At 63.6% G+C, this 115,343-nt stretch carries 101 protein-coding genes and 1 tRNA gene (2 of these 102 cut by a window edge); 46 read left to right on the forward strand and 56 right to left on the reverse strand.

Features of this window, described 5'->3' with window-relative positions:
• The 5 genes from DOM41_RS10265 to DOM41_RS10285 form a co-directional block, all read right to left on the reverse strand.
• Nucleotides 1-1,034: the 5' portion of an electron transfer flavoprotein subunit alpha/FixB family protein gene (locus tag DOM41_RS10265; protein ID WP_110686774.1), read on the reverse strand. It extends 256 nt beyond the left edge of the window; the window shows 1,034 of its 1,290 coding nt (coding positions 1-1,034); its start codon is at nt 1,032-1,034; the stop codon falls past the left edge of the window.
• A complete protein-coding gene (locus tag DOM41_RS10270; protein ID WP_110686775.1) occupies nt 1,031-3,007 on the reverse strand; it encodes a (Fe-S)-binding protein in 1,977 nt (658 codons plus the stop codon). Before DOM41_RS10270 ends, DOM41_RS10265 begins: the two co-directional genes overlap by 4 nt.
• Nucleotides 3,008-3,221: 214 nt before the next feature.
• A complete protein-coding gene (dgcA, locus tag DOM41_RS10275; protein ID WP_110686776.1) occupies nt 3,222-5,291 on the reverse strand; it encodes a dimethylglycine demethylation protein DgcA in 2,070 nt (689 codons plus the stop codon).
• Nucleotides 5,292-5,460: 169 nt separating this feature from the next.
• The gene (locus DOM41_RS10280) at nt 5,461-5,991 is read right to left on the reverse strand and encodes a DUF5943 domain-containing protein (protein ID WP_110686777.1); all 531 of its coding nucleotides are present in this window, start codon (nt 5,989-5,991) and stop codon (nt 5,461-5,463) included.
• A gap of 205 nt (nt 5,992-6,196) precedes the next feature.
• Nucleotides 6,197-7,174 carry a dipeptidase gene (locus tag DOM41_RS10285; RefSeq protein ID WP_110686778.1) on the reverse strand — a complete coding sequence of 326 codons (978 nt, stop codon included), beginning with the start codon at nt 7,172-7,174 and terminating at the stop codon, nt 6,197-6,199.
• Between the two features lie 288 nt (nt 7,175-7,462).
• On the opposite strand from DOM41_RS10285, the gene DOM41_RS10290 reads away from it, so the two are divergent.
• Genes DOM41_RS10290 through DOM41_RS10300 form a run of 3 tightly spaced genes read left to right on the forward strand, consistent with a single transcriptional unit; the run spans nt 7,463 to nt 9,098 of the window.
• Nucleotides 7,463-8,023: a helix-turn-helix domain-containing protein gene (locus DOM41_RS10290; RefSeq protein ID WP_110686779.1), complete on the forward strand. Its 561-nt coding sequence runs from the start codon at nt 7,463-7,465 to the stop codon at nt 8,021-8,023.
• A complete protein-coding gene (locus DOM41_RS10295) occupies nt 8,020-8,760 on the forward strand; it encodes an AzlC family ABC transporter permease (protein ID WP_110686780.1) in 741 nt (246 codons plus the stop codon). The genes DOM41_RS10290 and DOM41_RS10295 overlap by 4 nt, the downstream gene beginning before the upstream one ends.
• The gene (locus tag DOM41_RS10300) at nt 8,757-9,098 is read left to right on the forward strand and encodes an AzlD domain-containing protein (RefSeq protein WP_110686781.1); all 342 of its coding nucleotides are present in this window, start codon (nt 8,757-8,759) and stop codon (nt 9,096-9,098) included. Before DOM41_RS10295 ends, DOM41_RS10300 begins: the two co-directional genes overlap by 4 nt.
• Nucleotides 9,099-9,170: 72 nt before the next feature.
• Here DOM41_RS10300 and DOM41_RS10305 read toward each other — a convergent pair whose 3' ends face one another.
• The 4 genes from DOM41_RS10305 to DOM41_RS10320 form a co-directional block, all read right to left on the reverse strand.
• Nucleotides 9,171-9,824, reverse strand: a complete 654-nt coding sequence (locus DOM41_RS10305) for an OmpA/MotB family protein (protein ID WP_110686782.1) — start codon at nt 9,822-9,824, stop codon at nt 9,171-9,173.
• 4 nt (nt 9,825-9,828) lie between these two features.
• Nucleotides 9,829-10,671 carry a motility protein A gene (locus DOM41_RS10310; protein ID WP_110686783.1) on the reverse strand — a complete coding sequence of 281 codons (843 nt, stop codon included), beginning with the start codon at nt 10,669-10,671 and terminating at the stop codon, nt 9,829-9,831.
• A gap of 472 nt (nt 10,672-11,143) precedes the next feature.
• Entirely contained in the window at nt 11,144-12,265 is a 1,122-nt protein-coding gene (gene gbdR / locus DOM41_RS10315) for a choline metabolism transcriptional regulator GbdR (protein ID WP_110686784.1), read from the reverse strand.
• Nucleotides 12,266-12,566: 301 nt separating this feature from the next.
• The gene (locus DOM41_RS10320; RefSeq protein ID WP_110686785.1) at nt 12,567-13,811 is read right to left on the reverse strand and encodes a DUF2254 domain-containing protein; all 1,245 of its coding nucleotides are present in this window, start codon (nt 13,809-13,811) and stop codon (nt 12,567-12,569) included.
• Between the two features lie 177 nt (nt 13,812-13,988).
• Between DOM41_RS10320 and DOM41_RS10325 the strand changes: the two genes are divergently transcribed.
• The 3 genes from DOM41_RS10325 (at nt 13,989) to DOM41_RS10335 (ending at nt 18,718) form a co-directional block, all read left to right on the forward strand.
• Nucleotides 13,989-14,996: a DNA topoisomerase IB gene (locus tag DOM41_RS10325; RefSeq protein WP_110686786.1), complete on the forward strand. Its 1,008-nt coding sequence runs from the start codon at nt 13,989-13,991 to the stop codon at nt 14,994-14,996.
• A 205-nt stretch (nt 14,997-15,201) separates the two neighbouring features.
• Nucleotides 15,202-16,269: a lactonase family protein gene (locus tag DOM41_RS10330; RefSeq protein ID WP_110686787.1), complete on the forward strand. Its 1,068-nt coding sequence runs from the start codon at nt 15,202-15,204 to the stop codon at nt 16,267-16,269.
• 211 nt (nt 16,270-16,480) lie between these two features.
• A complete protein-coding gene (locus DOM41_RS10335; RefSeq protein WP_110686788.1) occupies nt 16,481-18,718 on the forward strand; it encodes an NADP-dependent isocitrate dehydrogenase in 2,238 nt (745 codons plus the stop codon).
• 147 nt (nt 18,719-18,865) lie between these two features.
• Here the strand turns inward: DOM41_RS10335 and DOM41_RS10340 are convergent, their stop codons facing one another.
• Nucleotides 18,866-20,338 carry a carbon starvation CstA family protein gene (locus DOM41_RS10340; RefSeq protein ID WP_110686789.1) on the reverse strand — a complete coding sequence of 491 codons (1,473 nt, stop codon included), beginning with the start codon at nt 20,336-20,338 and terminating at the stop codon, nt 18,866-18,868.
• A gap of 236 nt (nt 20,339-20,574) precedes the next feature.
• Here DOM41_RS10340 and DOM41_RS10345 point away from each other — a divergent pair, with 236 nt between their 5' ends.
• Nucleotides 20,575-20,844 carry a DksA/TraR family C4-type zinc finger protein gene (locus DOM41_RS10345; RefSeq protein WP_110686790.1) on the forward strand — a complete coding sequence of 90 codons (270 nt, stop codon included), beginning with the start codon at nt 20,575-20,577 and terminating at the stop codon, nt 20,842-20,844.
• Between the two features lie 485 nt (nt 20,845-21,329).
• Here DOM41_RS10345 and DOM41_RS10350 read toward each other — a convergent pair whose 3' ends face one another.
• The gene (locus DOM41_RS10350) at nt 21,330-21,980 is read right to left on the reverse strand and encodes an NAD(P)H-binding protein (protein WP_110686791.1); all 651 of its coding nucleotides are present in this window, start codon (nt 21,978-21,980) and stop codon (nt 21,330-21,332) included.
• 778 nt (nt 21,981-22,758) lie between these two features.
• Here DOM41_RS10350 and DOM41_RS10355 point away from each other — a divergent pair.
• The 6 genes from DOM41_RS10355 (at nt 22,759) to DOM41_RS10380 (ending at nt 29,488) form a co-directional block, all read left to right on the forward strand.
• The gene (locus DOM41_RS10355) at nt 22,759-23,487 is read left to right on the forward strand and encodes an SDR family oxidoreductase (protein ID WP_110686792.1); all 729 of its coding nucleotides are present in this window, start codon (nt 22,759-22,761) and stop codon (nt 23,485-23,487) included.
• A 187-nt stretch (nt 23,488-23,674) separates the two neighbouring features.
• Entirely contained in the window at nt 23,675-24,613 is a 939-nt protein-coding gene (locus DOM41_RS10360; RefSeq protein WP_110686793.1) for an ABC transporter substrate-binding protein, read from the forward strand.
• Between the two features lie 80 nt (nt 24,614-24,693).
• Nucleotides 24,694-26,196, forward strand: a complete 1,503-nt coding sequence (locus tag DOM41_RS10365; RefSeq protein WP_110686794.1) for a sugar ABC transporter ATP-binding protein — start codon at nt 24,694-24,696, stop codon at nt 26,194-26,196.
• Nucleotides 26,193-27,173: an ABC transporter permease gene (locus DOM41_RS10370; protein ID WP_110686795.1), complete on the forward strand. Its 981-nt coding sequence runs from the start codon at nt 26,193-26,195 to the stop codon at nt 27,171-27,173. Before DOM41_RS10365 ends, DOM41_RS10370 begins: the two co-directional genes overlap by 4 nt.
• Before the next feature lie 38 nt (nt 27,174-27,211).
• Nucleotides 27,212-28,747, forward strand: a complete 1,536-nt coding sequence (locus DOM41_RS10375; protein ID WP_110686796.1) for an FGGY-family carbohydrate kinase — start codon at nt 27,212-27,214, stop codon at nt 28,745-28,747.
• A gap of 6 nt (nt 28,748-28,753) precedes the next feature.
• Nucleotides 28,754-29,488, forward strand: coding sequence for an SDR family oxidoreductase (locus DOM41_RS10380; protein WP_223160974.1), 735 nt, complete (start codon nt 28,754-28,756; stop codon nt 29,486-29,488).
• A gap of 37 nt (nt 29,489-29,525) precedes the next feature.
• Here the strand turns inward: DOM41_RS10380 and DOM41_RS10385 are convergent, their stop codons facing one another.
• The 12 genes from DOM41_RS10385 to DOM41_RS17795 all read right to left on the reverse strand — a co-directional run bounded on the left by DOM41_RS10385 (nt 29,526) and on the right by DOM41_RS17795 (nt 41,544).
• Nucleotides 29,526-30,560 carry a LacI family DNA-binding transcriptional regulator gene (locus tag DOM41_RS10385; RefSeq protein ID WP_110686797.1) on the reverse strand — a complete coding sequence of 345 codons (1,035 nt, stop codon included), beginning with the start codon at nt 30,558-30,560 and terminating at the stop codon, nt 29,526-29,528.
• A gap of 956 nt (nt 30,561-31,516) precedes the next feature.
• The gene (locus DOM41_RS10390; protein WP_110686798.1) at nt 31,517-32,284 is read right to left on the reverse strand and encodes an ABC transporter ATP-binding protein; all 768 of its coding nucleotides are present in this window, start codon (nt 32,282-32,284) and stop codon (nt 31,517-31,519) included.
• A complete protein-coding gene (locus DOM41_RS10395; protein ID WP_110686799.1) occupies nt 32,284-33,060 on the reverse strand; it encodes an ABC transporter ATP-binding protein in 777 nt (258 codons plus the stop codon). The genes DOM41_RS10390 and DOM41_RS10395 overlap by 1 nt, the downstream gene beginning before the upstream one ends.
• A gap of 9 nt (nt 33,061-33,069) precedes the next feature.
• Nucleotides 33,070-34,059, reverse strand: a complete 990-nt coding sequence (locus DOM41_RS10400; RefSeq protein ID WP_110686800.1) for a branched-chain amino acid ABC transporter permease — start codon at nt 34,057-34,059, stop codon at nt 33,070-33,072.
• Between the two features lies 1 nt (nt 34,060).
• The gene (locus tag DOM41_RS10405; protein ID WP_110686801.1) at nt 34,061-34,975 is read right to left on the reverse strand and encodes a branched-chain amino acid ABC transporter permease; all 915 of its coding nucleotides are present in this window, start codon (nt 34,973-34,975) and stop codon (nt 34,061-34,063) included.
• 114 nt (nt 34,976-35,089) lie between these two features.
• The gene (locus tag DOM41_RS10410; protein WP_110686802.1) at nt 35,090-36,211 is read right to left on the reverse strand and encodes a branched-chain amino acid ABC transporter substrate-binding protein; all 1,122 of its coding nucleotides are present in this window, start codon (nt 36,209-36,211) and stop codon (nt 35,090-35,092) included.
• Between the two features lie 419 nt (nt 36,212-36,630).
• Entirely contained in the window at nt 36,631-37,932 is a 1,302-nt protein-coding gene (locus tag DOM41_RS10415; RefSeq protein WP_110686803.1) for an NAD(P)/FAD-dependent oxidoreductase, read from the reverse strand.
• A gap of 40 nt (nt 37,933-37,972) precedes the next feature.
• Entirely contained in the window at nt 37,973-38,635 is a 663-nt protein-coding gene (locus tag DOM41_RS10420; protein ID WP_110686804.1) for a GntR family transcriptional regulator, read from the reverse strand.
• 166 nt (nt 38,636-38,801) lie between these two features.
• Complete coding sequence (locus DOM41_RS10425; RefSeq protein ID WP_110686805.1) at nt 38,802-39,743, reverse strand: dihydrodipicolinate synthase family protein; 942 nt, start codon at nt 39,741-39,743, stop codon at nt 38,802-38,804.
• Between the two features lie 57 nt (nt 39,744-39,800).
• Complete coding sequence (locus DOM41_RS10430; RefSeq protein WP_110686806.1) at nt 39,801-40,784, reverse strand: 4-hydroxyproline epimerase; 984 nt, start codon at nt 40,782-40,784, stop codon at nt 39,801-39,803.
• Nucleotides 40,785-41,089: 305 nt separating this feature from the next.
• The gene (locus DOM41_RS17790; RefSeq protein WP_245391806.1) at nt 41,090-41,257 is read right to left on the reverse strand and encodes a hypothetical protein; all 168 of its coding nucleotides are present in this window, start codon (nt 41,255-41,257) and stop codon (nt 41,090-41,092) included.
• An 83-nt stretch (nt 41,258-41,340) separates the two neighbouring features.
• Entirely contained in the window at nt 41,341-41,544 is a 204-nt protein-coding gene (locus DOM41_RS17795) for a type IV toxin-antitoxin system AbiEi family antitoxin domain-containing protein (protein WP_245391807.1), read from the reverse strand.
• 110 nt (nt 41,545-41,654) lie between these two features.
• Between DOM41_RS17795 and DOM41_RS10445 the strand changes: the two genes are divergently transcribed.
• The 5 genes from DOM41_RS10445 to DOM41_RS10465 all read left to right on the forward strand — a co-directional run bounded on the left by DOM41_RS10445 (nt 41,655) and on the right by DOM41_RS10465 (nt 45,413).
• On the forward strand, nt 41,655-42,098 hold the full coding sequence (locus DOM41_RS10445) for a phage virion morphogenesis protein (RefSeq protein WP_110686807.1): 444 nt from the start codon (nt 41,655-41,657) through the stop codon (nt 42,096-42,098).
• Nucleotides 42,099-42,300: 202 nt separating this feature from the next.
• On the forward strand, nt 42,301-42,501 hold the full coding sequence (locus DOM41_RS10450) for a hypothetical protein (protein WP_110686808.1): 201 nt from the start codon (nt 42,301-42,303) through the stop codon (nt 42,499-42,501).
• Between the two features lie 12 nt (nt 42,502-42,513).
• Nucleotides 42,514-43,404: a hypothetical protein gene (locus DOM41_RS10455; RefSeq protein ID WP_157956909.1), complete on the forward strand. Its 891-nt coding sequence runs from the start codon at nt 42,514-42,516 to the stop codon at nt 43,402-43,404.
• A gap of 788 nt (nt 43,405-44,192) precedes the next feature.
• Entirely contained in the window at nt 44,193-44,495 is a 303-nt protein-coding gene (locus tag DOM41_RS10460; protein ID WP_223160975.1) for a DNA adenine methylase, read from the forward strand.
• Between the two features lie 15 nt (nt 44,496-44,510).
• A complete protein-coding gene (locus DOM41_RS10465) occupies nt 44,511-45,413 on the forward strand; it encodes an FRG domain-containing protein (protein WP_110686810.1) in 903 nt (300 codons plus the stop codon).
• Between the two features lie 192 nt (nt 45,414-45,605).
• Here the strand turns inward: DOM41_RS10465 and DOM41_RS10470 are convergent.
• Nucleotides 45,606-45,682, reverse strand: a tRNA-Ile gene (locus DOM41_RS10470).
• Nucleotides 45,683-45,797: 115 nt separating this feature from the next.
• On the opposite strand from DOM41_RS10470, the gene DOM41_RS10475 reads away from it, so the two are divergent.
• The 8 genes from DOM41_RS10475 (at nt 45,798) to DOM41_RS10510 (ending at nt 57,152) form a co-directional block, all read left to right on the forward strand.
• A complete protein-coding gene (locus tag DOM41_RS10475; RefSeq protein WP_245391808.1) occupies nt 45,798-46,406 on the forward strand; it encodes a hypothetical protein in 609 nt (202 codons plus the stop codon).
• Between the two features lie 10 nt (nt 46,407-46,416).
• A complete protein-coding gene (locus DOM41_RS10480; protein WP_188112391.1) occupies nt 46,417-47,163 on the forward strand; it encodes a 4'-phosphopantetheinyl transferase family protein in 747 nt (248 codons plus the stop codon).
• 171 nt (nt 47,164-47,334) lie between these two features.
• Nucleotides 47,335-48,306 (forward strand): helix-turn-helix transcriptional regulator, encoded by a 972-nt coding sequence (locus DOM41_RS10485; RefSeq protein ID WP_245391809.1) that lies wholly within the window; start codon nt 47,335-47,337, stop codon nt 48,304-48,306.
• A gap of 126 nt (nt 48,307-48,432) precedes the next feature.
• Nucleotides 48,433-50,553 carry a TonB-dependent siderophore receptor gene (locus DOM41_RS10490; RefSeq protein ID WP_110686813.1) on the forward strand — a complete coding sequence of 707 codons (2,121 nt, stop codon included), beginning with the start codon at nt 48,433-48,435 and terminating at the stop codon, nt 50,551-50,553.
• A 307-nt stretch (nt 50,554-50,860) separates the two neighbouring features.
• Complete coding sequence (locus tag DOM41_RS10495) at nt 50,861-52,441, forward strand: pyridoxal phosphate-dependent decarboxylase family protein (protein ID WP_110686814.1); 1,581 nt, start codon at nt 50,861-50,863, stop codon at nt 52,439-52,441.
• Between the two features lie 214 nt (nt 52,442-52,655).
• Nucleotides 52,656-53,990, forward strand: coding sequence for a lysine N(6)-hydroxylase/L-ornithine N(5)-oxygenase family protein (locus tag DOM41_RS10500; protein WP_110686815.1), 1,335 nt, complete (start codon nt 52,656-52,658; stop codon nt 53,988-53,990).
• Nucleotides 53,991-54,010: 20 nt separating this feature from the next.
• A complete protein-coding gene (locus DOM41_RS10505) occupies nt 54,011-56,461 on the forward strand; it encodes a GNAT family N-acetyltransferase (RefSeq protein WP_110686816.1) in 2,451 nt (816 codons plus the stop codon).
• A 184-nt stretch (nt 56,462-56,645) separates the two neighbouring features.
• Nucleotides 56,646-57,152, forward strand: coding sequence for an RNA polymerase sigma factor (locus DOM41_RS10510; protein WP_110686817.1), 507 nt, complete (start codon nt 56,646-56,648; stop codon nt 57,150-57,152).
• On the opposite strand, the gene DOM41_RS10515 is transcribed toward DOM41_RS10510, so the two are convergent.
• Nucleotides 57,094-58,326 carry a hypothetical protein gene (locus tag DOM41_RS10515; RefSeq protein ID WP_188112392.1) on the reverse strand — a complete coding sequence of 411 codons (1,233 nt, stop codon included), beginning with the start codon at nt 58,324-58,326 and terminating at the stop codon, nt 57,094-57,096. The genes DOM41_RS10510 and DOM41_RS10515 overlap by 59 nt on opposite strands.
• A 370-nt stretch (nt 58,327-58,696) precedes the next feature.
• Between DOM41_RS10515 and DOM41_RS10520 the strand changes: the two genes are divergently transcribed.
• Together DOM41_RS10520 and DOM41_RS10525 are read left to right on the forward strand one after the other, a co-directional pair.
• Nucleotides 58,697-59,464 carry an ATP-binding cassette domain-containing protein gene (locus tag DOM41_RS10520; protein ID WP_110686818.1) on the forward strand — a complete coding sequence of 256 codons (768 nt, stop codon included), beginning with the start codon at nt 58,697-58,699 and terminating at the stop codon, nt 59,462-59,464.
• A 280-nt stretch (nt 59,465-59,744) separates the two neighbouring features.
• Entirely contained in the window at nt 59,745-61,778 is a 2,034-nt protein-coding gene (locus DOM41_RS10525) for a RecQ family ATP-dependent DNA helicase (RefSeq protein ID WP_110686819.1), read from the forward strand.
• A 143-nt stretch (nt 61,779-61,921) separates the two neighbouring features.
• Here the strand turns inward: DOM41_RS10525 and DOM41_RS10530 are convergent, their stop codons facing one another.
• A complete protein-coding gene (locus DOM41_RS10530) occupies nt 61,922-62,806 on the reverse strand; it encodes a glycine betaine ABC transporter substrate-binding protein (protein ID WP_188112393.1) in 885 nt (294 codons plus the stop codon).
• A 407-nt stretch (nt 62,807-63,213) separates the two neighbouring features.
• Here DOM41_RS10530 and DOM41_RS10535 point away from each other — a divergent pair, with 407 nt between their 5' ends.
• Complete coding sequence (locus DOM41_RS10535) at nt 63,214-64,473, forward strand: putative DNA modification/repair radical SAM protein (protein WP_110686820.1); 1,260 nt, start codon at nt 63,214-63,216, stop codon at nt 64,471-64,473.
• 43 nt (nt 64,474-64,516) lie between these two features.
• Nucleotides 64,517-65,410, forward strand: coding sequence for a TIGR03915 family putative DNA repair protein (locus DOM41_RS10540; protein ID WP_110686821.1), 894 nt, complete (start codon nt 64,517-64,519; stop codon nt 65,408-65,410).
• Between the two features lie 19 nt (nt 65,411-65,429).
• Here DOM41_RS10540 and DOM41_RS10545 read toward each other — a convergent pair whose 3' ends face one another.
• Entirely contained in the window at nt 65,430-67,106 is a 1,677-nt protein-coding gene (locus tag DOM41_RS10545) for a multidrug ABC transporter permease/ATP-binding protein (protein ID WP_110686822.1), read from the reverse strand.
• 121 nt (nt 67,107-67,227) lie between these two features.
• Nucleotides 67,228-68,133 (reverse strand): LysR family transcriptional regulator, encoded by a 906-nt coding sequence (locus DOM41_RS10550; RefSeq protein ID WP_110686823.1) that lies wholly within the window; start codon nt 68,131-68,133, stop codon nt 67,228-67,230.
• 300 nt (nt 68,134-68,433) lie between these two features.
• On the opposite strand from DOM41_RS10550, the gene DOM41_RS10555 reads away from it, so the two are divergent.
• The 3 genes from DOM41_RS10555 (at nt 68,434) to DOM41_RS10565 (ending at nt 71,116) form a co-directional block, all read left to right on the forward strand.
• Complete coding sequence (locus DOM41_RS10555) at nt 68,434-69,465, forward strand: zinc-dependent alcohol dehydrogenase family protein (RefSeq protein ID WP_110686824.1); 1,032 nt, start codon at nt 68,434-68,436, stop codon at nt 69,463-69,465.
• A 109-nt stretch (nt 69,466-69,574) separates the two neighbouring features.
• A complete protein-coding gene (locus DOM41_RS10560) occupies nt 69,575-70,453 on the forward strand; it encodes an AEC family transporter (protein WP_110686825.1) in 879 nt (292 codons plus the stop codon).
• 126 nt (nt 70,454-70,579) lie between these two features.
• Nucleotides 70,580-71,116: a PRC-barrel domain-containing protein gene (locus DOM41_RS10565; RefSeq protein WP_110686826.1), complete on the forward strand. Its 537-nt coding sequence runs from the start codon at nt 70,580-70,582 to the stop codon at nt 71,114-71,116.
• A gap of 153 nt (nt 71,117-71,269) precedes the next feature.
• Here the strand turns inward: DOM41_RS10565 and DOM41_RS10570 are convergent, their stop codons facing one another.
• Entirely contained in the window at nt 71,270-71,653 is a 384-nt protein-coding gene (locus DOM41_RS10570; RefSeq protein WP_110686827.1) for a DUF4168 domain-containing protein, read from the reverse strand.
• Nucleotides 71,654-72,011: 358 nt separating this feature from the next.
• On the opposite strand from DOM41_RS10570, the gene DOM41_RS10575 reads away from it, so the two are divergent.
• On the forward strand, nt 72,012-72,491 hold the full coding sequence (locus tag DOM41_RS10575; protein ID WP_245391810.1) for a DUF4174 domain-containing protein: 480 nt from the start codon (nt 72,012-72,014) through the stop codon (nt 72,489-72,491).
• 28 nt (nt 72,492-72,519) lie between these two features.
• Here DOM41_RS10575 and DOM41_RS10580 read toward each other — a convergent pair whose 3' ends face one another.
• Genes DOM41_RS10580 through DOM41_RS10590 form a run of 3 tightly spaced genes read right to left on the reverse strand, consistent with a single transcriptional unit; the run spans nt 72,520 to nt 74,917 of the window.
• Nucleotides 72,520-73,458: a 5-oxoprolinase subunit C family protein gene (locus DOM41_RS10580; RefSeq protein ID WP_110686828.1), complete on the reverse strand. Its 939-nt coding sequence runs from the start codon at nt 73,456-73,458 to the stop codon at nt 72,520-72,522.
• Entirely contained in the window at nt 73,458-74,168 is a 711-nt protein-coding gene (locus tag DOM41_RS10585) for a 5-oxoprolinase subunit B family protein (protein WP_110686829.1), read from the reverse strand. Before DOM41_RS10585 ends, DOM41_RS10580 begins: the two co-directional genes overlap by 1 nt.
• On the reverse strand, nt 74,165-74,917 hold the full coding sequence (locus DOM41_RS10590; protein WP_110686830.1) for a 5-oxoprolinase subunit PxpA: 753 nt from the start codon (nt 74,915-74,917) through the stop codon (nt 74,165-74,167). Before DOM41_RS10590 ends, DOM41_RS10585 begins: the two co-directional genes overlap by 4 nt.
• A 323-nt stretch (nt 74,918-75,240) precedes the next feature.
• On the opposite strand from DOM41_RS10590, the gene DOM41_RS10595 reads away from it, so the two are divergent.
• The 4 genes from DOM41_RS10595 to DOM41_RS10610 all read left to right on the forward strand — a co-directional run bounded on the left by DOM41_RS10595 (nt 75,241) and on the right by DOM41_RS10610 (nt 79,340).
• Entirely contained in the window at nt 75,241-76,197 is a 957-nt protein-coding gene (locus DOM41_RS10595) for a LysR family transcriptional regulator (RefSeq protein WP_110686831.1), read from the forward strand.
• 134 nt (nt 76,198-76,331) lie between these two features.
• Nucleotides 76,332-77,315, forward strand: coding sequence for a TRAP transporter substrate-binding protein (locus DOM41_RS10600; protein ID WP_110686832.1), 984 nt, complete (start codon nt 76,332-76,334; stop codon nt 77,313-77,315).
• Nucleotides 77,316-77,386: 71 nt separating this feature from the next.
• Nucleotides 77,387-77,950 (forward strand): TRAP transporter small permease, encoded by a 564-nt coding sequence (locus DOM41_RS10605; protein WP_110686833.1) that lies wholly within the window; start codon nt 77,387-77,389, stop codon nt 77,948-77,950.
• An 88-nt stretch (nt 77,951-78,038) separates the two neighbouring features.
• On the forward strand, nt 78,039-79,340 hold the full coding sequence (locus tag DOM41_RS10610; protein WP_110686834.1) for a TRAP transporter large permease: 1,302 nt from the start codon (nt 78,039-78,041) through the stop codon (nt 79,338-79,340).
• 117 nt (nt 79,341-79,457) lie between these two features.
• Here DOM41_RS10610 and DOM41_RS10615 read toward each other — a convergent pair whose 3' ends face one another.
• The 3 genes from DOM41_RS10615 to mtgA all read right to left on the reverse strand — a co-directional run bounded on the left by DOM41_RS10615 (nt 79,458) and on the right by mtgA (nt 82,884).
• Nucleotides 79,458-80,387 carry a Gfo/Idh/MocA family protein gene (locus DOM41_RS10615; protein ID WP_110686835.1) on the reverse strand — a complete coding sequence of 310 codons (930 nt, stop codon included), beginning with the start codon at nt 80,385-80,387 and terminating at the stop codon, nt 79,458-79,460.
• A gap of 30 nt (nt 80,388-80,417) precedes the next feature.
• Entirely contained in the window at nt 80,418-81,977 is a 1,560-nt protein-coding gene (locus tag DOM41_RS10620; RefSeq protein ID WP_110686836.1) for a sodium:solute symporter family transporter, read from the reverse strand.
• Nucleotides 81,978-82,176: 199 nt separating this feature from the next.
• Nucleotides 82,177-82,884 (reverse strand): monofunctional biosynthetic peptidoglycan transglycosylase, encoded by a 708-nt coding sequence (gene mtgA, locus DOM41_RS10625; RefSeq protein WP_110686837.1) that lies wholly within the window; start codon nt 82,882-82,884, stop codon nt 82,177-82,179.
• A gap of 137 nt (nt 82,885-83,021) precedes the next feature.
• Here mtgA and DOM41_RS10630 point away from each other — a divergent pair, with 137 nt between their 5' ends.
• Nucleotides 83,022-83,855, forward strand: a complete 834-nt coding sequence (locus DOM41_RS10630) for an alpha/beta hydrolase fold domain-containing protein (protein WP_110686838.1) — start codon at nt 83,022-83,024, stop codon at nt 83,853-83,855.
• Nucleotides 83,856-83,881: 26 nt separating this feature from the next.
• Here DOM41_RS10630 and DOM41_RS10635 read toward each other — a convergent pair whose 3' ends face one another.
• From DOM41_RS10635 to DOM41_RS10645, 3 genes are all read right to left on the reverse strand, one after another.
• On the reverse strand, nt 83,882-84,814 hold the full coding sequence (locus DOM41_RS10635) for an ABC transporter substrate-binding protein (RefSeq protein WP_110686839.1): 933 nt from the start codon (nt 84,812-84,814) through the stop codon (nt 83,882-83,884).
• Between the two features lie 348 nt (nt 84,815-85,162).
• Complete coding sequence (gene fghA / locus DOM41_RS10640) at nt 85,163-86,014, reverse strand: S-formylglutathione hydrolase (RefSeq protein ID WP_110686840.1); 852 nt, start codon at nt 86,012-86,014, stop codon at nt 85,163-85,165.
• Nucleotides 86,015-86,280: 266 nt separating this feature from the next.
• Nucleotides 86,281-87,390 carry an S-(hydroxymethyl)glutathione dehydrogenase/class III alcohol dehydrogenase gene (locus tag DOM41_RS10645; protein WP_110686841.1) on the reverse strand — a complete coding sequence of 370 codons (1,110 nt, stop codon included), beginning with the start codon at nt 87,388-87,390 and terminating at the stop codon, nt 86,281-86,283.
• 190 nt (nt 87,391-87,580) lie between these two features.
• On the opposite strand from DOM41_RS10645, the gene DOM41_RS10650 reads away from it, so the two are divergent.
• Nucleotides 87,581-88,453: a LysR substrate-binding domain-containing protein gene (locus DOM41_RS10650; RefSeq protein ID WP_110686842.1), complete on the forward strand. Its 873-nt coding sequence runs from the start codon at nt 87,581-87,583 to the stop codon at nt 88,451-88,453.
• A 50-nt stretch (nt 88,454-88,503) separates the two neighbouring features.
• Here DOM41_RS10650 and DOM41_RS10655 read toward each other — a convergent pair whose 3' ends face one another.
• Nucleotides 88,504-89,250: a Crp/Fnr family transcriptional regulator gene (locus DOM41_RS10655; protein ID WP_110686843.1), complete on the reverse strand. Its 747-nt coding sequence runs from the start codon at nt 89,248-89,250 to the stop codon at nt 88,504-88,506.
• 171 nt (nt 89,251-89,421) lie between these two features.
• Nucleotides 89,422-90,801 carry an L-serine ammonia-lyase gene (locus tag DOM41_RS10660; RefSeq protein ID WP_110686844.1) on the reverse strand — a complete coding sequence of 460 codons (1,380 nt, stop codon included), beginning with the start codon at nt 90,799-90,801 and terminating at the stop codon, nt 89,422-89,424.
• Between the two features lie 188 nt (nt 90,802-90,989).
• On the opposite strand from DOM41_RS10660, the gene DOM41_RS10665 reads away from it, so the two are divergent.
• Both DOM41_RS10665 and DOM41_RS10670 read left to right on the forward strand, forming a co-directional pair.
• Nucleotides 90,990-91,952: a LysR substrate-binding domain-containing protein gene (locus tag DOM41_RS10665; RefSeq protein ID WP_110686845.1), complete on the forward strand. Its 963-nt coding sequence runs from the start codon at nt 90,990-90,992 to the stop codon at nt 91,950-91,952.
• 298 nt (nt 91,953-92,250) lie between these two features.
• Nucleotides 92,251-92,868 carry a hypothetical protein gene (locus DOM41_RS10670; RefSeq protein ID WP_110686846.1) on the forward strand — a complete coding sequence of 206 codons (618 nt, stop codon included), beginning with the start codon at nt 92,251-92,253 and terminating at the stop codon, nt 92,866-92,868.
• Nucleotides 92,869-93,024: 156 nt separating this feature from the next.
• Here DOM41_RS10670 and DOM41_RS10675 read toward each other — a convergent pair whose 3' ends face one another.
• The 3 genes from DOM41_RS10675 to DOM41_RS10685 form a co-directional block, all read right to left on the reverse strand.
• Complete coding sequence (locus tag DOM41_RS10675) at nt 93,025-93,690, reverse strand: response regulator (protein WP_110686847.1); 666 nt, start codon at nt 93,688-93,690, stop codon at nt 93,025-93,027.
• Nucleotides 93,691-94,022: 332 nt separating this feature from the next.
• Nucleotides 94,023-95,975 (reverse strand): acetate--CoA ligase, encoded by a 1,953-nt coding sequence (gene acs / locus DOM41_RS10680; RefSeq protein ID WP_110686848.1) that lies wholly within the window; start codon nt 95,973-95,975, stop codon nt 94,023-94,025.
• 146 nt (nt 95,976-96,121) lie between these two features.
• Nucleotides 96,122-96,709 (reverse strand): SprT family zinc-dependent metalloprotease, encoded by a 588-nt coding sequence (locus DOM41_RS10685; RefSeq protein WP_110686849.1) that lies wholly within the window; start codon nt 96,707-96,709, stop codon nt 96,122-96,124.
• Nucleotides 96,710-96,870: 161 nt separating this feature from the next.
• On the opposite strand from DOM41_RS10685, the gene DOM41_RS10690 reads away from it, so the two are divergent.
• On the forward strand, nt 96,871-97,551 hold the full coding sequence (locus DOM41_RS10690; protein ID WP_110686850.1) for a YecA/YgfB family protein: 681 nt from the start codon (nt 96,871-96,873) through the stop codon (nt 97,549-97,551).
• 9 nt (nt 97,552-97,560) lie between these two features.
• Here DOM41_RS10690 and DOM41_RS10695 read toward each other — a convergent pair whose 3' ends face one another.
• On the reverse strand, nt 97,561-98,688 hold the full coding sequence (locus DOM41_RS10695) for a phospholipase D-like domain-containing protein (protein WP_110686851.1): 1,128 nt from the start codon (nt 98,686-98,688) through the stop codon (nt 97,561-97,563).
• Nucleotides 98,689-98,807: 119 nt separating this feature from the next.
• Between DOM41_RS10695 and plsB the strand changes: the two genes are divergently transcribed.
• A complete protein-coding gene (plsB, locus tag DOM41_RS10700; protein WP_110686852.1) occupies nt 98,808-101,231 on the forward strand; it encodes a glycerol-3-phosphate 1-O-acyltransferase PlsB in 2,424 nt (807 codons plus the stop codon).
• A gap of 348 nt (nt 101,232-101,579) precedes the next feature.
• Here plsB and DOM41_RS10705 read toward each other — a convergent pair whose 3' ends face one another.
• The 6 genes from DOM41_RS10705 to DOM41_RS10730 all read right to left on the reverse strand — a co-directional run bounded on the left by DOM41_RS10705 (nt 101,580) and on the right by DOM41_RS10730 (nt 107,095).
• The gene (locus tag DOM41_RS10705; RefSeq protein ID WP_110686853.1) at nt 101,580-102,680 is read right to left on the reverse strand and encodes a porin; all 1,101 of its coding nucleotides are present in this window, start codon (nt 102,678-102,680) and stop codon (nt 101,580-101,582) included.
• Nucleotides 102,681-103,094: 414 nt separating this feature from the next.
• Complete coding sequence (locus DOM41_RS10710; protein WP_245391811.1) at nt 103,095-103,937, reverse strand: ProQ/FINO family protein; 843 nt, start codon at nt 103,935-103,937, stop codon at nt 103,095-103,097.
• Between the two features lie 60 nt (nt 103,938-103,997).
• Nucleotides 103,998-104,525, reverse strand: coding sequence for a dihydrofolate reductase (locus DOM41_RS10715; RefSeq protein WP_425353270.1), 528 nt, complete (start codon nt 104,523-104,525; stop codon nt 103,998-104,000).
• A gap of 41 nt (nt 104,526-104,566) precedes the next feature.
• The gene (locus DOM41_RS10720) at nt 104,567-105,361 is read right to left on the reverse strand and encodes a thymidylate synthase (RefSeq protein WP_110686855.1); all 795 of its coding nucleotides are present in this window, start codon (nt 105,359-105,361) and stop codon (nt 104,567-104,569) included.
• A 102-nt stretch (nt 105,362-105,463) separates the two neighbouring features.
• Nucleotides 105,464-106,267: a prolipoprotein diacylglyceryl transferase gene (gene lgt / locus DOM41_RS10725; RefSeq protein ID WP_110686856.1), complete on the reverse strand. Its 804-nt coding sequence runs from the start codon at nt 106,265-106,267 to the stop codon at nt 105,464-105,466.
• Nucleotides 106,268-106,303: 36 nt separating this feature from the next.
• A complete protein-coding gene (locus DOM41_RS10730; protein WP_110686857.1) occupies nt 106,304-107,095 on the reverse strand; it encodes a sulfite exporter TauE/SafE family protein in 792 nt (263 codons plus the stop codon).
• 214 nt (nt 107,096-107,309) lie between these two features.
• On the opposite strand from DOM41_RS10730, the gene DOM41_RS10735 reads away from it, so the two are divergent.
• Nucleotides 107,310-108,077, forward strand: coding sequence for an NRDE family protein (locus DOM41_RS10735; RefSeq protein ID WP_110686858.1), 768 nt, complete (start codon nt 107,310-107,312; stop codon nt 108,075-108,077).
• 79 nt (nt 108,078-108,156) lie between these two features.
• Here DOM41_RS10735 and ptsP read toward each other — a convergent pair whose 3' ends face one another.
• Nucleotides 108,157-110,418, reverse strand: a complete 2,262-nt coding sequence (gene ptsP / locus DOM41_RS10740; protein ID WP_110686953.1) for a phosphoenolpyruvate--protein phosphotransferase — start codon at nt 110,416-110,418, stop codon at nt 108,157-108,159.
• Between the two features lie 272 nt (nt 110,419-110,690).
• Nucleotides 110,691-111,185 carry an RNA pyrophosphohydrolase gene (locus DOM41_RS10745; RefSeq protein ID WP_110686954.1) on the reverse strand — a complete coding sequence of 165 codons (495 nt, stop codon included), beginning with the start codon at nt 111,183-111,185 and terminating at the stop codon, nt 110,691-110,693.
• A 236-nt stretch (nt 111,186-111,421) separates the two neighbouring features.
• On the opposite strand from DOM41_RS10745, the gene DOM41_RS10750 reads away from it, so the two are divergent.
• A complete protein-coding gene (locus DOM41_RS10750) occupies nt 111,422-112,093 on the forward strand; it encodes a histidinol-phosphatase (RefSeq protein WP_110686955.1) in 672 nt (223 codons plus the stop codon).
• Between the two features lie 95 nt (nt 112,094-112,188).
• On the opposite strand, the gene rsd is transcribed toward DOM41_RS10750, so the two are convergent.
• The 4 genes from rsd to DOM41_RS10770 all read right to left on the reverse strand — a co-directional run.
• Nucleotides 112,189-112,689, reverse strand: a complete 501-nt coding sequence (rsd, locus tag DOM41_RS10755) for a sigma D regulator (RefSeq protein ID WP_110686859.1) — start codon at nt 112,687-112,689, stop codon at nt 112,189-112,191.
• A gap of 53 nt (nt 112,690-112,742) precedes the next feature.
• Nucleotides 112,743-113,285: a disulfide bond formation protein B gene (locus DOM41_RS10760; RefSeq protein ID WP_110686860.1), complete on the reverse strand. Its 543-nt coding sequence runs from the start codon at nt 113,283-113,285 to the stop codon at nt 112,743-112,745.
• Nucleotides 113,286-113,366: 81 nt separating this feature from the next.
• Complete coding sequence (gene gshA / locus DOM41_RS10765) at nt 113,367-114,944, reverse strand: glutamate--cysteine ligase (RefSeq protein WP_110686956.1); 1,578 nt, start codon at nt 114,942-114,944, stop codon at nt 113,367-113,369.
• A 241-nt stretch (nt 114,945-115,185) separates the two neighbouring features.
• On the reverse strand, nt 115,186-115,343 hold the 3' end of the coding sequence (locus DOM41_RS10770; protein ID WP_110686957.1) for a Tex family protein. The gene runs 2,230 nt beyond the window's last position; the window shows 158 of its 2,388 coding nt (coding positions 2,231-2,388); its start codon lies off the right edge, out of view; the stop codon is at nt 115,186-115,188.

Here is a 115,343-nt window from a genome sequence, read left to right on the forward strand (position 1 = left end):
CCGGTAGCGCCGACCTGACGGGTCCGCACCATGTAGCCGTCGTCCACCGCCACGCGGGAGGCGCCTTCGCTGGCCCCCAGCACGCGGGCGGCGTGGTGATAGCCCTCCCAGTCGGAGACGCCCCGGCCGGCAGAGAGAATGAACGGCGCTTGGGCAAGTGGAATCTCCTGCGGGTCGACGGCGACGCGGCCGCGGTCGATGACGCCTGCGGGCGTGGCCGGGTCTGCCGCCGTCAACGACGCCTCACCGGTCGCTGCCAGATCGATGCGCCGCGCTTCGTGGCGCGTCTCGCTGACGGGCTCGGCACATTCGGGCAGGGCCAGTAGCACTCGGGCGACGTCACGCAGAATGTCCTGGCGATCCCCCGCGCGGGAGAGCGTCCTGCCGTCGTTGAGCTGCCACACCCGGGTCGCCGGGCGAGCGTCAGCGGCACCCCGAGCCGCAAGCCGCGCGCCGAACCGGCGACCGAGGTCGCCGCCGTCCGGCAGGGCATCGGCAAAGACCCAGTGCTGCGGCGCAAGGGCGCCTTCGACGGCGAGGAGCGCGGACAGACGCGCTTGTGGGTCGTAGCCTTCGGCAACCGTGGCGGCGAGATCGACCACGCGATCGGCGCCCGCGTCCTCGAACCCGGTGACACCGCTAAGAAAGGTGATCGCCGTCACCGCCAGATCGCGGCCGTCAGCGAGCTGCCGGGCGAGGCCGAAGAGATCCTTGTCGTGATCGCCGAGACGTCCTTCGGGCAGCTCCGGGACGACCACGATATGCCCCGCGGGCTGATCGATGACGATCTGACGCCGCGCCGGTTCGGCGCTGGCTTGCGAGGCGCTCACCGGGCTCGCTTCCACCGAGGCCCCGCTGCGGTCGATTCGCCTGATGCCGTTGGGGCCGATCGCCCCGAGCGCGTGGGGATTGACTCGTGTCACACCTTCGCTGCTGGTCCAGCGCCAGGCCGGGCGGGCGAATTCGTGATGGCGCGGATGCAGCCGATTGCGCCGGGCGCGTTCCGCGTGGGGGTCGATGCGTCTGACGCTCATGCCGGTTCCTCCTCGCGAGTCGAACTAGAGGCGGGCGCTGCCGGCGCCGTCGCCACCAGGGCATCGGCGACCATCTCGGCGAGATCCCGAATGCGCGGGCGCGGCTCGACCACGCCTTCGAGCATCGCGGTGCACTGCGGGCAGGCGACGGCGACGGTGGTCGCCCCGGTCGTACGCACGTCCTCCATGCGCATGTCGGGGATGCGCGCGCGGCCGGGCACGTCGGAGAGCGCCGCCCCGCCGCCACCGCCGCAGCAGCGCGAACGGTAGCCGGAACGCTCCATCTCGGCGACCTCCAGCCCCAGTGCGGCGAGCACCTGCCGTGGTGCGGCAAACTCGCCGTTGTAACGCCCCAGATAGCAGGGGTCGTGATAGGTGACGGTCTCCGGCTGCGTCGGGGCGGCCACGTTGATACGTCCCCCGTCGAAGAGCTCGGCGATGAAGGTCGAGTGGTGCAGTACGCGGTAGTCGCCACCGAAGGCGCTGTACTCGCGGCCCAGCACATGGAAACTATGCGGGTCGGCGGTGACGATGCGCGCGAAGCGGTAACGCGCCAGCGTGGCGATGTTGCGCTCGGCCAGGCGCTGGAAAGTCGCCTCGTCACCCAGGCGGCGCGCGACGTCGCCGCTGTCCCGCTCTTCGTCACCCAGCACGGCGAAGTCGACGCCGCCGGCACGCAGGATCTTGACCAGCGAGCGCAGGGTGCGCTGGTTGCGCATGTCGAAGGCGCCGTCACCCAGCCAGAGCAGCACATCGACACCTTCGGGGCGATCCTTGATCCGCGGCATCTCCAGATCCGCCGCCCAGTCGAGGCGGGAGGCGTTGTCGAGCCCGCCGGGATTGTCGGTGGCGATCAGGTTGTCCAGCGCCGCGGCGCCCTTCTCCGGCGTTTCGCCTTTCTCCAGCGTAATGAAACGGCGCATGTCGACGATGGCGTCGACATGCTCGATCATCATCGGGCACTCCTCGACGCAGGCACGACAGGTCGTGCAGGCCCAGAGCGTCTGCGCTTCGACCAGCTGTGGCACGATCGGCTCGGACGGGCCGCCGTGATGTTTACCGACGTCGATGCCGGGGTAGCCGGACCCTGCATAGCGCGCGTCAGAACCGCCGGCCATTCCGACGATCATGTCCTGAATCAGTTTCTTGGGATTGAGCGGCTGCCCCGCCGCGTAGGCCGGGCAGACATTCTGACAGCGGCCGCACTGCACGCAGGCGTCGAATCCCAGCAGCTGCTCCCATTGAAAGTCGGCGGGCTTCTCCACGCCCAGCGTCTTCGCCGTAAGGTCCAGCGGGAACAGCGCGGTGGACCGGCTACCGCGATGGACGTCATGGCCGACATCGGCATGATTGTCGTCGAACCGCTCGGGGCGCCGGTGGAACGCCAGATGAAAGGAGCCGGCGAAGGCGTGCTTCATCGGTCCGCCCCACCCCATGCCGACCACCATTTCCAGCAGTCCCCAGACCAGCACGGCGGCGAGCACGATCGCCAGCACGCCGCCGCCGAGAGCGGTCGGCGCGACGCCGACCAGCGGCAAACTGATCAGGAACATGCTGACCGAGTAGGCGATCAGACTCTTGGAGAGACGCTGCCACGGGCCCTTGGAGAGCTTGGGCGGCGGGTTCACACGGCGCAGATTGACCGCGATGGTGCCGATGAACATCACCAGGCTCGCCGCCAGCAGCAGCCCGCCGAGCATCGGATTGCGCCAGCCGAAACCGTGAACGACCAGCGCCAGTGCCATCGCGGCGACATAGCCTCCGGCCGTTGCCACGTGGGTATGCGCAATCGCCTTGTCGCGAGCAACGACATGGTGCAGGTCGTTCAGATAGCGCTTGGGCATCAGCACGAGCCGGCGCCACACCATCGGCGTGCGCTGGCCCTGACGCCACAGTCGGATGCGGCGAAAGGCGCCAACCGCCCCGAGCGCCAGCGCCGCAAAGATCAGAATGGGGAGTAGCGTCTGCAACATGGTGCTTCTCCGAAAAAGTCACCGCCATGAACGATTCAGTGCGATGGCGGAAAACGGCAACGAGATCGGTTCCAGTCCCGTCACCCGGCAAAAGAAAGCGTGATGAGCGATGGTCAGGCGCGGCGAAGACCGGCGAGCGAGCGCAGTGGACGTGGGTGTCCATGAGCCTCGCGAGCCGGGCTTCAACAACGCCTGGCCGCGCGCAATCGCTGTATCACAAGTCTTTGCAGAGGCGGAGCGCATCATAGATCGCCGCGTGCGTATTCCGCTGCGCCACACAGTCGCCCAGCCGGAAGAGAGCAAACTCGCCGCTCTCGGCCAGCGTCGGCTGCGCCGTCGCGGCGTAGAGCGCTTCCAGGTCGATCTGGCCCTGGTTACGCGAACGCGCCTTGAGCGCGTAGTAAAGCGACTCGTCCGGACGCACGCCGTTCTCGATCACGACCTGATCGACCACGCGCTCCTCCTGTTCGCCGGTGTACTCGTTTTCGAACACCGCCACGAGCTTCTCACCTTCGCGGTAGACCTTGTGCAGTCCCAGGTCGCCGGTCATCACCACCGACTTCTGGTAGAGGCTGCGATAATAGGTGGGAAAGGTCGTGCCGCCGATCGCCACGCCGGGTTTGGTGTCGTCGGTGACGATCTCCACCGTGGCACCCTTGCTGGCGAGATAGTCGGCGGCCGACATGCCGCTGAACTCGCACATGGTGTCGTAGACCAGCACGTTGCCGGCGGGCTCGACCTTGCCCGAGAGGATGTCCCAGCTGCTGACGACCAGGCTTTCGTCAGGATTGTCCGAGTAGCCCCACTCCGGGACCTGTTCGAGAAACGGATGGCCGCCATTGGCGAGCACCACGACGTCCGGCTGCAGGTCACGGATGACGGCGTCATCGGCGCGAGTCTCGAGTTTGACGTCGACGCCGAGACGCGCGAGTTCCATTTCGTACCAACGGGTGATACCGGCAATCTGGTCGCGCTGCGGGGCCCTGGCCGCCAGCGTGATCTGGCCACCCAGCTGCGGCTCGGCCTCGAACAGCGTGACATCGTGGCCGCGCTCGGCAGCGACGCGTGCCGCTTCCATGCCGCCGGGGCCCCCGCCGACCACCACGACCTTGCGCTTCGCGCCGGTGGTCTTCTCGATGATATGCGGCAGCCCCATATACTCCCGCGAGGTTGCCGCGTTCTGGATACACAGGACGTCGAGCCCCTGATACTGACGGTCGATGCAGTAGTTGGCGCCAACGCACTGGCGAATCTGATCGGTCTCGCCGGCCTTGATCTTGGCAATGATGTGCGGGTCCGCGATATGCGCCCGAGTCATCCCCACCAGGTCGACGTAGCCTCCCTCCAGGACACGCTCGGCCTGGGTCGGATCCTTGATGTTCTGCGCATGAATCACCGGCACCGAGACCACTTCCTTGACGCCCGCCGCCAGGTGCAGGAATGGCTCCGGCGGGTAGGACATGTTGGGGATGACGTTGGCCAGGGTGTCGTGGGTATCGCAGCCGGAGCCGACGACGCCGAAGAAGTCGACCATGCCGGTGGCGTCGTAGTACGCCGCGATCTGCTTCATGTCGTCCTGAGAGAGACCATCCGGGTGGAACTCGTCGCCGCAGATGCGCATGCCGACGCAGAAGTCATCGCCGACCTCGGCGCGGACCGCCTTGAGCACTTCCATGCCGAAGCGCATGCGATTCTCGAAGCTGCCGCCCCACTGGTCCGTCCGCTTGTTGACCCGCGGGCTCCAGAACTGGTCGATCAAGTGCTGATGAACGGCGGAGAGTTCGCAGCCATCGAGTCCGCCCTCCTTGACCCGCCGCGCGCCCTGGGCGAAGTCGCTGATCACGCGCCAGATCTCTTCTTCTTCGATGGTCTTGCAGGTGGCGCGGTGGACCGGCTCGCGCACGCCGGAAGGAGACAGCAGTGTCGACCAGTTGTGGCCATCCCAGCGCGATCGTCGACCCATATGGGTGATCTGGATCATGATCTTGCCGCCGTGCTTGTGCACCGCGTCGGCGAGATTCTGGAAATAGGGAATGATGCGGTCGGTGGCGACGTTGACCGAGCTCCACCACTGCTGCGGACTATCGATGGAGACCGGCGACGAGCCGCCGCAGATGCAGAGACCGCAGCCGCCCTTGGACTTCTCTTCGTAGTATTTGACGTAGCGATCCGTGGTCATGCCGCCGTCGGTGGCGTGAACCTCGGCGTGGGCGGTACTGACCACGCGGTTGCGGATGGTCAGTTTGCCGATCTGGATCGGCTTGAACAGGGCTTCATGAGCCATGGGGATCACCTCGTTCGAGCCGCCGAACCGACCGGAGTGTCAGGAGGTCGGTAAAGCGGACTCGGCCAGCACGAATTCAGGGGTTTTTATGGGCGGCAATGCCGCGAGGGCATCACTTCGCTTTCGCACGCTTCGCTTTCGCGCGCGCCTCTCTCGGGCAGCGCGCCGGCTACTTCGGTGTGACGTCGAAGTAGCCGACCTCGCAGCCCGCTTCCGCGCCGCTCTGGGTCTGCTCGGCCTGCGTGCGGATACGGCTGCCGCGCGCTTCGAGAATCTGGTCCATCGCCCCGGCGAACCAGCCGGTGAACATGTACTCCTCGCGCTTGCCGGTCTCGCCGAGCTGATAGACGAAGCACGAGTGCTCGAGACGCACCCGGGCGGTACCCGCTTCGAGGTCGATCGCTTCGGTGATGAATAGCCCCCAGCCGCGCTGCGAGAGGCGCTTCATGTAGTGCTCGAAAACCGCCTCGCCCTCCAGACCGTGAAGCTCGGCCTCCTTCTCGCACCAGTGCCACGCCGACTTGTAGCCCGCGTCGTAAAGAATCCTGGCGTAGGCCTCGACGCCAAGCGCCTCCTCGATCGCCACATGGTTATTGATGAAGAAGTGGCGCGGCACGTAGAGCATCGGCAGCGCATCGGTGGTCCAGACACCGGTATCGCTATCGACGTTGATCGGCAGCTCGGGAGCCATCTGGGTCATGTCGGTTACCTCTGAAGTTGTTCCTGGGCTTCGAGCTTCGAGCTTCGAGCTTCGAGCAAGATTGCGTACGCGACACTGCGGAGCCGTCATGAGCGAAGCGGGCGGTAGGCGCGAATTGGGGAGCCAGCGGAGTGAACGAGTTGGTTCATGAGCATGGCGACCCAATTCGCAACACCGCGCCCGCGAGCGTAATAGGCTCGGTGGCTTACTCGCCCCAGACGTCGCGCAGCGTCCGCATCCAGTTCTCTCCCATGATCTTGCGCACCACCGGCTCGGCGAGGCCGTGATCCAGCAGTGCCTGGGTCAGGTTGGGAAACTCACCGATGGTCCGGATGCCCTTCGGATTGATGATCTCGCCAAAGCGAGTCAGACGACGCGCGTAGCCTTTGTCGTGGGTGAGCCACTCGAAGAAGGCCTCGTCATGGCCCTGGGTGAAATCCGTGCCGATGCCGATGGCATCCTCGCCGACGATGTTCATGATGTAGACGATCGCTTCGACGTAGTCTTCGATGGTGGCGTTGACGCCCGCCTTGAGGAACGGCGTGAACATGGTGACGCCGACGAAACCGCCGTGATCGGCGATGAACTTGAGCTCTTCGTCCGACTTGTTGCGCGGATGTTCCTTCAGACCGGACGGCAGGCAATGGGAGTAGCAGACCGGCTTCTGGGACTCGAGGATGACCTCTTCGGAGGTCTTGGCGCCGACGTGGGAGAGGTCGCACATCATGCCGACCCGGTTCATCTCGGCGATCACTTCACGACCGTAGCCGGAGAGGCCGCCATCGCGCTCGTAGCAGCCGGTACCCACCAGATTCTGCGTGTTGTAACAGAGCTGGGTAATGCCCACGCCGAGCTTCTTGAAGATCTCGATGTAGCCCAGCTTGTCTTCGAAGGCGTAGGCGTTCTGGAATCCCAGAATGATGCCGGTCTTGCCCTCTTCCTTGGCGCGGGTGATGTCGCGGGTGGTATGCACGGGACGCACCAGCTCGGCATTGTCGTGCATCAGCTTGTTGACGCTGACGATGTTGTCGACGGTCGCCTCGAAGTCCTCCCACACGGAGACCGTGCAGTTGGCGGCGGTGAGACCGCCCTTTCGCATGTCCTCGAACAGGGCGCGATCCCACTTGGCGATGATCAGACCGTCGATGACGATGGCGTCGTCGTGTACGGATGTCGTCGACATGCAAACTTCTCCTCGATGGCGCGCCCTTGGGCTGGCGTCGTGTTGTGAATCGGAGGGCCTGCGCCGCCGGCGTGTCTGAAAGCGACTGGCGTGACCGTTTCGGCAGCATATCCCTCCCTCCGTGGCGTACACGGATCGAAAACGAAGCCGACTGTTCTTTTTGCGCCAGCGAAAATGGCGTCATTGCGACACGCAAGACACGCCGGGTCGCCAATTGACCCGGCACGTCAAGCGCGCTAAAACGTTCCATATATCGAACAGTCGCGAGAGACCCCAGTGGAGAAATGCGTGAATGGCCGCGCCTACTCGGCGCTCGGCGCACACCTCAAGACGCTGCGAGAAGCCCGCGGGCTGACACTGTCGCGGCTGGCCGCCGATGCAGGGCTGGCGAAGTCGAGCCTGTCGCGACTCGAACGCGGTGACGCCAATCCGACGCTGGATACGCTGTGGCGGCTGGCCCGTGAGCTCGACGTCACGTTCAGCGCCCTGACTGCCCCCATCGCGAAAACGACATCCGTCGACGCTCCCTTGCCCGCCGCGACCGACGATGTCGCACTCACGCTGGTCGAACGCGGCATGGGAGCACCGGCAGTGGACGTCTATCTCATGCACCTGATGCCGGGCGCGGTACGCGATGCCGAGCCACATACCCCGGGCACGGAAGAGAGCGTCCAGCTGATCGCCGGCAGCGTCAGCGTCGGTTCGCAGAAGACCTCAGGCACGCTGGCCCCGGGCGAGCGTCTGACCTTCGATGCCGGGCAGGCTCACCGCTATGTCGCGTATGACGACGGCGCCACCCTGCTGGTCACGATCGTCTACCCGCACCGCCACGAGGAAGGTGACTCATGACGTCATCAGGGTCGGATTCGGCGGCGCCCCATCGTCATCGTCACTCGGGCGTGCTGCGCGGCGTCCGCGAGGCGATACCGCTACTCGGTGGCTACCTTCCCGTCTCGATCTCCTTCGGGCTGATTGCCATCCAGTCGGGTTTCACGACCTGGGAGGCGGTCGCCATTTCCGCGTTTATCTATGCCGGCGCCTCGCAGTTTCTCTTCGTGGGCATGATCACCGCCGGCGCGCCGCTATGGCTGGTGGTGGCCATGACGCTGCTGATCAACGTCCGCCACGTGGTCTACGGGCCCAACCTCGCGGGACTGCTGCCACGCAGCCGCCACTGGCCCTGGCTGATGCATGGGCTGACCGATCAAGTGTTTGCCCTGGCGCTGACCCGACTGCCGCAGCTTGAAGCGCGCACGCGCTTCAGCTGGTTCATCGGCGCCACGCTGCTGGCCTGGGCCGCCTGGATACTCGGCACGGCAATCGGCGCGACCGCGGGCGAGGCAGTGACCCGCCGCTGGCCACTGCTGGGTGAGATCATGCCGTTTGCCCTGCCTGCGCTGTTTTTCGCCATGGTGGTACCGCGCTTCACCGATCGACGCTGGGCCTTTGCCCTCTCCTGCACCATGGCTGTCGCGCTGCTGTTGACCCTGGGTGGCTTGAGCAACGTTGCCATTCCGCTCGCTGCCGCCTGCGGCGCACTGTGCTTTTACAGCGTCAAGTTGACGTATCGGAGGGGGGGCTCATGAGTGCCACGCTGTGGGTTGCCGTCCTCGCCTGCGCCTTCGGCACGCTGCTGATGCGTGTAGTGCCTTTTCTCTGGATGCAGCGCCGTCTGAATAGCGAGTCGGGACTCAATGACCTGCCACAGTGGCTGGGCATTCTCGGGCCGTTGATGATCGCCGCGGTACTGGGCGTCTCGCTGATGCCGGTGCATCCCAGCCCCGCCTCCTGGCTTGCCACGCTGCTGGGGCTGGTGGCCACGCTGCTGGTCTGGCGCCGTACGCGCTCGCTCGGCTTGCCGGTGGCCGCGGGGGTCGCGACCTTCGGCGCGGTGGTGGTCGGGGGACAGTGGCTGTTCGGCTAGCGGCTGCTGGAGTGGACAGCCCCGGCCGCGAGCCCTCGGCGCTTGCGCGTGACCACCGGCAACACGGGACGCTCACTCGCCCCGCTGCCGATGCAGCAGAATATCGACGCGCCGGTTGGCAGCCCGCCCCGCTGCCGTGGCGTTGTCCGCCGTGGGCCGGGTGTCGCCGTAACCGATCGCGCGTAGCCGCGAGGTATCGATGCCCTGAGCGCCGAGGTAGCGCACCACCGCGATCGCCCGCGCCGCCGACAGATCCCAGTTGGAAGGAAACCGGCGCGTGGCGATCGGTACGCTGTCTGTGTGTCCCTCGACCGAGATTTCACCGTCGAAGTGCTGGATATCCTCGGCGAGACCGGCGATCACGCGGCGCCCACCACCGGTCAGGGTGGCCTGCCCGCTCGGGAACAGCAGATCGTCGTCGATACGCAGGGTAACCCCCTGCTCACCCGTCATCACACGGACGCCCGCCACGTCGAGCCCCGCCAGTCGCGGCTCGAGCCCCTCATTGAGCGGCTTGAGTCCGGCATCTCGTGGGGTCACCACGGTAGCCTCGGTGCTGCTGGCGGCCTGTGTGTCGGTCGTCTCGCCCCGTGGGATGAGCGACAGCAGCAGCACGAACAGGGTCAGCAGCAGCGTGAGCACGTCGAGATAGCTGGTCAGCCAGCCTTCGTCTTCTGCCGCGGCAGCAGGGGGCGTCAATAGGTGCTGCATCTCTCGCTGGCGCATGGCGTTACTCCTCGCTGGCCGAAGACGCAGACGCAGACGAAGCCGAAGTGCCGGCGGCAGGCCGCGGCTTGACGTTGCGATCGCGAATCTCGTCGCGATAGCTGGCGATGAAGGAGTTCAGCGTCTCTTCGATGAACGACGGCAGCCGACGCTTGCTCATCAGGGAGATCCCTTCCATCACCATGTTCATGGTGATCAGGCGCTCCTCGGTGCGCCGCTCGAGCTTCACCGCGATCGGCTTGAAGACCAGGTTGGCCAGCAGAATGCCGTAGAAGGTGGTCAGCAGCGCGACCGCCATTCGCGGCCCGATGATGTTCAGACTGCCCGCGTCGATGACCTCGAGCATGTTCACCAGCCCCACCAGCGTGCCGATCATGCCGAACGCCGGGGCGTACGTCGCCATGGTGCGGAAGATCTGTGCGTCCGCCTGTTCGCGCGCCTTGAGCCGCGTGATGCGCCACTGCAGCACATCGAAGATTTCGTCTTCCTTGGTATTGGCGATGAGCAGCTGAACGCCCGAGCGAAGAAACGGATTGCGCACGTATTCGAGTTCGTTCTCCACCGCCCTGACATCGCCCTTAGTCCAGAGCCGAGAGAGTGCCACCAGCTCGTCGATATCGTCGCGGACGTAAGTGTTCTCGCGCTGAAACACCACGCCGACCAGCCTTACCACCCGCACTACCTCCTTGAGTGGATAACTGATGAAGGTCGCCGCCAGCGTGCCGGTGACGACGAGAGCGAGCCCCGGCAGGTTGACGAAACTGTCCGGCGATTCGGCAGTGAAGAAGAGAACGCACACCAGAAGCAGCACGCTGGCGAAGATACCTATCAGCGTCGAGGGGTTCATCGACGGCTCCTTGCGAAAGAGTGAGTGGCGCGAGCGTGAGGCAGCCCCTGGCTGGGGAGGCGGCCAGCCTCCCGGCGGCAGATCGGGTCGCTCGCGGCCGGAGATGCCTGTGCCCCGTCGCGGTGCGCGACAGACGCTTTGTACGTACCTCCGGCCTACGCGAAACAACGGCCGACAGGTCGAAAAGTTGAGCGTGCTAACTATTATTAGGCGCGACTGATCAGCCCCCTGCCAGGATTCATGGGGGCTGAAGCCGGATCGCGGTGGTTTGTCGCAGTGGGCAACGTGGGGGACGCCGATCGCCTAACGGAGGCAATATCGACCGATAGTGAGGAAGCATCTGACGAATTGCTGTAAAGCGATCGAGAATGCGCGACGCGAGTCGGCACTCACGATACGAAGCCGCCCGCCGCCCGATCGCTCAACGAGAAGCGAGCGATCGAACGACGGGCGACGATACGGCAGTGACCAGCTAGTTCAGTGCGACACTCGCGTAGGTGGGTTCACCATGGGCGTGGTCCAGCGCGACACTGGCGCTACTGATATCCAGCAGCGAGTCCGGACGAAGCCCGGGGTCTACGAGTGGCGCCAGGCGCTGGAAGCGAATCGATTCACTCCGATCTTCGCGCGGCGGCGTCCCGAAGGTCTCGCGATAGCACTTGGAGAAGTGCGGCGTGGAGACGAACCCGCAAGCCGAGGCGATCTCGATAATCGGTAGCGAGGTCTGCTTGAGCAGCTGGCGCGCGCGGGTGAGACGCAGCTTGAGGTAGTAGCGCGACGGCGAGCCGTGGAGATGGCGCTGAAAGAGTCGCTCGAGCTGGCGCCGGGAGACGCCGACGTAGCTTGCCAGCGCATCGAGTTCGATCGGCTCTTCGATGTTGGCTTCCATCAGCGCCACGATTTCGAGCAGCTTGGGCTGAGTGGTGCCGAGCATGTGCCTTAACGGCACGCGCTGCTGATCCTCCTCACCGCGAACGCGCTCGCAGATAAACATCTCCGAGATGGCGGCCGATAGCTCTCGGCCATGATCCCGGCTGATCAGGTTGAGCATCATGTCGAGCGGCGCCGTACCGCCCGATGCCGTGAAGCGGTCACGATCGATGGAAAAGAGACGGGTACTCCAGGCCGCGCGCGGGTAGGCTTCCTGCATCGCGGCAAGGCACTCCCAGTGAATGCTCGCTTCGTAGCCGTCGAGCAGGCCGGCTTGCGCAAGCGCCCAGCTACCCGTGCACACGGAGCCGATACGCCGTACACGGCGGGACCGGCTCTGCAGCCAGGTGACCAGCGACGGTGTCGCCGAGCGCAACGGGGCGACGCCACCACAGACGACCAGCCAGTCGAGCTGAAGTGCCGAGTGCGCACTGGCATCCGGGGTGATCTGCATGCCGTCGCTGGCACGCACGGGCGACCCGTCGAGCGTCAGCACGAACCACCGATAGAGTTCGCGGCCGGCGAGCTGATTGGCCATGCGTAGCGGCTCGATGGTCGACGCCAGCGAAATCAGCGTGAAGTCATCAAGCAGCAGAAAGCCGAGAGTCTGCGGGGCAGCGGCGTCGCCGTGGTGAACGACGCTCGAGGCGGGCGGGTATGCCATGTCTAGTTCCTCCAAGGATAGGTCAGTGGTCATTGTTATTAGTTATTGTCTTGCGTTTCCCTGGTCCCGATTCGCCTTGTCAGCGACCCTTTATGCGGCCTGCCCTGGCATTCACCGGGAGCCGTCGTCGTGCGCCATTCGACGGCCCGTTCCGATCGGTATCGGCTCAATTTCGACTCTAATCTTGGCGATCTTCCTACGCATGCGTTTTTATCTCATTGCGACATTCGTATCGGTATTGAGCAATTGAGCGTCGCTTTTGGAACAGTATAGGCTTCAAAGGCATAGGTTTATGACACTTTCAGGCGTCTAGCCACTGTCGAACCCGTTGCCTGTCCGCCTCCAGCACCAGCCCGTGATCGAAACGCTCGACCACCTCGTGCATGTAGTGACGGGCGAGACGTCGCCCGTTGTCGTCGCCCACGGCGGCAAGCGATATCAACGCCTTCTGTAGACGGATGCCGATCTCGACGGTAGCGGCGCCGTCGCGTCCCACCGGCGTAAAGAAGTCATCGAAGATATCCTCGGAGCGCAGCGGGTCGACATAAACGTGGGCAGCGGGTTGCTCGACCTCATCGATACCGTCGGCCGCGTGGCGCAGCCAAGGGGTCAGCACGCGGACGCTGCAGCCAATGACGTCGATCGCCGTACCGGGGTCGTTGATCCCTGGCGATAGTGCCTTCGAGGCGACCTCGGCCAGCACGATGATGCCGAAGCGCGGATCCTGCTCATAGCGCCGCGACGGGCCAACCGTGAACGCCGCGGCGATCGTCCTTGCGCGCTCCTCGTCATGGGGAGCGCTCAGGGCCAGAACGGTCTGCTCGTCGACATACTTACCCGGCAGCACACGCACGAAGATCGCCTTGTCACTATCGCTTGCCAGGGTGTCGAGACGTTTCATGTCGATGTGCTGGACGTAGCCGATCTTGCCCCCTCGAACCGGCTGAAGCCCCGGCGCCAGGGACGGCGGTGTCGCCTGTCCCCCGAGATAGGGGTTGTCGATCCGATTCTGGAAGGCATCGCTGGCTGCCTTCTCCACCTTGCCAATGGTGTCCCTCACCCGCCCCAGCCGGGTGAGATACCCCGCCCACTTGATCAGTTGGTAGACCACCAGCACGATGACGATCAGCGTGGCCCCGAACAGCAGCGTGCGACCGTCCGCGTCATAGATGCCCGCCGCCAACGCCACGATCCCGACCAGACTGAAGAGAAAAGCCCCGATGAAAGTTGCCAGCGTGTTCTGGGTGACGCGATCCTCGATCAGCAACAGCGTTGCCCGCGGGCTCACGTTGCTGGTCGCCGAGCCGTAGGCGGTCACCATGGCGCTGAGCGAAAAGGTCGTCACCGCCAGCATGCTCGAGCCGATGATATTGAGAATGTCGTCGACGGCAGTTGAGCCGACTTTCAAGATCGAAGGCACATCCAGCCACGGCGTGGCGAGCCAGGCCACCAGTGCCGTCACTACCCCGCCCAGCGAGTAGATCGTGGCGCGATACCATAGCGACCGGCGCAGCCGGTGCCATATCCACTGAAGTCTTCCAATCATCGTTTTCTTCCTTGAAACCCTCATTTCGAGTCTATCCGAAACGGCGATTCTCGCTCGGTTATTGCGCCTCACCTCGACAACTCGGCATGGGCGGCGACCTCGCCACTCATTGGGCGCGGGTGGACTATGCTGAGGCGGTTTCCCACCGCTTTCGGGCCAAGGCAAAAGGAGTTTGCCATGACCAAGAATGCTCCCCGCGTGACGCGCAAGCGCTGCGGCAAGGGCTTTACCTATCGCGACGCCGACGGCAAGACGCTCAAGGACAAGGCGTGGCGGGACTGGATTGCCTCACTGGCGATTCCGCCGGCCTGGCGAGATGTCGAGATCGTGCTCGACGAGCGCCACCACATTCACGCCACCGGCCGCGATTCGGCCGGGCGCAAGCAGTACGTCTACAACGCCAAGTGGCGCGAGAAGCGCGAGGCGCTCAAGTTCGACCGCATCGTCGAATTCGCCGGGCGGCTCACACCGATGCGTCGCATCACCGGCCAGCACATGACGCTAGACGGCCTGCCTCGGGAGAAGGTGCTCGCCTGTATGGTGCGGCTCATCGACAGCGCCTACTTTCGCCCCGGCAGCGAGCGCTATCGTCAGGAGAACGAGTCCTACGGGCTGACGACCATGCGCTCCAAGCACCTCACCATCGACGGCGACGAGCTGATCTTCGACTACCAGGGCAAGAGCGGCCAGCACCAGCATCGTGTGGTAGAGGACGAAAAGCTCGCCGAGGTCGTCGGTGAACTCGACGAGGTGCCGGGGTACGAAATCTTCAAGTACTTCGACGACGACGGCAACAAGGTCCGCGTCGATAGTCACGACCTCAATGACTACATTCATGAAGTGATGGGCGAGCGCTTCAGCGCCAAGGACTTTCGGACCTGGGCCGGCACGTCGCTGGCAGCACTGGCACTCGAGGAGCTGGGGGTCGGCGACGACGAGACGGTCAGCGAAAAGAACGTGCGCCAGGCGGTCGAACACGTGGCGCGGAAACTCGGCAACACGCCGAGCATTGCCAGGGCGAGCTATATCGATCCCCGCGTGGTGGAGAGCTATCTCGACGGCCGCACCCTCGAGCACTTTCGCAAGCTGGTCGAGAGCGAGATCGACAACGACGAGGATCTGACCAGCCCCGACGAGCGTGCCATTCTCGGGCTGCTGCTGGCCAAACTCGACAAGCGACGCTGACGCGATGCTCGACAATCGCCAGGATGGCCCCGCGGGTGACCCCAGTTAATCGACGCCACCCCTATCGTGGTGCTACAACGAGCCGTCTTCGCCCAGCCCCGCACCGGCCGGCTTGCGATCGTGGGGCGTCCTGATCCCGGACGGGCGAGCGCCCGGTCCCCGAGATTCAACGCACCCCGTCCTCATCAACAAGGAGAGCCTTACCATGTCTACCGCGCCCGAGCGCGACACGCTCGTCTACATTGCCAACGCCAGTGACGGCACCATCGGCCGCTACCGTCTCGATCGCCAGACGGAAACGCTAGAGTCGCTGGGCACTACCGACGCCGGCAAGAACGTGATGCCTCTGGCGGTCAGCCCCGACCAGCGTTATCTCTACGCCGCGGTTCGCAGTGAGCCACTCCGCGTGCTGAGCTATCGAATCGACGCCGACAGCGGCGACCTCGCGCCCATCGGCAGCGGCTCGCTCTCGGGCAGCATGGCCTATATCGCCGTCGATCGCAGCGGTCGCTATCTGCTCGCGGCCTCCTACGGTGACAGCTGCGTCAGTGTCAGCCCCATCGACGAGCACGGGGTGGCGGGCGACGCCATTCAGACCGAAAAGACCGGTGCCAACGCCCACGCCATTCAAGCCTCTCCGGACAATCGCCACGTCATCGCCACCAGTCTGGGCGAAGACCATCTGAGCCAGTTTCACTTCGATGGCACGCTGACCGCCAACACGCCGGCGCGAGTCGACACCGACGCGCAGCAGGGCCCGCGACACTTCGTCTTTTCCCCGTGCGGGCGCTTCGTTTACGTCCTCGGCGAATTCACCGCGGACGTGACCACCTTCGCTTTTGACGCCGAGAGCGGCGAACTCACCCGCCTCAGCGTCTGCCACGGGTTACCGGAGAACGCTGGCCTCGAGCGCGGCATGCGCCAGCAGGAGATTCCCGAAGGGGACGAGACCCGCCGCGTGTGGGCTGCGGACCTTCATCTGACGCCGGACGGCCGCTACCTCTACCTTTCCGAGCGAACCAGCAGCACGCTGAGCCGACTCCATGTCGACCCCAACACCGGTGAGGCGCGCTTCGTCGCCAGCCAGCCGACGGTCGAGCGCCCGCGGGGCTTCGAGATCGACCCTCTGGGTGGCTATCTGATCGCGGTCGGCGAGCTGAGCGACCGGGCCGCGCTCTACCGCATCGATTCCGCCGACGGCGCGCTCGAGCACGTCAGCGACGCCCCGGTCGGCAATCAGGCCAACTGGGTCGAGATCGTCACCTTCGACTGAGCGCCGCTCCGGCGCCACGGACAGCGGCCGGCGCGTGAATGCGCCGGTCATCCGCCGCTGATATACTCGGGCTCGCCAAGTTGTCGACAACCCGATCCGGCGGCTTCATCGCGAGTCGAAAGCGTCAGCGTACGGTAGACGCATCGCCACCGCCGATTCGACGAACTCGCCAAGTTTCGCCACCGCTGAGACAAGAGAGGTTATTCCCGCCATGCCCAATACGCCGAAGATCATCTACACGCTGACCGACGAGGCGCCCGCCCTCGCCACCTTCTCGCTGCTGCCGATCGTCGAAGCGTTCACCGGGACCGCCGGCATCACCGTCGAAACCCGCGACATCTCTCTCGCCGGGCGCGTCCTGGCACAGTTTCCGGATCTTCTGAGCGAAGAGCAGCGCGTCAGCGACGACCTCGCCGAGCTGGGCGAACTCGCCAAGACCCCGGAAGCCAACATCATCAAACTGCCCAACATCAGCGCCTCCGGCCCGCAGCTGAAGGCGACGATCAAGGAGCTGCAGGGTCAGGGCTATCCGCTGCCCGACTATCCCGACTCGCCGCAGAACGACGATGAAAAAGCGATCAAGGCAGCCTACGACAAGGCCAAGGGCAGCGCGGTCAACCCGGTGCTGCGAGAAGGCAACTCCGATCGCCGCGCACCGAAGTCGGTCAAGAACTACGTGCAGAAATACCCGCACCGCATGGGTGAGTGGAGCAGCGACTCGCGCTCCCATGTGGCGCACATGGAAGACGGCGATTTCTACGGCAGCGAGCAGTCCGCCGTAATCGGCAAGGCCGGCAAGCTGAAAATCGCGCTCAAGCAGAAAGACGGCACCGAGGTCGTGCTCAAGGAGAACTTGAGCGTGCTGGAAGGCGAAGTCGTCGACGCTTCCTGCATGAGCAGCCGCCGTCTGCGCAACTTCATCGACAGCGAAATCAAGGATGCCAAGAAAGACGGCGTGCTTTTCTCGCTGCACCTGAAGGCGACCATGATGAAGGTCTCCGACCCGATCATGTTCGGCATCGTGGTCGAAGAGTTCTACAAAGACGTGCTCGAGACCCATAGCGAAGCGCTGGCGCTCGCCGGCTTCAATCCCAACAGCGGCATCGGCGATCTCTACAGCTCGATCGAGAAGCTGCCGAGCGAACAGCAGGAAGCGATCAAGACGGACATCGACGCGCTCTACAAGGAGCGCCCGCCAATGGCGATGGTCGATTCCCACAAGGGCATCACCAACCTGCACGTGCCGAGTGACGTGATCATCGACGCCTCGATGCCGGCGATGATCCGTGACTCCGGCAAGATGTGGGGTGCCGACGACGCCCTGCACGATACCAAGGCGGTCATCCCGGATCGCTGCTACGCGACGATCTATCAGACCGTGATCGAGGACTGCAAGAAGAACGGCGCCTTCGATCCGACCACCATGGGCAGCGTGCCCAACGTCGGTCTGATGGCGCAGAAAGCCGAAGAGTATGGCTCTCACGACAAGACCTTCCATATTCCGGCGGATGGCACCGTCGTCGTCACCGATGAGAACGGCCAGACACTGTTCAGTCACGACGTCGAGACCGGCGACATCTGGCGCATGTGCCAGACCAAGGACGCGCCGATCAAGGACTGGGTCAAGCTGGCGGTCAACCGCGCCCGCGAAAGCCAGACACCGGCGATCTTCTGGCTCGACGCCGAGCGTGCCCATGACGCCCGCCTGATCGAGAAGGTCGAGACCTACCTCAAGGATCATGACACCAGCGGCCTGGACATTCGCATCCTGGCGCCGGACGAGGCGATGACCTTCTCGCTGGAGCGGATTCGCCGCGGCGAAGACACCATCTCCGTCACCGGCAACGTGCTGCGCGACTACCTGACCGACCTCTTTCCGATCATGGAACTGGGGACCAGCGCCAAGATGCTTTCGATCGTCCCGCTGATGAACGGCGGCGGCCTGTTCGAAACCGGCGCCGGCGGCTCCGCGCCCAAGCACGTCCAGCAGCTGGTCGAGGAGAACCACCTGCGCTGGGATTCGCTGGGCGAGTTCCTGGCGTTGGCAGCCTCGCTCGAGCACCTGGGCAGCACCTTCGACAACGCCCGCGCCAAGGTACTGGCGGCGACGCTGGACCGTGCCAACGGCGAGTTCCTGGACGCCGACAAGTCGCCCAAGCGCAAGACCGGCGACCTCGACAACCGCGGCAGCCACTTCTATCTGGCACTCTACTGGGCGCGCGAACTCGCCGCGCAGACCGAGGACCAGGAGCTGAAGTCGCTGTTCGAGGAGATCGCCAAGACCCTCGGCGAGAACGAGGAGAAGATCGTCGACGAGCTCAACTCGGCGCAGGGCAAGCCGGTCGACATCCAGGGTTACTATCACCCGAATCGTGAACTGACCAGTCAGGCGATGCGCCCAAGCCAGACGCTCAACGCGGCGCTGGACAAGCTCTACAAGGCCTCCTGATCCGCGGCCGGCCGGCCCGCCATGACGGGCCGGTCGGTTGAGATGACGTCCTGACGCCGCTGCCGACACACGCTGTTGGTGACCGGCAAAACAGAAACGGGCCCGCACCAATGGTGCGGGCCCGTTTGCGTTGGGCGACCAGTCGGTTCAGCTCGCGGCGAGCGTTTCCACCGGCCGGCCGTTGCGGAACTCGGGCACTTCCGGCTCGTCGACAGCGAAAATTCCGCCGCTGAGACGCCGCACCCGTTTCATGAACAGCGCGATGCAGATCAGCGTACCGATGGCGGCAGCCACGTAGCTCATCTGCAGCGAGAGACCGAAACCGATGGGCGCGTAGGCCAGATAGGTAAAGGTCGCCATGGTCATGAACACCGCCGGGATCGAGGTGATCAGATGCGGCTTGCGTGCCAGCACCAGATACATCGTCGCCACCCACAGTGCAATCACCGCCGTGGTCTGGTTGGCCCAGGAGAAGTAGCGCCACAGCAGCGTGAAATCCATGTGGGTCAGTGCGTAGGAGACCACGAACAGCGGGGCCGCGATCATGAGACGGCGCACGATCGGCCGCTGATCGATCTTCAGGTAGTCGGCGATGATCATGCGCGCGCTGCGAAACGCCGTGTCGCCGGAGGTGATCGGCAGCACGATGACCCCGAGGATCGCCAGGGTTCCGCCAATCGCACCGAGCATATGCGTGGAGACTTCGCTGACGACGGCCGCCGGGCCGCCCGCGGCGAGCACGCTGGAGAGCGACTGCTCACCGTGGAAGAGGCTCATCGCCGCCGCGGCCCAGATCATCGCGATCACGCCTTCGGTAATCATCATGCCGTAGAAGATTCTGCGCCCACTGCCTTCGTTTTCCGTCGTCCGCGAGATGATCGGCGTCTGCGTCGCGTGAAAGCCCGAGAGCGCCCCGCAGGAGATGGTCAGGAACAGCAGCGGGAAAATTGGCGCGCCTTCCGGATGCATGTTCTGGAAAGAGAGCTCGGGAATCGGCGCGCCGGTAAAGAGCATGCCCAGCCCGATACCCAGCGCGCTGAACAGCAGTAGCGCCCCGAAGTAGGGGTAGATACGCCCGATGACCTTGTCGATCGGCAGCAGCGTCGCGATCAGGTAGTAGGCGAAGATCACCAGAGTCACCAGCGTGAGCGACAGCGGCGTCATGTTGGAGAGCAGCGTGGCCGGCGACGTGACGAACACCGTGCCCACCAGCAGCAGCAGCAGAATCGCGAAGCCATTGACCACGTGCTTCATGGCCTTGCCCAGGAACTTGCCCGCCAGCTGCGGCAGATGGGCACCGTGGTTGCGAATCGAGATCATCCCGGTGAGATAGTCGTGAACCGCACCGGCGAAGATACAGCCGATGACGATCCAGACAAACGCTACCGGTCCGTAGAGCGCGCCCAGAATCGGGCCGAAGATCGGGCCGACGCCGGCAATGTTGAGAAGCTGGATGAGCGAATTGCGCGTCGGCTTCATCGGCACGTAGTCGATGTCGTCGCGCATGGTGAAGGCTGGCGTCTGTCGCTTGCGGTCGGCGACGAACACCCTCTCCACGAACTTGCCATACGTGAAATATCCCGCTATTAGCAGCAGGATCGATGCGATGAATGTGATCATGTCAGGCCCCTGAGGAGAGATGACGCCTTGTGAGCGTCTGCCGGGAACGTCATTAGGCCGTTAACGGCCTCAGACCGGTCGTGGACAAATTTACGGAAATGCCTCAGCGGCAACAGTTAGACTTTAGTGGCGTTTCGGCGCTGTTTGGCCCCTCGCGGCCCGGGTTCAATCCCTTTGGCTTGCGCCCAACGTGCAGTGACCCCATATCTGAAGCATCGCCACCAGGGAGACGGATCATGGCCAGCGGCTGGGCAAAAGATGGCGCGGTACAGGATCAGATCGACAGCACCGTGGAAGATGGCATCCGCGAAGCCCGCGAACGCCTCTACCACCACGGACCGAGCCTGGAGGCGTGCGAGGAGTGCGAGGCGCCGATCCCCGAGGCGCGACGAGAAGCCGTTCCCGGTGTGAGGCTTTGCATCGAGTGTCAGGCGGCGGCGGATAAGCGCCAGACACATGCCAGCGGCTACAATCGCCGCGCGAGCAAGGACAGCCAGCTGCGCTGAACGGCTGACATGCCTGCCTACCCACCGCTCAGGGCGACACCCTGGGCCCTCTGCCTGCCGTCTCCAGCCCGCGTGCGGACGCGGCGCCGGGACGCCCGTCGAACGAATTAGAGACATTTAACCTTGCTTAATCCAGGTTAAAAAACGCCAAAGTCGATTAACCTGCACGCCACCTCGCCGATAACCCATAAGTCTTCGGTAAATCGAGATATGGGTCACTCGTCTGCGAGGATACTCTGCCGAAAGGCAAGATTTGGGTTGCTCCCTGCGACCGCCTGACTCGGCCTGGATGGTGGCGCTTGCGCTCTCAACCCGAACGAGTCTTTTTTTTTCCGGCACGCCTAGAGCATTCGCTGTAGCGTGCCATCCCGAGCGCCGCTCGCGGCGCATTGCGCGTGCGACGGTATCTCGTGGACCGTGCAAGGGCTGCCGACTCAAAGGACGCCCCAGCACTTGGCTCAGGTCGTCTAGCACGTTGACCCGATTCAACGCGCGATTCGGCTCACCGCCTCTTCGACGGCGACCTCCCCATCCGTGAGCTCCATGATTTCTCGGCAGATCGCCGGACGCTGGAGCAGCGACGCCAGAACCCGGGCGACGCTGTCGCGCGCAACGGCGCCGTAGGGTAGCGCCGACCCCAGCGCGATACGCCCCTCCCCTGCCGTGTCGAGAAGCTTGCCGGGCCGCAGGATGACCCAGTCGAGGTCGGAACTGGCGACGGCGACGTCCGCACGCTTTTTCTCCGTCATGTAATGTTCGAAGCCCGCTTTGGGCTCACCACCGCGGCCCGCCTCAGGAAAAGCCGAGACCAGATAGAGCCGAGCAACGCCCACCGCGCGCGCAGCGGCCACTGCCTTGATGGGCCCCTCGCCATCGATCGCCGTCGTCCGCTCGGCGCCGCTCCCCGCCGCGCCGGCCGAGAAGATGATCGCGTCGCAGCCGCTGGCTGCCTCGGCGAGTTCCGCCACCGACATCTCGATGAGGTCGCCGAGCACCGCCTGCCCCCCGGCCTTCTCGATCGCCTCCGCTTGCGACTTCCTGCGATGCAGCCCCACGACATCGTGCCCCTTGGCCGTCAGCATCGGTAGAAGTCGAGAGCCAATACCACCGGTGGCACCGATGAGTAGCGTTTTCATTGATTGACCTCCCTGTCTCGTCGACGCGCCAAACCACGCCGCTCATTGAATGGTGTCAAAAGTCGAGATTCTCGCCCCCTCGAATCGTCAGCGAAAACCAGTCTAGCCGTCTCTCGTTTCGCAAGCACGAGTGCCCTCAGCGCACCCGGCAGCGGCGCGTCGTTCATACCGACGCGGTGATTATCGAGTTGGTCCCGTGGGCGGCGGCGTTTGTCGCCGATCGACCGACGCCCGCCGAGGAGAATCCAGTGATTCATGTCGGCTCTCTTGATCGTCGACGAGGCTTTTCGGTGATCTCATCGGCTCATGTAAAAGGCTCTTTTCGTCAGACTTCACACAGTTAATGAGTGTAATTTCGGCTCCTGACATAAGTCCGTTTTTCTTCCCGATGCAATGCCATTCTCGCTTTCTGACACAAGCGCATTTCTGGCGCCTGACATGAGCAAATTGTCGACTCCTGACATCGGTTAACGTTCAGTGCCTGCCATGATCGATAAATCGATATCGCGTCGCGAATGTCGATCACGACGTTTGCGGTCGGATACCTGGCGAGGGAGATTGCCCGGTATCTTTGGGCGATTCGAACGTCGAGATCAAACGAAAGTCTGACACCACTCCGTCTCCCTCAGACATTGGTCTATACGCCATTGAGCCGCCTACGGGAAGCGACTAGGATCGCAAAATGTTGACGTTAACATTTCTGATGCGATCCCTGTCGCAGTCGGCTCGGACAATACCCTGAGCGATGTGACACCCAGCGTTCACAGGAGACGATGCAATGAGCAACGACTTGTCAGGCAAGGTAGCAGCGGTCACGGGTGCGGCATCCGGCATTGGACTGGCCACCGTCAAGGCGCTGATCGACGCAGGCGCCCGGGTGGTACTGGTCGATCGAGACGAAGCGGCGCTGGGCTCGATCTGCAAGGAGCTGGGTGACGCTGCCATTCCCCTGGTGCTCGATCTGCTCGACCCCAAGGCCTGCGCCACCCTGCTGGACCAGGTACTCGACAAGGCCGGACAGCTCGACATCTTCCACGCCAACGCCGGCAGCTACATCGGCGGTGACCTGCTCGACGCCGACCCGGACGCCATCGACCGCATGGTGAGCCTCAACGTCAGCGTGGTCATGAAGAATGTCCATAACGTGCTGCCGCACATGATTGAGCGCGGCACCGGCGACATCGTGGTTACGAGTTCGGTTGCCGGCCATTTCCCGGTGCCCTGGGAGCCGGTCTACGCCTCATCCAAGTGGGCCATGACCAGCTTTGTTCAGACCGTGCGCCGTCAGGTCTTCAAACATGGCATCCGGGTCGCCTCGGTCTCGCCGGGACCGGTCAACAGCGCCCTGTTAGCCGACTGGCCGGAAGAGAACCTACGCAAGGCAAAGGAGTCCGGCAGCATCATCGAACCGACCGATGTCTCGGATTCCATCATGTTCATCCTGACACGCCCGCGTAACGTGACCATACGTGACATGGTCGTTCTCCCCAGCAATTTCGATATGTAATTGATATTGAAAGCCAGCGCCCTGGGTAATGAGTAAAACGAATCGAGACATTAGTCTTGCTCCGGTTGAACTCTGGCAACCTGGCTTTTAATTTCCGCTAGATGTTGACGTCAACATCAAGATTTATTGCTAACGAAGCTCATGTTTTCAACGCGGCAAAATAGAAAGAATAATCCTGGAGCCAGCCATGAATACTCACGAGATCGCAGCACGTTTTCGCAAGACCGCTCTCATCACTGCCTGCACGGCCACCCTGGCCTCCGGTGGCGCCGTCGCCGACGAGGACGGACTCAAGATCGGCATGTCCTTTCAGGAACTCAACAATCAGTACTTCGTCACCATGCAGGAAGCGCTCGAGAGTGCCGCCCAAAGCCTGGGTGCCGAAGTCATCACCACCGATGCCCGCCACGATGTCGCCAAGCAGGTCAGCGATGTGGAGGACATGATCCAGCGCGGCATCGACATTCTGCTGCTCAACCCGGCGGATTCGGTCGGCGTCGAGACGGCGGTTCTGGCCGCGCGCGAAGCTGGCGTCACGACGATTGCCATCGATGCGCAGGCCAGCGGCCCCATCGATGGCTTCGTGGGCTCCAAGAACTACGACGCCGGGTTCAAAGCCTGTGACTACCTCGCCGAGCAGCTCGGCGGTGAGGGGCAGGTCGCCCTGCTCGACGGTATCCCGGTGGTGCCGATTCTGGAGCGCATCGAAGGCTGCAACGACGCGCTGGCGGAGTATCCCGACATCGAAGTCGTCGACAAGCAGAACGGTCGCCAGGAGCGCACGCATGCCATGACGGTGACCGAGAACGTCATCCAGGCGCATCCCGATCTCGACGGCCTCTTCAGCGTCAATGACATCGGCTCACTGGGCGCGCTGATCGCCATCAACTCCAGCGGCAAGGATATCAAGCTGGTCAGTGTCGACGGTCACCCGGAAGCCGTGGCGGAGATCGCCAAGGACGGTTCACCGTTCATCGCCACCTCCGCCCAGTACCCCCGCGACATGGTCCGTCTCGGTCTCGGCCTGGGACTCGCCAAGCATTGGGGCGCCAGCACCGCGCCGGCGGAAATCCCCATCGACGTGGCGCTGATCAAACAAGACAACGCCGCAGACTTCAGCTGGTGATCGGATGGCATCGACGCTGACGCCCTGCCTACCGCCGACAACCTGTGCCGCCCATCGGGGCGGCACATGAGGGTGTGTCCATGACGCCACTATTGTCTCTGCAACACATTTCGAAGTCGTTTCCCGGGGTCAAGGCGCTGACGGACGTCTCCCTCGATGTTCACGCGGGTGAGGTGCATGCGCTGTTGGGTGAGAACGGTGCCGGCAAATCAACGTTGATGAAGATCCTCTGCGGCATCTACCAGCAGGACGAGGGCGACATCCTGATTGACGGCGAGGTGCGTCATTTTCACGGCTATCAGGACGCACTGGAGGCAGGGGTTGGCATCATCTTCCAGGAATTCAGCCTGATCCCCGATCTCGATGCCGTGGACAACATCTTTCTGGGCCGGGAAAAGCGCAACCGATTCGGGCTGCGCGACCGGTCCGCCATGGCCCGCGAGGCTCAGCATCTTCTCGAGCGCCTGAAGGTATCGATCCCGCTGAACTGCCCCATCGCTGAATTGAGCGTGGCCGACCAGCAGTTCATCGAGATCGCCAAGGCGCTCTCCCTCGACGCGCGTCTGCTCGTTCTCGACGAGCCAACCGCCACGCTGACCCCCAGCGAAGCTGATCACCTGTTCGCGATCATGCGAGAGCTTCGCGAACAGGCGGTGGGCATGGTGTTCATCTCCCACCACATGGAGGAGATCTTCACGATCTGCGATCGGGTGACCGTGATGCGCGACGGCGAAAAGGTCCACGACTGCGAGACCGCCGCGACCACGCCTGACGATCTTATCGAGAAGATGGTGGGTCGACGTGTCGACAACATCTTCCCCGACTACCGGTGCGACGCTGTCTGGGACGACGTGGTACTCGACATAGAATCCCTGCGCCTCGAGGCGGAGAGCCCCGAGCACTCGCTGAAGCTGCATCGCGGGGAGATTCTGGGGTTCGCCGGCCTGGTGGGCTCAGGCCGCACCGAGCTGGCAATGGGGTTGATCGGCGCCACCCGCCCGGCGCATGCCAGCGTCAAGATGGAGGGAAGACCGGTCCGGCTGCGCCACCCCGCCAGCGCGCTCAAACAGGGCATCGGGCTACTGCCGGAAAGTCGCAAGACCCAAGGCTTGATCCTCCCCTTCTCCTGTCGCGACAACATCTCCTTGAACAACCTGAGCCAGTTCCAGGGCACTCTGCCGCTGATAAGCCGCCGCCAGGAGTCCTTGGCTGCCGAGAAGCTGATGGCGTCGGTACGGGTCAAGGCCCCCGGTCCGGAGACCGCGGTCGGCGATCTCAGCGGCGGTAACCAGCAGAAGGTGGTCATCGCTCGCTGGCTGGGGCATCAGTGCAAGGTCCTGATCTTCGACGAACCCACGCGCGGCATCGATGTCGGCGCCAAATCGGAGATCTACGCCCTGATGAAGGAACTCACGGCCAAAGGCGTCTCCATCATCATGATCTCCTCGGAACTCCCTGAAGTGCTCGGCCTCTGCGATCGCGCGGCCGTCTTCTACCACGGCCAGATCGCTGCCGAACTGCAAGGCGACGATCTCAGCTCTCAATCCATCATGCACCATGCCACGGGGGGACTCAGCCTATGAGCCAGCTCGCCTCAAAGCCCGGCACTTCTCGTTCGTCGTTCAAGACGCGACTGGATGGCTGGCGCCGCACCCCAGTCTTCTATCCACTGATCGGCTTCATCGTCGTGTTCATTGCGATGGCATTGATCAACGAGAACTTCCTGACCGCCAGTAACCAGATCAATCTGGCGCGCCAGGCGTCGATCATTGCCATCATCGCCGCCGGCATGAGTCTGGCCATTCTCACTGGCGGTATCGATCTTTCGGTGGGCCCGGTCATGGCGCTATCGGGCACCCTGATGGCGGGTCTGATGGTGGCCGGCGTGCCGATGCCCGTGGCGATCCTGCTCGGTGTGCTGGTCGGGGCCGCCTTCGGTGCCTTCAACGGTGTCTTCGTTGCCTTCGCCGGCATGCCGCCCATCATCGTCACCCTCGCCACCATGGGGATCGCGCGTGGCCTCGGCCTGATCTACACCGGCGGCTACCCGATCTCCGGGCTGCCTGCGGATTTCGCCTTCTTCGGACGCGGAACACTGGCGGGCATCGAAATGCCCATCCTGATCATGATCGCCGTCTATGCCATTGGGTACGTGCTGCTTGGCCATACGGCGACCGGTCGCTACCTCTACGCGATCGGCGGTAACGAGGAGGCGACGCGGCTATCCGGCATTCGGGTCTCCCGCTACAAGCTGCTGGTCTACGCCCTGAGTGGCACCACCGCCGCCATTGCGGGGCTGATCCTGACCTCGCGGCTGATGAGCGGCCAACCCAATGCCGGGATCGGCTTCGAACTCGACGCCATCGCCGCCGTCGTCCTCGGAGGCGCCGCCATTACCGGCGGGCGCGGCATGATTCTCGGCACGCTGGTCGGCGCCATGCTGCTCGGGGTGCTCAACAACGGCCTTAACCTCATGGGGGTCTCGCCCTACCTGCAGAACGTCATCAAGGGTCTGATCATCCTGCTGGCGATCTACATCAGCCGTAAGCGCACGCCCTGACAAGGCCTTCCATTCGGCGCCGCAAGAAGGAGAAGCCCATGCAGACGGTCATCGGTATCGATATCGGCACCCAAAGCACCAAGGCCGTGGTGGTCGATGCCCGGGGTCAGATCCTGGCCGAAGCCAGTCACGGCTACCGGGTCGATACCCCTCGCCCGCTCTGGGCCGAGCAGTGGCCGGACGTCTGGTGGGAGGCGGTGTTGGCCTGTCTGAACGCCTGTCTTCGTTCGCCGGGCATCGATCCTTCTGATGTCCAGGGCATCGGCGTCAGCAGCCTCTACGGCGGCTCGGGCATCCCGGTCGATGCCCGGATCGAACCGCTGCACCCTTGCCTGATCTGGATGGATCGGCGTGCCGAAGCCCAGGTTCAGTGGGTGAAGTCGACCCTCGATCTCGCCCGGCTGGGAGAGATCACCGGCAACGGCGTCGACAGCTACTACGGCTTCACCAAGATGATGTGGCTGAAAGCGGAGCGACCCGACGTCTGGCAGCGGACCCGCTACCTGCTGCCGCCGAACAGTTACATCAACTATCGCCTGAGCGGCGAGATCGCCACCGACCACTGCTCGGCGGGCAATATCGGCGGCATCTACGACCTCAACGAGCGGACCTGGTCGACGGAGATGATCGATGCATTGGGCCTCGACCTCGACAAGCTGCCGGAGCGCCTGGTCGAGTCCGCCGCCACCGTTGGCGGCCTGCTGCCGGAGATAGCCGACGCCGTTGGGCTCTGCCCCGGCATTCCGGTGATCGCCGGTGGTGTCGATGCCGCGATGGCGACGCTGGCCGCCGGGGCCACCCGTCCCGGCAATCATGTCGCGATGATCGGCACCAGCATGTGCTGGGGCGTGATCAATCAGCGCATCGACGCCCGCCAGGGGCTCATCAGCATGCCGCACGTTCTGAACAGCCACCGCGATCTCTATACCTTCGGTGGCGCCCTCACCGCCGGCGCCTCGGTCAGCTGGTTCGTCGACACGTTCTGCCAGCGGGATGGTGATAGCGACGCCGGGAGCGTCTTCGAACAGCTCGAACCCCCCGCCAGCGCGCTCGCCCCGGGGGCCGAAGGCCTGCTCTTTCTGCCTTACCTGATGGGGGAGCGCAGTCCGGTATGGGACGCCCAGGCCAGCGCCAGCTTCATCGGGCTAAGCCTCTATCACCGCCGACACCACCTCTACCGCGCGGTGCTGGAGGGCGTCACCTTCGCCCTGCGCCATAACATGGAGGCAGGCACCGAGCGCGGCGTGCCGCTGGACGATCACCTGATCGTGGTGGGTGGCGCCGCGCAGTCGGATCTCTGGATGCAGATCATCGCGGATGTCACGCGCATGCCCGTCTACACCTACCGGGAAAACGTGGAAGCCGCCCTCGGCGCCGCGCTGCTGGCCGGGCAGGCGACGGGGCTTCTCGATCTCGACCCGTCGTTGCGACACGGCACACTGCTCGAGCGGGCGACGCCCTCCGAGGCCGCCGCCGCCCACTACGACACTCTCTTCGCGCTCTATTGCCAGCTCTACCCCACCCTCAAGCCGATCATGCACAGGCTGACGACTGCCGACACTTCCAGCGAGTGACTATTCATGATGAATTTCGCGCTTCAAAACCACCGCATCCTGGTCACGGGAGCCACCAGCGGCATCGGCCTCGATATCGCCCGCTCGCTCAGCGAACTGGGGGCCGAACTGGTCCTGTTCGGACGCAACGCGGACCAGCTCGCCGAACTCAAGCAGTCGCTGGGGGCGATGACTGTCGCGATCGACATTACCGATGAAGCGGCGGTCACCGACGCCTTCGCCGAGATGCCCCCCCTCGACGGGCTGGTGAACTGCGCCGGCATCTCCCTGCTCGATGGCGTCCTGGACGTGAAGGCCGACGATATCGACCGCATTCTCTCCACCAACGTCACCGCCAGTGCCGTGGTCACCCGGGAAGCCGCTCGCCAGATGATCGCCAACGGTCGTCAGGGCAGTATCGTCAATGTTTCGAGTCAGGCTTCCATGGCGGCACTACCCGGCCATCTCGGGTATTGCGCCTCGAAAGCGGCCATGGATGCCATGACCCGAGTACTCTGTCTCGAGCTCGGCGCCAGCGGGATCCGCGTCAACAGCGTCAATCCCACCGTGACCCTCACACCGATGGCAGAGCGTGCCTGGTCGGACCCCGTCAAGCGCGATCCCATGCTGGCCGCCATCCCCCTGGGGCGCTTTGCCCTGCCGCGGGAAGTCGCGCTGCCCGTTGCCTTTCTGCTGAGCGACGCAGCTTCGATGATCAGCGGCGCCTGCCTGCCGATCGACGGCGGCTTCACGGCGCACTAGCCGGCGCCCGGGATACAGCGGGAGAGAACGGCCGGCTTCAGCCCGGGAACGGGGCGCCGTGCGAAGGGAGGGGATCGACAAAAAGTTCGGGGGAGATAACGATCTCGCGACTCGCCACGCCGGGATCGTTGATGGCCTCGAAGAGCAGCGTGAAGGCGTCGCGCCCCAGCTGATAGGTGTCATGGGCGGCGCACGGAATCGAGACATCGAAGATATCGGCATAGGGAAGACGATCGATACCGAAGACGAGCACGTCGTCTCGAGATATCCCGGCATCGTGAAGGGCACGCATCGCCCCCAGGGTAATCAGCTGATTGAAACCAAACACGGCCTCGGGACGCTCACCGTCACGCAGATACGCCGCCATGTCGCGATAGGCCGGGGGCAGTGTGTAGTCACCGGGACGCTGCACCAACGTAAGGTCGTGCCCTGCCTCGGCATAAGCCTGCTGGAAACCCGCCAGGCGACGTTCCGTGATGTGCGATTCACAAGGGCCCGTCAACGCCAGCACGCGCTGGATTCCCTTTTTTACCATTAGCTGCCCCAGGAGCTTTCCGGAGAGGTGGTTGTCGAGCACCACCCGACTGAAGTCCGGCACGTTCAAGATGCGGTCGAGCATCACTACAGGCAGATGGGTCGCGCGCAGACGCTCGAGATAGGCCGGGAGGTAGTCGTCCGCATCGGAACTGGGCGAGAGAATGATCCCGGAGACCTGATAGCTCAGCAGCGTCTCGATCGCCACCGCTTCCCGCGCCGGCGAGCCATCCGTGTCGATCAGCATGATGGTGTAATCATACTGTTTGGCCGCCTGCGAGATCGCCTTGATGACTTCGCTATAAAAAGGGTTATCCACGCTGGCAGTGACAACTCCGATCAATCGATTCTTGCGGCTACGCAGATGACTGGCAAAAGCATTCTGCACATAACCCAGCTCCCTGGCCGCCGCCAGAATTCTGTCGCGGGTTTCTGATTTGACCTTTTCGGGTTTATTCAGGGCCCGCGATACCGTCATATCGGTCAGCCCAACATGCCTGGCAATATCGCTGATTGTGACCTGGCGGCGGCTACTCATCGAAGACGCCTATCCCATCGCCTTTATGCAGAAAAGAGATCATCAAACACCTTTTAGACTTGGCGGATCCCGCTCCATCCCGGGCTTCGATATCGATATTATCGGCCGCACAACCCACATCAGCAAGCTTTTGAGCGCGCGCGCTCAGCCTGCGTAAAACGGATCAGCCTCGTCAAAGATATTTTTGAACTCAACGCCCTGTTTACATGAAAGATTTCGTACCGATCGCAAACTCTCTCGCAAACTCGTATGAACGCCAGGCCCGATTAATCCGCTTGAGTCCACCTGACTGACCGAGGCTATTGTCGGCCCAACGGGCAAACAAACAGCGAACTGATATAACGCTCGAGAAAACGACTTAACGCTTTGCACCCGCGAATCACGAGCCCCTTCCCGTCGTATTGGCAATGGGAGAGTGCACGGATAGGCGAAAACCTTTTCGAGAAGTGGCCTTTAATCGCGCAGGGCGCTGGGACGATCGATGTTCTACGGCAAGCGGTGTCACAAGGGCTGGCAATGATCGTTCCGTAGGATTGGAGTTTTACCTGCCCTGGAGGCAATCGCGCAATGCGCCGTCAACCGGACTCGCGTGACTGCGAAAGCCGAACGACCCGCTGCTCGCCTGCGCCATCACGCGGCCGGCCTCAGTCGTCGGGTGCGACTGATCACCGGACGCCGCGGCGTGGAGTGGCGTGCCGTGGCGTAACTTAGAGTGGGAAACCACACAGCGTGCAGGGGAAGGCGACCCGGCACGAAGGCTCTCTTGGCGTCGCGGCGGAAGGCGGCGGGCCGCGCCACACGGGCGCCCCACCATCATGCGGGACATGACCGCGCATCCCTGGAATCACGGCTGGCGCCAGGCATGACGACTGATGCCAGCCATGACAGGCGGGGTCTGCAATGAATTCGCCGTGGCGGGAGAAGAGCGCTCGACGCCCCGTGCTGCTGGCTCCCGCCTAGTCACCCATGCCCAGGTAGGCTTTCACGATCGACTCGTCTTCACGCAGTCGGGCCGCCTCGCCCTGCATGCGAATCGTGCCGTTCTCGATCACATAGGCATAGTGCGCGAGACGGAGTGCCAGACGCGCATTCTGCTCAACCAGCAGAATGGTGGTGCCCGCCTCGTTCAGGCGCTTGATGATGCGCATGATGTCGGTGACGAGTTTCGGCGCCAGGCCCATCGAGGGTTCATCGAGCAGCATCACGCTGGGACCGTGCATCAGCGCGCGTCCCATGGCCAGCATCTGCTGCTGCCCACCGGAGAGCAGAGAGCCGTCCTGGTGGCGCCGCTCATGCAGAATCGGAAAAAGCTCATAAACCTCGTTGAGCCGTTGCCGCCGCACCGCGCTGTCCTTGACGGTAAAGGCGCCAAGCTCGAGATTTTCCTTGACCGTCAATCCGCGCAGGATGTGTCGTCCTTCGGGCACGTGGACCACGCCACGACGGGCGATCTCATGCGCCGCTAGTTTGGAGATCGACGCGCCTTCGAGTTGAACGTCGCCTCGCTGCGCTCGCACCAGCCCCGACACCGTCTTGAGCGTGGTCGACTTGCCGGCCCCATTGCTGCCCAGCAGCGTGACGATCTCGCCTTCGTGGACATCGAGCGACACGCCCCGCAACGCCTGAATCTTGCCGTAGAAGGCTTCGACATCACGGATGCTGAGACGCACGTTACCGGGGCGGGCTACGCTGAGCGCGGGATCAGGTCCGATATAGGTTTCCATCACAGTGCCAGTTCCTCATCGTCCTGACCGAGATAGGCCTCGATCACTCTGGGGTCGTTCTGCACCGTTTGCGGATCGCCCTCGGTGATCAGACTCCCGTGGTCCAGCACGCTGATCTGCTCGGAGACGCTCATCACCAGGCTCATGTCGTGCTCGATCAGCAGCACGGCAACGCCGCGTTCATCACGAATGCGCCGAATCAGCTCGATCAGCGCGTGCTTTTCACTGGTATTGAGTCCCGCCGCCGGCTCGTCGAGCAGCAACAGCTTGGGTTGGGTCGCCAGGGCGCGGGCAATTTCGACGCGACGCTGATGACCGTAGGAGAGGTTGGTCGCCAGGCGCTCCTGATAGTCCAGCAGGCCGACGAACTCGAGACATTCGAGACTGGTCTCGAGAATCTGGCGCTCTTCAGCACGCTGACTGGGTAATCGAAGCACCGCCGCCAGAGCCCCCGACCGCGTCCGGCAATGCTGGCCTGCCATCACGTTCTCGAGTACCGACATCTCTCGGAACAGCCGGACGTTCTGGAAGGTTCGCGCAATGCCGAGCCGGGTGACGGCGTGCGGCTTGCGCCTGACAATTCGCTCGCCATCCAGGGTGATATCACCCGCCTGGGGCCGGTAGAAGCCGGTGATCACATTGAACATCGACGTCTTGCCGGCACCATTGGGGCCGATCAGACTATGGATTACCCCCGAGTCGACGCCAAAATTGACGTCATGCAGTACGGTGTTGCCCGCGAAGCTCAGCGACACCTGTTTCAGTTGCAGCAGCATCGCTTTCCCCTAGGAACGTTTCTCGGGCCAGATACCACTCGGCCGGAACAGCATGATCAGCAGCAGCAGCACGGCGAAGATCAGCAGTCGAAGCGTGCCGAACTCGCGGAGTAATTCCGGTCCCAGCACCACGATGAAGGCCCCGAGAATGACGCCCGGAATCTTGCCCATGCCCCCCAGAACGACCGCCAGTAGAATCAGCACCGATTGCTGAAAACTGAAACTTTCCGGCGAAATGGCCCCTAGATTGACCGAGAAGAAAATGCCCCCGACCGCCCCGAAGATGGCCCCGATGATATAAGCCGCCAACTTGGTCGCGACGCGATTGATCCCCATGGCCTCGGCGGCATCTTCATCATGTCGCACGTAGAGCCAGGCCCGTCCGAGACGAGAATCGAAGAGTCGCTGACTGGCGATATACGCCAGTACGGCCAGCACGACGAAGACGTAGTAGAAATCGATCGAATTATCGATGTGCCAGCCGAAAAGCGACGGCTCGGGAATGTGAGAGAGACCACTGGCCCCGCCGGTAATCTCCAGGTTGCGGGCGGTAAAACGCACGATTTCACCGAATCCCAAAGTCACGATCGCCAGATAATCGCTGCGTAGCCGCAACGTGGGGCCACCGATAATGACCCCGGCGAGCGCCGCCGCCATGATGGCAAAGGGTATGGCCGCCCAGAAATTGATGCCGAACTGCTGTGTCAGGATCCCCACCGTATAGGCACCGACGGCGAAGAAGGCGGCATAGCCGAGATCGAGCAGCCCGGCATAGCCGACCACGATATTGAGTCCCAGACACAGCACGACATAGAGCAGTGCATTGGTGAGGATCACCGTCGTGTATTGGCTCGAGACCCAGGGTGTAATGATCAGGATGGCGATGATGACCGCATGAAGAAACCGTCGTCTTCCCGGGGATTCGAAGGCCGCGTAGAGACGCTGAAAGAGGTTTCGGGGTTTGGGCTCGTCCGTTGTCGGTGCTGAATGATCGTTCATATCACATCCTTTCCACTTCGGATTTGCCGAGTAATCCCGTGGGCTTGAACACCAGCACCAGGATCAGGATCGAGAAGGTAAAGACATCCTTCCACTCACTCCCGATGAACGGAATATGCGTACCGAAGGACTCCAGCAATCCCAGGATCAGACCACCGAGCATCGCGCCTGGAATACTGCCGATACCGCCGATGACGGCTGCGGTAAACGCCTTGAGTCCGATCAGAAACCCCATGAAGTACCAGATGCTGCCGTAGTACGCGCCCGCCATGGTGCCTGCCGCGGCGGCCAGCCCGGAGCCGATGAAAAACGTCACCGCGATCACCGCAGACACGTTGATCCCCATCATTCGGCACATGTCCTTGTCGATGGAGACTGCCCGCATGGCGCGACCGTATAGCGTTTTGGAGACGAACAGCTCGAGGCCGATCATCAATACCCCGGCGGTCGCGACCAGCACGATCTGGTTGTAGGAAAGAAACAGGTTGCCGAGGTTGAAGCCGCCAAACCCCAGTTCGGTACGAAAGGCGGTGTACTGGCCGCCGGTCAGTGCCAGCGCGGCATTCTGCAGCACCAGCGAAACGGCCAGCGCAGTAATCAGAATCGACAGTCTCGGCGCACCGAGCATGGGGTGGTAGGCGACTCGCTCGATCACCACGCCGAGACATCCCACCGCCAGCATGGCCAACAGCATGGCGACGAAGATGCCGAGCCAGCCCGCGCCGAGAAATCCCGACACCAGCGACAGGCCGCCGAAGCCGACGAAGGCGCCAGTCATGTAGAGATCGCCATGGGCGAAATTGAGTAGTTTGATGACCCCGAACACCATGGTGTAACCGAGCGCCACCAGGGCGTAAAAGGAGCCCAGCACCAGCCCGTCAACGAGCTGCTGTAGAAAAGAGTCGTACCAGGTCATGAGCGTGCATCTCTGGACAGCGGGAAGTCAGGACGACCGCGTTGCAGGCGCATTGTCAGCAACGCGGATCGTCATTTCCGGCTCGAGCCGATGCCCGAACCGGAAAACTAGCCGTTAGGGTTCGTAGCGGGTCCAGTTGCCGTCCTGACCTTCGAGTACCACGAAGTTGCTGCGCGACAGAGTATGCTCCGGGGTAAAGGCGACCGGCCCGGCCAGCCACTCCTGACCGTCGGCGCTGTTCAACGCCGAGATGATGGCATCGCCGTCTGTCGTACCGGCCTTGTCGATCGCCCAGGCCATTAACTGCAGCCCGTCGTAGGCGAGCGGTGCATAGGGCCCCGGGGAATTATCGAACTGCGCGTTGTAATCGCTGATGAACTGCTGGGCGGCTGGCAGAAAGTCGGCGGTGGGGTTCGAGAATGCGAACACGCCTTCAGCGGCCTGACCGGCGATGTCGAACAGTTTAGGCGAGTTGGAGCCGTCACCCACGGCGATCAGCCCCTGAAATCCCCGCTGACGAAGCTGACGGATCAGAAGGCCGCCGTCGGCGTAGTAGGCGGTCCAGAACACGGCATCGGCACCGGAGCTCCGAATCTTGTTGACCAGCGCGGAAAAGTCCTGCTCCCCCTTGTTGACGTATTCGAACGCGGAGACGGTATGGCCAGCTTCGCTCCAGGCGTCGCGGGTCAGGTTGGCCAGATCCTGTGAATAGGCATCGCCCTGATTGACGATGGCCAGCTTCTCGATCTCTTCGCCTTCGAAGAAGTCGAGGGCGGTCTTGGCCTGATCGTTGCCGGTCGAATTGATCATCACCGCGTTGCCCGGATTGGCCGGGATCAACTGCGTCGAGTTGGCCGCCACGATGACGAACGGAATATTGGCGTCGCCATAGACCTTGAGCGTGGGCTGGGTCGCGCCGGAACAATATCCGCCCACGACACCGACGACTTCCAGCGAGGCGAGCCGGCTGGCCGCATTGACCGACTGCTGCGGATCACAGGCGCTATCGCCGGACACCAGTTCGATCTGGCGGCCACCCAGCAGCCCACCGTCGGCATTGATTTCGTCGGCAGCCAGCGAGATGGCGTTGAACATATCCTTGCCATAGGTGGCTTCAGAGCCGGTCGTCGGCACCTGAACGCCTAGCGTAATGGGATCGTCCTGCGCCAGAGCAAGCGGTCCAATGGCGACATTAACGAGTGCCGCGGACGCGACCCACTTGAGAAAATTACCCATACCGCAATACTCCTTTCAGTGCTTTTGATTGTTCGTCATTGTTCTATGCGTACTGCAAAGGGGTGGGCGTTACGCCCTGTCGTACCGGGACTACATCAAACGCGGTGCCTTTTACTCCGCCAGCCTTCACCCCGCGAGCTTTTCATTTCGCGAGCCTTTCATTTCGCGAGCCTTTCATTTCGCTAAGGGAAATTACGTTTTTATCGCTTTCATCACTGACAGTAATAATTTGTATAAAATATACAAGCACGCCGTCAAGCCGTGTTTCGTCGTCCCGATCTGCCCGTCGAATCCCATCTTATACGGCGCTTTCGTCACGGCAATTTTTTGTCATGTTTTTCAGACAATTCCCGACCCAAGCCCCTCAATATCCTGGCTCACCAATCGCGCAACGCGAACCGATTGGGCCCACTTCATACCTAGCCGAAGCGGGCGAGCCGATAGGGTTCCAGAGGCGGTAGACCGGGACGCTTCATCGCGGTATCAAGCGGCGAAGAACCCTCAGTGCCGGCGAGAGTGGCAATGATCTCGGCGGTGATCGCCGCCTGGGTCAATCCGAGATGATGGTGGCCAAACGCCAGCAGCACGCGGCCCTTTTCCACTCGGTCGATAATCGGCAGGGAATCCGGCAGAGACGGGCGAAAACCCATCCATGGCGTCGCGCCCTCGGCGTCGAGATCCCGCTTGAACAAGCCGTGGCTCAGGCGATGCAATTGCCACGCCCGCGCCATGTTGGGCGGTGCATTCAGCCCCGCGAATTCCACGGTGCCGGCCAGCCGCAAGCCGGTTGCCATCGGCGTCATGATGAAACGACGCTCCAGCGAGGTCACCGCGAACGGCAGGCTGTCGTGTTCGCGAGGTAGCATCAGGTGATAACCCCGCTCGGTATCCAGCGGCACGCGCTTGCCGGTGAGTTGAGCGGTCAGCGCTGCCGAATGGGCGCCACAGGCGAGCAGCACGCGACTGGCCGTCAACTCACGCCGATTGGTGACGAGCCGGACACCGGTCTCGGTCACTTGCGCCGAGCCCACGGTTTCCTGAGAGAAGCGCACGCCCTGCCCTTGGGCGGCGTCGACCAAAGTCTGGATGATCCACGATGGGTCCAGTACGTGACCCGTGCCGGGGAAGAACAACCCGCCCAGCAGCGCCGTCGATAGCTGCGGCGCCTCCTGCTGGATCGCTTCGCGCTCCCACCGCTCGACCGGCACCTTTTCGTGGCACATTCGCGATTCGAGCGCCTCGAGCTTGTGGCGTGACTCGGACTTCTCGTAAACCAGGAGCGAGCCGTCGGCTTTCAGCAGGTGAGCGCCGTTGACCGATGCCAGCAGGCGCTGCCAGGCCGCCAGACTGAGCGCATTGAGGGCGCCGATACCGGCCACGCTCTGGGCGAACGGCGTCGAGCGCAGGTTCAGCATCAGGCGGGTCAACCACGGCAGCGCGCGTGGCAGGTACTTCCAATCCAGCCGCAGCGGACCCATCGGATCCATGAGCATGCCGGGTAGTGACTTCAGGATCGAGGTATCGGCAATCGGAAAGACCTGCTCGGTGGCCAGATGCCCGGCGTTACCGTAAGAGGCGCCCCGTCCCGGTTCCTGAGTGTCGAGTACCACGACCCGGTGACCCTGACGAGCCAGCGCCAGGGCACTGCTGACGCCGATGAGGCCCGCGCCGACGACCGCGATATCGGCATCAATCGGCGCCGGATGGGGAGAATTCGACATACGCGACCTCATGTCCAGGACAGTAAAGAGCCGGCGGGGCTCAGGCGCTGTTCAAGCTGTTCTCCAGCACCGCCACAACGCTTCCCGCCGCTTCCTTGATATGGGTTTCCAGTAACTGGCAGGCCTTCGCGACATCGCCCTGCCGCGCGAGCTTCAGCAACTCGCGATGTTCCCGTTCGGCCTTCTCGATCTTGCGGGTATAGAGCAGCTGCATGCGGATATAACGCCCCGCCTTGGTGTTCAACTGGCCGATGATCGCCAGCGTTTCAGGCAGCCCCGAGGGCGCATACAGGGCGTGGTGAAACGCGAAGTTGTAGTCGCCCCAGTTCCCGATCTGACTACCGGAATCCAGCGCCGCGTCGTACTGGTCAAGGATGGCCTCGGCCTGGTCGAGATCCGACGCTGTCAGATTCGGGATCGCATACCGCAAGGCATGCGTCTCGATCAGCACGCGCAGGTCGAACAACTCCCGTACCGCGGCCACGGAAAGCTCGGTGGTGAACGCCCCGCGGTGGGCGTGGAACTCCACCAGGCCCTCGGACTCCAGGGTCAGCAGGGCCTCCCTGACGGGTATGCGACTGACGTCGTAATCTCTCGCCAATGCATCCTGGCGAAGCTGGGAGCCGCCCTTGAACTCGCCGCTGAGAATGCGCTCGCGCAGATCATCCGCGACGTGCTGGGCTCGGGTCTTGAAAGTCGCCATAGATCGGTCGTCATCGTCATTGCAGCATTTTGCATATTGTATACAGCACACAATTGACTCACCACACACCCGCGGGGCGCGCCGGCCTTGGGCCATTCGCGCCAGCCGAGACGGGCGACAGGCCGACAGTCTCCCCCGGCAGCTCGACCCGGCACGGCGTCGCCGCTCACCCCGCCTGGACCGACCACTGCGTATACCACTCACGGAACAGCGCGTACTGGGCCTCGACATAACGACGCTGTGCCTCGCTCAAGGCATCGCTTTCGTTGAAGTGCAGCGCGTAGCCGCTGTCGCCGTTGAGTACCATCAAGTGCTTGTAATACAGCACCAGGTCCACGCCTTCATCGAAGGAAGACAGCACGTTGAGTGCCGACTCCAGCTCCCGAGCCCGGCGCCGGGCCTCGAGATCGCCCCTGGCGGCTTTCTCGCTCAGCGCGACCAGCTGCAGGACTTCGCGGGGCAGTGCGTTACCGACACCGGTAATGGCGCCAGTGGCCTGACAGTTGACGAAGCCGTGCACCACCTGGGTGTCGACACCGACCATCAGGCTGACGTCGTCATCCTGTGAAGTGATGTGCTCCGCTGCATAGCGCAGGTCTTCAGCCCCGCCGAACTCCTTGAAGCCGATCAGATTCGGATGTTCGCGACGTAGCGCAAAGAACAGTTCGGCGCGCGTGGCAAAGCCGTAGTGGGGGCTGTTGTAGATCACCGCGGGCAGTTCGGCAGCGGCTTCCAAAATGGCCGAGAAATGCGCTTTCTGGGCAGCCAGCGAGGTGCCGCGGGAGAGGACACGCGGAATGACCATCAGCCCCTGCGCCCCGACCTTGGCCGCATGCGCCGCGTGGGATACCGCTTCCTTCGAGTTGACGGCCCCGGTACCGACGATCGTGGGAACCCCGGCGGCGACCAGTCTTGCCACCCCTTCCTGACGCTCGGCTTCGCTGAGCAGCGGCCAGTCGCCCATGGAGCCGCAGTAAACCACCCCACGCATGCCGAGATCGACGAGCTCGCGCCCCTTGGCGACCAGCGCATCGTAATCCGGCGTTCGGTCGGCAGTGCAAGGGGTCATCAGGGCAGGAATACAGCCGGTAAAGATGGAGTCGCTCATGGTTGTCCTCTGGAAAGGCTGGATGGTGTGTCGTTCGACAGCGGAATTGGCGTGCCGCTAGGTCGCGGTAATGCCCCACGCGAAGGGGTCGTTGTCGTCGATCAACAGCGTGGCGTCGGCGCTGAGAAACGCGCTGCCCTTGATGAAGGGGCGGATAAGGGCACTCGCTGGCTCTCCCGCTTCTTGCGCCTCCCACTCAAAATGCCCCTCGAATCGGCTGCCGGTGATACTGGACTGAACCCAGCGCTCCCCCGCCGCCAATTTGCCGTCAGCGGCCAGGCAGGCCAGTTTGGCGCTGGTGCCGGTGCCGCAGGGCGAGCGGTCATAGGCCTTGCCCGGGCACAGCACGAAGTTGCGGCTGTCGGCGGGTTCGAGGGACTCGGCAGCCGTGGCAACGTCATCGGCAAACAGCTCGATATGGTCGATATGGCCCCCGTGCTCACCGGTGATCGCCTGTGCGTCCAGAGCCTGACGGATCGCCCAGGTAAAAGCCGTCAGTGCCTCCTCGTTGGCAAGGGTCACCGCTTGATCGTGCTCGCCGACCAGGAAGAACCAATTGCCCCCCCAGGCAATATCACCACACACCAGACCATAGCCGGGCACCTCGACCGGGACGCGATGGCGATAGCGGTAGGCGGGCACGTTTCGCACCGTCACCGCGCCGTCTTCGTGCAGGGTGGCACTGACGGGGCCAACGGTCGTGTCGATCCAGTGGTCCCCCGGCTGGATCAAGCCGAGATGATGCAGGGACGCGACCAAACCGATCGTGCCGTGACCGCACATGCCCAGATAGCCGGTGTTGTTGAAGAAGATGACGCCGCAGGTCGCGCCCGGCGTCACGGGCTCACAGTAGAGCGCACCGACGAGAACCTCGTTACCACGCGGTTCCAGCAGGCAGGCGCGACGCCAGTGATCGTGGGATTCCCGCAGGGCATCCCGCTTCTCGGCCAGGGTGTCGCCCGGCAGGGTCGGAAAGCCCTCCATGACAAGACGGGTCGGCTCGCCGCCGGTGTGGGAATCGATGACATGGATGCGCTTCATGACCATTTTTCCTTCGTGTGGGCGAACCGACCACTCGCCTGGCAAGGGTCAGACTATAGAACGATGATTCGTTGGATTGTAGATTTTATACAATCTTCAAACGCGTTTGTGAAGGGGTCTTCAGCCCCCTCACCCCGAACCGAGCTGCCGAAGGCCGGCTAGAAACGTATGGTCGCGACTCACGTCCTATCGCTGAAAAGAACCCAATGGTAATAGGTCGTGCCGAGCTTCACGGTTGGTGCCGACAGGTAACCGAGGCCATATTCCCTCCCCGTAAATCGACGGGCGGCCGGATCGAAGGCTAGTTAGTTAAAGCTGACGGCGATCCTGACCGCGTGCTGATGCCATCGCTTCGCGGTTAACGGAGAGATAGCCGTGCCGCCCTGAAGGGCGAAGCCCGGCTCGGCGTTGAGAAACGGCAGCAGCGAAACCAGCAGACTGACCTGTTCGTGGTAGCGAGCATCAATCGGCATGCACGAACGCCTCCGGCACCGCCACGTGATACTCCCTGTCCAGCTTGCCGCCCTGGCAGAGCTGCCGCTTGCCTTTGCCGAGATCAAGTCGACGTGGTTCCAGACGACCGTACCTGGCATGCCCGGCGAGCCAGCAACAGGAAGGTCCGCTTGGTTCTCACCGAACGGCATTCCTTTAGCAATGCCTGCAGCCGGCGCGGGCGCCTGCGATAACGGCAGAGCGTCGATAGAAGTGCGGGATAGAGAGAGGGACTTCGAGAAGGTAAAGCCTGCCGCGTGGGAGGCACCCACGCTAGCCCTCATCAATGCCAGGCGGCAAAGGGGTCGGTAGCCATACCGAGGACAGGCGCTCTCAGTGTGTACCGCCCGTGCCTATCGATAAAGACCAGGAGCCAGCATGTCCATCACCATCGACGACGACCAGGTACTGCTGGCGCTCAACACCGTGCAGCAGCGCGCGATTCGCCTGCCGCCCGCGTTCAAGGCGATCGGCGAGGCGGTGGTTGCCAGCACCCATGAGCGGTTCCAGGAGAAGGAGGCACCGGACGGCACGCCCTGGACGCCACTCTCCGAGACCACAGTCGAGCGCAAAGGCCACGACCGCATCCTCGAGGGCGAGACTCACCAGCTCGCCCGGCAGATCCACTACGAGGCGAGCGACGACGCCCTGGAATGGGGCAGCTCCATGATCTACGCCGCCATGCAGCACTACGGCGGCGAGCAAGCCGAGTTCCCGCATCTCTGGGGCGACATCCCCGGTCGTGAGTTCCTGGGCGTCTCCAGCGACGACCGCGACGAGGTGCTGGATACCCTCTCGCTCTACCTCGAAGGCGGATTGTGATCGATCGCCTGTGAGGCGCTGTGAGGCGTTCGCGGCGGCTGGGCGCTATGATGATCCTTTTTTTGCTTTAAGGCCCGTTAGGCGTGCGTTAGAAAGCCAAAACGCTTATATTTGAGCCATAGGGCACCGCGAATCCCTGTCACTAATAGTCTTGAGCACAGGTCGCGAATAGACCATCCGCACCCAGCGCAGGAGGCCAGCCATGTTTGACAGTATCAAAAAGCGCTTTTGGAATAGCTACGATGAAGCGCGTGCAGCCGCCGATGATGTCGCACCCTACTACATCGTTGGCGATGGCATAATGACGGCCCGATCATCTGAGGTGGTGCGCTCGCGTACTTTTCACGAACAGATGAATGCTTCTGCTGTTCTTGAACAGCAGGTCGTCATGCGCCGCCGTTAAGTCCAGCTAGTCGTGCTCAAACCCCTTCTTGCATTTATCCCGCTACTGGCGGGATATTTTTTTGTCACTAAGTGGCACGAGTCTCGTTACCTGGTGCGGAGGCAGAGCTCCCAAGGCGTCTATTTCTATGCGGCACTGGCTGGGATCGTACTACTAGCAGGCTCAGTTTTAGTTGTAGAACTACTAAGCTCACATTTGGAGTGGATTCGACAAAGCGCCCGTGACTGGATCGATCTTCATTTACCTTTGGAAGAGGAGACGGATAGCGATACGGCTGCGTACTGGATGCTGACTCTAGGGATTACGTTCGTGCTAGGGGTTGCAGGTAGCTATGTCCTAAATTTCTTCCAAGCGCTGATGTCGATGAAATCGAAGGATTTTGTCTTAATCTTCGGGAACGGCATCAAACAAAACAGAACCTGCCCTTGCTACTATGTAGCCGAAATCTATAAGCAACATTCTAGCAGAGCACCTCTTCGAAGAGCTCTAGCGCGAATGAATGCTGATTTTGAAATCGTACTGCTTCGCGCCTTTGAAAGCGGGAAACCTCTATGCTTCAACCTCAAAAGCGGGAAGGTGTATGTGGGATCGCTCGTAGGTGCCGTGGACCCTACCGATAGCCGGGACATGCTTAGAATACTGCCCTACATCAGCGGGTTTCGCAGTATGCCGGAGTTCGAGGTCGAATTTAGAACTTTCTATCGGAAAATTTACGACAAGATCGAGACTGAAAATGGGTTGAATCACCTAGATCCGGAGGACTTTGAAAAAGCTTTCAATTTTAATGATGTGGAATCGGTCCACATTTTTGATATAGCCGCCTACGTTGAGCTCCAACAAGCTGAACATTCCAGTAATCAAGGAGAGCATAGTCTTGATCCGCTGCCAGAAAGGGAACCGTAATTCCCAAAACGCCTTAAATTGGTTCCCCCCGCCATGGCCGCCATTCTGCGGCCATAGATACGACACCCGCACCACGCCACCGCATCGCCGTTTGCTCGGCACCGACCGCCAACCCGGTGGCGGTCTGCTCGCTGCGCGTCTCCGCCAGCGATGATCTGACCCAACTGATTACCGCCGGCACGTTCAGCACGCCGCGCGGATCGCTCGAAGGCAGTGGGCCGTGGCACCTGGACGAAGCGCTCGCCCGCTCGATCATCGATCGGGCGGCGGCACGCTACAACATCAAACGGTTAGAATGGAGATGCACCGGCGAGGAGCGATGCGTACATCAAAGTGGTGCTAGCAAGCTAAGCGTAATCGCTCCACGTTGACATTAGCGCTCGATGTCTTTGGAAGAAGGAATCTTTATCGGGGGCAGACTCCAGATCCTCGACCTGTGAATTTGCGGTTCGCTTAGCCTCATCTGACATGGCGCTAGCATCAATGGCTTCTTTCAAGCTCCGAACTGTTTCCAAGTATTTATCAAAGTAATGGGTTGCGCCCCCAACGTCTAAGCCTTTGACTCTTGTGGTTTTTATCGGTGCCGTATCACTTCCAGCTACTGTAATCGTGCCAAATTTCACCTTCCCGCAATCGTCTACAACTATGGCGTAGCCGCAACTTGGGGTGAGCCTATTTGATTTATGGAAGCAGTGGCTTCGACTGGTCAATGCCACCGGGACTATCGAGCTCTTTCAAGTAGCACCGTTCTATCATGAGGGGTTGACATGCACCAAAGGCAAGAATGCTTGCAGCGCTATGACCGCGCTCAAACGCATTTCTACCTCGACCCACCGTACTGGCAGGCTGAGGGCTACGGCGTCCCGCTCAGGATCGAGGAATACGAGCAGATTTCCGAGGTGATCGGTAAGCTCAAGGGCAAGGCAATCATCTCGCTCAACGACCACCCCGACATCCGGCAGGTCTTCGCTGGCTACCATATCGAGACGACGGATATCCGGTACACAGTGGGCGGTGGTAAGGGGCAAGACGCCCGCGAGGTGCTCATATTCAGCTGGGACGTCGAAGCCGAACCGGCGGGATTGTTCTAGGGGGGGGGGGGAAGCATGATTGTTAATGAAAGAACTTTCGATACCGCTGCACAGTTCATGCGGTTTTTATCACCGCTAAAAGACAAGTATTGGAGCGTACCCTACATTTTTCGTGGGCACGGACGTGCCTCCTACGTTCTGGCCCCGACTGCATTGAGGACTCATGGTCCCATCGCAGCTGGGAAGATGTTAGGCGTATACGACCCTCAAGCTCGGCAAGTCGACTACGAAATCGAGCTAATTCGGCTGTTTCTAAGAGGTTGCGATGCATCCGGAATAGCGGTGCCGGGGGATAGTCCCGACGCGCGCGAACAGCTTGGAATGGAGAGCGTCAAGAAGCTCGACGGGAGCCACAAGGATTCGTGGCCCCCAAAGGCTCTGTGGCCGATGCTAGCTACTGCGCAGCACCATGGGGTACCAACCTGTCTTCTCGATTGGACTCGTAGATCTTATGTCGCTGCCTACTTTGCTGCGTCAACGGCTTTAACCGATCCCGGGGATGAGCACTTAGCAGTATGGGCGTTGAACGTCAGCGACAGCGCTAATTGGAAGAGCCTGCGGTACCTGCAAATGCCTGGCGCCACCAGCCAAAACCTGGCCGCGCAAGACGGGGTCTTCACAGTTTCCACGTTGAGCGCGACATTTGGCGGGGGTAATGATTCGACGACTGTCGATCGACTGGAGGACGTGGTGGCCAGAGCTAGTCAACCTAAGCCCATCCTAATCAAGGCTTTGTTACCACGGTCTCAAGCACCATACCTTTTGAAGCTCTGCGCTGAATTCGGTGTAAAAGGGTCGACGCTCTTCCCGGGTTATCAAGGCGTAGCCAGAGAGGTCACCGATCAGGCCTATTCTGGTATCGATCTACAATCGCAGTGGACAGAGGCGGCCTTGGCTGAGGGGCTGGTGCCAAAGTAAGCGCAAAGGTAAGGGCGAATGGAGTCGTGGGGTAGTGCCAAAGGATGTGCAACACAGTGCCAAATCCAGCGCGACGCTACAAGTCAGTAAGGCGAATGGAGCAAAAGCACTAAGGGAATGCCTAACAGCCCCCTGTACAGCCACCCGCCAGAATCAGCGTTAGTTTGGAATTCAGTAAGATGCTGATTTTATTGGTGGGCCCAGTAGGACTTGAACCTACGACCAAGGGATTATGAGTCCCCTGCTCTAACCAACTGAGCTATAGGCCCGGAAACGCGGGAGCCGTATGATAACCAAAGCGTTCGGCACAGGCCAGCCGTCCCAAGCTCAGTTACCGTATAAGCTCAGTCGCCATGCAAGCCCAGTCGTCCAGGGAGGACACCCATGTCATCGAGCATTCTCATTCGCCGGCTGACGAGCCTGTCTCTCGCCACCGGTTTAATCGCGTTCAGCGCGCTGTCTCAGGCGGCGTGGCAGATGGACCCGAACCAGTCGAGCGTCACCGCGACGGTCACGGAGATCACCAGCGCTGGCGATGCCATTCCCCACGAGCATTCGCTGCGGCGAATGGAAGGCCAGATCAGCTCGGACGGCACGTTGCGCCTGCCGGTGCGGCTCAACCAGACGGATATCATTGACCGGCTGGGCGATCTGCCGCCGTGGATGACGTCTCTGACCAACACCACGCTGGTCACGGTGGTTACCCAACTGCCGCCGGAGCGCATCAATTCGCTCAACGTGGGCCAGTCGACGGTGGCGGTGCTCAACCTGCGCACCGATGCCAACGGCGAGCAGCGCGAAGAACAGCTACCGGTGCGCTTCACCCGCGAGGCCGAGGACGTGGTCCGCGTGCGCAATGCAGAGCCTGTCTCCATCGATGGGCGCGAGCTGATGAAGAATCAGACCGTGCGCTCGGTGCTCTCCCTGATGGGTTACCAGCAGATCGACAATGACGTACCGGTGACACTGGATGCCGTGCTCGTCGATCGGTGACCCTCACGGCATGACCGTTTCTTCCCCGCCCTCTCTCCCCCTGCCGCCGGGATGCCAGCCGCTGGATTGCGAATGGCCCTGGCGACAGGCGTTGGCAAGCGCTCACTTCGCGGCGATGCGCTTCGATACTGCGCTGCTGGCCGAGACCGACCCGTCGGTCTATCGGATCGATCTCTCCGAGCGTCTGCTCTCTTCGGCGGACAAGCGCCGGGCAGAGTACGTCGCCGGGCGGCTCTGTGCGCGGCAAGCACTCCACGATCTCACGCACGAGGCGGTCGCGCTGGGGCAGACGGCGGCCGGGCCACCGGCGTGGCCGGCCGGCACGGTCGGCTCGATCACCCACAGCCGCGGGCTGGCGGCGGCCGCAGTGGCCAGTCAGACAAGCGTTGCCGGTCTGGGGATCGACGCCGAGGCGCGAATCCCTGCTGCGCGCGCGCATCGGCTGGCGCCACAGATTCTGGTCGAGTCCGAGCGGGAGTGGCTCGCCACGCTCGACAGTGGTGCCGCCAGCGAGTTCGTGACGACCGCTTTCTCGCTCAAGGAGAGTCTGTTCAAGGCGCTCTTCCCGCTGGTGCAGCGACGTTTCTATTTTCACGATGCCTGTCTCGTCGCCTGGGATCCCGACCATGGCAGCGCGGCGATCGAGCTGCTGACGACGCTCTCTTCTCACTGGCCGGCGGGTCGACGCCTGGCGGGACACATCGCCGCACTCGACGACCACCTGGTGACACTGATTGCCGCGCCGCGACCAGCGTAAGCCCCCGCGGCACCCCGCGTGGCGGGGTCATTCTGGCGCCTTCCCCTCTGCCTCGCTGGCCTCGAACGCTGACTCGACCCAGTAGTGCTTGGGCTTCTTCAGTGATAGCGATTATCATTCGCGCATCGTCCTTCTGACTGGATCGTTGCCATGTCTTCTGCCAGGACCGCAGTGAAACAACCCGATGTGCCGCCGGCCTCTCGCGCGCTGACGGTGGATGACTTTGATCACTTCGAACGTCGCTATCGCGTCGAGCACCGCTTCGCCGCACCGTTGCCGCCCTCTTCAGCGGCCGATGCGATCGCCGAAGGGCGTGTCGAGGAGCAGCGACTGGCGACCGGTTGGCAGTGGGTGGGGTCGGATCTTTGCATCCATCGCACCTACGAGACCCACGCGCTGCCTGACGCCCCCGCGCATCTTTCGGTCATTCTGATGCTGGAGGGCGAAGCGACGATCACCCTCGGTGAGCACACCCACCACCTGCAAACCGGCGCGGGACTGCTGCTCGCCTACCCCGGCGCGGGGCGACTGACCGCGCGCCACGCGGCCCAGCCCCGGGTGCGGGCCATAAATCTGACGATCCCGGTCTCGGCGCTGGCAGCGGATACCCGGCTCGAGCCCCTGCGACCGCGACTCAACGCCAGTGGCGGCGGCTGGCCGCTGGTGGCCGGCGCCGGTCTGCAAGCCTCACTCGCCCACTGGCTCGACCACGCCCCCCAGCCCGGCGCGGCGCTATTGGCCGAGGGCCTGGCGCTGCAGCTGCTGGCCGCGGCGGCCGCTGTCTCGCCGGGGGGCGCCCTGCCTCCGTCCAGCGCCCGCCACGGCGACCGGCTGGCGCGGGTCCACCGCCTGATTCAGAGCCGCCCTGGCGAGGACTACACCCTCGCCTCGCTGGCCCGGCTCGCCTGCATGAGTTCGAGCTCGCTGCGCAGCAAATACCGCCAGCGCTACGGGCTCTCGCTTTTCGACCACCTCCGCCAGTGCCGGCTGGAGCTGGCGCACCGCCTGCTGAAAGAGGGTGGCGAAGTTCAGGAGGTGGCGTACTGCGTCGGCTACCGGCATCCGTCCAACTTCGCCACCGCCTTTCGCCGCCACCACGGGCTGGCACCGCGTGACATCGTCAACACCGCTCGTGTTCCCTAGCAAGACCTCGAATCGCGCCCTTTGCCATTGCGCATAGGGATCTTGTCACCGCGCATAGGCAGATGATCGCGCTTATCGGGAATAATTCTCGATAACATCTAATATTGAATCTCATCAGGAGTTTTCATGCGCGTTTCGAGTCGCCCGCTTCCCCACGCCGCCTGCCTGCTTGGCGTATCGCTGATTCCCCTGACCGCGCTTGCGCAGTCGAGTAGCGAGACGCCAAGCGCCGACACCCTCGAGACGGTGACGGTCACCGCACAGTCTGCCGCGACCAAGACCGAAACCCCCTTTCTGGAGACGCCGCAGACCGTCTCCAACGTCGACCGCGAGCAGATGGACATTCGCCACGTGCGCAGCGTGGGCGAAGCGGTGCAGTACACGCCCGGGGTCTACACCAACCAGATCGGCGCCACCCACCGCTATGACTATCTGGTGATGCGCGGCTTTTCCGATGGCAGCCTGAGCAACGTCTACCTCGACGGTTTGAAGGTGATGGGCGACGCCAACGGTTACAGCTCGATGGTCATCGATCCGTGGTTCCTGGACGACGTCGAGATCGTCAAGGGGCCGGCCTCGGTGCTCTACGGTCGCTCCTCCCCCGGCGGGCTGGTGGCGCTGACCAGCAAGAAGCCGCTGTTCGAGAGTCGCAACGAGATCCAGTTCAGCGCCGGCAACAACAACCAGCAAAGCGCGGCGTTCGACTTTTCCGGGCCGCTGGGCGATGAGCGCCGCGTCGCCTATCGGCTGGTCGGCATCGGCAGCAAGGCCGACACCCAGTTCGATCCGGTCGAGGACGAGCGCTACGCGATCATGCCCTCGATCACCTGGGACGCCACCGACAACACCACGCTGACCGTCATGGCCTACCTGCAACATGACCCGGAGGGCGGCTACCACTCCGGCGTACCGTTCGAGGGCGCGGTCAATGCGCGCAACGGCCAGCACATCGACAATGACTTCTTCGACGGCCAGGACGACTACGACAAGTTCGAGCGCTACCAGCGCATGTTCGGCTACGACCTCGAACACCGCTTCAGCGACCGCGTCACGGCCCGCCAGAAGCTCCGCTACCTCAACGCCGACGTGGCCATGGATCAGGTCGCGCAGATCGGCTGGCTCGGCGAGACCAACCAGCTGAACCGGGCCTACTACCGGGCCGATGAATCGATGCAGGCATGGACGCTGGACAACCAGGTCGAGGCCGAGATGCAGAGCGGTTTCATCGACCATACCGTGCTGGTGGGCATCGACTACCAGCAGCGCGAGAACGACGTGAAGTACGCAACGGCTGGCTTCTCGCCGATCAACCCGTTCTCGCCGAGCTATGACGGCGACCTGACCGGGCCGGCAAGCGTCTACGCCGACGAAACCCACCACCTCGACCAGACCGGCATCTATCTGCAGGATCAGATGACCTTTGACCGCTGGCGGGTGACTCTCGGCGGTCGCTACGACTGGGTCGATATCGACAACGACAACCATCTCACCAACGGCACCGACAGCAGCCTCGACGACACCCAGTTCAGCGGTCGCGCCGGGCTGCTCTATCTCTTCGACAACGGCGTCGCGCCCTACCTGAGCTACAACACCGCCTTCACCCCGACCAGCTTCACCGGTGCGGACGGCAATCTGCTCGAGCCGATGGAAGGCGAGCAGTGGGAGACCGGTCTCAAGTACCAGCCGCCGGGCACTCGCGATCGCTACAGCGTCTCGCTGTTCCGCATCAATCAGGAGAACGTGGCGACCAAGGAGCAGCCGACCGACGACTACCGCTCGGTGGGCGAGATCCAGTCCCAGGGCGTGGAGTTCGAGGCGCAGACCTGGCTGAGCGACGAATTCTATCTCCAGGCCGGCTACGCCTATACCGACATCACCTACGAGGAGAGCGACGTTCCCGGCGAAGAGGGCAACTACGCCATCTACGCACCGCGCCATCAGGCGAGCCTCTGGGGTCACTACGCCTTCAACCAGGGCCCGCTGGACGGGCTGGATGCCGGCGCGGGCGTGCGCTACTACGCCGACGTGCAGGCCGACCGCGCCAACAGCGACAAGGTACCGCCCTACACCCTGGTCGATGCCACGCTCGGCTATGATCTAGGCAAGCTCGGACTCGAGGGCGTCGACGCGCGGCTCAACGTCGGCAACCTGCTCGACGAGGAGTACGTCGCCTCCTGCAACTCGCTCAGCTACTGCTACTTCGGCGCCGAGCGCAGCGTGACGGCCACCGTCTCCTACCAGTTCTGATCCGCGTGCGCGGGCCGCCCCGGTCCGCGCCGCCACGCCACAGCATTGAGAGCGCCCCGCCGCCCCGCGCGTCGGGGCGCTCGTCGGTCTGCCGTCCGGGTTTCCCTGCTTGTCACGCGCCTAAGCGACATGGTCGTTCGCGCGGGCGGTCACAGGATGGCCATTTTCTTTGCAACGAAATGTTATGTCGGTTCAGAACCGGGCGGGTGACTCGTCTCCGATAGGCAGTCGATGAAAACGGTTTTCATTCTCATTATGAGCGCCGTCGAACTCGAGTCTTCCGGGCCGTCAGTCAGGAGCCGTCGTCATGCGATACGACACCCAAGCCACTCCCGCTATCCCGCTGCGACCGCTCGGGTCGCCGCCGCAGGACCCGTCACGGGCACTCTTCAGCGAGGCCACCCTTTCGGCGTATCACCAGGGCATGCAGCGCTGTGTCGATCAGGTACGTCGCACGCTCGACCACCATCGCCGGCCCACCAGCGGCGTGGCGCCCGACGAGCTGCAGCCGCTTATCGATGCCATCGACCTCGACAGCCCGCTGGAGACGCTCGACGCCGGGCTCGATGAACTGCAGCGGCTCTATCTGGACCATGCCGTTCACTTTCACGACCCGCACTACGTCGCCCATCTCAACTGCCCGATCACCCTGCCGTCGGTGCTTGCCGAGGCGATCGCCACGCCGCTCAATACCGCCGTGGAGACCTGGGACCAGAGCGCTGGCGCCACGCTGATCGAACAGAAGCTGATCGACTGGGTCGGCGCGCGTATCGGCCTGGGTGATGCCGCCGACGGCGTCTTCACCAGCGGCGGCACCCAATCCAACCTGATGGCGCTGATGATCGCCCGCGATCACGCCTGCGCCGCGGTGGCGGACCATCCCGGCAACCGCCATCACGGCCTGCCGGATAACTTCCGCGAGCTGCGTATTCTCGCCTCGGATGTCAGTCACTTCAGCGTGCAGAAAGCCGCTGCCCTGATGGGGCTGGGCTACGACGCGGTGATTCCGGTGCCGACGGATGCCGAGCGCCGGATGGACGTCGAGGCCCTCGGGGCAATCCTCGCCGAGTGCGAGCGTGACGGACTCAAACCCTTCGCACTGGTCGCGACGGCCGGCACCACCGACTTCGGTAGCATCGACCCGCTCTCGGCACTGGCCTCGATCTGCCAATCGCGCGGGCTATGGCTGCACGTCGACGCCGCCTACGGTGGCGGCCTGCTGCTCTCGCGACGTTATCGCCACTGGCTTGCCGGCATCGAGCAGGCGGACTCGGTCGGCGTCGATTTCCACAAGACCTTCTTCCAGCCGGTGAGCTGCAGCGCCTGCCTGGTGCGCGAGCGCGACCACCTGCAGTACGTCACCCACTATGCCGACTATCTCAACCCCCGCGATCAGGCCGAGACGGGGACGCCGGATCTGGTCAACAAGAGCCTGCAGACCACACGTCGGTTCGATGCGCTCAAGCTCTGGATGACCCTGCGAATCCAGGGGGCCGAGGCGCTCGGACACTATCTGGAGACGGTGATCGGCCTGACCCGGGAGACCTACCGCATGCTGTCCGCGCGGGAAGCGTTCGACGTGCTGATGCCGCCGGCGCTCTCGACGCTGCTCTTTCGATACGCCCCCGCCGGTATCGAGGAGGAGGCGCGAATCGAAGCCTTGAACCGCAAGATCCGCCAGATCCTGTCGCGCCGCGGCGAGGCCGTTGTCGCCGCCACCCGCGTCGACGGCCGGCTCTATCTCAAGTTCACCCTGCTCAACCCGCTCACCCGCGCCGAGGACCTTGCCCGCCTGCTCGATCGCATCGCCGAGCATGGCGATGCGCTGGCCGCCGAGTCGCTGACGGCCTTGCCGCCAGCGCATCCGTCGGTTCCGGAAAGCCCATGAGAGGTCCCTTACCGGGTCAGTGAGTCATCACTTTTTCGCCCATGTCGCGAGCCGGGCATCCCTCGAGAGCCTCCATCGACAGAGCCTTTAGAGAGAGCCTTTAGAGAGAGCCCTTCGAGAGAGCCCTTCGACAGAGCCTCACGAGAGCCCCCCATAGAAAGCGGTCATCGAGAGAGGCCTTTGTGCCCCACGCAGCCGTCAGGAGAAAACCGCCATGTCGGACAGAATTCACGACTTCATCGCCATCGGGCTCGGCCCGTTCAATCTGGGGCTCGCCTGCCTGGCCGACCCCATCGAGTCGCTCGACGGGCTTTTCCTCGAGCGCCAGCCAGCGTTCGACTGGCACCCCGGGCTGCTGCTGGAGGACGCCAGTCTGCAGACCCCATTCCTCGCCGACCTGGTCACGCTGGCCGACCCCACCAGCCGCTTCAGCTTTCTCAACTACCTGAAAGCCGAGGGCCGGCTCTACAACTTCTACATCCGCGAGAACTTCTTTCTCCTGCGCAACGAGTACAACCGCTACTGCCAATGGGTCACCACGCAACTCGACACCCTGCGCTTCGAGCAGTCGGTGGAGCGCGTCGAGCACGACAGCGAGGCGGATTGCTACACGGTGACCGCTCGCCATACCCGCAGCGGCGAGCCGCAGCGCTATCGCTGTCGCAAGCTGGTGCTGGGCACCGGTACCGAGCCCGTGATTCCCACCTGCTGCGAGAGCGTGCGAGACCGGCTCGTCCACTCCGCGGACTATCTCGAGCACAAGGCCGCGCTGCAGTCGAAAGCGTCGATCACCCTGGTCGGCAGCGGCCAGAGCGCGGCGGAGATCTATCTCGACCTGCTGGAAGCGCAGCCGCAGCACGGTTATGCCCTCGACTGGGTCACGCGCTCGCCGCGTTTCTTCCCGCTGGAGTACGGCAAGCTGACGCTGGAGATGACCTCGCCCGACTACATCAACTACTTCCATGCACTACCGGAGACGACGCGAAACCGCCTGATGCACGAGCAAAAAGGGCTCTACAAGGGCATCGATCTCGATCTGATCAATGCCATCTACGACCGGCTCTACACCCGCTCGCTGGACGGCGCGGTCGATACCCATCTGGTGACCTGTGCCGCGCTGGATAGCTGCCGCTTCGACCCGGCGCATCGTCGCTTCTCACTCGGCTTCGTCCACACCGAACAGGAGACCGCGTTCGACCACGTGACCGAGGGGCTGATTCTCGCCACCGGCTATGCGCCCCGTCGTCCGGACTTCCTCGCGCCGATCGAGCACCGCATCCAGCGCGATGCCGCCGGGCGCTACGCCGTCGGCCGCTACTACAACATCGATGCCAACGCCGACCTCTTCGTGCAGAACGCAGAGCTTCATACCCACGGGCTGGTAGCGCCGGATCTCGGCATGGCGTGCTATCGCAACGCCTGTCTTATCCGCGAGCTGGCCGGGCGTGAGGTCTACCCGGTCGAACGCGGCTTCACCTTTCAGGACTTCGGCGCGCCGCGGAACGACCGCTTCACGCCCCGATTCACCTCCCAGCGCCAATCCGCCTGAACACCACCGGAGACCGCCGCATGACTCTGCCACAGACACCTCGGACGACACCCGCTACCGCCGACGCCAGTTGCCTCTATCGCGACGGGCGCGACTTTCATTGTGCCTGGCCCGGCATTGGCACGCTGTCGCTGCGCCCGCTGGATACGACGCGCGACATCGACACGATCTACGCCTGGGTCAGCGCCGATCGTGCACGCTTCTGGGGGATGACCCAGGACACCCGGGAACAGGTCGCCGCGTTCTATCGACGCCTGCAGGCCAGCGCGAGCGCGCAGGCCTATATCGGTCTTCACGACAACCGCCCGGCATTTCTCGTCGAGCTCTACGATCCCGCCGAGGACCCGGTCGGCGATCACTTCGCGCCGCAAGCCGGGGACCGCGGCATGCACTTTCTCGTCGCGCCATTGGATGCGGAACGCCAGCCGATCTCGGGTTTCAGTCAGGCCGTGCTCGACACCATCGTCGCCTTTCTCTTCGACGACGCGGCCACTCGCCGTATCGTGGTCGAGCCGGACGTTACCAATACCAAGATTCACCCGCTCAATCGCCGTGCCGGCTTCGTCTACGACCGCGAGATTCAGCTCGCCGAGAAGACCGCGCATCTGGCGTTCTGCTACCGCGAGCCGCAAGCGAAGCCTCCCGCGGACCAGGCGTTGGGCGATACCGCCACCCATCACCTCGAGCCCGACCGTTGGGCGCGGGCCAACCGCGACCTGCTGGCCAAGGCGATCGCCGAATTCGCTCACGAGCGGCTGCTGAGACCCGAGGCGGTGAGTGCCGGCGAGGGCGGAGCGTGGGGGGACTATCGCCTTACCGGTGACGATGCGCCGGTCGAGTACCGCTTCCGCGCCCGGGTCATGGCGCTGGATCACTGGGTCATCGACCCCGCCACGCTGGTCAAGCGCGAGAGCGGCGAGCCGCGCGCCCTCGATGTCGCCGCCTTTCTCCTCGAGTGCCGCGAACGCCTGGGAATCGATCCGGGGAATCTGCCGACCTATCTCGAAGAGATCGCCAGCACCCTCGCCGGCGCCGCCTACAAGCTCGGCCGCGACCTGCCCCCCGCCGAGGCCCTGGCGCTGGCGGATTTCCAGACGCTGGAAATGGCGATGAGCGAGGGCCACCCGTGCTTCGTCGCCAACAGCGGTCGGATAGGATTCGATGTCGAGGACTATCACCGCTACGCCCCGGAGACCGGTCATGCCGTGCGCCCGCTTTGGCTTGCCGCCAGCCGGTCCTGCACGGAGTACAGCGCCATCGACGGCCTCGATATCGACACGCTGATGCGCGATGAGCTGGATGCCGCGACGCGTGAGCGCTTCGAGGCGACGCTGCGCGCCCGCGCCCTCGACCCCGCCGACTACCTCTTGATGCCGGTGCATCCGTGGCAGTGGCGACACAAGCTGGCAATCACCTTTGCCGGCGAGGTCGCCGAGCGCCGGCTAGTCCTGCTCGGCGAGGGCGACGACGACTACCGCGCGCAGCAGTCGATCCGCACCTGGTTCAATGTCTCACGCCCCGAGCGGCGCTACGTCAAGTTCGCGCTGTCGATTCTCAACATGGGCTTCATGCGGGGGTTGTCGACCTATTACATGCGGGGCACCCCGGCCATCAATGCCTGGGTCGAGCAGGTGGTCACGCATGACCCGGAGCTACAGGCTCGAGGGTTCCGCGTGCTGCGGGAAGTCGCGACGCTCGGCTATCACCATGCGCACTTCGAGACCGCCACCGACCGTCAGAGTCCCTACCAGAAGATGCTCGCCTGCCTGTGGCGGGAGAGCCCCTATGCCGGACTGTCGTCCGGTCGTCGTCTGATGACCATGGCGGCGCTTCTGCACCGGGATAGCCAGGGCCGGCCCTTGCTGCCGGCGCTGATCGTCGCCTCGGGTATCGACGCCAGCGCCTGGATCGACCGCTACCTCGCCGCCTACATGACGCCGCTGCTGCACTGCTTCTTCGCTCACGACCTGGTCTTCATGCCCCACGGTGAAAACCTGATTCTGGAACTGGAGGACCACTTGCCGGTCGGTGCGATTCTGAAGGATATCGGCGAAGAGACGGGGGTCTTCGACAACGGCCAGGACCTGCCGGCAGCCGCCCGGCGCATCGCCGTCGAGGTACCGGAGGCGCTAAAAAGTCTGTCGATCCTGACCGACCTGTTCGACTGCTTCTTCCGCTTTCTGGCGCCGATCCTCGATGAATCCGGCCTGATGAGTGCCCGCGACTTCTGGCAGCGGGTCGCCGCCTGCATTCACGACTATCAGGCGCGCCACCCCGGGCTTGCCGACAAGTTCGCGCGCTTTGATCTGTTCACGCCGACCTTCCCCCTGTCGTGTCTCAATCGCCTGCAACTTCGCGACAACCGGCAGATGATCGATCTTGCCGACCCGGCCAAGAACCTGCAGTTCGCCGGCGACCTGACCAATCCCATCGCCGAATTTCGCGACGACACCGGACGCACCGGAGAATAGCCCCTGAGTAGAGTCCCTGAGTAGAGGCCCCGAGGAAAGCCCCTGAGACGCGCGCCGCTTTCAACGCCTCGCATTGAGGTCACCTCGGGGATACGAAGAGAAACATTTCACCGACCTATATGATAACGATAATCATTAGTATTAATGCCATGATCGTCGCTCGTTCATCCCAACGGGCACGATCATGCATGGCTCTCTCATCGAATCGCTTTACGTCCGGCATCGTCCCGAACTGCTGGGCTTTCTGACCCGGCGCACCGGCTGCCAAGAGCAGGCGGCGGACCTCTGCCAGGAAATCTACCTGCGACTCTCCAGAACGCCCGATACGGGGCTGCCCGACGACGCGCGCGCCTACCTTTTTCGCATCGCGCGCAATCTATTGATCGACCAGCATCGACGCTCTGCGCCAACGGTGATCGCCCTCGACTCGGTAGAGGCGACGCTGAGCTGCCCTCGCGCCTGCCCGGAGACCACGGTCTGCGATCGCCAGTGCGCGCATCAGCTCCAAGACCTGCTCGCCCGCCTACCACCGCGACTGCGTCAGGCGCTGATCTGGCATCGCCTGGAGGGGCTGACCCAGCGCGAAATCGGTGAACGCCTCGGCGTTTCCGAGCGCATGGCGGGGCGATACGTTACTCAGGCACTCTCGCAGTGTCAGGCGGCGCTGGCGGCGATGGAGGGCGGCGATTAACGCCGGCGACTGGCTGTCGCTTCACCATCCAGCGCGGCACTTTCGAGGTCGCCCGCAGCAGCGGCACCAGCAGCCAGAGCAGCGGTGCGATCACCCAGACATAGAGGAAGCGACCGACGATCAGCAGCGGCAACAGCACGATCGTCCAGAGCAGGAACTGCCCCAGCCAGGCCGGCCACCCGAGCCACCCGGCAAGACCGGCACCCATCGCATTGACCAGACTCGGGTGCTCGATCACCACGTAAACGGTGCCCATCACCGCCGCGACCCGGGCGGTTCTCGTCAGCGTTGCGAAGCGACCGCTCCCGGCAATGGCGTCGGCGGCGGCGAGACGCGTACCCTGCCCTTCGGCTACGGCGCCGACGCGTGCCGCCCGTCCGGCCCGGAGCACCTTGACCGCGCTGCCCATCACCAGCAGGTCGACGCCCGCCCAACCGACGTCGGCCGCGCCGATGGGTTCCCCGCGGCGCCACTCGCTTTCCAGATCGCGCACCCCGCCGGTGAAGAACTCACCGATATCGCTGACCAGCCGCTCGCTCTGCAGCCGTGTGACTTGCCCGTCGGGCCCGACGACGAATTCACGCAGGAAGTCGTGGCCGTCGCGCTCAAGGGTCGCAACGGCGATCTGACCCCGCCGTTGCGGTGTCAGGGTGTCGAGCGCTGCCGACGGGGCGTGCGCCGCCCGACGCGACGCCGCCTCGTCGCTGTTGCCATCGACAGGCGCATCGCCCTCGGCGGCTTGCTCCCCTAACCAGCCGTTCAGGGTCTCGCTTGCCGAGCGGTAGTGCTCGCCGAGCCAGTGCTGGGCGCGAACGGTGAGGATGTCGTGGTCGCGGTAGTAGGCCACCGGCAGCACGATATCGGCGCCGAAACGACGCAGCGCCTGCTGGAAGTCGGGCTCGAGCCCATGGGCGAGCAGCACCTGGCGGGCGGTATCACCGTGGTTGAGGATCGCCAGCCGCGCGCTCATCCAGAGTGCGGCATCGTCGGCGTAGTCGAGAAACAGCGCGTTGATCGCCGCTGACTCGTTGGCCAGCGCCGGGGCGATCGCCGGCAACGCCTGACCGGCCTCCAGTCGCACCAGGCGCTCGTCGAACGGCTCGGCGCTGCCGAGCGAGGTCAGCCCGGCGGCCAGCAGCAGTGCCGCGATCAGTGTCACGACTGCGATTTTCATGGCCTTTCCTTTTGCTCTCGGCGCTTGGCCTCTCTTTTTCCTTCGCCGCCCATCTGTCGTCGACCGGCCTTGTCGTCGCGCGACCTGACACCCTGGGGCAAAGCGGAACGCGTCGACTCTACGTCGTGCGCGGCTTTGCCCGCTACTGCCACGGCGATGACCCGCCGCCGGCAAGGCCCACGAGCCTGCAATGACGCCCCTCGCCCCGGCCCATCGCCCCGTTATTGGCGACAACCCGGGGTAGAACCCCGGCGGCGGTGAGGCTTGACGCAAGCGAGAAGCAGCGACACTTGCCTTTGATAACCGTTCGTATCTGCATTAGGATGGCATCCTGCTCATTCGTCCATCACTGCCGTGAGGTGTCCCGCCCATGTTCGAAGTCCAGTCGGCCAGCTTCGAGATATCGGGAAAGACCCTGCTCTCCCCCATCGATTTCACCTTCGGTGAGGGCAAGATCTACGGCTTGATCGGACACAACGGGTCGGGCAAATCCACGCTGCTCAAGCTGCTCGCCCAGCAGCAGCCGGTGAGCAACGGCCGCATCACCCTCGACGGCCGCCCCCTCGATCAGTGGAAACCGCGCGAGTTTGCTCGCCACGTGGCCTACCTGCCGCAGCAGTTGCCCAGCGCGGACAATCTCACCTGCCGCGAGTTGATCGGCTTTGGCCGTTACCCCTGGCACGGTCTGCTGGGTCGGATGTCGCGTCACGATCAGCGCCAGATCGACCGCGCCATCGAACTCACTCACACCGAAGCCTTCGCCGACCGTCTGGTCGACACGCTTTCCGGCGGCGAGCGTCAGCGGGTCTGGCTCGCCATGCTGCTGGCCCAGGGCAGCCGCTATCTGCTGCTCGACGAGCCGCTGGCCGCGCTCGATATCGCCCATCAGGTCGAAGTCCTCGCGCTGGTGCGCAAGCTCTGCCAGGAGCTGGGCCTCGGAGTGATCATCGTGCTGCACGACGTCAACATGGCCGCGCGTTACTGCGATCATCTGGTCGCCCTGCACAGCGGCTCGCTGCTCGCCGAGGGCGAACCCTCGACCTTGATGAACGGCGTCAACCTCGAGGCGATCTACGGCATTCCGATGCAGGTGATGAACCACCCGGGTACTGCCTGCCCCATCGCTGTCCTGCAGTAATCCTTGGCGCTGCCAACGACGCTCACCGGCGCGAAACGCGCCTTCCCCCCTTCGGATCGGGTCACTTTCTGATTGAGGCCGGGTCCCTACCTGGATTAGACCGTATCCCTCTCTGGCTTAGACCGGATAGCCTGCTATCGACGATGACCGTTGCCGTGATGCCTCAGGCGTCTCGCCACCACTGGCGCATTCGGTCTGGCGGGGGTGATACCCTCTCGCTCGACGACGTCGTGTGACGTCACCTCACCTTCCCCCCGACGCCAGCGAACGGACACGACCCATGACCCATACCGCCCGCGATACCCTTCAGCGCGTCTTCGGCTTCGACGATTTTCGCGGTGGCCAGGGCGCCGTGGTCGAGCGCGTCATCGCGGGACGCTCGACCGCGGCCATCTTTGCCACCGGCGCGGGCAAGTCGCTCTGCTACCAGCTGCCGGCGCTCCATCTGCCGCATCTGACGCTGGTGGTCTCGCCGCTGCTGGCGCTGATGCACGACCAGCTCGCTTTTCTCCAGCGCCACGGCATCAGTGCCGCCAGCCTCGACTCGACCCAGGATCGCGACACGTCGCGCGATATCATGGAGCGTGCGCGCCAGGGAGAGCTGAAGATCCTGATGGTCTCGGTGGAGCGCCTCAAGAACGAGCGCTTCCGCCACTTTCTGCGCCGCGTCGATATCTCGCTGCTGGTGATCGACGAGGCGCACTGCATCTCCGAGTGGGGACACAATTTCCGTCCGGACTACCTGAAGCTGCCGGACTATCAGCGTGAATTCGGCATTCCGCAGGCGCTACTGTTGACCGCCACGGCAACGCCGGCGGTTATCGGCGACATGCGCGAGAAGTTCGCCATCGCCGAGTCGGACGTGATCACCACCGGATTCTATCGCTCCAACCTCGAGCTGCTGGTCGAGCCGGTGCCCGCCGAGCGCCGTGTACAGGCACTGACCGAGTGGCTGTCGGCACCGCCGACGGATACGCCGAGCGGGAATGACGCGCCCGACGACCCGGTGTTCGATGCCAACGCCCCCACCATCGTCTACGTCACGCTGCAGCAGACCGCCGAATCCGTGGCCAACGCGCTGGCAGGCGCGGGCTTTGCGGCGCGGGCCTACCACGCTGGCCTCGATGCCGAGACCCGCGAGGCGATTCAGCAGGGCTTCATGGCCGGCGACATTCCCTGCATCGTCGCGACCATCGCCTTCGGCATGGGCATCGACAAGGGCGATATCCGCCGAGTCATTCACTACGATCTGCCCAAATCGATCGAGAACTACAGCCAGGAGATCGGCCGCGCCGGGCGCGACGGCAAACGCGCCCGCTGTCTCACCCTCGCCGGACGTGACGGCCTCCGGGTGCTCGAGAACTTCGTCTACGGCGATACGCCGGAGCGACAGGGCATTCGCCACGTTCTGGAAGAGATCGCCGCCGCGGGGCGTCAGCCGGATCGGCAGTGGCCGGTGCTGCTCAACACGCTCTCCAAGGAGTCCAACGTGCGTCTTCTGGCACTGAAGACGCTACTGGTCAGGCTCGAGATGCTGGGCGTCATCGCCCCACGCTTTGCCTTTCTCGCCGAATACCGTCTTCGCTACGTCGAGGCGAGCGAGACGCTGATCCAGCGCTTCGAAGGGGAACGAGCGGATTTCGTGCGACTGATCGTCGACAACATCCCCGTGGCGCGAACCTGGGGCACGGTGGACTTCGACCGCCTCTTTCGCGCCGGCGAAGCAGCGGGAATCGACGCGTCTCGCGCTCGCGTCATCACTGCGCTCGAGTACTTTCAGGAGAAGGGCTGGGTGGTACTCGAAGGCAAGCGCATGACGGATGTGTTCGAGGTCCGCGAGCCCGACGCCGATATCGAGACGCTCACCGACACCCTCACCGCCGAGGGCGACACCTTCGAACGCCGCGAGATCGAGCGGCTGGCGGCGATGCTTCAGCTGTTCGAGTCGGAAACCTGTCTCAGCCGCCGGCTGGCGGAGTACTTCGGTGACGACCGGCTCAGCACATCCAGCGCCCCCCAGGGCTGTGGTCACTGCTCGGTCTGCTACGGCCGCATCGCACGTCTGCCGCCGCCCCCACCGCAGCCGGCGCCCTCGGACTCGGCGCTCGCCGCGATGCTCAATCCCTTTATCGCTCGTCATCGCGAGCAACAGGGGATCGCGCCCAGCGACAAGCGAATGGCGCATTTTCTCTGCGGGCTGCCGATGCCGGTTTTCACTCCGCTCAAGGCGCGCTCACTCGATGGTTTCGCGAGTCTGGAGCAGTACGCCTACCCACAGGTCCGCCAGTGGACGGCAGCGTTCGCCGAGCTATAACGCCGACGCAGCCCGCAGCCCGCAGCCCGCAGCCCGCAGCCCGCAGCCCGCAGCCCGCAGCCCGCGCGGCATGCTGGCGACGGCGACAAAAAAGCCGCCATNNATGGCGGCTTTTTTGAATCAGGCGATGTCGCAGTAGCGACTTAGCTCTCGGAAGTGCCTTCGAGCCACTCGTTGACCGTGTCCTGGTTCTCTTCGACCCACTGCTTGGCGTTCTCGTAGGGGTCGGCTCCCTCTTCCTGGTTCATCAACATCACTTCGCCCATCTGCTCCGGGGTCCAGTGGAAGTTGTCGAGGATGGCGTAGGCTTCCGGCATCTCTTCCTTGAGCCCATTGTGCACGATGGTGTCGATGTTCTCGGCGTCGCCGAAGGCCTTCTCCGGGTCGTCAAGGTACTCGAGATCCCAGCGCGCGAACATCCAGTGCGGAGTCCAGCCGGTCACGACGATATCTTCTTCGTTCTGGATGGCGTTACCCAGGGCGGACGTCATGGCCGCGCCACTGCTGGACTGCAGCGAGAGGTTGTCGAGTTCGTAGGTATCCATCGCCTCTTCCGACTGCGCCATCAGGCCGGCACCCGGATCGATACCGACGATCTGGCCGCCGAACAGATCGGCGTTGTCGTTAAGATCGGCAATCGAGGAGACCTTGTCGTGCGTGTAGCTCGGCACAACCCATCCCAGCTTGGTGCCCTCGAGGTTGGGACCGAGGTCCTCGACGTCGTCCTGAACGCGCTCCAGGTAATCGCCGTGGGTCGTCGGCAGCCAGGCCGCGACGATCGCGTCGGCGTCACCGGTACCGACCGCCTGCCACATCACTGCCGCGGAGAGCGAGTTCATGTTGACGTCGAAACCCTGCTGTTCCAGCACGGCGCGAACGACGTTGGTAGAGGCGACTTCCGAAGCCCACTCGACGTAGGCGAGATCGATGGTTCCCTTGCTCGCGTCCTGCGCTTGAGCCGCACCTGCCGTACCGGCGGCGGCCAGTGCCGCGGCCAGCGCAATATGACGTGAAGAAATCGAGATCATTATAGATACCACCTTTGTCCGAATTATTGTTCGTCCATCACGGCGTTTCACCGTAAACCTGCGTAAATGATTGTAGCTTCCCCCCGTCTCCAATCAACAGGTTAAGTCAAATTCCTCGATAATCAACGATATGGAAAACCCCGTGGACGGGGGCCAAAGCCACAAATAGCGTCTCTTAGTCGCCTATTAAAAGCGCTCGAAAATTCATCGACAGCCAGCCTCAAAATCTGTCTTTTTTACAGCTAAATCAGAGTGATAAATCGGCTGATAAACCCCCGAACGCTGTCTTCCTGACTCCCGTTCACCGGGTTGAATCGCGGGACGCCGACGCGGGCTCATTCGCTATCGCCAGCACGGCAGAACCTCTATACTGTATGGATGAACAGTTATCGAGCGGAGCGCTCACCATGGAGTTGATCGACAAGCTTTCCATCCTTGCCGATGCCGCGAAGTACGATGCTTCGTGTGCCAGCAGCGGCGCGCCACAGCGCTCCTCACGCGGCAAGACGGGCGTCGGCGCGTCCAACGGGACGGGGATCTGTCACAGCTTCACGCCGGATGGCCGCTGCGTGTCGCTCCTGAAAGTGCTGATGACCAACTTCTGCCTGTTCGACTGCCAGTACTGCGTCAACCGGCGTTCGAGCAACATTCCCCGCGCGCGCTTCACGCCAGAGGAGATCGTCAGGCTCACGCTCTCCTTCTACCGTCGCAACACCATCAGCGGGCTCTTTCTGAGCTCCGGCATCATCCGCTCCAGTGACTACACCATGGAGCAGATGATCGAGGTGGCGCGCCAGCTTCGCGAGGTTCACGAGTTTCGCGGCTACATCCACTTGAAGGCGATACCCGAGGCGGACCCCAAGCTACTCGAGCAGGCGGGGCGCTACGCCGACCGGCTCAGCGCCAACGTGGAGCTGCCGACGCTCACCAGCCTGAAGACGCTGGCACCGGAGAAGGAACTGGGCACGATTCATACGGCGATGGGCCAGATCCGCGAGGGAATCGATGCCGCCAACGACGGGGCTCGCGCCGACGCTCGCCATCCGCCGCGAAGCGCCAACCCGAAACGCCAGGCGCCGCGCTACGCCCCCGGCGGCCAGAGCACCCAGATGATCGTGGGTGCCGATGCCACCGATGACCGCACCATCCTGCAGTCCGCACAGCAGCTCTATCGCAGCTTCCGCCTGAAGCGCGTCTACTACTCCGCCTTCAGTCCGATTCCGGAACGGCCGGCGGGGTTGCCGCAGGCCGCGCCGCCGATGCTGCGGGAGCACCGTCTCTATCAGGCGGACTTTCTGATCCGTACCTACGGCTTTCAGGCGGAGGAGATTCTTGGCAAACCGGGCAATCTCGAGCTGGATATCGACCCCAAGCTGGCCTGGGCGTTGAACCACCGCGACGGATTCCCGGTCGACCTCAACACTGCCGAGCCGGGCATGATCGGCCGAGTGCCGGGCATCGGATTGAGAAGCGTCCAGCGGCTGGTCGAACTGCGGCGTCATCGCAAGATTCGATTTCAGGATCTGGTCGCACTGCGCTGTCGTCTGGAGACGCTGAAACCGTTCGTGGTGACACAGGACTACCGCCCCGCCGATGCGGCCCGCGACAGCCAGCGCCTGCGCCAGACGATGACCGAACCGCAGCCGGCGCAGCTCGCGCTGATCTAGGCGCGTCGTGCGCCATGCAAAGCGGCCAGAAGGGAGACGCGCGATGATCGACAGCCCCGGCACCTCAACACTCATCGTCGCCTACGCCAGTGACTTCGACGGCTGGCGCGAACAGGCCCGACAGCTGCTCAAGGCCGGTATCCCCCCGGCACGGGTGACCTGGCGGGATGGCAGCGATCGCAATGACGATCTCTTCTCGATGGGGGCGGAGTCGCTGCCGATAGCACCGAATGCACCGACGCCGACGATTGCGCGCGCGCACCTACAGGCGCTAAGCCGGGCGGCGCGCTACCGTACCCAGCCCCACGAAATCGGGCGTTGGCCGCTGCTCTATCAGACGCTATGGCGACTCTCGCGAGGGGATGAGACAGCGCTCAATGCGGCCGACGAGACCGGCGCCGAAGTCCAGCGGCGCCAGCATGCGGTCAAACGCGAGGCGCATCACCTGCACGCGTTTCTGCGCTTTCACCCCGATGCCGATGCCAGGGGCGAGTGTTTTGTCGCCTGGTTCGAGCCCGCCCACGAGGTGCTCGATCTCGGTGCCGAACACTTCGCCGACCGGCTGGGCAGCGCGCGCTTTCGGATTGCGACACCGCAAGGCGGCGTCGAATGGAATGGGGAGCACTTCACCTATCACGCCACCTGCCCGCGCGAGTGGCGCGCCCGGGCGCAGTCGGCGGCCAGTGCCGACGAGGATCGCGCGCTCTGGCGAACCTACTTCGTCAGCACGTTCAATCCCGCCCGGCTCAATCACAAGGTCATGACCCAGCACATGCCGCAGCGCTTCTGGCGCCATCTCAGCGAGGGTGACCTGATTCCCGCCCTGGAGGCGAAGGCACGCCATGGCGGCCAGCGTCTCGCGCAGGAAGCGAGCGTCGGTGAACGCAAGGGCAAGGCGCTGCCACCGGCGCGTCCAGAGCGTGACGCAGACGCCTGACGCCGCGCCGGGGTCGCCGCTAGGCCTCGTCGATCCGCGCCACCGCGTCGAGACTCGCAAGCTTGCGCTCCTCGCCCGTCAGCTCGCGAAGCTGGCCGTCGCGCATCTCCAGTAGCCGGTCGGCGTGAGCGAAGTAGTGATCGTCATGGCTGATCGCAAACACCGTGATGCCGAGCTCGCGAAAGCGGGGCATCAGTTCGCGATAGAACGCACGCCGGAACTGCGGGTCCTGATCCGCGGCCCACTCGTCGAGCAGCAAAATCTGTCGCTCCTCGACCAGCGCCATCAACAACGCCAGCCGTTTGCGCTGCCCCTGAGAGAGATCGGTGTCCACCACTTGCCCCGCCTCCAGCCGCAGCTTTTTGGCCAGGTCGAGGACCTGCAGCCAGTCCTCCAGCAGCGCCGGGTCCGCCTCGGCGCCTCCAGGCCCCATGAGCCGGTCGAACTGGTGGAAATCGGTATGTACGGCGGAGAAGCGCTGACGATAGCGCTGCCACTCGGCCGGCGTCACGGGCTCGCCGTCGATGAGAATTTCCCCGTCATGGGGGCGATAAAGGCCGGTGAGCAGCTTGGCCAGCGTCGACTTGCCGCTGCCATTGCCGCCGATCAGATAGACCTGTTCGCCGCGCACGAGGCGAAACGTGATCGGGCCGACCCCGAAGCCTTCGTGCGCGCCCTTGGCAGGATAGCGATAGGCAACGTCGCGAAGCTCCAGCGTCTGCCACTCGCCGTGGTGCTCGACCAGGTCGAAAGACGCCTCGTAGGGTGCCAGCTCCAGCTCGCGCAGCTTGTCGAATGACACCTGCGCAGTGATCAGCGTTGGCGTGGCGCCCACTGCCTGGATGAGCGGCGAGCGAAGGAATAGCAGCGTCAGCGAGAAGGTCGCCGCGACCGCCGTATTCGCCCACCCCACGGCGTTGGCGAGAAAGAACACCACGCCGATGGCTCCAAGCATCATGATGTTGGTCCAGTTGCCGGCGCTCAGGTGATAGGTGTCCGCCCGGATGATGTGATCGCGGTAGGTGCGGGCGTCGGCATCGTAGACCTCGTCGATGAGGTGGCGTGCGCGATCGCGGTTGAGCGCGAGTTCCTTGCGTCCGTTAATCAGCGTCTCGTAGTCGCGATAGAGCCGGTCATCGGTGGTACGCGTGATATGAATGTGGTGGTAGACCTTCGACACCAGCCACCACCCCACCAGCATGGTGACCACGATCCAGACGGCGGTGACCAGCAGTAACGGCGGCGACAGCCAGAAAAGGTAGCCGATCGATGCGAGCGTGATGACGATGCCCTGGACGAGTTCGGGGAGCCTGACGAACGCGATGGTGACGTTGCGGATGTCGCTGGAGAGACTGGCCAGCAGATGCGCGCTGCCGAGCTGCTCGAGGCGTTCCAGGTCGGTATCGAGAATGCGCTTGACCAGCCGACCGCGGAGTCGATAGACGAAGTGATGGCCCAGTGCGGTCAGCGCCAGTTGTGAGCCGAGGGTCACCGCCAGCAGCAGCACGACTAGACCGATGAACGGTAGCAGGGTCGTCGCCGCGCTCGCGCCGAGGGCCTGCGCGCCGGTCACGATCAGGTAGTGATTGATAAAGGCGATCACGCCGATACCGAGCGCGGCGCTCAGCAGGCTGAGCAGCATGACCCCGACAAACGGCCAGCGGTAGTGACGAAAGACGACGCGCAGCAATTCCATGGCGATTCCGTGGGCGGATGGAGTCCATCGAGAGCGGCGCGACAGACGTCGATACCGGCGCGGTCGCCTCGACGCAGGCGCGAATGATTCTGATCTTCAGTTTCGAAGTCAAGCTGAGACGTCAGTCGTCGCCGAGCACCATCTGGATGCGTGCCCGGAGCCATCGCTCTGCGGGGTCGGTGTCGTGCACGCTCTGCCACACCATACTCAACGGCGATGGCGCCCGTTCCAGCGGTAGCTCGTCGACCCGGAGCCCGCCCTGCGCCGCGAGAACGTCGGCCGCGTACTCGGGCACCGTGGCGATCATGTCGGTGTCCTTGAGCAGGGAGGCGAGGCTATTGAACTGCGGCACTGCCAGCACGATTCGCCGCTTGCGTCCCAGCGCGGCGAGCAGATCGTCGACGTAACCGTGAAGGTCGCCGTCGAAGGAAACCAGCGCATGAGGGCGCTCGCAGTACTCATCCAGACTCAGCCCGCCGGGTTGACCGTCGGCGCGCAGCACCTTTGGCCGGCTGTGGCGCAGAATCTTCTGCTTGGCATTGGCGGGGAGTTCGCGAGCGTACCCCACCGCCACGGTGATATCGCCGGTGTTGAGCAGCTGCGGCATGAGATGGAAGTCGGCGCGGCGCACCACCAGCACGATCCCCGGTGCCTCACCGCGCAACCGTTTGAGCAACGCCGGCAGCAGGGCGAACTCCACGTCGTCAGTGAAGCCGACGCGGAACACCGCCTCGCTGGTGGCCGGTTCGAAGGTGCTGGTCTGGCTGAGCACACTGGAGATGGCATCCAGCGCCGGCTGCAGCTGGGCGTAGATCTCGAGCGCGCGAGCGGTGGGTACCATCTGTCGCCCCGTGCGCACTAGCAGCGGGTCATCGAAAATGTCTCGAAGCCTCGCCAGCGCGGCGCTGGTCGCCGGCTGGCCGAGAAACAGTCGCTCGGCGGCCCGGGAGACGCTGCGCTCCTGCATCAGTGTCTCGAACATCACCAGCAGCTTGAAATCGATTCCCCGCAGATCACTACGATTCATGAACCCCTCACCTTGAACGGCAATGGCGATAGCGATGCCCGCTTTCCCCGGCCTACGATACGCGATCATCACCCGGCGCGTGTCGCTTTCCCTAGTGACGTCAGTCAGATACCCCCGTGCATCGATCCGCGTTATAGGTGGTATCGACCCTTCTGCATAGTCTTTGTCACGCGGCGTGGTTACAGTCGAGTCCTCACTGTCGGCCCTGAGGTCTCTGATGATCATCAGGCGATGGGCCCTAGTGACTGACCGTGGTTGACGACCACGGCCACTGACCGTTTGTAATGACCGAGGTACACGATGTCCCGCGCAATACAATTCCAACGCTTTGGCGGCGCCGAAATCCTCGACATCATCGACCGTGACGTCGTTGTCCCCGACGAAGGGGAAGTCCTCGTTGCGCCCGAGGCGATCGGCATCAACTGGTTCGACGTGCTCTGGCGACGGGACATGGCACCGACCAAAGTCCAGCTACCCGCCGGACTGGGTAGCGAAATGGCCGGCGTGGTGATCGACACCGGGCCCGGCGTCGAGGGCTTCGCCCCCGGTGACCGGGTGGCCTCGATACCGGCCTTCGACCCCAACTGCTACGCCAGCTACGCCGAGCAAACCGTGATGCCGGTGGAATCGCTGATTCACTACTCGACCTGCCTGACGCCTGCCGAAGCCAGCGTTCACTACGTGCCGTCGTTATTGAGCTGGCTCGCCTTTCGCGAGGTGGCCTCGATTCAACCGGGCGATACGGTGCTGATCACCGGGGCCTGCTACGTTAGCGGCCCTTACGCCGTCCAGGTCGCCAGGGCGCTGGGGGCGCGGGTCATTGCCGCCACCCCGTTCGAGACCGGCATCGATTATCTGCATGCGCTGGGGGCCGAGGCGGTGATCCACACCGAGAGTCAGGATCTGGCGAAATGCGTCAGTAAGCTGACGGAGGGCCGCGGCGTCGATCTGGTACTCGATGCGCTCGGCGGCCGGCAGATGAGCCTGCTGGGCGATGTCGTGGCACCCGGTGGCGATCTTGTGCTCTACGGCCTGCTCGGCGGCAACGAGACCTCGTTTCCCGCCACGGCGGCGTTCAACAAGAACATTCACTTCCACGTTCACTGTCTGTCGAATTTCAGCGGACGCCCCGAGATCGGGATTGCCCAGAATCGGCCGGTGCTGGCGCGCGCCGTCGCCGCGATCAATGCCATGACCGAGCGGGGTGAGCTCGTCCCGCAGATCGATCATCGCTTTCGCTTCGAGGAGGTCGCCGAGGCCCACCGCTATCTCGAGAGCTGTGCCAATCACCACGGCCGCATCGTGCTCGACCTCGCGCACGCTGCAGCGTAGCGGTGACGCGCCGGCGCTGACCGTTGCGGAAGACGTTTGCCAGGCCATGGCGGGATTGATGACAATAGCGCCTTTGACGTTCGTCGCACGCCAACGCTAGAGGTCACTCATGTTCGCTCAGCTCTTCGCCGTCATGGCCCCGGTTCTGGCCGGCGCAGGGATCGGCTTTACCTGGATACGCTGCGGCTACGCCTACCCCACCGAGTTCGTGACCAAGCTGGTTTTCAACATCGGCACGCCGGCGCTGGTCGTCGCGTCGCTGGCGAATGCGGACGTCGATCCGAGCGACTTCTGGCGTACCCTGCTTGCCACCTTTCTCGTCCTGGCGGGCATGGCGGCGGCGAGCTTCGGTGTCGCCAGGCTGCTGGGGAAATCCTGGCGCGTGATCATTTCACCGATGATGTATCCCAATGCCGGCAACATGGGGTTGCCGGTATCGCTCTATGCCTTCGGACATTTCGGCTTCACCTTCGCCATGACCGCCTGGATCGCCAATGCGCTGATCCAGTTCACCGTCGGTATGGCGCTCGCCTCACGAGGCAATCCGTGGAAAGCCCTGACCCGCAACCCGACGCTCTACGCCATTGCGGTGTCGCTCGTGCTGATGCTGACCGGGATCTCACTACCAGCATGGATCGGTAACACGGTGCACCTGCTGTCGGGGCTGACGATTCCGCTGATGCTCATCACCCTCGGCGTGTCGCTGGCCAGCATTCAGGTGAAAAGCCTCTCCTCGGGCGTGCTCTTCACGCTCTGCCGCGTGCCCATCGCGCTGGGGCTCTCGCTCGGGTTCGCAACGCTGCTCGATCTCCCGCCCGTCGCGGCCAGCGCCGTCGCGCTGCAGATGAGTATGCCGGTCGCCGTCTACAACTACCTTTTCGCGCAGCGCTCGCGTCAGGAACCCGAGTACGTCGCGAGTCTGGTCTTCTGCTCGACGCTTCTTGCCCTGCTCTATGTCCCCTTGATACTCGCCTTCGTCATGGAATAAGACGTTTGCATGACAAGCGTGACTTGCAAAGCCCCGGCCAGCATCTATCTTGAGTAGGTAATCCAAGAATATTCCATGGATTACAAGCAGTTGTAGATCAACTCAAATGTTTGGCAGGAGTATCGAATGCGCATACTGACATGGAAGCAGACGTTTGGCGCCGCCGCCCTGATTGCGGGTACGACGATGGCTCAGACCGCGCTCGCACAGGACGACAGCCAGCAAGAGGTTCAAGGACTCTACTCCGCCGAAGAGCTGATGGACGCCGATGTCTATCTCACCAGCTCGCCGGATGACGAAGTCGGTGAGGTAGAAGACATTCTGCTCGGCGAAGACATGGGCGTGCAGGCGCTGGTGATCGAAGCGGGTGGCGTGCTCGACATGGGGGATCGCGAGTTCGTCGTCGAGAAAGGCGACTTCACGGTTGAGACCGAGCGTGGCGACGACTTGGACGATCTCGAGTACCGCATTCTCCTGAACATGGACGAGAGCGAACTCGAAACGCGCCCCGAGTACGACAACGACTGGTGGCAGCACGCCAAGAACGATGCAGCCGACGCCTGGGAGCAGACCAAGCAGAGCGCCGATAGCGCGTGGAACGACACCAAGGCGGCAACCTCCAGCCTGCTCAAGGAAGCCGGCAACGCGCTCGACGACAACTGAGTCGGTCGCCTCTGGCGACCCTCGGTCAGCGTCGCGTCTTCAGGGACAGACCTGAGCGTTAGCCTGGCCCAAAAAAAGAACCGCTGGCAGGCGCCAGCGGTTCTTTAGTTTGTCGCGATGGGCACTTGTCCAAGCGCCCATCCGGCAGACGGCTTACTGCTGCTGCGCCATACCCTGTACGCGCTGCATCAGCTGCGGGTCCTGCTGGATCGCCTGACCGATAGAGTTGAACTCTTCAACGCTCATGCCGCTGTCCTGGACGGCCTCGATCATCTCTTCGTTGGCCTGCTTGCGGATCTCCTGCTGCTCTTCGTCGCCGGAGGCGTTCTGGAGCTGCTCTGTGTAATCCTGCGAGACCGAGGCGATGTCCTGCGAAGCATCAGCGAACTGCTGAAGCTGCTCGTCGGAGAAATTTTGTGCTGCGGCACCCTGCTGCGCCTGCGCGCCGCTATCCGCGGTGTCCTGCGCCATGGCCGGTGCACTGATAACGCCCGCCGTCATGGTCGCCGCCGCGATAAGAGCTGTAATCCTTTGCATGATGCCTCCAAGTTTCAATTTTTACGTATTGCCCCACGTGGGATGCCGCCGAAGCGCGAGAGTTCCCATGAAAATGTAGTGATAGGCAATTTAATGTTGCCTGAAACGCCCGCGGCGACGCAAAAACGCATCGCCCACAGGCCAATGTTCCGGGTTGTTGGCAATATTCCGCGCGCTGGCCGGCAAGGTCATCGAATCCAAGAGACTTGCCCACCGGTATCGACCGAAGGCGCTACTCTGACATCGACTAGCCGCGAGCCTTACCTGGCGCAAGGCTTACCTGGCGCAAGGCTTACCTGGCGCGGAGCCGATCGGGCAACGGTGACAAGACGATTGATGACAGATAGGGAGAGAATCGATGAAACGCTGGTGGATCATGGCCGCCGTCGCGGCCGCGGCCATTGGCGCCTGGAGTGCACAGGCGCAGGCCGACGCAAAGCCTCAGGCGACAACGCCAAGCACGGACGCCGCCAACCCGCTGATCACGGATAAATGGCAATTCCGTCCGCTCATACTGGTCACGCCAAGCGCCGAGGCGCCCGCCTACCGGGCACTTCGCGAGCAGCTGGCGCAAACCGACACCCAGTTTCGCGACCGCGAGATGCTGCTCTATACCGTCGAGAACGGTGAGGGAACGCGCCACGGCAAGCCCATGACGCCATACGAAACCCGGGCCTTGCTCGATGCGCTCGGCGTCGATGCCCACCAGGGCGTCACGCTGGTGCTGGTCGGCAAGGACGGTGGCAAGAAGATCGAGCAGCACGGCATCGTCGATCTGCAGCAGGTCTACGACACGATCGATCGTATGCCGATGCGCCAAGCCGAGCGTAACGGCTGACACCGCTTGGCGTGCCGTTGCCGCGTGCTCAGCGCCAGCGTGCGAACTGCGCCTGCATCAATCGACGAGTCTGGCAGGCGGACACCGGGCGCAGCCGGACACGGCTTCCTGGCGCGCACTGCCCCAGTCGAGCGCAGGCGAGCGGTGTGAGTGCCCCGAGTCTCGGGTAGCCCCCCACGGTCTGGCGATCGTTGAGCAGCACGATGGGTTGGCCATCCGGCGGCACCTGAACCGCGCCCAGCGGAATTCCCTCGGAGATCATGCCGCCGGCGCCGTTGCGAAGCACCGGTCCGGTCAGGCGCACCCCCATGCGGTCGGCACGGGCATCGATTTCCCAGTGCTCGTTGAATGCCGCGAAGAGACTGGCACCGTCGAACTGTGCGATCTGCGCGCCGGTCGTCACGTCGAGAGCGACCGTCTCCGCGGTGAAGGTCGGTGGGGTCTCGATGACCCTGTCGCTGCCGGCGGCTTCAGCTGCCGCCGCGAGGATAGTGTCGTCTGCCGCCAGCGCTCGCCCCTCGCCATCGAGCCCTCCCAGGCACTCGCGAACCACGCTCGAGGCACTGCCCATGAAGGGCGCCACCGCGACGCCACCGGGTAGCGCCAGATAGGCGCGAAGGCCCGACGTCGCCTGGCCGAAGGCCAGTGTCTGGCCCGGCTCGACGCGAAAGCGGCTATAGGGAGTGATCGACTCGCCATCCAGCGTTGCCCCCAGGTCCCCACCGGCGAGCGCCAGCGTCAGCGGCACCTGCGCCTCGACGACGAACCCACCCAGGGTAATCTCGATGCCGGTCGCGCCAGCGGCGTTGCCGAGCAGCCAGTTGGCCCAGCCGAGCGAGACCCAGTCGATGGCGCCACCTTGCGTCACACCCAGATGGCGAACGCCGAACCGTCCGCCGTCCTGCAACAGTGCCAGCGCCCCGGCGTCACGGACGACCAGCGCCTGATTCTCTTTTGAGGTCGACATCACTGCGTCTCCATCGGCGTCGGATCGCCGCCCTGCTCGATAAAAGTATCGCGGTCGATCGCGGTAAACCGGATCCGATCGCCCGGTCGGAAGCGACTTGCCTCCTCCCACGACCGATCGAAGAGCGTCACTGCGGTGCGTCCGAGGATGTTCCAGCCACCGGGCGAGCGCATCGGGTAGATCGCGGTCTGGCGTTCGGCGATCCCCACGCTGCCGGCGGGGACCCGTTGTCGCGGCGTCGAGAGTCGCGGCGTTGCCAGGGCCTCCTCGACCAGCCCCATGAAGGCAAAGCCGGGGGCAAAGCCGAGGGCGAAAGCACAGTAATCGCGCTCACAGTGACGCCGGATGATCTCCGCCGGCTCGACCCCGAGGCGCTCGGCAAGGGTGACAAGCTCCGGGCCGACGCTTTCGTCGTACCACACCGGGATGACGTGATGCCGCCCTTCCTGCTCCGTCGCCGGCGTGAGATTGGCAAGCGCATCAACGATCATGCCTCGCGCCTCGGTCAGGCCGAGCGAGAGGCCATCGTAGTGCAGCATCAGGGTGGTGTAGGAGGGGACGAGATCGATCAGCGCCTCGCCGAAGCGGTCTCGCAGTGCCGCGTCCGCGGCGAGAATCCACGGCATATGGGCTTCGTCGATCGTCTCGAACAGCCGCACCGTCAGCGTGTCGTAGGCAACGGTCTCGATCCGGGGATGCGGTGCGTTCATGCCGACTCCAGGGCCGCGAAGGCCTCGCGAATCGCCTTCACGGCGGCGATCGACTCGGCGTTGTCACCGTGGACGCAGAGCGTGTCTGCCGGGAGCTGCAGCGCACTGCCGTCACTCGCGACCAGCGCCTCGCCGCGGGCGAGTTTGACCGCCTGGGCCACGATCGTCTCCGCGTCATGGTGAACCGCGCCGGGAAGTCGTCGCGACATCAGATGGCCCTCGGGGTCGTAGGCGCGATCGGCGAAGGTCTCGAACAGCAGCGCGACGCCCTGCTCATCGGCGATCTGGCGGGCGGCGCGCGTATCCGCCGTGGCCATGGTCACGAGGGGGAGATCCGCGTCGTAGCGCGCCACGGCGCTGACGGCGGCGCGCAGCAGCGCTGGATCCCGCGCCATGTCGTTGTAGAGCGCGCCGTGAGGTTTGATATAGCTGATCCGCGTGCCCTCCACCCGGCAAAAAGCTTCCAGCGCCCCGATCTGATAGAGCATCAGGTTCTCGACCTCCGCCGGCGAACAGGCCATCGAGCGTCGGCCAAAACCGACCAGATCGGGATACCCGGGATGGGCGCCGACCCGCACCTCGTGAGAGGCCGCCAGCGCCACTGTCCGGCGCATGACGTCCGGGTCGGCGGCATGAAAGCCGCAGGCGATATTGGCGCAGTCGACGAACGGCATCACCGTCTCGTCCAGGCCCAGAGGCCAGTGGCCGAAGCTCTCGCCCATGTCGCAATTGAGCAGGGGAACACGCATCGAATCACCTCGTGGCGGGAAGTCTTGTGATGAGGCTATCGCCGACATCGGGGCAGCGGCGACGCCAAAGGGCCATCGGCAATGTAAGAAAATCGCCGCCGCCCGGTCCAATCGTTTTTGGCGATGCGCGATATCGGGAGACCCTTTCACCCCGGCCACCGACGCTCCCCGCCACCCGCTGCTCGGGGACCCTCGCATCGTCTTGATCGTCGACCGGGGGTGGCGAGAAACCGCCGGTTCGCGCCCCCTTCGAAGGCCAAGGCATTTGACGTACCGCCCCCGGCATCGAAAACTGCGTCATCGCCAAGGCCCGGGGAGGCAACATGTTCGATTTCAAGGAGCTCGAAGCCTTCGTCTGGGTGGTCAGACTGGGCTCGTTTCGCAAGGTGGCCACGCGACTCCACCTCACGCAACCTTCGATCTCCGATCGCATCACGCGCCTGGAGGCCGCGGTCGGCGAGTCGCTGCTCGAGCGCTCCGCGCGGCCAGTCCAGCCGACGCTGCGCGGCCGCGAGTTCTACGCCCACGCCGAGCGGCTGCTCGACAATCGCGCCGAGGCGCTGCGACTCTTCCAGAATCAGGACGACTTCTCGGGCACGCTGCGGCTCGGCGTGATCGAGACCATCGCCCACAGCTGGTTCAGCGGTTTTCTCACTCAGCTCGCCGAGCGCCATCCCGCGCTTACCATCGAGCTGACCGTCGACATTTCGCCGGCACTGCATCAGCGCCTGGCGGACAATGACCTCGACATGATCTTCGCCATGGACGGCGCGCCGGCCCATCTCAGCGTCGAGCAGCTACCGCTGGCGACCTACGAGATGGGTTTGTTCATCGCGCCCTCGCTGGTCGAGGCACTGGGGCAAGGCGATCTGGCGGCACTGTCGCGCTTCGCCTTCGTCTCTTTCAGTCGTCTCGCCCGGCCCTACGGCGAACTCGTAAGCTATCTCGCCGAGCGGGGCCTGGACGCCCCCAAGATCCACTGCGCCAACACGCTGATGACCATCGTGCGCATGACCGTCGACGGGGTCGGCATCGGCTCGCTGCCGATCTCGACGGTCGCCGATGCCTGCGAACGGGGCGAACTGCTGCGCCTCGATCTCCCGACGCCGATGCCCGCGATGATCTACGATGCGATCTGGCGCACCAGCAACTATCCGCGCTTCTGTCACCGGGTGACCCAGCTCGCTCAGGAGTGCGCCGCGCGCTATGCCGATGCCCATCACGCGGGTGCGCCCCAGCCTCAGGTGAAAGTATTGGCCGATACCTGGCATAAGAATTAACGATTTGACCTATCGAACGTCACCCCACAAGAATCAAAGCGTCACCGGTCGTCGTCGCAAGGCAAAGGACGCCCGGCACACCGAGACAACAAAACGCCAACCGCCTCACTCAACAACAATTCGAGGGCGATACGATGCGACACCTCCCCCTGATCTACGGGCTGACCGCGAGCGCGCTCACGCTTGCGACATCGGCCAGCGCCGCGCAGTGGAATCTGGCCACGCCGTATGGCGATGCCAGCTTCCATACCCAGAACACGAAAGCGTTCGCCGAAGACGTCGCCGAAGCGACGGATGGTGAGTTGACGATCAATGTCCACAGCGGCGGTTCGCTGATCAGCCACGCGGAGATCAAGCCCTCCGTGCGTCGCGGAACGGTTCAGGCTGGCGAGGTGTTTCTCTCCACTCTCTCCAACGAGTCCCCAATCTACGAAGTCGATACCCTCCCCGGGCTCGCCACCAGCTACGAAGAGGCCTATGACCTCTGGCAGGCGTCGAAGCCGGTCATCACCGAGCTCTTCGCCGACGAGGGATTGATGCCGCTCTACGCGGTCGCCTGGCCGGCCCAGGGCATCTACACCGACTTCGAACTCACCGACGCCTCGCAGCTCGAAGGCCTTCGGGTCCGCGCCCCCAATATCAACACCCAGCGCTTCGTCGAGAACCTCGATGGTATCCCCACCCAGACCGAAGAAGCCGACATTCCCACCGCGTTCAGCACCGGGCGCGTCGATGCCATGATCACCTCGGTCTCCACCGGCAACTCGATGGCAGCGTGGGACTACGTCACGCACTACAGCGATGCCAAGCTCTGGCTGCCCAAGAACATCGTCTTCGTCAATCAGCGGGAATTCGACCGCCTCGATGACACGACCCAGCAGGCCGTGCTCGACGCCGCCGCCGAGGCCGAACGCCGCGGCTGGGAGATGAGCCGGGAAGACGGCGCCGAGAGCACCGACGCGCTCGAGTCCCATGGTGTCAGCGTCAGCGAGCCGAGCGAGTCGCTGCAGGCAGACCTCAATGCGGCCGGCAAGTCGCTATTCGAGGCTTGGCAGCCGCGGGCCGGCGACCCGGCCCGGGCACTGGTCGATCGCTACCGCGAGCGTCAGTCCCGGTAACGCCGTAGAAATTGCCCCGGCCATTCGGTCGGGGCGCCGCTCTCACCCGCTCACTCGGCGCGGAGACTCGCATGACCTATCGATTCGACCCCCTCTATCGACTCGGGGCGTGGGGTGCTGCTGTCTGCATGATGGCGATTTGTGCCCTCGTCACGGTGCAGGTGCTGCTGCGCTGCCTGGATGCGCTGCGGGTAGCCGTTGGCGCCAGCCGGCTCGGTTATGAAATCGGCGGCGTCTCGGAGATCGCCGCCTACCTGCTCGTCGGCGCGACCTTTCTCAGCCTCGCCTACACCTTTCGCCATCACGCCCACATTCGGGTCACACTGATTGTCTCGAAGCTGGCGCCGCGCGTTCGGGTAGTGAGCGAAATCGCCTGCCTGACGGTGTCGCTGGCGCTCACGCTGCTGCTGAGCTGGGAGCTCGTCGGCCTGGTCGGTGAAAGCCTCGAGTACGGCGATGTCTCCGCCGGGCTGCTGGCGATCCCGCTCTGGATACCGCAGACGGTGCTGGTGGTCGGTCTGCTGCTGCTCTGCCTGGTGCTGCTCGAGACCCTCGTTGGCACGCTGCAACAGGCTGTCGTTGCCCCCTCGCGCTTCTCGCCGCCCGGCGAAAGCGACGAGATGAGCGGAGAGTGACGATGCCTGCCACGCGACTTCCGCAAGCCCCGGCCGCCTCGCGGCGCGTCGAAGCCATACTTTCTTCTATCGCTGCAGGTGACCTCCCGTGCTGACGCTCAGTCTCGCGACGCTGGCGACGCTCGCCATTCTTCTCGGCGGCGGTGTCTGGATCGCCTTTGCACTGCTCGGTACGGGCTGGGTCGCGCTCAGCGCGTTCACGACCTTCGATGTCGGCCCCATTCTCGCCTCGGATTTCTGGGGCGCCAGCTACGGCTGGGATCTCACGGCGCTACCGATGTTCGTCTGGATGGGGGAGATCCTTTTTCGCTCTGGCCTCGCCGACAACATGTTCCGCGCGCTGTCACCGTGGCTGAACCGAATTCCGGGACGCCTGCTGCACTCGAACATTATCGGCAGCGGCCTGTTCGCCGCGGTCTGTGGCTCCTCCGCCGCCACCTGCGCGACCGTCGGCAAGATGACGCTCCCCGAACTCGAACGCCGCGGCTACAGCGAGACGCTGGCGGTGGGCACGCTGGCCAGCGCCTCCACGCTGGGACTGCTGATTCCGCCGTCGATCATGATGATCGTCTATGGCGTGGTCACCGAGCAGTCGATCTCGCGCCTGTTCATGGCGGGGGTCGGCCCGGGGCTACTGCTGCTCGGGCTGTTCATGGGCTACCTGGTAATCTGGTCGCTGACGGCCGGCCGCAACGGCGGCGCGGGGCACCCCGAGCCGACGCTGCCATTCGCCGACAAGATTCGTCATAGCTGGCAGTTGCTGCCACTGCTGGCGCTGATCGGCGGCATTCTGGGCAGCATCTACGGTGGCGTCGCCTCACCCACCGAAGCGGCAGCCATCGGCGTGGTGCTGTCGATGGTGATCGCCCGACTCAACGGCCACTTCGACCGCGGAATCTTTCTGGAATCGATGTTCGCGGGGCTCAGAACGTCCTGCATGATCGCCTTCATCATCGCCGGCGCGTCGTTTCTTTCCTCGGCGATGAGTTTCACCCAGCTTCCGACGCAGCTCGCCACCGCGATTGGCGAGCTGGGGCTGTCGCCGAATGTTCTGCTGATCGTGCTCACGGGGTTCCTGCTGGTGCTGGGCTGCTTCCTCGACGGGATCTCGCTGATCCTGCTGGTGACGTCGATCGTCATGCCGCTGATCGACGCCGCGGGCATCGATCCGATCTGGTTCGGCATCTATCTGGTGATCGTGGTGGAGATCTCGCAGATCACGCCGCCGGTCGGCTTTAACCTATTCGTGATCCAGGGACTGACGGGCAAGAACATCTTCACCATCGCCAAGGCGACGCTGCCCTTTTTCCTGCTGATGCTCGCCGCCATCGCCTTGATGCGTCTGGTGCCCGAGATCGTGCTCTATCTGCCTCGGGCGATGAGCGGCTGACGCCGCCAGCCGGGAGACAGGCCGAACCGGTGCACAAAAAAACCGCGACCGTGTCGCGGTTTTTCGTTCTGGGCTGCGCTGTAGAGCGCGTCAACGCCAGCGCAGCGTCGCGACCCGTTATTCGATGAAATCTTCCACCGTGCGCCGCTGGCCGAGCATCAGCGCGTCGGCGACATGGCGGAAAGGGGCGACGTCGACATCCGATTCGCCTTTCTGAATCAGTGAAGCAAAGCGCTCGTAGAGCCCGGGATACTCGACATCCGGCCCAGCGTCCACTTCCTCGCCGTCGATGGAGAGCCGACTCCCCCCCTCGGAGAGGGTCAGGCGTCCTTCGTCGGTGTCGACATGGATTTCCCAGATCGGCGGCGTTCCGGTCTGACGGAAATCGAACTCGGCGTGGATCGGCATGTTGACGCCGTCGACGAAGTCCAGCGAGGCGGCGATGGGCGTCTGGCAGTTGCCCGGCATCTGGAGTTCCGCATCGGTCAGATGGAACGGCCGCGGCAAAATCGCGGTGACGATCGACAGCGCATTGATGCCGGGGTCGAAAACGCCCATGCCGCCCGGCTCCCAGATCCACGCCTGCCCCGGATGCCAGACGCGCACGTCCTCCTTCCACTCGATGTCGACGCGGCGAATCTTGCGCGTGGCGAGCCAGCGCCGCGCCGGCGCCACGCAGTAGGCATGGCGGGAGTGCCAGCTGGCAAACAGCGTCACGCCGCAACGGTGGGCGTCTTCGCGCAGCGTCTCGATCTCCGCAAGCGTCGCCCCCGGCGGCTTCTCCAGCATCACGTGCTTGCCGTGGGCCATGGCCAGACGTGCCTGGGCGGTTCTTACGCTCGCCGGCGTGCAGAGCGATACCGCATCGATCGTCGGCCCCTCTTTCAACAGCGCGTCGAGCGACTCGAAGTTGGCGGTGTTGGCGACCTCGGCGTTACGGCTGGCGACCGCGCTCAGGCGGTAACTGTCGTTGGCGTCGATGGCCGGATGATGCTGATCGCGGGCGATCTTGCCGTAGCCGACGATGGCGAGACGGATGACATCCATGGCGGAAAATTCCTCGCGGGTGAACGGTCGCTACCGCAGCGCATAAACGATGACCGCGGTCAGGACAGAGACGATAACGATGCCGATCATGACATCCCGCGGCACCCGCTCCAATCCCTCTTTGGCCAGCAGCGCAATGCGCGCGTCACTCGCCGCCGGCGTGTCGCGAGTACCCAGTATCCTGGCCCAGAGCGCGGTGAAAAGCGCCGTGGCGACGAACAGAATGCCGCCGATGATGGTGAAGTGAATCGGCAGCACCCCGGTCTCCACCAGCACGAACAGCACCGCACTCAGCGCATGACCACAACCCAACCCACGCAGCGCCGCCGAGGGGCCCAGCGACTTGAACCAGAGCCCCATCAGAAAGGTCGCCACCAACGGCGAGGCAACGAAGGCGAACACCTGCTGCAGGTAGGTCCAGAGACCGGAGAAGTACTGGATCATCGGCCCCCAGAGCGCGGCGATGGCCGCCAGCACGAAGGTGCAGATACGCCCCCACTTGGCGAGCTCGGCGTCACTCAGCTTGGGTCGCGCTGGCTGGATGAAGTCCACTGTCAGAAGCGTCGCCGAGGCGTTCAGGGTCGAGGAGAGCGTCGACATCAAGGCGGCGATGAGTCCCGCCAGGATCAGCCCGGTGAGCCCCACGGGGGTGAACTCCGCCACCATGGTGGGATAGACCTGGTCGGGGTGCTCCAGGCCGGGCAGCAGCGGCACCACCATCGCGCCGGGAATCGTCATGATGAAGATCGGCAGCAGCTTGAGCGCGGCGGCAAAGATCGAGGCGCGTCCGGCGGCGCGGATGTCCCGCGCGCCGAGCAAACGCTGGACCACATACTGGTTCATCGCCCAGTAGTAGAAACCGACGATCGGCACGCCGGTGATGAGCCCGAGCCAGGGCACGCTCGGGTCGTCGAGGGGTCGGATCAGCGACAGCCGCTCGGGACTGACCGCCTCCTTGACGTTGCTCCAGCTATGATCGAACTCGCCGAAGATGATCCAGGTCATCGCTGCCGAGCCGCCGATCAGCACCACGGCCTGCAGCACGTCGGTGTAGACCACCGCCTTGAGCCCCCCGAACGCCGTGTAGACGCTGGTAAACAGCGCCAGCAGCGCACACACCTCCCACAGATTGGTACCGGGAATGAACGTGGTGACGATCAACCCACCGGCGTAGAGCGTGCCGGCGGTATCCAGAATGATCGAGAGAAAGAGGGTGATGACCGAGAGATACTTGCGCAGCCGGGAGTCGAAGCGCCGCTCCATCAGCTCCGGCATGGTGGTGACGCGGGCCCGCATCAGCACCGGCAGCACGAAGATCGCCGCGAACATCAGCACCACCCCGGCCATCCACTCGTAGTTGGCCGCCGAGATCCCGTGCTGATACGCCGCCCCCGGCAGGCCGATCAGCGTGTCCGAGGAGATATTGGAGGCAAACAGCGAAAAGCCGATCGCCATCGGCCCGAGCGTACGTCCGGCCAGAAACAACTCGTTCGGCGTGGTACGCCCACGCGCAGTCTTGTAGCCGATGGCGGTGACGATGAGAAAGTAGACTGCAATGACGGCGAAGTCGCCGAGTTCGAGATTATTCATGATCCGCTCGCCCTGTCGCTATTGTTGTTGGCAGCGCGGGCACGGCGTCGGAGGTAATCCCTCCCTCAAGCATCGCCGACGTCGAGTGCCAGACGCGCGAATGCCGGGCGTCGATAACGCTCGACATTGAGATCAGGCTAGCGATTTCTCCTGGCCGTTGGCAACTCGGCGACAGCCGAAGGGCGCGTGTCCGCCGGCGCTAGTCGAGCTTTTGCAGGAACGCCGTGCCGCCTAAATTGCGCATCTGACGTTCGATCCAGGCGGCGCGCTGACGCACCTGAGCGGAGGGCTTAGACGCGCTTCGACCGCGCGGGTTGGGCAGGATGGCAGCGAGCCGCGCTGCCTGAGAGACGCTGAGATTGGCGGCGGAGGTGCCGAAGTAGCGCTGCGCGGCGGCTTCCAGGCCGAAGACGCCAGTGTCCCATTCGGCGATGTTGAGATAGACCTCGAGAATGCGCTGCTTGGGCCAGAGCGCCTCCATCAACAGCGTGAACCACGCCTCCAGCCCTTTGCGGATCCAGCTGCGGCCGGTCCAGAGAAAGAGATTGCGCGCCGTCTGCTGGCTCAGGGTGCTGGCGCCGCGCAGGCTACCGCCGTCGGACCACGTCGTCAGCGAGCGCTTGATCTGGGCGACATCGAACCCCCAGTGTTCGGGAAAGCGCTGGTCCTCCCCTGCCATCACCGCCACCTTGGCGTTGTCCGACAGTCTTGACCAGGGGGTCCACTGCTGATGAATCTGCAGATTCTCGCCGTCGAACCAGGAAGTGATCTTGCGCTCGGCCATCACCATCGAGCCGAACACGGGCACGAAACGAAACAGCAGCACGAACAGCACCGACAGCCCGACGAAGGCCGCAATGGCGATCACACAGTAGCGCAGCAGCCTGCGGGGCCAGCCTGTCGTCATGGAAAGCGCTCGCACACGAAAGTAGGCTTGGCAGTATAACAAGGGCTTGGCGCACTGCGTCGGCGAGTCACGCCGAGGGGGAGTCGCGCCGAGAAAGTGTCACTCCGAGAAAGAGTCCCGCGGAGGGAGAGTCACGCATGCCGATCGATAGTTTCATTCGCCGCCTGTCGACGCTGAATGCCAGCGCCTCGGCGCCGCTGGACGAGCGCCGACGTCTCTACGACGCGCTGCACCGCACCCATCGTCCGCCGGACCCGCCCGGCCTGCGCGTCGACATCGATCGCATCGACCACGTTGAGGTGCGCCGATTCGTTCCCGCAGACGATGGCGGCGCGCCAGTGGTCTACCTGCACGGCGGCGGCTGGAACCTCGGCTCGACACAGAGCCACCACGGGATCACCGCCGATCTCGCCGCGCGCCTCGCCCGGCAGGTGATCAGCGTCGACTACCGACGACTGCCGGAGGCAAGCTATGCCGAGGCGCTGGCGGACTGTCGCGCAGTGGTCGCCGCCACTGCCCCGATCGCCGTGGTGGGGGACAGCGCCGGCGGGCGGCTGGCCCATGATGTCGCTCACCTCGAGGCCTTCTCTGACGTGCTCGGCCTGATCTATCCCGTACTGGGTACCCCGACGCCCGAGACGCTGGGGCCGGATGGCCCACTGCTCTCCCGCGACGATGTGCTGACCCTGTGGGACATGGCAGCGCCGACCGTGCCGACGATCGACCCCGCGAGACCACCGACGCTTGCCATCGAGACGCTCGCCGTGGAGCGAGACCCGCTGACTCGGCCACTCGAGCGCATCGTCGGGCAGTGGCGCGCCGCGGGGGCGTCCGTAGGCTATCACTGCGCGCCCGGGATGGTGCACTCGGCGCTGCACGGTCACGCCGAACTGGATGCCATGCACCACGCCTGGGGCGCATTCTGCGCGGCCCTCGGTGAGCGGATCGCCAGCGTCACGGCTTCCCGCTGAGAGCCACGTTTGCGTGGCGCCCGCGGTCAGGTGTCGCTTTGCGCACGAACCGCATCGATCGCCGGCGCGCCATCGGTACTCGTCACGCCGTCGAGCCACGTGGCGACGGTATCGCCGTGGGCCCGAATCCACTCGCTGGCGACCGCCTCTGCCGGACGCTCCTCGTGGCTATACTGATAGACCCAGTCATTCTGGTCCTCGATATCGACCGTGAACTGGGATAGGAACCGATAGAGGTTCGGATCGTCGCGCTCCAGCGAGCCCGGCACCAGCGTCCACACCGTACTCAGGATATCGGCCACGCCACTCTCGTCGCTGTCCTTCAGGTAGTAGAGGTCGTAGTTGACGTTCATCCAGTGCGGTTCCCAGCCGACAAACGTCACCCACTCTTCGGCATCGATCTTCTGATCGGCGTAGGCGAGCATCGCGGCGGTGGAGCTCTCCTTGAGCTGCCAGTCCCCGAGCCCAGCCTTGTCGGCCTCGATGGCCGCGAGAATGGCGTCGTTGATGCCGGTCCCCGCCTCGATCCCCTGAATCTCCCCATGGAAGCGATCCCGGTAGCGGACGAGGTCGGCAACGCTCTCGACCCCGGCTTCATGAACGTATCCGGGAACCACCAGACCGGAGTTGGCGTTGCTGATGTTCTTCGCGGGATGGGCAAGCGAGCCATCGGCAAGACGCGGATCGGTCATCGTTGCCTGGACCGGATACCAGTTACCGAGATACACATCGAGCTGATCGTTGACCAGACCATTCATGATCACGCCGACGGCGAGTTCGTCCTGATGCGTCTCATAGCCCATCGCTTCGAGCAGCTGGGCAGCGACTTCGGTCTTGACGGTGACGCCAGGCCACGGCGAGACGCCGAAGCGCACGGTGTCGAGATCGGCGTGAGCGCTACTCGCCGCCATCAGCGTTGCGGCGGCGAGTGTGTGGACAACGGTCTGGCGTCGTAGCATCGAAAGAACCTCGGTCGGTCGTCGGGAGAGCGTGACGGCGACAACCGATGGAACGAGGGAGTCGACGACACGGACTGACCGCTACTATGACGCAATGTCCGACGTCGGCTTGCCACCAAGCGACACTCTCCGTGCACGAGGTGACACCAAATGCGCGCAACCCACCGGCCGGCTTCCTGATGGGAGGGGGGACGCGGCGGCCGCGGCCGTCTCGTGCCAGGCATCTCGGCGGCCCTCATTGGCAAGCGACCCGCGATCACCCCCCCATAAAAAANNTTTTTTATGGGGGGGATCGCACCCGAGTCAGACTCGGGCGTCGGGGCCTGTCATCGAGCCCGGGCATCAGGCTCAGGCGCGAAGCCGCTCGGCGTGATAGCGCAGATGCTCATCGATGAAGCTGGCGATGAAGAAGTAGCTGTGATCGTAGCCCGGATGACGACGCAGCGTCAGCGGATGATCGTGCTCTTCACAGACCGCTTCCAGACGCTCCGGCTTGAGCTGCTCGTCCAGGAAGTTGTCTGCTTCTCCCTGGTCGATGAACAGTGGCTGGCGGGAAGAGCCGCGTGCCACCAGCTCGCAGGCGTCGTACTGGGTCCGCAGGCCGACGTCGTCACCGAGATAGTTCTCGAATGCCTTCTGCCCCCAGGGCACCTGGGTTGGGTTGACGATCGGCGCGAACGCCGACACTGCGGCGTAGCGACCGGGCTGACGCAGCGCCAGCACCAACGCACCGTGGCCGCCCATGGAGTGCCCGCTGATCGACTCGCGACCGTTGACCGGGAAGTGCAGCCGCACCACCGAGGGCAGCTCCTCGGTCACGTAGTCGTACATGCGGTAGTGCCGCGACCACGGCTCGACCTTGGCGTTGAGATAGAACCCCGCCCCGGAGCCGAAGTCATAGCTGTCGTGTTCACCCGGCAGGTCCAGGCCGCGGGGGCTGGTGTCCGGACAGACGATAGCGATGCCTAGCTCGGCAGCGGTGCGCTGCGCGCCGGACTTCTGCATGAAGTTCTCGTCATTGCAGGTAAGCCCGGAGAGCCACCACATCAGCGGCACCCGCTCCTCTTCCGCCTGCGGCGGCAGATAGATCGCAAAGATCATGTCGCAGTCCAGCGCCCGCGAGTAGTGCTTATAGCGCTTGACCCAGCCACCGTAGCTCTTCGTGGCCGAGACCAGCTCCAGCTGTTCGCTCATCGACATGCGATTCTCCTCTCCTCGTGCGCCCCGGCGTGCATGACGGCACACCGGGGCCGCGTTGGCCGCGCGCCGCGTCCCTGACTGCCCTGCCGCGCAGTCAACGACAAGCGCTGTGGGGCGCCTGTTACCGCGGTTAGCGCCGTTACCGGCGCGTCGTGGTCCGCATTCACACGCCCCCGACGTCCCTCGGCAGTTCGAGCGGCTTTGGGCTCGTCAAGCGCCGAGCGGCGTCGGGCTCGTATCAAGCGCCAAGCAGCGTCGGGCTCGTATTAAAAGTGCAGTACGGTCCGGATACTCTTGCCCGCATGCAGCAGATCGAACGCTTCGTTGATCTGTTCGAACTTCATGTCGTGAGTCACGAACTCGTCGATCATCAGCTCGCCGTCCATGTAGCGCTGGACGTAGTCCGGCAGCTCGCTGCGGCCCTTGACGCCACCGAAGGCAGAGCCTTTCCAGACGCGTCCGGTCACCAGCTGGAACGGTCGGGTCGAAATCTCTTCGCCGGCACCGGCAACACCGATGACGATCGACTCGCCCCACCCTTTGTGGCAGCACTCCAGCGCCGAACGCATGACGTTGACGTTGCCGATGCACTCGAACGAGTAGTCGACGCCGCCATCGGTCAGATCGACGATTACCTGCTGGATCGGGTCGCTGTAATCCTTCGGATTGACGAACTCGGTGGCCCCGAACTGGCGTGCCATCTCGAACTTGTCCGGATTGACGTCAATGGCGATGATGCGCGAGGCCTTGGCCATCTGCGCGCCCTGGATCACCGCCAGGCCGATCGCCCCGAGGCCGAAGACGGCGATGGTCGCACCCGGCTCGACCTTGGCGGTGTTGAGCACCGCGCCGATGCCGGTGGTGACACCGCAGCCCAGCAGGCAGATTTTGTCGAGCGGCGCCTCCTTGGAGACCTTGGCCAGCGACACTTCCGGCACCACGGTGTACTCGGAGAAGGTCGAGGTCCCCATGTAGTGGTGCAGCGACGTACCGTCTTTGGAGAAACGGGTCGTGCCATCCGGCATCAGGCCCTTGCCCTGGGTCGCGCGCACCGCGCTGCAGAGGTTGGTCTTGCCGGAGAGGCAGAATTTGCACTTGCCGCACTCGGCGGTGTAAAGCGGAATCACATGATCGCCGGGCTTGAGGCCTTCCACACCTTCACCGACTTCCTCGACGATGCCGGCGCCTTCATGGCCCAGAATCGAGGGGAAGAGCCCTTCCGGGTCTTTGCCGGAAAGCGTGTAGGCATCGGTGTGACAGACACTGGTCGCGACCATGCGCACCAGCGCTTCGCCGGCTTTCGGGCCCTCGACGTCAATCTCTTCCAGGGTCAGCGGTTTGCCCGCTTCCCAGGCTACGGCAGCACGGGATTTCATGATCTGGTCTCCTTTCTTGTCCGGGTCGCTGGCACCGAGTTGGCGACGCGACTGTATCGCAATCAGTCTAGGCCTTAGTTGCCTGGCAATAAACCTGGCGAATGACAGATGATTGTTGCTGATGTGCAATAATCAGCGATCGAACATGCCGTTGGCGTGTCCAATTGCATTGAGGGAACGGGGAGAGGTCATGTCACGCTGGGATGGAATCGAAGCCTTTGTGGCGGTCGTTCGACTGGGCACGTTTTCTCGCGCTGCCGCTTCACTCAAGGTGTCGAGTTCTCATGTCAGTCGCCAGGTGAGTCAGCTCGAACAGCAGCTGGGCACGCCGCTGCTCTACCGGACGACCCGTCAGATACGACTCACCGACGGTGGCGCGATCTACTTCGAGCACTGCCGCGCGCTGCTGGACGGTTTTCGCGAAGCGGAGGATGCACTCAACGCCCTGCAGACCCAGCCCCAGGGCAGGCTAGCGCTGAGCTGCGCGACGACCTTTGGCGAGCGCTTCATCGCCCCGCTGGTCAACGACTTCCACTGCCGCTATCCGCAGCTGGACGTCCACCTGCACTTCACCAATCGCACGGTTGAGCTGATCGATGAAGGCTTCGACGTTGCCATCCGCATGGGGGTACTCAAGGATTCGAGCCTGCTGGCCCGTCGACTGTGCGACCGGCGAGAATACGTGGTGGGCTCACCGGCGTATTTCCAGCGCATGCCCGCGCCACACAGCCTGTCGGAGCTCGCTCACCACAACTGCCTGGTGGGCTCGCGGGATAGCTGGCTATTTCAGGTGGACGGCCGGCGACGCGAGATCAAGGTCTCGGGCAACTGGCGAGGCAATTCCGGGCCGGCACTGCTGGATGCCGCGCGCAAGGGGCTGGGGCTGGCACAGCTGCCTGACTACTACGCGGATGAGGCGCTGGCCCGCGGCGACCTGGTCTCGGTGCTCGACCGCTACCAGTTCACCGATACGGCGGTGTGGGCGGTCTACCCCCGCCACCGTCAGCTCTCGTCGAAAATTCGACTGCTGGTCGATTTTCTCGCCCAGCGGCTAAGCGAGTGAGCCGCTGGCGAGAAAGTCATACCGGCAAGGGGAAGGATGCGGGAAGGGGATCAGCTATCGCGTTCGGTCGTGAAGAAGTGGGCGATACCGTCGTTGAGATAGGCATCCGCGAACTCTGCCTCGCGCGCCAGCGCAGCGGGGTCCGGCAGCTCGATACGCTGACGGGCACGCAAGATCAGCCCCTCTTCTCGAAAGGTCGTCAGCGTTCGACTGACATGCACCGACGAGAGCCCGAGCGCATCACCGAGATGCTGTTGCGACAGCGGCAGACGAATGCTGTTGCCGTCACGGGCTCGCGTGCGTTCGAGCCGCACGTACATCTCGTAGATGAGATGTGCCAGACGCTGGCGCGCACTCCGCCGGGCCAGATTGACCAGCCGCTCGGTGAGCAACGCCTGCTGATGTGACGAGATGGCGAAGAAGATCGCCGATAGCGTCAGCGACTCGCGAAACACGTTGAGCAGTCGGCGATGGGGAAAGTGACAGACGACGCCATCCTCGAGCATGGCGACACCGGCGAGTCGCTCCTTGAAGGCGAACTCGCGCAGGCCGATGATGTCGCCGGGCAGGTAGATTTCGAGGATCTGACGCGAGCCGTCTTCCATGTGACGAAACGAATAGGCCCAGCCCCGGCTCAGTGTGCAGAACTCGCGCGCAGAGTCGCCTTCCTGCCATAGAATCTGATCGGCCCGAACCTTGCTTGGGCTCTGCTCGAGACTGGCCAGCAGCGTTTCATCGTTCTTGGAAAGTGTCCGGTAGTGCTCAAAGTGACGAGTAATGCAGCTATCTTGGCTCATATCCCCTTGCCTTTATCATCTTTTACGGACACCGATCCGGCCGACACCCGATAGAGAGCAGCGATATTGGCATAGCGGCGAGCCCTTGTCGTTATTCGCGATTATGGTCGTTGGGCCTCATACGTGTTTGGGCGTCCGTACTCAGACGCTACCGAATGGCGCCGACTCGCTTCAGCACTCGATGGTGTTCACCGCCAGCCCGCCCCGCGACGTCTCCTTGTACTTGTCCTGCATGTCGCGGCCGGTATCTCGCATCGTCCGAATCACCTTGTCCAGCGAAATGAAATGCTCGCCGTCACCCCGCAATGCCATCTGGGCGGCATTGATCGCCTTGACCGCCGCAATGGCATTGCGCTCGATGCAGGGTACCTGCACCAGCCCCGCCACAGGGTCACAGGTCAGTCCCAGATTGTGTTCGAGGCCGATCTCGGCGGCATTGGCGACCTGTTCCGGCGTGCCGCCCAGCAGCTCAGCCAGCCCTGCCGCCGCCATGGCGCAGGCGGAGCCCACCTCGCCCTGACAGCCCACTTCCGCCCCGGAGATGGAGGCATTGGTCTTGCAGAGAATACCGATCGCCCCCGCCGCCAGCAGAAAACGCACCACGTCGCGTTCACAGGCCTCGGGCTCGAACTTCATGTAGTAGTGGAGCACGGCGGGCACAATGCCCGCCGCGCCATTGGTGGGCGCGGTGACCATTCGCCGACCGGCGGCATTTTCCTCGTTGACCGCCAGGGCGAAGAGGTTGACCCAGTCCATCGCCGAAAAGGTGCTGGCGATGAGCCCCTTCTTGTCGTCCAGCGCCATGAGGTGGCGATGCAGTGACGGCGCCCGGCGGCGCACGTTGAGCCCACCCGGCAGTACACCCGGCTGGTCAAGACCGCTGTCGACGCAGGCCTTCATGGCCAGCCAGATGCGCCATAGCCGGTCGCGAGTTTCGGCTTCGCTGCGCCAGACGCTCTCGTTGGCGAGCATGACATCACTGATCGACATTGACTCGCGCCGGCAGATCACCAACAGCTCGGCGCCGGTCTTGAAGGCATAGGGCAGCGTCACCGTCGGCGTCGCCGGCTCCTGATGTGCCGCCTGCTCCGCATCGACGACGAAGCCGCCGCCCACCGAGTAATAGATGTTGCTAAAGAGACTACCGCTGGCGTCGAACGCCTCGAGACGCATCGCGTTGGTGTGGTAATCGAGGATCTCGTCGCACCAGTGGATGTCCCGCGCGCTGTCGAAGGCAACGCTGCGCACGCCCCCCAGCTTCAGCTCGCCGTCACGCTCGAGGGCGGCAAGCTTTAGCGCCAGATCGTCCGGGTCGACCGAGATGGGGCGCTCCCCCATCAAACCGCCAAGCACCGCGCTGTCCGTATTGTGTCCCTTGCCGGTGGCACTGAGCGAGCCGTAGAGCGTGATCGAGAGACGATCGACCACGTCCAGCAGCGAACGCGCGTGCAGCGCCTCGACGAACTCGAAGGCCGCCTGCATCGGGCCGACCGTATGGGAGCTCGAAGGGCCGATACCGATCTTGAACAGGTCGAACACGCTGAGGGTCATGACGCTCTCCTTTCGCCGCATCGCGCTGGCACCGTCTGCCTCCTCGAATTCCGGTGTTTCCTCCGGGGATCGACGATGGCGTTAGCGTCCGGGCGAGTGGGCCAAAATGTAGTTTGACTTCAGTGTGCCCGCCGGTTACACCGGTCTCAATCCACTAAATCTGCCAAGCGTTTTAGCCTGACTAAACCATGCTGACCCCGCTCAATTCTCAGACGCACGCCTGGCTCAAGGTCTTCGCCGTCAGTGCCAAGCACCTCTCCTTCACCCGCGCGGCGGAGGAACTGCACGTCACCACCGGCGCGGTGAGCCAGCAGATCAAGCAGCTGGAGGATCGACTCGGGTTTCGCCTCTTTCGACGGCTGCCGAGGCAGCTGGCGCTCACCGAGGAGGGCGAACGCCTCGCCGGGGTGGTGTCACAGGCCTACGATGCGGTGGGGCTGGAGGTCGATCGGCTCCGCGGCGGGGTGATGAGCGGCGTGATGCGACTACGCTGCCTGCCGTCGTTTCTTGCCAAGTGGCTGATGCCACGGCTGCCACGACTGCAAGCGCGCTTCCCGGATATCGAGCTGCACGCCAGCGCCGAGGACAGTAACCTGTCGCTACTCGACGGCGGTTTCGATCTGGCGATCGACCTCAACGATGGCCACTATCCAGGCTTGCAGACGACCCCTCTGATCGACGAGCAGATCTTTGCGGTCTGCTCGCCACAGTTGCTCCGCCGGCGCCCGCCCCTCACCCACCCCAATGTGCTCGGCTATTATCCGCTACTGCATGATGTTACCGCCTGGCGCGGCAGCCACGATTACGCCGAATGGGAGCACTATCTGGCGGCGATCGGCGGTGAGGGCGTCAACGTGCGCCGCGGCTATACCTTCAATCGCAATCAGCTAACCGTCGAGGCCGCCATCGCCGGCATGGGCGTCGCGATCGCCCGGCGCACGCTGATCGGCAACGAACTCGAGAGCGGCCGCCTTATCGCGCCGTTCGACGGTACCGTGACCACCGGCAAACGCTATGGTCTGGTCTATCAGCAGGGCGCTCTCGACGACCGCCGCATCCGCGCGATTCATGACTGGCTGGTCGAGGAAGCGCGGCGATCGACCCTCGCCACTGCCTCGGCAGCGAGCGAGGCCTTCGATGGCGATGATTGAACAACCTTGGCCAGCCGCAAGCTGAGCGCACTTTGTCCCGCCCTCTCGGCGCGACGTGTCGTATTTCCCTATTCAGCGTGTCGTATTTGACCCTTGAGAGAGTGGAGAGTGACGCCCACTGGAATTCTGGAAAATCAATCTCGACGTCGGTGCCGCTCAACGCGTCGATCCAACCTTAAAAAAACTTAAGATACATTTCTCGAGGCTGGCACAGGTGATATTATTAGCGGACTATCATTCAACTCGAGAGTCGACCGTGTCTGCTGCGCCCTCCCCCCAACCGATCACGTTTCGATCCATGTCGATTCGTGCCGTGCTCTATATTCTTGCGCTGGCCGCACTGGCCCAGGCGGCGCTCGTCATCGATGCCTGTCGTGCGGGTGGCCCCGATTTCAGCGAAGTGTCGTTCACCGAGATCACGCAGGCGCTGCTGTTGCTTTCGGCATCGCTGCTCATGGTTTACATGCGCCAGTGTCAAAGAATGTTCCCGACAGCGGCGCTGCTACTCGGGGGACTGTTCTTCGCCTCGTTCATTCGTGAAAACGATATGTGGCTGGACACCTACGTGTTCGACGGTTCCTGGCAGGTACTGGTAACGCTGGTCACACTGCCGGCACTGGTCATCGCGATCGTTCGACGCCAACAGCTCTTGAGCGAGCTTCGACAGCTGACAGACAGCCTCGGTTTCGGTCTGTTCGCCGGCGGTTTTCTCATCACCTACCTCTTCTCGCGACTCTACGGACGCAGTGAACTCTGGCATGCGCTGATGCGGGAGGACTATCTGCGGGTCGTCAAGGACGCTGCCGAGGAGATCACCGAGATGTCGGGCTATGCCCTGATGCTGTTTGGCTGCCTCGAGATGGTATTGCTGGCGCGACGCGTGCAGCGTGCGCGGCAAGTCGCGCACGCGCGTTGACCGAAGGGGAGCGAGGGCTCCCTATTCCATCGACGGAAGCCATCCAAGACGGCGTGCCTCTTCCGCCCTTTATAGCCACAAAAAAAGCGTATCCAGGCGATACGCTTTTCTGGGTTGCCTTCCCCATTCGGGCCCATGCGGCCCCTGCGATACGCTTTAATCGTTCGCGACTTTGGGGGGGTCGATCTCGAGTTTCTGCGCCGCGATCACGGCCTGGGTGCGGGAGTGCACACCAAGCTTTCTCAAGATCGCCGTGACGTGAGCCTTGATGGTCGCTTCAGAGACGTTCAGCTCGTAGGCGATCTGCTTGTTGAGCAGTCCCTCGGTCAGCATGTTGAGCACCCGAAACTGCTGGGGGGTCAGCGAGGCGATCGCCTCGGCGAAACGGGCATCCTCTTCGTTACCGTCGCCCATGGCGTCGGCCATTGCCGGCGGCAACCAGACTTCGCCCTGCAAGACTTCGCCGATCGCCTCGGCGATCGTATCCAGCGAGGCGGACTTGGGAATGAATCCCGAGGCACCATAGTCGATAGCCCGGCGCACGACGTCCATCTCTTCACTGCCTGACACCACGGTTACCGGGATATCCGGCATCTGCCCGCGCAACTGGATGAGCCCGGAAAAGCCATGGGCGCCTGGCATATGCAGGTCAAGCAGGATCAAATCGGCGTCGGGATGACGGGTTACGACCTCGGTGGTCGCTTCCATCGTATCGGCTTCGACGATCTCCGCCTGGGGAGAGACCTGTCGCAACGCCTGGTTGAGGGCCGCCCGGAAGAGTGGGTGGTCATCGGCGACGATGAATTTCTGGGCGAAAGCCATTAAATCTCCTCCGGTATTATCGGGATGGTATCCACAACGGCCACGCGAAATGACATGGCTAAAAACACGGCTAATGGCATGTTACCCCATGCACTCACGGATTCCCAAGTCTCAACTCGGCTCGCGCAAGTTCGTTAATATTTCATTGAAAAAACCGGCTTTTTGCGCGAATAAAAACCCAAGTTACTCGCACAATAAACCGGCTTTTGAGGTAGCACCCAGCGCTGGCTTTCCTAGTCAAACGCGGGGTACCGGTCATCGAAACTCAGACCAGACTGCCCGATTCATTTAATTGAATAGTCGAAAGGCCGCGTCAATCTCGCTCCGATTAATCATTCATCACGATGACGACTATCAATCAACTCCTCGACGACACTGGGGTCGGCAAGCGTCGACGTGTCGCCTAGCCCGTCGGTCTCGTTCGCGGCGATCTTCCGCAGGATACGCCGCATGATCTTGCCCGAGCGCGTCTTGGGAAGTCCCGGCGCCCATTGAATGGCATCCGGCGTGGCAATGGGACCGATATCCTTGCGCACCCACTGTTTGAGTTCGTGTTTGAGCTCATCGGTGGGTTCCACGTCATCGTTCAACGTGACGTAAACGTAGATGCCCTGCCCTTTGATGTCGTGCGGAAAACCGACCACCGCCGCTTCGGCGACGGCGCTGTGCGCCACCAGCGATGATTCGATTTCAGCGGTGCCCATACGGTGCCCCGAGACGTTGAGCACATCGTCGATACGCCCGGTGATCCAGTAGTCGCCATCCTCGTCGCGCCGACAGCCATCCCCGGTGAAGTAGACACCCTCGTAGGTCGAGAAGTAGGTCTGCACGAACCGTTCATGATTATTCCAGATAGAGCGCGCCTGACCCGGCCAGGAGTCGAGAATCACCAGATTTCCCTCGGTGGCGCCCTCGAGTCTTTTGCCCTCGTTGTCGACCAGCGCAGGCTGAACGCCGAAAAAGGGCTTAGTGGCACAACCGGGCTTGAGATCGGTCGCTCCCGGCAGCGGCGTGATCATGTGCCCGCCGGTTTCGGTCTGCCACCAGGTGTCCATGATCGGGCAGCGTGAGTTACCGATGACACGATAGAACCAGTCCCAGGCTTCGGGATTGATCGGCTCGCCCACCGTACCGAGAACGCGCAGCGTCTCGCGACGACTGTCATCCATGATGTGCTCACCGTGTGCCATCAGCGAGCGAATGGCGGTCGGCGACGTATAGAGAATGGCGACGTCGTGCTTGTCGACGATGCGTCCGAGTCGCCCGTGATCCGGGTAGGTCGGTACGCCTTCGAACATCAGCGTGGTGGCACCGTTCGCCAGCGGTCCATAGACGATGTAGCTGTGTCCGGTGATCCAGCCGACATCGGCCGCGCACCAGTAGACTTCTCCATCGCGATAATCGAAAACACTCCGATGCGTCAGCGCCGAGTAGAGCAGGTAGCCGCCGCAGGTGTGTTTGAGTCCCTTCGGGGTGCCCGTGGAACCGGAGGTATACAGGATGAACAGCGGGTCTTCCGCGTTCATCGTCTCCGCAGGACACTCGGTCGATTGCGCGTCCACCAGTTCATCGAACCAGCGATCTCGCGACGCCTGCCACTCGATGTCGCCCCCCGTGCGGCGAAGCACGATGACCGACTCGACGATATCGGTGCCATCCCGCGTCAGTGCCGCATCGACGTTCTCCTTGAGCGGCACCTGCTTGCCACCGCGCACCGATTCATCGGCAGTGATGACCAAGCGCGACTGCGAGTCGACGATTCGGCCGGCCAGCGCATCCGGCGAGAATCCGCCGAAGACGACAGAATGGACCGCGCCGATACGGGCACAGGCGAGCATCGCCATGGCCGCCTCGGGCACCATCGGCATGTACAGCGTCACCGTATCGCCCTTGCCGATCCCGAGCGACTTGTACGCATTGGCGAGCTGACACACCCTGGCGTGCAACTCACGATAGGTAATGACCTTATCCTGCTCGGGGTCGTCACCTTCCCAGATGATGGCCGCCTGATCGCCTCGGGTCTCGAGGTGACGGTCGAGGCAGTTCTCGGCAACGTTGAGTTCGCCATCCTCGAACCAGCGGATGTCGACATTGTCGGAGGCAAACGACGTGTTCTTGATTCGGCTCGGCTCTCGCGACCAGCTCAGGCTCCTGGCCTGCTCACGCCAGAACCCTTCCGGGTCCTCCACCGACTGGCGGTAGAGCGTCTCGTAACGCTCACGATCGATACTGGCGTTCGCCGACACCTGCTCGTCGACGGGATACACGCGTTTCGAATCGCTCATTCCAGCCTCCCCTCGTTCTCGGTTTCGGTACCCGCTCGGATTGAAAGCCTAATTGGCTCAATGTGATAGCGGTCTGGGTTAACTCTCTCTCCAGCATATAACGCCGGTGTCGGTACCCCCCTATTAGACCTTTGTCGCAATCGGCGTCAGCCGGGCGCGGAAGCCGTCTCGGCAGCGTCGGCCCTGCGGTCGAAGACCAGCGGCGCGCCGCAGCGACGACAGGCATAGCGCGAGCCGCGTCGCGCCATCGCATGGCGACGGGACGTGAAGGCGTGCCTCGTATCGCAGTGGCAACGATAAAGGTAGGGCTGCGGGCTTGCCTGCGAGACATCGAGACGATGGGTGACGTTCGGCGCCACCCCGAACAGGTCACGCATCACTCTCTGCCACTCCCGCCCGTGCGGCCTCGCACGCCGCCCCTCCTTGAGATGGAAGACCAGCCAGTGCGCCATCTCGTGGGCGACGATCTCATCGAAAAAGACGCGCCGATTATCGGCCAGCAGCACCGTGTTGAAGCGTAGCCCACCGCGGCCATAGTGCGCCTGTCCGGCGCTGCGACCTCTGAGATCAAACCAGACATGCGGTCGCGGTAGCTCAGGATGCACCTCTCGGGCTAACCGCCAGGCCGCTTCAACTCGCGCCATCAGGCAGTTCCGCAGCGCCGTCTCATCGAGGGCCTCCAGCTCGGCGGCGTCGCTCGTGGGCAGTGCGGGGATCAAGGCAGAGAAAGACATGACACTCCAACCGGCAGTGGCGAGCTTGCCACCCTCAGGACATGAAACGATCGCGGGCGCGGCGCTCGCGGCGGGAATGATAGAATGACGCTAGAGAATAACGGCGTCCAGTTCGATGCCGGCGCTCACCCCCAGCCAACCCCGCTTGAATGGAGCCCCCCATGTCCGAGAGCCGAGAGCCCGTCACGCCAGACGAAGCCATCGATAGCCGGCCGCCGCTGGACGACGACGCCCTGGCCCGACTCGACGAGTCCCTGTCGCCGGAAACCCTCGGCGAAGACGCTCCGGACGTGGTCACCGCTCACGGTTTCCTGGTCGCGCTCGCCGTGGCGCCCAACCCGATCCCGCCGGAGCGCTGGGTGCCGGAACTGTTCGACGGCGAACCCGCCTTTGACAGCGATTCCGAGCGTGACGAGACCCTGCAGCTGTTGCAGGCGCTCAAGGCGAACGCCGGTGAGATCCTCGAGCGCGGCAACTGGGTCGAGCTGCCCTTCGATACCGAACTCGACGACGAGGGGGATACCGCCGCCGCCATCGAAGACTGGTGCGCGGGGTTCATGCTCGGCGTCTTTCTGGACGAATCCGCCTGGTTCGCCCAGGACGAAGCGCACGTCGCTGCCCTGCTGCTGCCCTTCATGGCGCTTTCCGGGCTGTTCGACGACGAGCCGGAGATGAGCGAAATGGTCGACGACGATTCCCAGTTCACGACGCTCGCCGGACAGCTTCCGGAGCTGACGCTGGATCTCTACCTGCACTTTCGGATTCCGCCGGAGCCTCCCAAGCCGGCATCCAAGGGCGCGCCCAAGCGTCAGAATCGTCGCGGCGGGCGCGGCAAGCGCTGACACCCGCGACTACTTGAGTCGTGTCACCCAGGCGTTGAGCGTTCCGAACCCCCACTCCCGCAGGCGCTGATACCAGGGACGGCGCGCCCAGGCATCAGCGTCGATGCGGCGGCTGGCGGCGAAGTTACGCTCGAACAGCGCCACGACTTCGGCGGCGAAGGCAGCGTCCTCGATCTCCTGGTTGGCCTCTAGATTCCACTGCAGGCTCCAGTGATCGAAGTTGCAGGAGCCCAGAGAGACCCAGTCGTCGGCGACGCTGAACTTCGCGTGAATGAAATTGGGCTGGAATTCGTAGATGGTCACCCCCGCTTTCAGCAGCCGGGAGTAGAAACGCTGCCCGGCGTAGCGCACCCCGGGATGGTCGTGACGCGAGCCCGCCAGCAGCAGTCGGACATCGACGCCGCGACGCGACGCTCTCGCTAACTGACGCCGCAGGCTGAGGGTCGGCACGAAGTAGGGCGTGCAGAGCCACACTCTCTGCTTGGCGGTGCCGATCCGCCCGTGCAGCGAGTGCCGGATGGCTTGATAGCGGTGTCCGCGTCCGGCAATGACGCGCCCGCGCGCCGGCCGCTGAGCCGTCAACGGCGGCGGTGTCGGCAACTCGAGTCGAGACGACCGCCGCTGGCGAAGACGGTCACCCCGCGTCAATGATGACTCCCACACTTGAACGAAGAGCCGCATCCAGTCGGTGACGACCGGCCCGCGAATTCGAACGGCCACTTCGTACCACGCCTCAACGAACTCATCGACGACGCCGAATCCGCCGGTAAAGGCAGTCTCGCCGTCCACCACCACCAGTTTTCGGTGATCGCGCATCAAATTGCCGCCGAGTCGCGTGACCGACAGCGGATTGAAGAACCGTAGCTCGACTCCCCCCTGCTGCAGTCGCTGCCGATCGCCACGCGAAAGCCCCATGCTGCCTACACCGTCGAGCATCAGATTGACCGTTACGCCTCGCGCGACGGCATCGACAAGCCCCGTGATGAACTGCGCGGCAAGCTCACCGGACTCCATGAGATAGAGTTCGATCCAGAGAAACCGCCGGGCACCGGCGATCGCCTCGCGCATCGCCGGCCAGAATCGCTTCCCTTCCGGCAATAGGTCGAACCGGTTGTCTGACTTCCACGTTGCGCTCATCGCACTCGACTCGCTCCTTGAGACGGCGATTGACGCACGTTTGTCACGCTGGGGGAAGGCCGCGTCGTCGGTTGCCCGCGTTGCCGCTATACTCGTGTTTTTGCAAGGGATATCCGTTCATGACGAGAGTACGCACGCGACGTCGGTTCGGCTATCGTCTCGCCACCCGCGCCCTCGATGGCTGGCTCGATTTCCGTCTCATCGAACCGGAACCGCCAAGGGTCGAGGCCGAGCTGCCGACGGTCTATGTCATGCCACACCCGGCCTTGAGCGATGAAGTGGCGGTCTCGCAGCTGACCCAGCGCCTCGGCCTGCCTGACGCCTCTTGCCCGGTCACGATCGGCGACATCACGCTCCCCGGCTGCATCGCGCTACCCGACCCGCGCCGAAGCGGGCGCGCGCGGGCTAAACGGGCCGGCGTCTTCGAGCCACTGCTGGAGACGCTGTCGCGCCATCCCGAACTCGATGTTCAGCTGGTGCCGATCAGCGTGTTCTGGAGCCGCGCCCCGGCCAAGGAGTTCGGTTTCTGGAAGATGCTCGCCGCCGATGACTGGGCCTGGAGCGGACGCCTGCGCCGTCTGCTGTCGGTCGTCGTCAACGGTCGCCAGCTGGAGGCTCACTTCGGCCAGCCGATTCGGCTGCGTGCGCTGGTCGACGAAACGCCCTCGCTGCTGCCCCGCAAGATCGCTCGCGTCCTGCGCGTCCATTTTCGTCGTATTCGCACCCGCGTACTCGGCCCCGACCTCTCCCACCGGCGGACGCTGGTGCGCGGTGTTGTCAGCAGTCGGGCCGTGCAGCAGACGCTGCAGGAAACGGCCCAGGCGAACGCCACGTCGCTGGATAAAGAGCGGCGGCGAGCGGAACGCTACGCCCGGGAGATTGCCTCCAACATGTCGTACCCGGTGCTTCGCTTCTGCTACCAGCTTCTCAAGCGACTCTGGAACCGACTCTATGACGGCGTGGATGTCCATGGGCTCGACGCCGTCAAGGCGATCGCCGGCGACAAGACGCTCGTTTACGTGCCCTGTCACCGAAGCCATATCGATTATCTGCTGCTCTCCTATGTGCTCTACCGGGAGGGGCTGATGCCGCCCCATGTAGCGGCCGGACGCAATCTGGACATGCCGCTGGTTGGCCCCCTGCTGCGCCGCGGTGGTGCATTCTTTCTGCGCCGCAGCTTCAAGGACAATCGGCTCTACGCCAGCGTATTCAACGAGTACCTGCATCGCCTGATCGAGGGCGGTCACCCCGTCGAGTACTTCATCGAGGGCGGACGATCGCGCACGGGCCGCATGCTCTCGCCGCGCCCGGGCATGCTGTCGATGACGCTACGCTCTTACCTGCGCGACCCCGTGCGCGATGTCGCTTTCGTGCCCGTCCATGTCGGCTACGAAAAGGTTATCGAGAGCAACGCCTACCTGCGCGAGCTTAGGGGCGAGGCCAAACAGAAAGAGTCGCCTTTCGCGCTGGTTCACGCCCTGCGTCATCTACGCAAACCTCACGGCCGAGTCACGGTCAACGTCGGCGAGCCACTCTCGCTGAGGGCATTCTTGAATGACAGAGCCCCTCTCTGGGAGCAACAGCGCGAGCAGACCCGGCCCGAATGGCTCACCGACATCGTGCCGGCGCTCGGCGAGACGTTGGCACAGCGGATCAACGCCGCCGCCAGCCTCAATGCCATCTCGCTGGTGGCGATGGCGCTGCTGGCCACGCCCCATCACACCCTCGAGGCGGATCTGCTCAGGGAGCACATCGCCCTGCTGGTCCGTCTGCAGCAGGCGGTGCCGGCCAGCGACCGCCTGACCTTGCCGGCAGGCGAGCCGGAGGCGTGGCTCGAGCATGCCGTCGATCTCGGTTTTGTGACCCGCCAGCCACAGGCACTGGGCGAACTGATTACGGCCTCATCGGAGCAGGCAACCCTTTTGACCTGGTACCGCAATGGGGCGCTGCACCTTTTCACGCACATTGGCCTCATCGCTTTTGCCTTTCGCAACAACACGGCCTTCACGCTCGACACCCTGGAGGCGATGCTGGCACCCGCTTGGCCGCTGCTTGCGCGTGAGTTGCACTTCCCGGCCCCCGACTCTCCCGGTGAATGCCTGCAACGAACGCTCGCAGCGCTGGGTGCCGAGGATCTGTTGCAACACCAAACCGGGGAGTGGTGCCGCCAGCCGGGGCATCTCCCCTCGAGCGAGCACCTGCGACTGCTCGGTCAGCTGGTGCAACCCACGCTCGAGCGTGCCTACCTGCTCGTCGCCATCCTGCTGCGGCACGCCAGCGGTACCCTGACGCGAGACTCGCTGGAGGAACATGGCCGGCATCTTGCCGAGCGGCTCACGCTACTGGCAGGGCTCGATGCCCCTGAGTTCTTCGACAAGCGGCTATTCAGTGACATCCTCGACACGCTGATGGCCCAGGGTTGGCTGACGCTGAAGAATGAACGCCTTCATTATCCCCAGGCGCTGCCCGAGGCCCAGGCGCGCAGTCGAGCGCTCTTCGACCCGGAGCTTCGCCACCGAATCGTCCGGCTCGCCGAACGCTGAGGGGATTGCAGTCATCGGGCGTCGGCTGGCTCGCCCCTATCCACCTGGCACGTTGAGATCTCGGGACAGCCCACCGCCGCTCTCTAGCGACAGCCTTCGGGGTGGCGATGCCGTCCGAAATCTCGCTGCGCGCAAGGCAAACCTGGCCTGAGTGGCTATCCACAATCGCCCGGAGGTTTAGACCCTGCCGGTGCAGTGAGGCTTTCCAGATCCGATGCAGGGAGGAATCGGCGACACCGTAAGCCATGGCACTTCCCCCGCCGACGTTTCGACCAGCCACAAAAAAGCCGGCCCCGAGGGGCCGGCTTCGTTCGATGGAGCGGTCGTGACCGCCCAGATCGTTTCAGCTTAGAAGCTGTAGACGGCACCGACGGCAACACCGTCGCCTTCGTCGTCCTGACGGTCACGCAGTGCACCTTCGATGAAGGTGTACATCGCCGGAGAGATGTTGTAAGTCACACCGCCGACGATTTCGTTGGCGGAGTCATCACCGTTGAGGAACTCGGAACCGTCTTCAACGTCGATGTACTGGTAGGCACCGTAGATGTCACCAGCGAAGTTGTCGGCAAATGCGTAGCCGTAGCGCGCGCCGAGTGCGTAGAAGTCAGCATCGGCATCGCCCTGGTCGCTGTCGAAACGCTCGACCTTGGCGGAGACACGCAGCGTGTCGATGGTGTACTGCGCGGTCACACCGTACTGGTCGCCAGCGTCGAAGCTGTTACCGGTGCTGGTATATTCGCCGTCGTAGTTGTCGAGGTCGTCGTAGACGGCCGCGATGGAGAACGCGCCAACGGCATACTTCAGGCCGCCGAAGAAGGAAGCGTTGCTATCATCACGGTCAAGTTCTACATCGTCGCCGGCGGAATTTTCAACGGTGTACGAGTCGTTGTCACCCTTGAACTGGGTACCCACGGCGAACTGCAGGCCACCCCAGACCGGAGACATGTACTGGAACTTGTCGCCTTCCCGGTCGTCGGTGCCGTAGACAGCATCGTCGGTGAATCGCGTGAGGGCTGCACCGCTGGAGTCGCTGACGTCGAAGTATTCGTTGTTCGAGATCGGATCCTGGATCCAGTCGTCGATCAGCGGATCCCAGGAACCGAGGCGGGCATCACCGAAGTTGCCTTTCAGACCCAGATAAGCCTGGTCGCCGTCGTTCAGGCCGCCGCCAACTTTCTCTTCGTCGGCGTCGTGCTCGAACTCGGCCTTGAAGTAGCCGGTCAGGCCCGGGTTGATGATGTGCTGGCCAGAGAAACCAACGGTAGAACCGTTGTCCTGCAGCTCATCGCGGGACTCGCCGTCGGTATCGTTGACCGCGGAGTAGGCGATCTGGATGTTGCCGTAGATGTCGAGCTGCGTGCCGTCCTGGTTGTAGACAGTCGCTGCCTGAGCTGCGGCGGAGGCGCCCAGGGCACCAGCAATAGCAGTCGCTAAGAGCGTCTTTTTCATCGCGATAGGTTCCTTTAACTAGCTTACTGTTCGATCGTGTCTGCAAATGCAGTCGGCTTCGGCATCCTCAACCAGCATCGTCACGCGAACGAATGACGGCTGCGGAACTCTGAAGCCTTGTTATTGTCCAATGCTCGCCGGAAAACCATATACCGGGGATTCCGCGAACGCAACAAGAAAAAAACACTGTTTTCGTTGCCCGCTGATTGTGCCTGATTCACAGCGTCAAGCGCCACCATAACGACCTGGCGCCAGGCACACGCGCTGCCAACCTACCCTCAATACGTTTCAACTCAATGACATACGAAGGTCAGGCGCGGGCCTGGCCCGCTGCCGGCAACCCGCTCCACCGCCCCCGATGCAAGCCACCACGCGCTCGCGCCACGTCGATCTCCTGCCAACGTGTCACCGGTCTCAATGGGGAGTCTGGCTGTGCTTGGCTAGCAGTTCGCCGATTTTACGATCGAGATTGTCGGCCTTTTGCTCGCTCTGACGCGCCTTCTGTTTTTTCTGTAGCGCCTCGAGCTGGCGCTTGGCATGTTTGGCTTCTTCCTGCGTGACAGGATCGCTATCTGCTCCGTCGAGCCCAACTCTTTTGGCGCCTTCGCGCACCGACTTGAGATAGCGAGGCAGATGCACGTAACAGGCAAGCGCCCGACGCACGAGTTTTTCCGGCCAGGGTTCCCGCTCGCACAGATCCAGGTGTATCCCGGTCTTGAGCGGACGCGTATGGCCCTTGAAGAAGGTTTGCGGGTAGCGCCGATGCCACTCGGCCAGAAGCGCCTGAGGGGAAATCGAGTCGGCACTGGTCTCGGGCTCGGGCGGCGGGGTCTCCGGCACCTCGCCTTGGGCGAGTTCACCGCTGCCGAGATTACCGAGAGGCGACGTATCGTCGACTCTCGATGCCCTCTCGACGGTGTCGGATGGCGCACTGGACGCGCCCGACGTCGTGAAACGCTGCAGTGGCGTGGGTCGCAGCGTCTCGTCTTCCCGCCCGTCGTGCCGAGGCTTCTGCCGCCGGAAAGCCAGGCTCCCCAAGCCTCTCGCTCGACTCCCGCCATCCGGATCTTCGGGATGGGAGTGTCCACCGGCGATGCTGGGATCGAGCTCGGCGAGCGCCAGCAGTCGTTCCTTGAGCGCGAGATTCTCGGCCTCCAGTGCCCGAGCGCGATCTCGCTCCGCCTCCAGCGAGGCCTGGCACGCTTCGACCTGATGTTCGATCGCGGCCAGTAATGCCTGTGTTCGATCCGTCAACACGACCCGCTCCTCCCGAATTTACGGTTCGTCGCTCAGCTCCGACGAGTGCTTACCACGAGATTAGACGATTGCGCCGGGCCCCACAGCGCGGCGGTACTCAACGAAGGCGTAGGCCGGCTGATCGGGTTCGGCGTTCCCTGCGACCCGTTCCACCTCTTGCCAATCCTGCCGGTCAAGCTCGGGAAAATGCGCGTCGCCTTCGATCTCGACGTCGACCTCGGTCAGATAGAGTCGGTCGGCAATGGGCAGCGCCAGCGCGTAGATCTCTCCACCGCCCATGACCATGATCTCATCCGCACCGTCGATCAAGGCCTGGCCGTCGGCGAGTTCGAGCGCGGTCTCGAGCGAATGGCAGACCCGGATGCCGGCCTCGCGAATGCGGGGAATTTTCGCGTACTCCGCATCACGCGTAATGACGACATTGAGGCGCCCCGGCAGCGCCCTGCCAATGGACTCGAAGGTCTTGCGACCCATCACCAGCGGCTTGCCCTGCGTCTTGCGCTTGAAATGCTTGAGGTCCTCGGGGAGATACCACGGCAGGCGATTGCCGACCCCAATGGTGTTGTTGCGCGACAGCGCAGCAATCATCGCGACCGGCGTGTCGAGCGAGCGGGAGTTGATCGATGAAGTCATACCGCAATCGGCGCCTTGATGCCCGGATGGAACTGATAGCCCTCGATCTCGATGTCCTCAAAACGAAAATCGAACAGATCGTCGATCGCCGGATTCAACCGCAGCTGCGGCAGCGGCAGGGGCTCCCGCGACAGCTGCAGTTTCGCTTGCTCGAGGTGATTGGCGTAGAGATGCGCATCGCCCAGCGTATGCACGAAATCTCCCGGTTCGAGTCCGCAGACCTGCGCCACCATCTGCGTCAGCAGCGCATAGCTTGCGATGTTGAACGGGACACCCAGAAAGATATCGGCACTGCGCTGATAGAGCTGGCAGGAGAGTCTGCCCTCGGCGACGTAGAACTGGAACAGCGCGTGACACGGCGGCAGGGCCATGTCATCGACCAGCGCCGGGTTCCACGCCGAGACGATGTGTCGACGAGAGTCGGGGTTGCGACGAATCTGATCGACGACGGTGGCGATCTGGTCGATCGACTCGCCGTTGGGCGCCGGCCAGCTACGCCACTGGTAGCCGTAAACCGGACCCAGCTCGCCATCGGCATCGGCCCACTCGTCCCAGATGCTGACGCCGTGATTGTGAAGGTAGGCGATGTTGGTGTCGCCGCGCAGAAACCACAACAGTTCGTGAATGATCGAGCGCAGGTGCAGCTTCTTGGTGGTGACCAGTGGGAACCCCTGAGCCAGATCGAAACGCATCTGGTGACCAAATACGCTCAAGGTTCCGGTGCCGGTGCGGTCGGCTTTGGCGATGCCGCTGTCCAGCACGCGCTGCATCAAGTCGAGATAGGGCCGCATGGGCACACTCCTGAGAAAAGTCTGGCGCCCCGCCAGCGGCGTCGGGCGCATGTTGTCTTGCTGAGATTACCGCGCTGTCCCGCCGGGCGTCTCGCTGTCGCGTCAGACCGCAGGCGCAGCGCGCACGTCATCGATGCCGTTGCGGCGCGACCAGACGATGAGTGCCACGCCGGCCAGAATCATCGGCAGCGACAGGAGCTGGCCCATGGTCAGCCAGTCAAAGGCGATGAAACCCAGCTGCGGGTCCGGCCGGCGAAAGAACTCCGACAGGAAGCGAAACACGCCATAGCAGACGAGAAAGAGCCCGGAGATGAATCCACGACGCCGCGGCGTGAGAGAGGCCAGCCACAGGATCGTAAAGAGCACGACGCCCTCGAGAAAGCACTGATAGAGCGACGAGGGATGCCGCCCCTGCTCGCCCATGCCGGGAAAGACCAGCGCCCAGGGCACGTCGGTAACACGCCCCGGCAGCTCGTGGTTGATGAAATTGCCGATACGTCCCGCGCCGAGTCCGATCGGCACCAGCGGCGCAATGAAATCGGTGAGCTGGAAGAACGCCAGCCGATGCTTGCGCGCGAACAGCGCCGCCGCCAGCAGCACGCCAAGCAGCCCGCCGTGGAAGCTCATGCCGCCGTCCCAGAGCTCGAAGATCCATAGGGGATTGTCGAGAAACCGGTCGAGTCCGTAGAACAGCGCATAGCCGATGCGCCCCCCGAGCACGACGCCCAGCGCACCGTAGAAGAGCATGTCACCGATATCGTCGGGCTTGAGGCCCAGCCGGTCGGCACGTTTGCGCCCCAGCCACCAGGCACCGATGAAACCGACCACATACATCAGCCCGTACCAGTGAACCTGAAGCGGTCCCAGTGAGACCGCGACCGGGTCGATATCGGGATAGGCCAGCATGCTCTCTCCTTGACGGCGGATAGTTCAGATCGCGGGCTAGCCGATGACCAGCTTGATGCCCACCACGATCAGCAGGAGGGCAAAGATACGTCGCAGGGTTCTGGCAGGCAATGCGTGCGCCACCTTCACCCCCACCCTTGCCATCGGCACACTGGCAATCGCCAGGCCGGCGAAGGCCGGCCACATCACGTAGCCAGTGGCGCCGGCCGGCAGCCCGGCGTGCTGCCAACCGACGATCACGTTGGTCAGCATGCCAATCAGGGCGATCGGCATGCCGATCGCAGACGAGGTACCCACCGCTTCGGTCATTCGGCTGGTAAAGCGGGAGAGCCACGGCACCGACATCACCCCGCCACCGACACCGAACAGCGTCGAGACACCGCCGATCACGCTGCCCGCCAGCACCATTGGCAGGCGGCGCGGATGTCGGCCTTGGGTCGCCGGCGGACGTGACAGCAGCATCTTCAGCGCCATCGCGATCGCGAAGACGCCAAAAAGCCGCGTCAACGCTTCTCCCGGCAGTAGCGACGCCAGCAGGACGCCGAGAATGCCACCCCCCAGCAGCCCCGGAATCATCAGCGCCAGCCAGTCACGCCGGACACTCCCCCGCTGCCAGTGCCCCCACACCGACGAGGCACCGGTGACCACGATGGTCGCCAACGACGTCCCCACGGCGAGGTGCGCCACCACGGCGGTATCGATGCCTTGCAGCGCGAAGGTGAAGACCAGCGCCGGTACCATGACGATACCGCCACCGATACCGAAGATACCGGCGAGCAGGCCCGCCAGCCCCCCCACGACGAGGTAGATCCCGAGCGAAATCAGCATCGTCCCCCCTGATTCACAGATTGACCGATGTCGACGGCGGCGCTCGGCGAAGCGGTGTACATGGGTAGCGCGATCCTTGGGCAAGGGGATGAACGATGAGGGATGGCGGCGTGGGTCACGCGGGAACCGCGCAGGCCCCGGCCGATAGCGCGCTCATGGTACGCTGAGGCCCCGCCGCTGTCATGGCGGCAGCGCCCCGATCTGCGAGGATCCCATGTGTCTGATCGCCTTCGACTGGCAGCCCGACGCCCCGGTCACGCTGAAGCTCGCCGCCAACCGCGATGAGTTCTATGCTCGCCCCGCCTGGCCGCTGCACCACTGGGCGGATGCCGCGATCACCGGAGGGCGAGACGCGGCGCAGGGCGGCACCTGGCTGGCCGCCGCCCCGGGGGGACGCTTCGCCGCGCTGACCAACGTGCGCGAGCCGGCTGGCTCGACACCGCTTTCACCGCCGAGTCGCGGCGAGCTGGTGCGCAGCGCGCTGGAGACCGACGATCTCGCGGTCTGGCTGGAGAGTCTGGCGCAGGGCGGCGCCAAAGCGTACGCCGGCTTCAACCTGATCGCGCTGCGCGCGGGGGCGCTCTGGCACCTCCATCACGGCCGTCGCGGGATTCGACTCACCCGGATCCCGCCGGGTTGCCACGCCCTCTCCAATGCCACCCTCGACACACCCTGGCCCAAGGTGGAGAAGGCCCTATCGGCGGCCAGACAGGCGCGCCAGGCCACTTGGCACGACGCGGTGCGCATCGCACTGAGCGATCCCCGCATCGCCCCCGACTCGAGGTTACCGGCCACGGGCGTCGACCGGGAAACCGAGCGGTTCCTGTCGTCGGCGTTCATTCGAGGCGAGCGCTATGGCACCCGCGCGCTGACATTGGTGTCGGTCCAGGCCAATGGCGTGACGCACCTGCAGGAGCAGGCATTCGGCCCCTGGGGAGCCCTGACGGGAGACAGCGTGACGCTGACGACGGCCAGCCGCTGACAAGAATAATGCCGCTCAGCGTCAGGTCTCGCGCGCCAGACCGCTGATGACATGGCGCCACCAGGGAGTGGCCTGGACGCTAATCCTGTGGCGGCAGCAGGTGGCCGATCTGCCAGTCGGAGAGGCGCTGGCGCAGATGGGCGCGCACCACGGCGGCGGTGGGTAGCGTGAGCGTTTCGCCGACGAGCTCGCGTGCCTCATCGAGAGGCACGCGGCGGATCGCCGCTCTCACCCGCGACAGGCTCGGCGCGTTCATCGACAGTGCATCGAAACCCATGCCCATCAACAGCAGCGCGCCGGCGGGATCTCCGGCCAGTTCACCGCAGACCGAGGTCGGGATCCCCAGGGCCCGGCTCTCCTCGGCGAGACGTGCCAGCGCGCTCAATACTGCCGGGTGGCAGGCATCATAGAGGCTCGCGACGCGTGCATTATTGCGATCGACAGCCAGCAGATACTGGGTCAGGTCGTTGCTGCCGACGGAGAAGAAATCGACCCGCTCCGCCAGCGCTGCCAGCTGATAGAGAGTGGCCGGCACCTCGATCATCACCCCGACCTGCGGCAGTGCGACCTCGATGCCGTCTTCCGCCAGCTCGTCACGCGCTCGCGCCAGCAGACGGAGCGTCGTGTCGACCTCGTCGATACTGGTGATCATCGGCAGCAGCAGGCGCAGATTGTCGAGCCCGCGGGAGGCCAGCAGCATCGCGCGTAGCTGCACCATCAGCACTTCGGGGTGATCGAGGGTGACGCGAATGCCGCGCCAACCGAGAAACGGATTGGCTTCGTTGATCGGAAAGTACGGCAGATCCTTGTCGCCACCGATATCCAGCGTGCGCATGACCACCGGCAGTGGCGCAAAGCTGGCAAGCTGCTCCTGATAGAGACGGGTCTGCTCCTGCTCGCTGGGGAAGCGCTCGTTCATCATGAACGGCACTTCCGTGCGATAGAGTCCGACACCGCTGACACGAGGCTTCAGCTGCGCCACGGCATCGACGATCAGTCCGGTATTGACCAGCAGTGGCATCGCATGACCGTCCGGCGTTTCGCTGGGCAGATGCTGCTCGTGTTCGAGCACATCGGAGAGCGCCTTCTCCTCGCGAATCAGCCGGGCGTAGCGCTTGGTCAGCTGCGGCTCGGGGCGCACGAAGAGCGTCCCCCGATGGCCGTCGAGAATGGCCTTGGCCCCGTTGATGCGGGGTAGCGGTACGTCGACCATGCCGAGCACGGTGGGAATTCCCATCGCCCGGGCGAGAATCGCGACATGAGAGTTGCTCGACCCGCGCACCGATACCAGTGCCGCCAGATTTTCCTTGGGCAGCTCCCCGAGTGTGGCCGCACTGATCTCGTCGCCGACGAGAATGGTGTTGTCGGGATAGCGCATGGGCTTGCGCGCGTTGTCTTCCTGAAGGTGCGCCAGCACACGCCGCCCCAGATCGCGGATGTCCGCCGCCCGCTCACGCAGGTAACCGTCATCGACGCGCTCGAGATACTGGGTGTGTCGGCGCACCACATCCGCCAGTGCCCCTGGCGCCCACTGGCCCTCGCGAATGCGCTTTTCTACTTCGTTGCCCAGAGCCGCATCGCCGAGCATCTGCTGATAGGCGTCGAACAGCGCCAGCTCCTGCGCCGAGATCCGACTCGCCAACCGCGCCCCGGCGTCGCGGATCTCTTCGCGCACGCGGGCGATGGCCGCGTGCAGATGCGCGACTTCGGCCTCGGTATCGGTGGGAATGAGATCTGGCACGCCGTCGAGATCCGCCGGCGGTGCGATGACCACGATCTCGCCGATCGCCATGCCGGGCGAGGCGGCCACGCCGGAGAACATTGCCTGGCCGTCGGTCTCGGCACGGCGACTGAGTGCCCCCGAAACGATGGCGTGGGCAAGAACCCCGGCGAGTTGCGCCGCCATCGTGACCAGAAACGCCTCATCACCCTCGTCGAAGCGACGCTTCTCCTGCTGCTGTACGACGAGCACACCAAGCATGCGGCGCTGATGAATGATGGGAACGCCGAGAAAACTGGAAAAACGCTCTTCGCCAGTCTCGGCGAAGTAGCGAAAGTGGGGGTGCGCCGGCGCGTCTTCGAGATTGAGAGGCTCCTCGCGCTGACCGACCAGGCCGACCAGCCCCTCGCCGAGTTCCAGTGCCACGACGCCGACCGCCTGGGTTCGCAGACCGATCGTATCCATCAGCACGAGTCGGTCACGTTCCCGATCGAACAGGTAGATGGAGCAGACGTCGGTACGCATCGCCTTGCGAATGCGGCGCACCATGGTCGCAAGAGCGGCATCCAGGCTGCGCGCGCCGTTGACTTCCTGAACGATGCGACGAAGGGTGTCGAGCATGGGCATAGGTCTTCTGGCAATTTTCCGTAGGCGGACCCTAAAAGGCGTCTGCGCGCGAATCTCCCGAGCCGTCGGTAAGGCGCGTGATAATTAAAGTGGCAAGTGCGCCGACCTGCCGTCAGGCAGCCAACACGAGCGTGTCGCCGATCCCCGGCAATCCAGGGGCCGCCAGCCGCCGCCCCCGGCTGAGACGTGAGCGGCTGTCGGCGTCAGACAGCCCACCCCGGTTGTCGACCGAGACAACACCGTTCGGCGGTGCGGCTCAGCGTCGGTCACGACATCTCTGCCAGCGAGAGGCGGTGAAAATCCGGTGCCAACTCGCGCAGCGCGCGTCGATAGACTTCACGCTTGAACGAGACCACCTGCCCGAGAGGATACCAGTAACTTACCCAGCGCCAGCCGTCGAACTCAGGCTTGGGGGTACCGTCCACGCAGACGCGGCTGTCGTGACAGCGAATCTTCAACAGAAACCATTTCTGCTTCTGGCCGATACAGATCGGCTTGGAATGCGTTCGCACCATGCGCCTGGGGAGACGGTAGCGTAGCCATCCTCGCGTACAGGCAATGACATCGACATCACCGGATGTCAGCCCGATCTCTTCCTCGAGTTCCCGGAAGAGAGCCTGCTGCGGTGATTCGCAGGCCTTGATCCCTCCTTGCGGAAATTGCCACGCTTGCTGTCCCGCCCGACGCGCCCAGAGCAGTTGGCCGTCACAGTTGGCAATAATGATGCCAACGTTCGGCCGAAAGCCGTCGCCGTCTATCACGGAGTTCACCTTAACTCAATCGTCGTTAAGGGCATTCTTCCACAAAGCGCGAAAGCGCATCAATAAGCCTCGCAACGATGAGTGCCTCGCCGTGGGAATGCGAGCGCGAGTTTGCGATACTCGGCGGCCTTGCCGAGGATCGCCCGACGCGCCTTGCCGAGAGATCGCATCAGGGCTTGCGATCTCTCATCGACACCGACTTATCGCGACATACGACTGACAACTGGGAGCCAACCTTGAGCCTGGCCATCTTCGATCTCGACAACACCCTTCTAAGCTGCGACAGCGACCACGCATGGGGCGAATTTCTCGTCGAGCAGGGCGCCGTCGACGCCGCGGCCTACCGGCGCGCCAATGACACGTTTCTCAGCGACTATCGAGAAGGCAAGCTGGATCTTGACGCCTATCTGGCAATGGCGCTGAAACCGCTGACCGAGCATGGCGACGAGCAGCTCAAGGCATGGCATCAGCAGTTCATGGCCAGTCGAATCGAGCCGCATGTCCTCGCCCGCGGCGAGGAGCTACTCGCCTGGCACCGCCGGCGTGGCGATTTCCTGCTCATCGTCACCGCGACCAATCGCTTCATTACCGGGCCGATCGCCGAGCGCCTGGGCGTCGATGACCTCATTGCGGTGGAAGTCGAGCGAAAGAATGGGCGCTACACGGGCAATATCGAAGGGGTGCCGAGCTACCGTGAAGGCAAGGTCACGCGGGTCAACGCCTGGCTGGAGGCACAGCCGCGGCTCACGCTGGACGATGCCTGGTTCTACAGCGACTCGATCAACGACCGCTTTCTGCTTGAGGCAGTCCCCAATCCGGTCGCCGTGGACCCCGACGATGAACTGCGTAAGCTCGCGAACGAACAACAGTGGCGGGTCATGTCGCTGCGCGACGGATCGACGAGGTGACCCCAGCGGTGCTGCCCCTCGCACGTCAGGGAGCGCCGGGGGAAATCAACGATCGTAATAGAGGGAGCGGCGCTTCCCCGAGAGACGCGGCGTCGCTAGACGTCGCGCTCAGCGGTGGGCCGAGTCTCTGTCGGGGCATGAATGGCATGGACGCGCTCGATCAGCTGATCTTCGAGCACGAAACGCTCGCTCAGCGCATCACTCAAACGCCCCAGCCAGGTGGGGAGGTGATAGCGGTGGTGCTGACAGTCGTCGGGTGTGGCGTAGTCGGCCTCGAAGTCCAGCGCCATGCGGGTGGAGGCCTCGACACGCGCCAGCAGACGATCGGCGACCTCGAGCGCCTTCGGGTCATCGAACGACTTGGCCTCTTCGCGAAGCTGCGGGTAGATCTCGAAGTGCCCCGCGCTGACGTAATCCATTAGCCCCTCACTCAGCGAGTCGATTCGCCGTTTGGGGAGCGCGTCGATGTCGGCTTCACAGGCATCGGTGATCGTGACCAACCGCACCAGCAGATCGTGGCGCTGCTGCAGCCAGCGATCGATCAGCGTATGCACGCCGCCCCATCGCTCCTGCGCCGTTCGGCAGTGTTCGAGCATGATTCTCTTCCTCTTCCCTGCGGGGCATCAGTGCCCGGATCCGGCTCCGCGACTCAAGCGGTGGAGCGTGTAGACGGCCGGCCCCGACCCAGTCGGGCAACCAGTATCGATAGTGGCAGCAGCGCCAGCACCGCGAACCCGAGCAGCGTCCACTGCGGCAGCGTCACCCCGAGAAAGATGCCATGGACCTCGGCGCACTCGCCTGACCCGGAGAGCACGCGCGAGAACACGTCCCACAGCGGCATCACGTCGACCAGATAGTCTAAGCCGGGACCGCAGCTCGGAACACTATCCGGTGGTAGGGTCTGCAGCCAGACGTGGCGCCCGGCGACGCCGATACCGGCGAACGTCGCGAGCAGTGCCAGCACGGCATAGACAGCGCCCCCCCAACCCTTGGGATTGTGCAGCGCGGCGATCAGAAAGAGGCCCGCGGCTGTCATCACCGCGATCCGCTGAAAGATGCAGAGCGGGCATGGCTCGAGCCCCAGGCCGTACTGCAGAAAGAGTGCGACCGCCATCATCAGGGCACAAGACGCCAGCCCCAGAAGACTCCACTGGCGCACACTCGCCTGCGCCATACACTGTTTGATTTGCATCGATGGTTACCGTTCTGCCGGACGCGTGCCGGCGTACCGAAGCGGCGCATCCGAGCCAGTCGAAAGCGCCGCACTAGAGGGTCATGCCGCCGGTCGCGGCTCTCGGGCACGGGCGAAATAGTCGCGCAGGAACTGGGCGAAATCCGTTTGATCCTCGGCCTCGATGTCGCGCTGCTGTCGATGCGACGTCTCGACGAGCTCGTCGAAAAGGGTCTCACGGGCGCTGTCCATCGCGGTATCACGAAAACGCTCACCCTGCGCCTTGGCCAGATCGGCCACCCATTCCGTCCATTCGCCACCGTGCGCCTCCAGCGCGCGCAGCACCTGCGCGGAGGGCGTGGTCTCGGGGTCGTCCAGGCGTTTCGCCAACGACTCGATGGCAGCGACGTGCAGGGTGTCGCCTTCGATGGTATCGAGAAGCGTCGCCACATCACGCATGCCGTCGATGATCTCATGACCGCGCTCGGCGAGCGGGACCTGACGATCCCCCACCTGCAGCTTCAGCGCCGGATCGCGGCCGCGTTCGACCACCAGTCGACGATTGTCGTCGAGGCGATCGCACTCCTCGTCGGGAATCCACGGGCTCTCTGAGAGCAGACACCAGAGCAGGAAAGTATCGATGAAACGCATCTGCGGTTCGTCGATACCCAGTGGCAGGAAGGGGTTGAGGTCGAGACAGCGCACTTCGATGTACTCGACACCGCGGGCCTCCAGCGCCTGCGTCGGCGTCTCGTCGTGCCGCGCCACGCGTTTGGGACGGATATCGCTGTAGTACTCGTTCTCGATCTGCAGAATATTGGCGCTGAGCTGGCGCCATTCACCGTCATTCTCGACACCGATACGCCGATAGTCCGGCCACTCGGTGGAGATGGCGTGGCGCAGAGTGCCCACGTAGTTGGAGAGCGAGTTGAAGCAGATCTTGAGCTGCGACTGCACCTTGTTCTGGTAGCCGAGATCCGACATTCGCAGGCTGGTGGCGTAGGGTGCATAGAGCGTGTCACTGCCAGGCGCCCAGCGCTCGAGCTTGTCGCTGCGCTCGTCCGGCCCCTTGTCGCCGAAGAAGCTGCGGTCCACGGTTGGCGAGGCCCCGAAGAGATAGAGCAGCAGCCAGCTATTGCGCCGGAAGTTGCGAATCAGATCGAAATAGCGCGCCGAGCGATAGGATTTCAGCGACTCGCCCTCGCGTCCCTCCAGCGACTGCAGCAGCGGCCACATGTCCTCGGGGAGCGAGACGTTGTAGTGAATCCCGGCGATGGACTGCATGATGCGCCCATAGCGCACGTCCAGCCCTTGCCGGTAGACCCGCTTCATCGTGCCCACGTTGGAGTCGCCATAGTCGGCGATCGGAATGCTCTCGTTGCCGTCGAGCCGCGACGGCATGCTTGCCGGCCAGACCCACTCGCCGTCGAGGTGGCGATAACTGAAACGCAGCAGATCGTCGAGAAAGCCGAGCGCATCGGCGGGACGACAGTAGACCGGCGTGATGTACTCGAGCAGCGACTCGGAGTAATCGGTCGTGATGTGGGGATGCGTCAGCTTGGAGCCGAGAGTGTGCGGATGCGGCGTCGAAACGATACGACTGTCACCGTCGACCCGCAGACCTTCCTTCTCGATGCCCCGCCGCAGACGACCCAGCAGTCCGTTGCGGGCCGGCGTCATCAGCCGACCGACGTTCGTGGCGAGTTGATCAGACACACTCAACACCTTATTTCATGGGGAGAGGCAACGCCCTCCCGTTGTTCGTGCAGCGACGCCGCGCCAGGCTCGTGATTGCCTGCGCTGCCCCGTCGTGAGCAAAGTTTCATTATGGAGTTCGCCCCGGCGCTTTCAAGGCTAACGGTCGCACCAGCGATCACGATTCGCGATCGCCAGTCCCACGCGGCCGCCTCGTTCCTGCGCCCTACGCCCCCTTGCGCGCCTTGAGCAGCGCCGCGCCCAGCGCGCCGACCGGCTCGCTATTGCCCTTGGCATCGCCCCGGCTGCGCTCGCGGCTGGCGTTCTGACTCCCCCGCTCGCCGTCGCGACGATTCGACGCACCCCGACGCGAGCTCTTCTCGC

The organism is Salinicola aestuarinus, assembly GCF_003206645.1.
GTDB classification, from domain to species: domain Bacteria; phylum Pseudomonadota; class Gammaproteobacteria; order Pseudomonadales; family Halomonadaceae; genus Salinicola; species Salinicola aestuarinus.

Bases quoted from the DNA above. Each gene is read 5' to 3' on its own strand.
- DOM41_RS10555 (WP_110686824.1), top strand. From the start codon at position 68,434: ATGTCCCGCGCAATACAATTCCAACGCTTTGGCGGCGCCGAAATCCTC.
- DOM41_RS10595 (WP_110686831.1), top strand. From the start codon at position 75,241: ATGTTCGATTTCAAGGAGCTCGAAGCCTTCGTCTGGGTGGTCAGACTG.
- DOM41_RS10645 (WP_110686841.1), bottom strand. From the start codon at position 87,390: ATGAAATCCCGTGCTGCCGTAGCCTGGGAAGCGGGCAAACCGCTGACC.
- DOM41_RS10550 (WP_110686823.1), bottom strand. From the start codon at position 68,133: ATGAATCGTAGTGATCTGCGGGGAATCGATTTCAAGCTGCTGGTGATG.
- DOM41_RS10540 (WP_110686821.1), top strand. From the start codon at position 64,517: ATGATCGACAGCCCCGGCACCTCAACACTCATCGTCGCCTACGCCAGT.
- DOM41_RS10510 (WP_110686817.1), top strand. From the start codon at position 56,646: ATGCATGGCTCTCTCATCGAATCGCTTTACGTCCGGCATCGTCCCGAA.
- DOM41_RS10385 (WP_110686797.1), bottom strand. From the start codon at position 30,560: ATGAGTAGCCGCCGCCAGGTCACAATCAGCGATATTGCCAGGCATGTT.
- DOM41_RS10425 (WP_110686805.1), bottom strand. From the start codon at position 39,743: ATGAGCGACTCCATCTTTACCGGCTGTATTCCTGCCCTGATGACCCCT.
- DOM41_RS17790 (WP_245391806.1), bottom strand. From the start codon at position 41,257: ATGCCGATTGATGCTCGCTACCACGAACAGGTCAGTCTGCTGGTTTCG.
- DOM41_RS10480 (WP_188112391.1), top strand. From the start codon at position 46,417: ATGACCGTTTCTTCCCCGCCCTCTCTCCCCCTGCCGCCGGGATGCCAG.
- DOM41_RS10695 (WP_110686851.1), bottom strand. From the start codon at position 98,688: ATGAGCGCAACGTGGAAGTCAGACAACCGGTTCGACCTATTGCCGGAA.
- DOM41_RS10500 (WP_110686815.1), top strand. From the start codon at position 52,656: ATGTCGGACAGAATTCACGACTTCATCGCCATCGGGCTCGGCCCGTTC.
- DOM41_RS10560 (WP_110686825.1), top strand. From the start codon at position 69,575: ATGTTCGCTCAGCTCTTCGCCGTCATGGCCCCGGTTCTGGCCGGCGCA.
- DOM41_RS10690 (WP_110686850.1), top strand. From the start codon at position 96,871: ATGTCCGAGAGCCGAGAGCCCGTCACGCCAGACGAAGCCATCGATAGC.
- lgt (WP_110686856.1), bottom strand. From the start codon at position 106,267: ATGCTGGCCTATCCCGATATCGACCCGGTCGCGGTCTCACTGGGACCG.
- DOM41_RS10715 (WP_425353270.1), bottom strand. From the start codon at position 104,525: ATGATTGCTGCGCTGTCGCGCAACAACACCATTGGGGTCGGCAATCGC.
- DOM41_RS10570 (WP_110686827.1), bottom strand. From the start codon at position 71,653: ATGCAAAGGATTACAGCTCTTATCGCGGCGGCGACCATGACGGCGGGC.
- DOM41_RS10365 (WP_110686794.1), top strand. From the start codon at position 24,694: ATGACGCCACTATTGTCTCTGCAACACATTTCGAAGTCGTTTCCCGGG.
- DOM41_RS10650 (WP_110686842.1), top strand. From the start codon at position 87,581: ATGTCACGCTGGGATGGAATCGAAGCCTTTGTGGCGGTCGTTCGACTG.
- DOM41_RS10430 (WP_110686806.1), bottom strand. From the start codon at position 40,784: ATGAAGCGCATCCATGTCATCGATTCCCACACCGGCGGCGAGCCGACC.
- DOM41_RS10295 (WP_110686780.1), top strand. From the start codon at position 8,020: ATGACGTCATCAGGGTCGGATTCGGCGGCGCCCCATCGTCATCGTCAC.
- DOM41_RS10420 (WP_110686804.1), bottom strand. From the start codon at position 38,635: ATGGCGACTTTCAAGACCCGAGCCCAGCACGTCGCGGATGATCTGCGC.
- DOM41_RS10565 (WP_110686826.1), top strand. From the start codon at position 70,580: ATGCGCATACTGACATGGAAGCAGACGTTTGGCGCCGCCGCCCTGATT.
- DOM41_RS10505 (WP_110686816.1), top strand. From the start codon at position 54,011: ATGACTCTGCCACAGACACCTCGGACGACACCCGCTACCGCCGACGCC.
- DOM41_RS10335 (WP_110686788.1), top strand. From the start codon at position 16,481: ATGCCCAATACGCCGAAGATCATCTACACGCTGACCGACGAGGCGCCC.
- rsd (WP_110686859.1), bottom strand. From the start codon at position 112,689: ATGCTCGAACACTGCCGAACGGCGCAGGAGCGATGGGGCGGCGTGCAT.
- DOM41_RS10280 (WP_110686777.1), bottom strand. From the start codon at position 5,991: ATGACCCAGATGGCTCCCGAGCTGCCGATCAACGTCGATAGCGATACC.
- acs (WP_110686848.1), bottom strand. From the start codon at position 95,975: ATGAGCGATTCGAAACGCGTGTATCCCGTCGACGAGCAGGTGTCGGCG.
- DOM41_RS10360 (WP_110686793.1), top strand. From the start codon at position 23,675: ATGAATACTCACGAGATCGCAGCACGTTTTCGCAAGACCGCTCTCATC.
- DOM41_RS10390 (WP_110686798.1), bottom strand. From the start codon at position 32,284: ATGGAAACCTATATCGGACCTGATCCCGCGCTCAGCGTAGCCCGCCCC.
- ptsP (WP_110686953.1), bottom strand. From the start codon at position 110,418: ATGCTCGACACCCTTCGTCGCATCGTTCAGGAAGTCAACGGCGCGCGC.
- DOM41_RS10465 (WP_110686810.1), top strand. From the start codon at position 44,511: ATGATTGTTAATGAAAGAACTTTCGATACCGCTGCACAGTTCATGCGG.
- DOM41_RS10760 (WP_110686860.1), bottom strand. From the start codon at position 113,285: ATGCAAATCAAACAGTGTATGGCGCAGGCGAGTGTGCGCCAGTGGAGT.
- DOM41_RS10355 (WP_110686792.1), top strand. From the start codon at position 22,759: ATGAGCAACGACTTGTCAGGCAAGGTAGCAGCGGTCACGGGTGCGGCA.
- DOM41_RS10735 (WP_110686858.1), top strand. From the start codon at position 107,310: ATGTGTCTGATCGCCTTCGACTGGCAGCCCGACGCCCCGGTCACGCTG.
- DOM41_RS10415 (WP_110686803.1), bottom strand. From the start codon at position 37,932: ATGTCGAATTCTCCCCATCCGGCGCCGATTGATGCCGATATCGCGGTC.
- DOM41_RS10660 (WP_110686844.1), bottom strand. From the start codon at position 90,801: ATGACCCTCAGCGTGTTCGACCTGTTCAAGATCGGTATCGGCCCTTCG.
- DOM41_RS10320 (WP_110686785.1), bottom strand. From the start codon at position 13,811: ATGATTGGAAGACTTCAGTGGATATGGCACCGGCTGCGCCGGTCGCTA.
- DOM41_RS10530 (WP_188112393.1), bottom strand. From the start codon at position 62,806: ATGATCTCGATTTCTTCACGTCATATTGCGCTGGCCGCGGCACTGGCC.
- DOM41_RS10525 (WP_110686819.1), top strand. From the start codon at position 59,745: ATGACCCATACCGCCCGCGATACCCTTCAGCGCGTCTTCGGCTTCGAC.
- DOM41_RS10675 (WP_110686847.1), bottom strand. From the start codon at position 93,690: ATGGCTTTCGCCCAGAAATTCATCGTCGCCGATGACCACCCACTCTTC.
- DOM41_RS10515 (WP_188112392.1), bottom strand. From the start codon at position 58,326: ATGAAAATCGCAGTCGTGACACTGATCGCGGCACTGCTGCTGGCCGCC.
- DOM41_RS10285 (WP_110686778.1), bottom strand. From the start codon at position 7,174: ATGTCGACGACATCCGTACACGACGACGCCATCGTCATCGACGGTCTG.
- DOM41_RS10580 (WP_110686828.1), bottom strand. From the start codon at position 73,458: ATGTCGACCTCAAAAGAGAATCAGGCGCTGGTCGTCCGTGACGCCGGG.
- DOM41_RS10705 (WP_110686853.1), bottom strand. From the start codon at position 102,680: ATGAAAAAGACGCTCTTAGCGACTGCTATTGCTGGTGCCCTGGGCGCC.
- gshA (WP_110686956.1), bottom strand. From the start codon at position 114,944: ATGACGCCGGCCCGCAACGGACTGCTGGGTCGTCTGCGGCGGGGCATC.
- DOM41_RS10380 (WP_223160974.1), top strand. From the start codon at position 28,754: ATGATGAATTTCGCGCTTCAAAACCACCGCATCCTGGTCACGGGAGCC.
- gbdR (WP_110686784.1), bottom strand. From the start codon at position 12,265: ATGGCATACCCGCCCGCCTCGAGCGTCGTTCACCACGGCGACGCCGCT.
- DOM41_RS10720 (WP_110686855.1), bottom strand. From the start codon at position 105,361: ATGCGGCCCTATCTCGACTTGATGCAGCGCGTGCTGGACAGCGGCATC.
- DOM41_RS10345 (WP_110686790.1), top strand. From the start codon at position 20,575: ATGGCCAGCGGCTGGGCAAAAGATGGCGCGGTACAGGATCAGATCGAC.
- DOM41_RS10615 (WP_110686835.1), bottom strand. From the start codon at position 80,387: ATGGATGTCATCCGTCTCGCCATCGTCGGCTACGGCAAGATCGCCCGC.
- DOM41_RS10665 (WP_110686845.1), top strand. From the start codon at position 90,990: ATGCTGACCCCGCTCAATTCTCAGACGCACGCCTGGCTCAAGGTCTTC.
- mtgA (WP_110686837.1), bottom strand. From the start codon at position 82,884: ATGACGACAGGCTGGCCCCGCAGGCTGCTGCGCTACTGTGTGATCGCC.
- DOM41_RS10370 (WP_110686795.1), top strand. From the start codon at position 26,193: ATGAGCCAGCTCGCCTCAAAGCCCGGCACTTCTCGTTCGTCGTTCAAG.
- DOM41_RS10325 (WP_110686786.1), top strand. From the start codon at position 13,989: ATGACCAAGAATGCTCCCCGCGTGACGCGCAAGCGCTGCGGCAAGGGC.
- DOM41_RS10495 (WP_110686814.1), top strand. From the start codon at position 50,861: ATGCGATACGACACCCAAGCCACTCCCGCTATCCCGCTGCGACCGCTC.
- DOM41_RS10655 (WP_110686843.1), bottom strand. From the start codon at position 89,250: ATGAGCCAAGATAGCTGCATTACTCGTCACTTTGAGCACTACCGGACA.
- dgcA (WP_110686776.1), bottom strand. From the start codon at position 5,291: ATGGCTCATGAAGCCCTGTTCAAGCCGATCCAGATCGGCAAACTGACC.
- DOM41_RS10585 (WP_110686829.1), bottom strand. From the start codon at position 74,168: ATGAACGCACCGCATCCCCGGATCGAGACCGTTGCCTACGACACGCTG.
- DOM41_RS10395 (WP_110686799.1), bottom strand. From the start codon at position 33,060: ATGCTGCTGCAACTGAAACAGGTGTCGCTGAGCTTCGCGGGCAACACC.
- DOM41_RS10490 (WP_110686813.1), top strand. From the start codon at position 48,433: ATGCGCGTTTCGAGTCGCCCGCTTCCCCACGCCGCCTGCCTGCTTGGC.
- plsB (WP_110686852.1), top strand. From the start codon at position 98,808: ATGACGAGAGTACGCACGCGACGTCGGTTCGGCTATCGTCTCGCCACC.
- DOM41_RS10340 (WP_110686789.1), bottom strand. From the start codon at position 20,338: ATGATCACATTCATCGCATCGATCCTGCTGCTAATAGCGGGATATTTC.
- DOM41_RS10475 (WP_245391808.1), top strand. From the start codon at position 45,798: ATGTCATCGAGCATTCTCATTCGCCGGCTGACGAGCCTGTCTCTCGCC.
- DOM41_RS10305 (WP_110686782.1), bottom strand. From the start codon at position 9,824: ATGCGCCAGCGAGAGATGCAGCACCTATTGACGCCCCCTGCTGCCGCG.
- DOM41_RS10330 (WP_110686787.1), top strand. From the start codon at position 15,202: ATGTCTACCGCGCCCGAGCGCGACACGCTCGTCTACATTGCCAACGCC.
- DOM41_RS10630 (WP_110686838.1), top strand. From the start codon at position 83,022: ATGCCGATCGATAGTTTCATTCGCCGCCTGTCGACGCTGAATGCCAGC.
- DOM41_RS10670 (WP_110686846.1), top strand. From the start codon at position 92,251: ATGTCGATTCGTGCCGTGCTCTATATTCTTGCGCTGGCCGCACTGGCC.
- DOM41_RS10350 (WP_110686791.1), bottom strand. From the start codon at position 21,980: ATGAAAACGCTACTCATCGGTGCCACCGGTGGTATTGGCTCTCGACTT.
- DOM41_RS10445 (WP_110686807.1), top strand. From the start codon at position 41,655: ATGTCCATCACCATCGACGACGACCAGGTACTGCTGGCGCTCAACACC.
- DOM41_RS10410 (WP_110686802.1), bottom strand. From the start codon at position 36,211: ATGGGTAATTTTCTCAAGTGGGTCGCGTCCGCGGCACTCGTTAATGTC.
- DOM41_RS10635 (WP_110686839.1), bottom strand. From the start codon at position 84,814: ATGCTACGACGCCAGACCGTTGTCCACACACTCGCCGCCGCAACGCTG.
- DOM41_RS10600 (WP_110686832.1), top strand. From the start codon at position 76,332: ATGCGACACCTCCCCCTGATCTACGGGCTGACCGCGAGCGCGCTCACG.
- DOM41_RS10620 (WP_110686836.1), bottom strand. From the start codon at position 81,977: ATGAATAATCTCGAACTCGGCGACTTCGCCGTCATTGCAGTCTACTTT.
- DOM41_RS10520 (WP_110686818.1), top strand. From the start codon at position 58,697: ATGTTCGAAGTCCAGTCGGCCAGCTTCGAGATATCGGGAAAGACCCTG.
- DOM41_RS10375 (WP_110686796.1), top strand. From the start codon at position 27,212: ATGCAGACGGTCATCGGTATCGATATCGGCACCCAAAGCACCAAGGCC.
- DOM41_RS10405 (WP_110686801.1), bottom strand. From the start codon at position 34,975: ATGACCTGGTACGACTCTTTTCTACAGCAGCTCGTTGACGGGCTGGTG.
- DOM41_RS10575 (WP_245391810.1), top strand. From the start codon at position 72,012: ATGAAACGCTGGTGGATCATGGCCGCCGTCGCGGCCGCGGCCATTGGC.
- DOM41_RS10545 (WP_110686822.1), bottom strand. From the start codon at position 67,106: ATGGAATTGCTGCGCGTCGTCTTTCGTCACTACCGCTGGCCGTTTGTC.
- DOM41_RS10450 (WP_110686808.1), top strand. From the start codon at position 42,301: ATGTTTGACAGTATCAAAAAGCGCTTTTGGAATAGCTACGATGAAGCG.
- fghA (WP_110686840.1), bottom strand. From the start codon at position 86,014: ATGTCGATGAGCGAACAGCTGGAGCTGGTCTCGGCCACGAAGAGCTAC.
- DOM41_RS10400 (WP_110686800.1), bottom strand. From the start codon at position 34,059: ATGAACGATCATTCAGCACCGACAACGGACGAGCCCAAACCCCGAAAC.
- DOM41_RS10310 (WP_110686783.1), bottom strand. From the start codon at position 10,671: ATGAACCCCTCGACGCTGATAGGTATCTTCGCCAGCGTGCTGCTTCTG.
- DOM41_RS10730 (WP_110686857.1), bottom strand. From the start codon at position 107,095: ATGCTGATTTCGCTCGGGATCTACCTCGTCGTGGGGGGGCTGGCGGGC.
- DOM41_RS10605 (WP_110686833.1), top strand. From the start codon at position 77,387: ATGACCTATCGATTCGACCCCCTCTATCGACTCGGGGCGTGGGGTGCT.
- DOM41_RS10535 (WP_110686820.1), top strand. From the start codon at position 63,214: ATGGAGTTGATCGACAAGCTTTCCATCCTTGCCGATGCCGCGAAGTAC.
- DOM41_RS10300 (WP_110686781.1), top strand. From the start codon at position 8,757: ATGAGTGCCACGCTGTGGGTTGCCGTCCTCGCCTGCGCCTTCGGCACG.
- DOM41_RS10590 (WP_110686830.1), bottom strand. From the start codon at position 74,917: ATGCGTGTTCCCCTGCTCAATTGCGACATGGGCGAGAGCTTCGGCCAC.
- DOM41_RS10685 (WP_110686849.1), bottom strand. From the start codon at position 96,709: ATGTCTTTCTCTGCCTTGATCCCCGCACTGCCCACGAGCGACGCCGCC.
- DOM41_RS10270 (WP_110686775.1), bottom strand. From the start codon at position 3,007: ATGTTGCAGACGCTACTCCCCATTCTGATCTTTGCGGCGCTGGCGCTC.